This window comes from Legionella wadsworthii DSM 21896 = ATCC 33877, from assembly GCF_000701265.1.
Classification (GTDB): Bacteria; Pseudomonadota; Gammaproteobacteria; order Legionellales; family Legionellaceae; genus Legionella; species Legionella wadsworthii.
On record NZ_KL370759.1, the window covers coordinates 655,631 to 770,973 of the forward strand.

A 115,343-nucleotide genomic window follows, 5' to 3' on the forward strand; every position below is an offset into this window, starting at 1 on the left:
GGGAAGTCGAGTATAGGAAATAGCGCATAGGAAATCGAAGGGCAGAGTGGCTGGGTTTTCTTAAGATTCGTACGAACAGCACACAGATATTTCTCCCTACGCCCGCGACTTAACGCAGAATATCTCTCCCTACGCCCGCGACTTAACGCAGAATATCTCTCCCTACGCTCCGCGACCTGACGCAGAATATCTCTCCCTACGCTCCGCGACTTGACGCAGAATATTTCTCCCTACGCCCCGCGACTTGTTCGCGGGGTCCAGGGCTCGGAGAGCATAGGATCCCGCGGGCAAGCCGCGAGAAGTCGAGGATAGGAAATAGAGCATAGGATATCGAAGTGGCAGAGGTGGCTGTATTTTCTAAAGATTTGTACAAACAGTAGCACGAACTTAGGTTACTCTGTAATACCTTTTTGAATAGAAGCTGAACTATCTCTATCGCGCAAACACTGTAAGACATCATAAAAATTAAGTTCGCATGTCTTTAATAAAACAAACAAATGAAATATTAAATCGGCACATTCATTAACTAAGTCTTCACGATGATTTTTTACCGCTGCAATAACCACTTCAACAGCTTCTTCACCTACTTTCTGGGCACATCGGGAAATGCCGGATTCAAATAATTGCATGGTATAACTGTTTTCATTATTTGAATCAACACGCTCATTAATTAATTCGATTAATTCATGAACGAATCCCAGATTAGAGTGATGCTCGGGTTGAAAACAAGTGGTATGTCCTAAATGGCATGCTGGTCCTTTAGGTAAAACTTGGATTAAAAGACTATCATTGTCACAATCGACACTAATATGTTGAACCGACATGCTGTTGCCGGAGCTTTCTCCTTTGCGCCACAAACGCTTGCGGCTTCTGCTGTAGAGATTCAATTGGCCCGTAGTGAGGGTCGCAATTAATGCTTCTTGGTTCATATATCCAAACATCAACACAGCGCCATTTTCGGCATTTTGCACAATGGCTGGTAACAAGCCATTCATTTTTTTCCAATCTAGAGAATTAATTTCCATATGAATCATAGTCGTACCTCAATCTTTTGTTTTTTAAGAGCTGATTTAATTTCATTTATCGTTAAAATTTTGTCATGAAAAATACTGGCAGCTAAAGCGCCATCTACCCGAGATTCAAGAAAAACCTGGACGAAGTCATTTATTTTTCCTGCACCTCCTGATGCAATTAAGGGTACATGACACAAAGGACGCATTTTTTGTAACTGAAGTACATCATAGCCATTGCGCACACCATCCGATTGCATACAATTTAATACAATTTCCCCTGCACCTCGATCTTGCACTTCTTTAAGCCATTCGCTTGTTTTGCGTTGGGAATTTAATGTTTTCTTCTCATCCCCTGTATATTGATATACATAATAATTATCTTCAATCCATTGGCTATCAATCCCGACGACAACGCATTGGCTTCCAAAATCCTTGCTTAATTGATCTATTAATTTAGGATTTTCTAATGCCGGGCTGTTAATGGATATCTTATCGGCCCCGGAATTTAGTATCGATTTTGCCTGATTCAAGGAGCGAATACCACCTGCAACCGTAAACGGAATATTAATTGTTGCAGCCACTTGGTAAACCCATTGAGGACATACTAACCGTTGTTCTGAACTGGCAGTGATATCATAAAATACTAATTCGTCTGCACCAGATTTTGAATACTCCGCTGCGAGTTCGAGAATAGATCCTACTATACGATGATTGCGAAATTTAACGCCTTTTACCACTTGATTGTCTCGTACATCAAGACAAGGAATAATTCTTTTGGTCAACATAAGGTACTCGCATTGTGTTGTAGCCGGGGTGCAGTGCAGGAAAACCAGGATTATCCAAAATCTGGGCACCTGCGCTGTACCCGAGTTTATATCTATATTAACAAGGATCTAAGGTCAAAATTGTCTTGATACAATGTTAATCCCAAAATGGCTGCAGACAGACCTAAATCCTTCAATCGATTCATGTCTTCAGGATTTCGAATTCCACCCGAAGCTTGCCAATTTATTGCAGGGAAACGTTCTACTGCTTCTTGATACAAATCAAAATTGGGTCCTAACATCATCCCATCACAAGCAATATCGGTACAAAGTATGTGTTGTACTTCGAGTTGTTCATAATAAGCCACAATATCCCATAAATTTTGGGTGGTGCTTTTTTGCCAACCATGAATGGCAGGCATTGGTATGCTATTTTGCATGTGAATATCCAAAGCCAAAATTATATTCTGTGGCGTGATTTCTTTGATAATCTGAGCTGTTAATTCAACATTTGTAAGGGCGATACTGCCAATAACCAATTTGGATATACCTGACGAAAAGCAAAGTAAAGCTTGTTCCAGAGAACGTATTCCTCCGCCTGCCTGTACTGTAATTCCTGTGTTTTGCATGTCGCAAATTTGAGGAAGATGCTTCATGATTCCGGTGCGAGCACCATCTAAATCCACAACATGTAATCGCTTTGCACCTAACTGAGCAAAGTAAGCGGCACGTTCCACTGGTAATGAATCAAATTGAGTCATTTGATCAAATTGTCCTTGTCGTAAACGGACGCAACGACCTGCTTGGATATCAATTGCGGGGATAAGGATCATACAGCCTCCTGTATATTTTAATTCATTGTATTGATCTGATTTATCGCATCACTGCGACATCTCAGACTGTTTAGAAAATGTCAATTTGCCTTAAATGACAAAAAATTATTTAAGAGATTCAAACCTGTTTCTGCAGATTTTTCTGGGTGAAACTGCATCCCCCAAATATTATTTTTTTGAATAATTGCAGCAAAAGGCTCTCGATAATCACAATAGGCTAAAGCATAATCGCTTTCAAAAAGCGCATAGCTGTGAACGAAATAAACATAATCATTCTCTTTTAATCCTTGCTTTAAAAATGTTTCCTTGCTCCAGTGCAATTGGTTCCACCCCATGTGGGGCACGGGATAACCCTCCTGGTGAGGGAAACGTTGTACTCTCCCAGGAATCATTCCCAAACAACAAACATCACCTTCTTCACTGTATTCAAGTAATAATTGCATGCCAAGGCAAATTCCTAGCATTGGTTGTTCGAGCGATACAATGGTGTCAATCAGTTCGAATCGCCGTAAAGCTTCCATACCGTAAGTTGCAGTGCCTACTCCTGGCAAAATCACATGGCTTGCTTGCTTGATTTTTTTGGCATCGTGGGTTAATTGAAAATCAAAACCCAATCTTTTTATTGCATTTCCTAAAGAAGTTAGGTTTGTCCCACTGACATCGATAATGGCAATCATAAAACACCCTTGGTAGAAGGCAAAAATTTATTTGTTTTCATACAGGCTTGCGCTAAAGCCCTTCCTAATGATTTGAAGCATGCTTCAATCATGTGATGGTGGTTCTGTCCTTTAACTTCAATATGAATGGTTGCTCCAAGCGCAGTTGCTAAGGAGTTAAAAAAATGTGGAACCATTTCTGTTGCCATACCCCCGACAAATTCACGGGTAAATTGACCCTTGAATTCGCAAAATCCTCTGCCTGAAATGTCTATGGCAATAGAAGCTAAAGATTCATCCATGGGTAAGATGAAACCATAACGATTAATTCCCCATTTATCTCCCAAGGCTTTTTTTAACCCTTCTCCCAAAGCGATTGCTGTATCCTCGATTAAGTGGTGATCATCTACTTCAATATCGCCTTTGGCGTATAACTCCAGATTAAAGCCGCCATGCTTTGCTACTTGTTCCAACATGTGGTTAAAAAATGGTATAGGGGTATTAATCGAGCCAATCTGATCCATATCTAAAATCAAGTTTAATTCGATGTTTGTCTCTTTTGTTGTTCTTTGAATCGCTGCCGTTCTTTTTTGATTTAGTATTTTTTGTACAATTTGCTCCCATCCATGCTCTTTAGAAACGGGTAGAAATTTAACCCCTATATTATCAGCAAGTTCTCTATCGGTATCTCTGTCTCCAATCACCCAAGAAAATGACTTATTGATTGTCCTTTCTTTAAGGAATTGATCTAAAAGACCTGTTTTGGGTTTTCGGCACAAGCAACAGTCTTCTGGCATGTGCGGACAAATAAAAATTTCATCAAAAAAAATACCCTGTGAAGAAAAAAGATCCAGGGTAAAATCATGACAAATTATAAAATCATCTTCTGGAAATGCAGGTGTACCAATTCCATTTTGGTTGCTCACCATAACCAATCGATAGCCTTCTTTTTGTAATTCCAACAATGCTGGAATGACAAGGGGGGCCAGTTTAATTTTATCCAGGGAATCTACTTGAAAATCAAAAGGTTCTTCAATTAAGGTTCCATCACGGTCAATAAATAAGATTTTTTGCATTTTGTTTTCCTGAAACATTATTTTGAAAAGCAGCCACAGCACGAATTAATAATTCATTTTGCAACGCACTCCCTACAGTGATTCGTAGATGATCCTGTAAGGAAGAGTTTGAAGAAAAACTTTTAATCGCGATGCCTTGATCGGCCAACCAAGAAAATAATTCTTTCGCATACTGTGTTTTAACTAGAACAAAGTTGGTTTGCGATGGATATACTTTCTCAATCAGAGTACATTGTTGTAATTCCTTAATGAGGCATGTTCTCAATCCTTTAATGGTTTTTAGTGATTGTGAAAACCAATCTGATTGTTCTATTGCACGTAGCGCTAAATCAAGGACGACATTGGACAAAGGGTAGGGACCAATAATTTTGTTCAGTGTGTTGATAATATGGGCCTGAGATAAAATAATCCCCAAACGCAGATTGGCTAAACCGTATGCTTTAGAAAGCGTACGTAAGACAATTAAATTATCAAACTGTGGAATAAGGCATGTTGCACTTTGAGCCTCAGCAAACTCAATGTATGCTTCATCAACGACAATAACCGAACGATTTTTATATTCCTCACAAAGCATTGCAATGAAATCCAGGCCAAATAAATTTCCTGTTGGATTATTGGGATTACACAGGAAAATGACCTTACACTTATTTTGCCAATGTCTTCGGATATCACCTGAGCGAAGTTGAAAATTGTTTAAAGAATTTAATGGACATTCAATAAGTTGTGCTTGCTGTAAAGAAACATAAAAAGAATACATGGAAAACGTCGGAGAGAATTGCATGCATGCATCTTGTCCTGGATTTAAAAATAAGCGAGTGACCAGATCAATACCATCATCTGATCCTCGAGTGAGCATCAATTGGTCTCCATCCACTTGATAACATTGTGCTAATTGCTTTTGAAGCTGGTCCTGTAGGTCTTTCTCAGGATAAAAATTTAAATGAATCGAGTTTTCTAATGCAGACCATGGAAGTTCGTTTGCATGTAACCGAAGAGTCTTGGAGTAGTTACCAGAAGAATAAGGTTGAATTTTCAATAGTTCAGGACGAACCAATCTGAGTATGGACATTTAAATCTCCAGTGAGTCAAGCCTGATTTGAACGGCTTGTGCGTGCGCATCCAATCCTTCAATTTGAGCCAAAGCAATTGCCGATGGACCTAGGTTTTCAATTCCTTCTTTGCTAATCGTTTGCACGTTGAAGTGCGTTAGGAAATCGAGTGTACTAAGGCCACTATGATTTTTAGCAAATCCATTAGTCGGCAAAACATGGTTCGATCCGGTTACATAATCCCCGAGAGTTTCCGCAGCCCATGGTCCGAGGAATAGAGTACCCACTGATGATATTCCATCTACCCAGGATTCTGCATCGTCACGATTGATGATTAGATGTTCCGGAGCATAAGTGTTAATGATGTTTAATTGCTCTTTCTTATCCGGGCACACAATCATCAGGCTATTTGCCAATGCCTTTTGAATAATATGTACCCTTGATAGTGTTTTAAATTGAGTTTGCAATTCTTGATTAACCCGCTCGGCCATGTTCAAGCTGTCGCAAATTAATAGAACTTGAGAGTCAACTCCATGTTCTGCCTGTGCCAATAAATCAGCAGCCAGAAATGCCGGGTTTGCCTGACAATCGGCAAGAACCATCACTTCTGAAGGTCCTGCGGGCATATCTATAGCAGCTCCGCATGGATCTGAGGCAACTATCGTTTTAGCTTCTGTGACATAACTGTTTCCAGGCCCAAATATCTTATTGACTTTAGTAACGGTTTCAGTCCCATATGCCATAGCAGCAATGGCTTGCGCCCCACCAAGCGCATAGATGGTCTCTATGCCGCATAGTTTCGCAGCGACCAATAAATGCTCGTTGATTGAACCTGAAGCATCAGGAGGGGTACAAAATACTTTGATTGGACATCCAGCAACAAAGGCAGGAACTGCTTGCATTAATAAAGAGGATATTAATGGGGTGTTATTTCCTCCTGGAACATACAAACCCACCCGTTGAATTGGCCTGTACGTGCTTAATATATTTACTCCTTGTGCAGTCAATATATTTTTATTTTCAGGTAAAAGAGCTTGATGGTAGATGGTAATGGTTTTAATGGCATTTTTTATTGCAGCCAGGGATTGTCTACTTATACTTGCGTTTTCAATTGTATTTTTTGGAACCTGCAAATTATCTAAACGTGCGCCATCAAACTGCTCCGTAAATGAAAATAATGCCTGGTCTCCTAAGTGACGTACTTTATTAATAATTTCTTGTACGGTATTTTTAAAGGAGTTTTTTGGAACTGGCCGAGCCAAACAAGTTTTCTTTTTATCTTCGGAAAGAGATTGCCAATCTATAATCGGTAACATCATACTACTCCAACATTTTTTCAATAGGTAACACTAGAATGGAGCTGGCCCCTAGTGCTTGTATTGTTTCTAAGGTATTCCAAAATACACGCTCACTTGAAACAACATGAACGGCTACTTTATCTATATTTCCAGGCAAAGGCAGAATTGTGGGTGATTCGGCGCCAGGTAATTTTTCCGCAATGGATTGGAGGGCAGATTTAGGGGCATGAAAAACGATGTATTTTCTTTCCTGAGCTTGTTGTACTGCTTGGATTCTTCTTGCAAGCATGTCAAACAAGTCTTGGAACATAGATGAGGACTGATCACTCTGTATTAATACGGCTTGGCTTAATAGTACTGTATCGACTTCATTGAGTTTGTTGTCTTCTAAAGTTTGACCGCTTGAAACAAGGTCACAAATCGCATCAGCCATACCCATTCGCGGAGCGACTTCAATTGAACCCGATAACACAAGGGTTTCGGCACATATTTTTTTGTCGTTTAAATATTGATTGAGTAAATTAGGATAACTGGTAGCGATACGTTTGCCGTCCAGACTTCCTGGACCTTGATATTCAAAGGATTCAGGAACCGCAATGGATAAACGGCAGGTACAAGTCCCTAATATCGCAGATGTTTTGTATAATTTCTGCGGATTAGACAGCGAAGCTTCCAGTAAGACATTTTCCCCTACAATTCCTCCATCACATAAACCATCGAATACTAAAATGGGAATGTCATCATCACGTACAAAAAGTAAATCAATAGGAAAATTATCTACATGCGTCAGCAAACTATTTGGTTTCATTCTAAATTTTAAACCACATCGTTGTAAAAGGCTTAAAGACTCTTCAGACAAACGTCCTTTTTTTTGCAATGCTAAACGTAAACGGCTTTTCATGGTAACTCCAATTTCTTAGCAATGAGTTCATATCCACCAGTACCAAAACTTAAACAGCGTGCCACACGAGTGATTGTGGTGACACTGACGCCCGTTTGTTCATGAATGGTGCGATAGGGGATGCCTTGCCTCAATAATGGAACAACCTGCCAACGATCCGCCATCGCTTCGAGTTCAGCAGGAGTACATAGATCAGTAAAAAAGCGCAACGCTTCTTCTTTAGTTTCAAGCAAGCTGATGGCCTGCATCAGATCATTAAGTGCCGTGTGTTTGACAGTAGTATGTGTTTTCATGGTAATGTATTAGTGTGTTAAAACATTAAAGCAATAGTACAGTGTATTTTTTTAGCAGTCAATATTTTATTGGTCATCAATTGGTAGAGAAGTGGATCCCCGCCAGCGCGGGACTCCTATCAATATGGATTTTATGGAAATATTACAATAGATAGAATTTCTATAGAGTCAGAACTAGCAACCATAAATGGATTGGTATGCCTCAAGCTTTTTGACTTGCTCGTTTTGATCTATTTTTTTTAGGTAATCAATTAAATCAAATAAATTAATAATTGAGTAAACATCAATTCCTTGTGCCTTAATTTCCGATAAAGCGGATTCCTTTGTTGTTCCTTGTTCACAACGATCTAAAGCAATAATCACTCCAGATAATTGCCCCCCATTTTCCTTAATTAATTGTTGGGACTCTCTAAAGGCAGTACCCGCAGTAATGACATCATCAACGATAATGGTTTTTCCAGATAAAGGTGCGCCGATCAATTGGCCTCCTTCCCCATGATCTTTAACTTCTTTTCGATTAAATGTAACAGTAGTGTCTTTTCCTAATTCAGCTAATGCAATAGCAGTTGCGGTGGCTAGCGGTAACCCTTTATAGGCTGGTCCAAATAAGTGTTCAAATGGAGCTTTTTGTTCTAGTAATGTTTGGGCATAGAATTCACCTAATAACCGTAGAGCGTTTCCTTGATAGAACAAACCGGCATTAAAAAAATAGGGACTAATACGTCCTGATTTTAAAGTAAATTCTCCAAATTTTAATACGTTGCAATCAAGTGCTAATTTTATAAAAGCTGATTTCATCTGATTCATTGTGTATTTCCATTAGAAAAAAAAATTATAAAGATAAGGATTTTTTTAAAAAATCCTTAACAATCAATAAAAAGCTGCTATGCTAATCTATATGTATGGAATTTTTTCCTACATATGTGTTTGTTTATATATACTCAGCGCTTAATAGTAAATATTTTTGAGCTGAAAATAAACATTTGTACTAGATTGGATAGTAGAGCTTAAGACAAAGGGGATAGCTAATGTCGCAAAGAGAAACGGGCCATGTAAAATGGTTCAATGAGAAAAAGGGATTTGGATTCATCATTAATGAAAACGGTGACGATATTTTTGTTCATTATAAAGATATCCAAGGTGTTGGATTTAAAACTCTTCATGAGAATGATCCTGTATCCTTTGTGCTTGATAAAGGACCTAAAGGATTAAAAGCACAAGACGTTACAATTATTACTGAATAAGTAAGTAACGACCAAATACTCTCAGCTATCACGGCGTGTTAAGTATAACCTAGGCCAAGGATTCGCCAAAACCTGGGTTGCTTCTCATGCAATGGATTTCTGAAATTTGGCTTGTATCAAACTAGGATGGATTATTGCCTTATTTGTAAGGTTATTAACCATTAAAATCCTTTTTATTGTCAATTTCTATAGATAATAAGTCTACACCCTTGAATTTTTTTAAATTATCTTCATATAACTTATCCTTATTTATGCGAATTGGGGTGTGGTATGAAAAACTTATCTATGTATCAAGTGGATGCTTTTGCATCAAATCTTTTTGAAGGAAATCCTGCAGCAGTTTGTCCTTTAGATGAATGGTTGACTGATGAAGAAATGCAAAATATTGCTACTGAGAACAATTTATCAGAAACTGCATTCTTTGTACCTGAAGGCGACGGGTTTTACATCCGATGGTTTACCCCCAATGAAGAGGTTGATTTATGTGGCCATGCAACGCTTGCCAGTGCGTTCATTATCTTTGAAAAATTAGGCTTTAAAGAACAGGAAATAAAATTTAATTGTAAGAGTGGCCAACTGATTGTTCGAAGACATGGTCAGGGAATCATGATGGACTTTCCGGCTTTACCCTCTGATTCAATTGATCTGACACCGGAATTGCTGCAGCTTAATTTAAAAAAACCGCAGAAAGTTTTAAAAAGCAAATTTGACTTGATGTTTGTTTATGAGCACGAAAATGATGTTAAATTAGCCGCTCCTGACTTAGATGCCGTAGCTCGATTAGACTATAGAGGTCTCATTCTAACTGCTCCTGGAATAAATAGTGATGTATTTTCTCGCTGTTTTTACCCGGGGTGTAATGTTCCAGAGGATCCAGTAACCGGTTCAGCGCATTGCGTTATAGCACCATATTGGTGTGAACAACTTAATAAATGTCGTATCGAAGCAAGTCAAGGTGGTTCCCGTCTAGGGAAATTGGCCTGTGAGGTAAAGGAAGATCGTGTTTTCCTTTACGGAATGTGTCGCCTCTATTTAGAAGGAACAATTTTTTTACCCAATGGCGTTTAATATCCTTTCCATTATTGAAGAGCGATAAGATGCCCCTCATCTCTTAATAATATGATTTACACTCCATAGCCGGTGCAGCGAAGGATAAGGAAAATTTTTCGATTTAATTTCTTTATTCTTGATTTAATGGCATTATTTATAATTTCTCATTACTCTCTGAGTATTAAATTGGAAAGGAGTATCTATGACTACCTATATGTTTCCTGGACAGGGATCTCAGGCTAAAGGGATGGGAATTGAATTATTTTCTCATTTTCCGGATCAAATAAAGCGAGCTGATGAGATTTTAGGGTATTCTATAAAAGAGTTATGTTTAGAAGATCCGAGCCAATTACTTAATAATACAGAGTACACACAACCTGCATTGTATATTATTGAGGCGCTCTCTTTTTTAGCAAGGGCGGCCGAAGAGCCGTTGCCCCAATATCTTATAGGGCACAGCTTGGGAGAATATGCCGCTTTATTCAGTGCAGGAGTGTTTGATTTTGAAACGGGATTGAAACTTGTGCAAAAACGCGGCGAGTTAATGGCTCAGGCTAGTGGTGGGGGAATGCTTGCTGTAATTAATTTACCGGAAGAACGAATAAAATTTTTACTCAATCACAACAACTTGGACTCGGTAGATTTTGCTAATTTTAACTCACCAAAACAGATTGTTCTATCAGGTCTTGCTGAAGACATTGCCAAAGCAAATGAAATATTAGCCCAGGAAGCTTTGATGTGTGTGCCCTTAAAGGTCAGCGGAGCATTCCATTCGCGTTATATGCAGTCTGCTGCAGATGAATTTGCAAAGTTTATTACACCATTTGAATTTTCGCCCTTTAAGCTATGTGTCCTGGCCAATGTTACTGGGGAACCCTATGCAGCGAATAGTGTTAAAGAGAACCTGGTCAAACAAATCACCCATCCTGTGCGCTGGACTGAATCAATTCGTTATCTAAAAAATAAAGGGGAAAATGTCTTTATCGAAGTAGGGCCAGGGAATGTGTTGAGTCGGTTAATCAATCAAGTCTAGTTCCTGTTTTTGTCACCATTTTCCACCCGATGTACTGCACTTAGGGTATACGGGTGGTATCAGTAGATCCTAAAAATCTGCCAGGATTAAAAAAGTTTACAATCCTATGTAACGGTGAGAGGTGCTAAAAAATTTTTGTCCTGACCATCCAAAATAAAAATATCATCTAAACTTATTAATGATTCTAATTTACAAAGGATGTGATATGACAATTCGGCTGAAACATGAGCATGGAAAGCTCGAGGAAATAGAACTTCTTCAATTAAAAAACCATAAGGCGCTTCCCCATCTTCACAGTTACTTAAAAGCAAAGAGGAAACAATGCAAATCAATCAGAAAAATTAGTATTCATCATTCTCAGTTCAACGATACTGATTATTTGGCATTACATGATATCCTAAAATTATCCTCGAGATTGAGTGAAGTTTCTTTTAATGCAAACCATATTGATACAGATCATTTGGGTTATTTACTTGAGTCATTACCGAATAAAAATTTGTCCGCAGTCCAATTTGTAGATAACTGGATTGGGGAAAAAATTCCCAGAAATTTTTTTTCTTCTTTGAATAAAAAGAAATTAAAACTTTTGGATTTCTCATTAAACTGGTTGCGAGATGCAGGAGTGCAGTGTTTATTGGACGCAATCGATACGAATGACGAATTAACTGAATTATTATTAAGTTGTAATGATTTTGGGGTCGGTGGCGTGAAACGATTACGGCCTTTTATTTTAAAACATCCTGGTTTGAGATTTTTGGATCTATCCTACAATAATTTCAATGAAGCGTGTGCACAAGAAATTGCTGCAATGATTACGGAATCGCATTCTTTAACGCACCTCAATTTAAAAAGTAATAGGTTAGGGGATGCTGGAGCAGAAATGATAGCCCAAGCTTTAAAGTCTAATAAAAATTTAAAATATGTTGATTTGTCTGATAATAAAATTTCAAAGCTAGGTTTGTCTCAGCTTATTCGTGAAGCTGAATCACATGATAAACTTAAAAATTTAATTTTAAAGCATAACCATATTCTGCCATCGGCATCCAAGTTAAATCAGTCACGAGTACAAGTTTTCTATTAATATCAGATGCAGAAATATAACCGTTCAGTTAGTATCTATTTTTTCTTAAACAATAGATGAACGGTTATATTAACTAATGGAGTTTTACCGATGGGCTCGGGTGCTTTTTACCTTCTAAGAGAACGCAAATTTTTACCTTTTTTTCTAACCCAATTCTTTGGTGCTTTTAACGATAATGCGTTCAAACTCGCCATGCTCACTTTAATTAGTTATCATTTAACTCATAATCAGGCACAGTCTGAGTTCTATCAGGCAATAGCGGGCGCTTTATTTATTATCCCTTTTTTTATTCTTTCAGCGACGTCGGGACAATTAGCAGATAAATACGACAAAGCTTTAATGACCCGGATGATAAAAGCATTAGAATTGTTTTTAATGATTTTAGGCAGCTTTTCTTTATATTGGGGTAATATTTTTCTTATGATGTTTACCTTGACGGGCCTTGGAGTCCATTCGACTTTTTTTGGGCCCATAAAATATGCCATATTACCTGATCATTTATCAAAGAAAGAATTATTAGGTGCGACAGGCTTAATTGATGCAAGCACTTTTATTGCTATTTTATTGGGTACAACTATGGGATCTTTAGCCATAGGTATTACAAATTCCAAACCTTATTTAGCTGTTTTTATGACTATTTTTATTGCCCTGGCAGGTTTAACTTCCAGTATGTTTATCCCCAGAGCCCCATCGTCCTCTTTGAAAATAAAGGTTGATATACAGATATGGCGTGTCACATATCACATGTTAAAACAAGCCACAGAGCAATTTGGGATTTTCTTATCCATTTTAATTTTATCCTGGTTTTGGTTGTTAGGAACAGTAATTCTTACTAAATTACCTGATTATACAAATTACGTATTAGGGGCAAACAATAGTGTCTTTGCCTTATTTCTGGCTTTATTTTCTATCGGTATTGCGATGGGCTCCATCACGGTAAATTTTATTTTCAAAGGTAGAATAAATCTGAATATTGTTCCATGGGCTATGTTCGCTGTGACCTGTTTTTCTATGGACCTGTACTGGGCAACTCCAGTAAAAGATCATAATTCACTGTTATCATTGAATAATTTTTTTATGCGCTTTAGCCATTGGCGTATTGCTTTTGATTTATTGATGCTGGCCTTTAGTTCAGGTTTTTTTGTTGTTCCCCTATATACCTATTTACAGGTTGTGAGTCCGCCTCATATTCGAGCTCGAATTATTGCTACAAATAATATTTATAATTCGTTATTTATGGTTATAGGGACACTTATGGTTATGGGTTTATTGCATTTTAGTGCAGACATTCCCCAGATTTTTTTCATTTTAAGCCTGCTCAATGCTTTTGCAGCACTGTTAGCTAAAAAATATCTAAGGAGAATCTGCACAAAAAAAGGAGAATACGAGTAATCTGGATTGATTTATGATTATGCCAACCAATCACGAGGTGGCAAGAAATCAGTATAAAGTTTGGCTTCCGCACTATGTGCTTCAGGTTGCCAGTTATATTGCCAGGTAACTTCAGGGGGTAAAGACATTAAAATGGATTCTGTCCTCCCATTGGATTGTAGTCCAAATAAGGTCCCGCGATCATAAACCAAATTAAATTCTACATAGCGGCCTCTTCGATAGTTTTGAAATGCTTTCTCTCTTTCTCCAAAAGGATGCGATTTACGGCGAGCGACTATTGGCCCATAGGCGTCTAGAAAGTGATTACCTATGCTTCGCATCAGCGCGAAACTGTGATCAAAGCTTATTTCATTAAAATCATCGAAAAATAATCCTCCAATCCCACGAGCCTCGTTTCTATGTTTGATATGAAAATACTCATCACACCATTTTTTAAACTTGGGATATACTGCTGAACCAAAGGGTTTGCATGCGCGCCAGGCGATTTGATGCCAATGGCGGCAATCTTCTTCAAACCCATAATAAGGCGTCAAATCAAATCCGCCTCCAAACCACCAAACAGGTTCTGCTCCTTCCTTCTCGGCGAGAAAAAAACGAACATTAGCATGGGATGTAGGTACATAGGGATTGTCAGGATGGATGACCAATGAGACCCCGAGCGCATGAAAATTTCTGCCAGCTAATTCGGGACGATGTGCACTGGCTGAAGGGGGAAGTTGTTCTCCAGAAACATGCGAAAAATTGACTCCTGCTTTGGCAAAGATTGCGCCTTGGGTTAAAACGCGACTTATTCCACCACCCCCTGATGCACGTGTCCAGGCATCTTCAATAAATTGACCTTGATTATCTAAATCTTCAATTGCCGAACAAATACTATTTTGTAATTGCAACAGGTAGCGTTTTACTTGATCTATGGCATTTTCAGGAAGGGTATTGTTCTTTGACATCGCTTCAATCTATTTATATAAGTCATAAATTCGTATTTTCTCATTTATTTGATATAGGCACAACGTTTGCTCTTTACGTCCTTTGTGATAAAACATTAAATACATTTTTATAAAAACCAAGAGAAAGGTGTGTCTATTAATGCAATGAATGATTCTAATGCAGATTCTAATCTTAATAATTTCCTGGATCCCCAAGAAAAAAATAACTTAGGACAACAAGATTTTCTACGTTTAATGGTAGCCCAAATCCAAAGTCAGGATGCCTTACAACAACAAGTTAATGACGAATTTCGTTCACAATTCACACAATTTAATACCAAGGATGGCACAGATAAAATGCAAGAATCATTGCATAAAATGGCCACTTCCCTGCAATCAAATAAGGCATTACAGGCATCGGCACTGGTGGGCCGTAAAGTTCTGGTTCCTAGCAGTATTCTACAATTAGGTACGGAGGGCTCTTCTAAGATGGCCGTGGATGTTGGACCAAATCTTAGTGATTTAAACGCGTTCATCTACTCAGAATCGGGTGATATATTAAAAATAATTCCTTTGGGACAACCTGCTATGGGCTTGTGTCATTTCAGTTGGGATGGTACAGGAAATAACCATAGTCGAATGCCAGAAGGGAAATATCCAATTGAAGTTTATGGAAGGAGTGGTGGAAAAAGAATTTTTTTAAAAACGATGGTGTATGGAAATATAGACAGTGTAAGCCTTAGTCAAAATGGAGAAGGTTTAAAATTAAATGTATGCGGAATAGGCCAAGTTTCATTAGATCAGGTTCGACAAATATCTGTTTAAAAATGAAGTATTGAGACATTTACTTATTTTATGTCGGAGGGTTAATTCGGAACCAATATTGGGCAATATCAATTCGTCTTGTTATCCAAATGTCTTGAAATTTCAGAAGATATTCTAGAAATTTTCTTAATATAAGACAGCGATCGGGCTTCCCGCTAAGACGTGGATGTAAACCTATGGTCATCATTGCGAGACGCTTTTCTTGATAGAGATATTCAAATGTATTGATTAAACAATTATAAAAAGCATTGGAATCAGAAAAACCTGGAGTTATTGCAAATCGAAAATCATTACAATCCAATGAGTAGGGGATAATTAGATGGTTATCAATATAATAAGGCAATTCATCAGCATAGCTGTCTGAATCATAAATAAAATTCCCGATTTCAAGTAAAATCTCACGTGTATGTTCACTTTTTCGCCCTGTGTACCAACCTCTTGCTTTGTGCCCGGTTAATTTTTCTATGGTTTCTATACATAATAGGACATGTTTCTTTTCGATATTCCTGGGAATATTTGAATAGTTTATCCAACGCCATCCATGACCTGCTACTTCATGATGATGTTGTGCCAAATATTCAGAAAATAATGGGTTGAGTACGAGAGCATGTCCAGTAACAAAAAAGGTTATCGGAATTTTGTAATGATCAAATAAGCGTATCAGCCGCCAAATACCCACACGACTGCCATATTCATAAAATGATTCTATACTTAGATTTCTTTTCCCTTTGGTTTGAGAAATAAAGGGGAAATCGGCACCCAGGGATTCTGCTTGTGCATCACCAAGGATGGGGCTTAATTCAGAGCCTTCCTCATAATTTATTACAAAGTTAATGGCAAGTTTCGCATTATTTGGCCAAGTAAAATTACTATCATTGGGGCCATAGCCCACTAAATCCCGCATATTTATCCTAATTCAAATGTTGTCATTCCATAAATTCCTTCAATTGCTATGTCCGGCGGTCCCTTTAAATACATCCGTGCAGTGGCAAAGACTTTATCCATGTTGTATTTTTTAACCAATTCGACTGCAGAGGGATTATTTTCCGGGATATCAAGATAAACAATGTCATTCTTTGCGTATTGAATTAAATGCTGGAACAGACTTTCAGCAATAAACGCATTATCTGCAAATAGAGGACCTATTTTATAGCCTTCAAAACATTTCCGGATAACTCCATAGCCTTTCAATTGGTTTTCCTGAACATAACCTAAACCAAATGCAGTATCCTGGTTTATCCATCGGCAGAGAAATTGTTCTCTGGATGCAGGAAAATACCGCCTATCATATTGAATTAATTGTTCCTTAGGAGTCGCTTTGAGCTGCATCAAGTGGGAATTGTATTTGGGTGCATCGATCGGTGAGTGATCTAAAGCATACCTTGCATTATTGTGGGCAAATTGATAACCAATTTGAGCATAGGTATCAATCATATTTAAGACACCATCTATACCTGCATTCCGATCACCAACATAAGCCAACCGGGCATGGGTTAATTCGATTCCATAACCTTGGCCACGATATTTTCTGTCCACCATATATAAGCCACAAAATGCAAAAGAATCGTCATAAATTACAGCGGATCCGACTGCAATAATTCGATCATTTAACTTACCAGCAAAAAAACCGTTCGGATCGGTTTGATAAAAACATGATGCATCATTTAATCCGGGATTCCAGCCTTCTTTTCGCGCCCATTCCACAGCGATTGTCACCTCTTCTTGGGTCATTTGTTCAATATGGTATTTAGACATGATGCTTACTTTTTAAGTGCTGATACAATAAATTAAATATTAAAGTTGGGACTAAAGCAAATAGGCTAAAATTCTCATTGTTTAATCAAAAGGATGGGTACTAAATCATTTATTTTCATGTATATTATGATTCTTATTATTGATATATGTAAGGAAACATTATGAAGTTTAATCTTAGGAATACCTTAGGGCCCTTATTTCTTATTCTTTCCTGTCCCGTTTTTGTGATGTTGATGTGGTATACGAATACTCAACTTCAAGGATCTCTCTCTGCACTGTGGCAGCTGTTGACTCAGGACGGATTTCTGCAAACTGTAGTCACGGTATGGAAACCCTATTTTTGGGGTTCTTCTACTGCCTGGAATATGATTTTTATTTTTGTTGTATTTGAACTTGCTTTAATGCGTATTTTGCCTGGAAAAAAATTTAGCGGCCCCATAACCCCCCATGGGAATGTCCCTACTTATAAAGAGAATGGGATTTTGGCTTTTGCCGTGACCATCATGTCTTTTTGTATCGCGTCGTTTGGCTTCAATTTATTTCCTGCTTCTATACTTTATGACAATCTTGGGGCGCTTTTTGGTGCATTGAATCTTTTAAGCCTCATTTTCTGTATTTTTTTATATCTTAAAGGACGTTTCTTTCCTTCTACAACCGATTCAGGGATAACGAATAACTTTTTATTTGATTATTATTGGGGCACTGAGCTTTATCCTCAAGTATTAGGGTGGAGCATAAAAAAATTCATCACTTGCCGCTTCGGAATGATGAGCTGGGGTTTATTCCTTATTTCCTACTGTGCGAAACAATCAGAATTAGATGGTTTGTCCAACTCCATGGTTGTCTCGGTCTTATTGCAATTTATTTATCTGACCAAATTTTATATTTGGGAAAAAGGCTATTTACGTTCACTGGATATCATGCATGATCGTGCAGGTTTTTATATCTGTTGGGGCTGTATGGTATGGGTTCCCTGCGTGTATACTTCCCCAAGTATGTATCTCGTGCATCACCCAATCCATCTATCATTTATATGGGCAGCGCTTATTTTAATATTGGGTTCTGTAAGTATTATCATAAATTATCTAGCTGACAAACAAAGGTTAGTTGCGCGGGCAACCCACGGTGAGTGCAAAATATGGGGTAAGAAACCTCTTACGGTATTGGCTCATTATAAAACTACAGAAGGACATAAAAAACAAACCATATTACTTGCTTCGGGTTGGTGGGGAATCGCACGTCATTTTCACTATATTCCAGAACTAGCAGGTACCTTTTTTTGGTCCGTGCCGGCATTGTTTGAGAATTTTGCACCCTATTTTTATCTTTCCTTTTTAACAGTTCTGTTATTTGACAGGGCCTTCCGGGATGATAAACGTTGTTCTGGGAAATATGGTGAAGATTGGAAGAAATATTGTGAACTGGTACCTTACAAAATTGTCCCTCCCATCATTTAAAATCAATAAATATTAATAAGGCACGTATGGTTTACTTGCCATACGTATGCCGTTCGGCCTCGGACAACTTATCTAAAATTTGGGTATTGAAGCATAACATGCAAATAGAATACCCCAGAGATGTATGTAATCGCCCACTAAAATATTTCTGAGGTACCAATGGGGTAGTTTTTTATTCTGAATATCCCTTTGTAAATATTGAATAACGGGAACAAAAGCTACTACAAAAAAAACCATTAAGATATGATAAATAAAAACCAGTTCCTGAGTATTACTATAGAGGATGGTTTTATATTGTATTTTCCAAGGTGTGATATAAATAACAAGGAATGAAACGCAAAAAACTTTTCCTATACTGTATAAGTCAGTCATAAACGGTAGTTTTTTCCGGTAATATAAAATTTCTTTTTCTGATGAACTAAGCGCATTAAAGGACATGGACTCAATGAGTGCGCTTGCCAAAAAAAATACGCAAAAAATATAGATGCTGGTTGCGGTTACTTGGGGCATAAGGATATATATCCGCTTAAAGATACCCAGATGAGATTTGTATAATTTTATCACAATGTGAAATATATGTCCGATTTTTATGTGTGAATTGGTATATATAATGCGGAATCATTTTGTAAAATAAAAAAATATATGGAGTCAAGTCTGTTTTTTTAAATTTTATTTGTTAAGATAGCAATGCCTTATTTTCTTTTTAAATATCCTGTCTGTGGATATTTTTTCAATGTGAATCAATCCTAATAAAATAGCTAAATAGAAAACCGTCTTCTTGACCTTTATCTATTTATCTTTTTAATCAAATTTTTCTTTTAGTTATTCACATTTTCTGTGGATAAGTCTGTTCATAGTCTGTCAAACACCTTGTAAATATTCAAAATCGCAGTGATAAACGTTATTCTTTCAATGTATTAAGAATAATGTGTCAATTGTTTATTAACTCTCCAGGCTCGTTGGAAAGAGGCAGGAGAGAACGACATAATTTGAATCACTTCCTGTGCAAGTAAATAGAACACCTGTCGGCTCATTACCATTTTCCGAAACTAATATTTGATGCATTAATTTCATTCCCCCAGCATCATGACATGCACTGGATAAAGTATTAAAAACATTACCAATCGTTTTTATCTGTCCGGCACTCTCATAAGCTTTTTCACATTGAGGAGATTGGCCGCTAGGGGCTGATAGTGCTTCTTCAGCATATGTATTTTGATAAAAAAATAAAGCGAGGAGACACAGTCCTTGATATATTTTCATAGATATCATCCCTGTTCGATTATTTTATTTTATTATAGGTTTGAAATTGAAAAATTGAGAAATTTCTTTTCATAATACTTGTCAAAATTAAAACAACATGGCCGGTGCTGAATGGCTCGCTCATTAGTCACTCACCTTTAGATTAAATATACAATTTTTAAATTAGTTACAGCACCTGACTGCCTAGAAAATACTTGCAGCAGCTACACCTGTTGCTACTACCGCTTTCGTAAAGAAACCATCACCAGGTTCCAACCGTTTTTCATTGTTTCATAAAGATTTAATCTCTTCCTGTAAGTGAGAATTTTTTATGGTTTTCTCCTTTAACATACCTTTAGAAAAATGGACAGACGGCCATAAAAAAATTGGTCAGAATCAGGATGATAAAGCTAATTAGAACCCTTTCGATTCATTTTGAAATTGAGATGTCTCTATAGTAGGGGATGTTTCTGAAGCACTATGCTCGAGATTGACCATTTCTATTTCCTTCATTGAGGCTTGGGGATCTATGGATGTTATTTTAGGTGAATTCAAAATAGGGCGTAATGCTGCTGAATAACTGCATGAAGGATGCTCATCATAAAATTTAAGAGATTCCTCAAGTATGATTAATTTATTTTCCTTTTCACGCTCTTTCATGATTTTTTCATCTTGACGTTTAAAATAAAGTTCTAAACCCCATTTGATAACTCCAAATACTGCTAAACCTACACCAAATCCGATTAAAACGGGTCCCAGAATTGGTGGGGCAGCTAGTGTTCCGAGTAATATAACCAATCCCACAACAGACAAAGTCAGAGCGCCTGCACCTAGTGCTAAATTCACAGTAGATTTTGCTATGGCTTCTTTAGCTATAATATGGTTGCGTTCTAATTCATGTAAGGGCTCTGTAAGGGTTTCAACTTCTTTATCCAATTCAGCAATATCTTGTTGAATCGCACTGATAACTCCTATAAAGAAAAATTTACTTATTGTGTCATCTTCTTTTTGTTGAAAAATTTTTATCATTTGTGCTAAATAGATAATGAGTAATTGTCTGTCCTGATATAATTGAAGGAGCTTGGTTACTTTATCTTCTTCTGGAGGTATTAAGTGTAAGCCCATAGTATTACGAATGAAGTTGATAAACTTTTGTATCCCATTTACTTTCTCTGAGGGCACATATTTTTGGGGGTCACAAATGTGTAATATAAAATCTAATTCTTCCTCTGCATGAGCATGTGACAAAATGGATTGTTTCTCAATTAGATGTTGTAATTCTAAAGCCCGAATTACTAATCGTTCTCGATACTTCTCCTCCTTTAAAGTATCAAAATCACGATTTTTTATTAACTCCATAAAAAGTTTCTTTTCATTATAAGCTTTATTAGTCTGAGACCTGCTAATGAGAGAGCCTATAAAAGAGACTCCTTCTATGAGGGTAGCTAAAGCAGAAACGGCTACACCAATTCCCGCGGCGACGATTCCTCCTAAAACAAAAGCAGTGATGCCAAGGGCAGTAGTACCTAAAAGTATAAAAGAAGCTAAAATTTTATTCGCGATTGAGCTTTTCTTATCGGTTAATGTAGTAATGGCATTAGGAATAACAGCAAACATTTGAAATGCAAAACCTGTAATTCGTAACTCTTCAGCTGCTTGTAAAATAGGAGTAAGGAGGCCGAATCCTTTTTGTAGCGCCTCAACAAGATACTGAGCTAATTTGCTCCTCTTATGAACCGTATCTAAAAAAGGTTTCTGTTGTTCCTCTGCATCTTTTATTCTTATCTTTAAAGCTTCCATAGCTTGGGACAGAACCATATGTTTTTTATGTGGGTATGGCATTCTCGTTATAAACGTATCAAATGTTATATAATAATTATAGTTCTGCATTCCTAATGGACAAGCTAAATACAATGGAATGCAAAAGACAACAAATTGCAATATTGAAAAACAACAATGAAGGATAAAAAGATGTACCAAATGGCTTTTATAAGGCTAAGTGGATCTGTGTTTCAACTCAATTGGATTAAGGTAGATCCATACCTGCATTCCTGGTCTTTACAGATTTTTTCATAAAAATTAATAGAACTAATGCCGTTTGGCCTATCGAATTATGGTGCAGTGCAACGCTACATCACCCTATAAAATCTTCTATAAAACAAAAACTTATCAATATTTTAATAAAAAGATTAAATCTTTTTTATAGTGAATTAAAAAAACTCATTATCTTTTTGAGATGATTTTGTATAGGCCCTATTGACGCTGACTGAAAAATATGCAAAATTTATATTTAATTTGCACTTTAGTGTAAGGTTTGTGGGTATTTTTTTAAGGTAATTGATTATGGATTCAAGTTGTAAGCATGCCAAACTTTCCTTGTTTAGCGCAACAGCACTATCTGCAACGGCCATGGTGGGCTCTGGATGGCTTTTTAGTGCCCAGCTTAACGCTAAAATTGCAGGGAACTATTCTTTTCTTGCATGGATTTTGGCTGCATTATTGGTTATGGCTGTAGGGTTATGCCTTGCGCAAGTCGCATCAATCTATCCAGTCCGTGGAGCTACTGCTCGCTCCAGTGCCTTATCACACAATAGTATCTTTGGTATGCCTTTTGCATTTGCCAATTGGTTTGGATTAATGGTTACTATTGGTACAGAGGCTCAAGCGACAACTCAATATTTAGCTGCAGCGCTTAAAAGTAATATGTTGATTGCAGATAATGTTTTAACTTTATCCGGTAAATTGTTCGCTTTAAGCATTTTAGTGATTTATTTATTTATCAATTACTTTGGAATTAAATTATTAGCCAAAATTAATAATACTGTAACTGTAATTAAAATATTCAGTCCACTTTTTACTATATTTATTTTCTTGATTATGCGGTTTGATACCAGCAACTTTAGCTTACCTTCTAATTCACAATATGGAATCAGTTCCGCAATTACTGCAATAATTTCTGCAGGATTAATCTATTCTTATAATGGATTCCAATTGGCGGTAGCCTTTGCCAGCGAAATCAAAAATCCCAAACGAAATATTCCATTATCGATTGTTCTATCCATAGTCATTGTCATGTTTGTTTATATGTTATTGCAATTATCGTTCATGGGCGCAGTACCCCATTCGATGTTGTCTTCGGGTTGGTCGGCTCTTAATTTTCATTCACCCTTAATTAATTTAGCCATGTTGCTCGGTGTTAATTTCTTGGCAATGATTTTAATCGCTGATAGTGTCGTCAGCCCATCAGGTACAGGATATTCTTATTTGGGTGGTGCATCTCGAATGTTTTATGCTATGGCAAAGGAAGGGCAAATGCCTAAAAAAACAATAAGTAAATTACATCCGCAATATAATCTCTGTCGCCGTTCCTTATTGATTAATTTTACCCTGACTGCAATATTTCTCTGGAACTCTGACAGTTGGGCTTCACTAATGGTTATTGTTACTGGATATCATTTAATTGGATATATGGCTGCTCCAATTAGTATGGGCGCCATTAAACCCAGCACCCGATTTTTTGGTATCATCATCTTTTGTATTCTGGGTATTATGATGAGTACCTTACCTGCGAATGATTTTCTAAAAATGAATTTGTCGATTTCAGTTCTAATGGTAATTTATGGTGCAGTACAAATTGCGCGTCAAATGAAAGTTTCCACTTTATTGGTATTATCAACGCCTTTTATCACCTATTTATGGCTAATATATTTTTATCAAAATATTTATTATATTTTAGTCATTTCCGCTATATTCTATCTGTTAATTACACATAGGGAATATGTCAAATTGTGTAAAGACACGCAAGTCATAGCGGATGATATTGCCGACATCCATTTAAAACTCAATGAAGTGCAGCAGGCTTGACGAAGATTCCCGTATTCAACTAATGCGGGTATCTTTATATTTTTTCAGCAACGACTAAATATTGATGCCAATATTTGAAATAAGAACCTGATGCATCTACTCCAAAATGTTCTTTTTCATCAAGCCATAATATTTTAAATGGGATAAATAAATTATCCAATTCTTCCGGGGTCAAAAAAGTCATATCTGAATCTTTATTAGGATACCAATCATCCTTTATGCCAAAAAAGGCTCCAGAAAAAATTCCCTTTGGAGACAAAGTATTCAAGATTATTTCCCAAAACGGATAAAAGAATTCTCTCTTTACAAAGGGAAGACTAAAGCTTGCATTGATTAATTGACAAGGTGGTAGGTAACGTATCGTCTCAAATTTGGCTATCTTTGTCACAAGTTTGCTTTTCAAACTTTGAGGACATGAATTTTCTAAAGTAGACAGGGCATCAACTTGTGAATCAATCGCCAAAACTGACCATTTATTCCTTAAAAGCTCAATTGAGTCATTGCCCGCCCCACAACCTAAATCAATGGCAAATAGAGAATTGTTTAAAGTTTTTCTGTCGTGAAATAGTTCAATTGCTTTCACTACAGTTTTTCTAGGAATTGTTAATTGTTTTGTTTTTTTATAATAAATATTCCAGTTGCTGCAATCCATAAAATTCTCTTGGTAGTTACCAAATGGTAACTAATTGACTGTTTTAAATAGCTTTTATAATCTCATAAGAGTGTTTTGAGTCAATAATGGAGAAAAAAATGAAAGAGAAAATCATAAAAAAAATAGTTCGCAAAAAAATGCTCCAAAGAAGTAAAGGTTGGTGTGGCCCGGGAACCTGTATAGGTTAACTAAGAAGGCACATATAAATCCATATTTATTTCCCGCGAACAAGTCTCGGGGTATTGTGGCGTAGTGAAGCGTCTCACCGAATGCAAAGGGTACGGCCAATAACCTCAATAGCCATGCGGTGGGACACTCTGATGTTCAGCAAACATAATGGCTTCTATATTTTTTTCAGTCCATGCAGTTAATAATTTTAAAATAGTTCCTAATTCTTTTCCTAAAGTAGTCAAAGAGTATTCAACTTTCATGGGTAACACTGGAAATGGGCATCTAAAAATAAGACCTAAACGCTCTAATTTATTTAATGATTGAGTCAGCATTTTTGGAGATATTCCGCTTATTTCCCGTTTTAGTTCACCAAACCGTAAAGTCTTTTGAAGTAAAATGCTGATAATCAAAATGGACCATTTATCGCTTATTTTTTCTAATACATTATGCGAAGGACATCGATCATTGTAAACCGAGAAATTTTTAATCATGAGTGCAAAATCCTTTTAAGTTAGGAATAACATCATTTATTGCTCCCATAATAGAGACCGAATTAGAGATATATCAAGGTTTATTTTGGATTCAGTAAGAGCAGGGTGCCATTTCAATCTGCTTGCAGGTTAAACATAGATACTGTTTTTTTTGCTCCTCACTTATTTTATCAATACAAGCATTCTGCCTATGACAAACGATAGCTCACCTATGTTTTCAAGATAAATATTGCTTAAAAAACTGTTCTATAATTATACAGGCCGGGCGTTTTAAGGAGGAGGCTATGCCAAAAATACAACCTGGAGGACAAATTGGACCCAATAACGCAGGAAAAATGATTTTGCGTGGTTGTTTTATGAACGTGTCGCAAGCTTGGATGGAGGAGAAATCTGGCCCTATAGGAGCTATCTTGCTTGATTACCTGAATAATCGTTGTAATGAAGCAACCCCAATCAAACTAAACTATGGAGAAGCAATTCCTCCCCATAGGGAAAAGGGGCCTTTTTTAATAGATATTGAGTTCACAGAAAATGTCGTAGCCAAATTGAAAAATTTAGAACTAAAAGGTAATGAATTAGCTCAAGCTTCTCCAGATGAAATTTATGACCAAGTAACGGATCAGGTAATGAGAATTAATCAAGAGATATTAAAATATAAATTCCAATGCGACCGAGAAGGGATTAGCCCTATGTTTGTAGGTATTCCGGACGTAATTATAGAAAATGTCAAATCTCGAGATCCTGTCACTCATGCGGAAAGCTTAAATTGGGAAAATATCTATGAGAGCGAAGAGAAAGAAGAAAACTTGGATTTATTTGAAGGGATGACTCTTCGTGAATCGAGTTATGAACCTCCAGATTTATCTTCACTCAGTAAAAAATAATCAATTTCAATACAAGTATATATTGTGCTAAATAAGCGCTCATATGTTGATCCAAAAAAATAGATAACTCCATTAAAAGAATTTCTCTTAATAAAACCTTAATTTTAGGTGTTTAGAATATAAACTATAAGCACAATAAATGCGCTTTAATTAATTTATTATTAAGGATACCTACGTGAATAAAATTTTCTCTTTATTTCTTTTCATGATCATTGGATTATTCTCTGTTCAAGCTAACGCAAAAATTATTAAACTTAGCCCGAACGAAACGAAGGTGCTGGCAAATAACTCACTTTGGACGCTTAATGCCACATGTGTCGTACAAAGTTCACAACCTAAAAACAGCAAAATCAAAGTATATGTAACCAAAAATAGCGGTACTATAAATGGAAAAACTATATCCGCGGGACATGGAACTCTAATTCATGTGAAAAACAACAGCAGTTTATCTGTAAGTGCAGAGTCTGGGACTCAAATCAATCTTGTCAATTTAGGCTCTAGCCAGCTAGAAGCTGCTTGTTCTACCTAAAGATATCAGAAAGGAAAACCCTGTTTTGATACGAACAGGGTTTTTAATACATATTTCGCATTTTCTATATACTAAGCACTCTTAATCCATTGATGTATAAAAGATTCGACGCATCGAAGCTTCTTACAAAAGCATGAATGACACGTAGTGAGCATAATCTTTAGAAATCTGCTTCCATGAGGAAAATTTGTGATAATTGCCTTTTTTGCAGCATTGATGCTAATATGATTGAATGAGAAAAAATCTTGCACTTGTTTTATTCTTACTCATGAGTGCGCTCTTTCTTGCGCCACTCAAACTTCCAACGTGTCCTTTTCAAAGTGCACCTGCGGCCCTTTCTATTGCAATCACCCCTTGTTCGGCACAACAAATAATGAGCAATAGCTGTTTCTCGGCTTCTTATTGGTTTCAGGAAGAATTCAACACCAAATATTTAAATGTCATCGCAAATCTGATTGGTTTACTGGGTTTTTTAATCATCTTTTCAAAATATATTTCACCTCAGGATGAGATTTACCGTCCTCCTATTAAATCCTTAATTTAGTTTAAATAATTTAAAACTTAATTTAAGGAATCAAAATGAAAAAAATAATTTGGTCATTCTTTATGGCATGTATCTCTTTTTCTGCTTTCGCATCCGGCCTTAATAATGCTAATCCGGTCGATGCCATGTTGTTTATACAAAATCATAGTCCTGTTTTTTATTTGGCGGCTTTCTTCGGTCTTGGAATTTTATTGGCATTTACTCCTTGTGTATTACCGATGGTACCCATTCTTTCGAGTATCATCACAGGACAGGGATCCAGTAATGGGCGCAAAGCTTTTAAATTATCCTTAGGATATGTCTTGGGAATGGCAAGCACTTATGCTATTGCAGGAATGATGGCTGCATGGTTTGGTTCCACAATACAAACATTAATGCAGCAACCCATTATTATAGGAGGATTTAGTATTGTATTTTCGCTCATGGCTTTATGGTTATTGGGTGTTTTTGAATTGCGCACTCCCGCCTTTAAAGCATTAGGCTCGAAATCTGTCCGTCAGCACGGGGTTGTCTCAGCAATTTTAATGGGTGTTTTATCCACTCTGATTGTATCCCCATGTGTCACCGCACCACTGATTGGTATTTTAACCTTCATCGCGCAAAGCAAACAGGTCGTCCAAGGAGGCCTGTTGCTGTTTGTATTGGCTTTAGGAATGGGACTTCCTTTACTGCTCGTAGGGGCAGGATTGGACCGATTTTTACCTAAATCAGGTTCTTGGATGATTCGCATCAAGCAAATATTTGCCATAATGATGTTCGCAATGGCTGTTTGGTTATTAAGCCGAGTGGCACCTGCATTTTGGATCAGTGTACTGTGGATGCTGGTTTTAGTTTTGGCGGCATGGGTTTTTGGCGCTTTTCGTCAGGAGCATCATTTGAGCGGAAAATTGTTACAAGGAGTGGCGCTTTTATCGATGATGGGAGCGGGGGCTATGGCATATCAAGCCTTCATTCCTACTGATGTAAATCATACAGTATTAAAAGCACCCTTTATTAAAATTCATAGTCTTGAGGCGTTGAATTCTACTCTTGCTGAAGCCAAAGCAAAAAATCAACGAGTATTTATTGAATTTTTTGCTGGGTGGTGTAGTGATTGCCAAGCTATGGACAAACATGTTTTTAATCAACCAGAAGTCATTGAGGCGATGAAAGGTTCAATCAATCTTCGGGTGGATATTAGTAAAAAAACTGATGCTGTAGTTAAAATGCGTGAAGCATTTCATGTTTATGGTATCCCAACAATGTTTTTTTATGATCGTCAGGGGAAACAGCTGACCGGTTTAAGTTCCGCTGGTCAAATATCTAAAGAAAAAACATTGGCGCTGTTTGCAGAATTTAACAAATAAGTAATTCTTACGAAAACATTGAAACGGATAACCTGATAATGAAACCAACCCAGGATTTTTGCAATACAAGATCCTGGATTGGTTTCCTTCCTCAGCCCTGAGACTTTCAAATAAAGAGTAGGAATGGGCATTACGACATCGCCTAAGCCTTATTTAACGACACAATTTTAATATTTTATGGATTATGAGTATCTTTTTGAGAATGTCGCTACCTGTTGAAACCAATCAATCATTGGATCCTCTGTGCAGATGAATAACTTTTGCATGACAACTCATTAAAAACGTTTCATTTAAAAAATACTCTCGAAATAAATTGCAAATGAGAATTATTATCGTTTATATTGTTAATGATAATGATTCTCATTAACTTGCGAATTCATTTAAATCAATAAAAGCTTTCTATTTACGTTGCCATGTTGAAGACAACAAAAGGGGTAAATAATGATTTTCTCGAATTCAATTTCTAATAAACTAAGTGACCAATTAAGTTCTTTATTATTCGAAATGGATTTTTCCGTGACACCCAAACAAATGAAACGCTTTCTGCTGGATTCATATAAGCAGTGTTTTTATCGTTTACAGAGAGCGGCTATTGCGGAAGGATTAATTCATTCTCATATAAACAGTCAATCCATTGATTCCTATCTTGCTCTCCTACAATTACATTCTAAAACCACTAAAAATAATTTTAAAAATTGGCATTTATTACAGGAAGAATTAAATGAAAGTATTGCCAATCAAGCTATGGCACTTGCCTATCAACATCAATGGCATAAAAAAATTAAGCAAAAGGCGAAATCATATACAAGTTTATGGTCCTGGTTAATTGACCAATTTGAGCAGCAAAACATGCTTGGTTTTTTAGAGCAATGGGGTTGTATGGGACATCCTTCTCATCCTAACTTTCGTGCCAAGATAGGTTTTAACCGTAAAGAAGTGGCGATTTATTCTCCTGAGTTCAATACTGAGGTGAATGTAATTTGGGCGGCAATTCATCACTCATTGGCCTTTACATCCGCTTCCAAATCTGTATTTCATTGGCTTTTTAGCAATCATTTTACAAAAGAATACAATTTGTGGCGTGAATCTTTAACAATAAAAAAATTGAAATTTGATGAGTATTACCCGCTACCTATTCATCCTTGGCAATGGACTCATAAATTACAGGCACTTTCAAAAAGTTTTGCGAGGGACCAGTTTATACTAAATCCAGTGTATCAAAAAACGAAACCTTCGATGTCATTTCGAACCATGATGCCGCTGGCAAAGCATAGTCCTCATTTAAAATTGGCTGTTGGTGTTCATACGACTTCATCTATGCGTACTGTTTCTCCGGCATCAGTATGTAATTCGTCTCACTTATCACAATGGCTTAATGAGCTGCTTGCACAAAATCAATTTTACAAAGGACGATTATTTTTAGCGCGTGATTTGGCTGGCATTCATGCTTTGCATCCTTCAATTTCCAATGAGGAGAAGAAGCATTTTGGTCTCATTATTCGTGAAAACCCGTTACAATGGATAAGATTAAACCAAAAAATTGTTCCCCTGGCTGCTTTATTTAAACGCTCCCCTGTAAGTCAACGTTTTTTATTAAGCGAAATCATTGAGCATAGCCAGAGTAATCCAGTCAGTTTTTTTAGAGAATATTGTCAATGTGTTTTGAAAAGTCAGTTACATTTGTTGCTATGTTATGGGATAGCATTAGAGGCACACCAACAAAATACTCTGATTATCTTTCAAGCAAATCATCCATCAGGAGTTATCCTAAGGGATTTGGGAGGTATTAAGATTTGTAGCCACCCTTTCTACGACAAAGTAGATAAACCCACGCTACATCCAGACTCAACCATAATCTGTAAGGAACTAAGTGAATTATCCAATAAATTCATACATGGCAATTTATTAAGTAATTTGGCTTATGTTATTGATTGCTTGACGGTGGATTATAAACTTTCTAAGACCATGCTCTGGCAAAGTGCAAGACAAATTGTGAATGATTCTTTAGAAGTTTTTCGTGCAGAAACAGATCCCAGAATTCATCATTGGCACCGAAAACAATTGTTATTTGAGCCATGGCAACAAAAATGTTTGCTCTCCATGCGACTGCATGAAAATCAAAATGAAGATTTATTTTCTAAAATAAAAAATCCTTTGAGTAAGACCTATGCCTAGATCAATCCAATGGTTTCTTTTTTTAAGTCAATTCTTTATTATTTTGGCTTTAGAAATGACGAACCCATTTTTGTCTTTGCTGATTGCAAACCAAAACGAGGTTGTGCCTCAAAATGCAGTATTTTACAGTATGCTCGGTTTGGTACTTCCTATGCTTGCTCAAATCCTTATGGCGCCGATTTGGGGTAGGGCAGCAGATTATTATGGGTATAAACCTATGTTGATGCGTGCAGCCTGGGCTTTAGTATTCACTCAATTGGCCATGATGTTTGTCCATTCCTTAATATGGATTTTAATTATCCGGATTCTACAAGGGGCTTTTGCGGGCTTTATTGTTTCCATGCAAACTTATTCATTAAGCCTTTGTGAATGGCACAATAAAAGCAGGCAATTGGCTCGATTACAATCCGCTAAAGCAATTGCTACGACAATCGCTGGATTCATAGGCGGAGTTGTTCTGAGTTTAACCAATTATAGAGGGTTATACGGAATCTCAATGTTTATATGCTTCTTTATATCTCTCACAATGCAGTGTTTATTGCCCTCTGTACAAGGAAATATGAAAAGCAAATCAGAAAAAACATTACCTGTGAGTGCTAGCCCCGTTTACTTTCTTTGCTTTTTAATTACCTTCACTCAGATCATTAAATTTTTACCCGATCCAGGATTTACCCTATTTGTTCAGGATTCTTTGTCAGAAAATTTAGTCCTAATCGGTTTACTTTATTCATTTCCAGCTGTTGGCATGCTCTTAAGTTCGGAATTATGCGGACGGCAGTTTGATAAAATTCGCTCAAATTCTGGATTAGTCCAACGCTATCTGGTGCGATACAGTTTATTAGGTTTTATTCTTATGCTAGGCCAAGCAATGACAATGAACCTTTATCTCTTTGCTTGTTTACGTATTCTTTGGGGTATTGTTCTAGCTGCATTATTGCCTGCTTTGTATGCACTTTTAAGTGATCGTTATTCCTTACCTGGTTATGCACTCGGTTTGGCTCATTCTTTTGCTAAATTGGGGAATCTTCTCGGCCTGGTTTTAGGTGGTTTGCTGATTAATTTTCTGCCTTTCAATGGCCTTTTTCTCATTATTGCTTTTTTTTATGTTTTGTTTGCGGGGATTTCCTGGAAGTTTTATTGGCTTTTTGTACCACCAAAACAACAACAAATTTCCACACTACATTTCAGTAAAATATGAAGAATCAATCTTACATACTGATCTTAGCGACTTGGTTTTTGGGTAATTTGGATATTCATTTTTTTACCCCCGCTTTACCCAAGATTGCTGGATTTTTTGCTGTGAAACAGAATATAGCCCAATTAAGCATTAGTCTTTTTTTACTGGGAAAAGCGATTAGTATGATTCTTTGGGGAATCCTCTCTGAATATTTTGGTAGAAAACCAATTTATATTGGCGGATTATTTTTGTTCATCCTCTCTAATTTTTTTGCTGCTTTAAGTACCTCCATTCTGATCTTACTGATTTTTAGATTTCTTCAAGGATGCGCAGTGGGGGCAACAATACTTATGGGTAGGGCGATGATCAATGATACGCAAGATGAGCAAAGAGCAACCCGATCCTTCGCTTGTTTTTTTACATTGGGTGGTTTTTTTATTTGTTTTTTACCTTTTTTAGGGGGACTCCTAAATAGCTATTGGAGTTGGCAAACTGCCTGTATAATCGTTGCAGCTTATGCTTTGCTGCTATTGCCTTTAAGTGTTTGTATCAAAGAAACCAAATCTCCTCATATTTATCGATTAAATAAATACATGCTCATTAGTGTTTTTCGACATCCGATTTTTATAGGTTATCTCTTAATATCCGCACTGATGATGGCGGGAGAATCGGCTTTTAATACTTCTGCTTCATTTATTTTGATCCAAAACAGCCATTGGACTTTCATTCAATATGGTTTTGCCAAAACGGGTATGGCCGTGATGCATTTAGTGGGAACAGCATGCTGTGGATTATTGGTTCAATATTGCTCAAGCAGGAAGTTGGTCGCGTGTGGTGTTTATATTTTTGCATTTTCTGCGACTCTCATGTTCCTATTTAATATTTTCTTTAATGCACTTAATCTTAATTTTATAATTCCCATGATGATCTATTATTTTGGGACGGGGTTTATTGTTGCGAGTGCTACTTCAGCTGTTGTACGACCTTTCCCGAAACAAATGGCCTTTACCCTGGCGTTAACTCTATTTTTCCAATTCAACTGTTCTGCTTTATTTAGCTTTATTGCAGGCGCCCTCGGTATAGTAGATACGCAATCATTTATGTATCTACTTTGTTTTATCAGTTTAGTTAGCCTTATTGTTTTGAACAAACTAAAACATTTTGAAAGATTAGTATCAAGGTATAGCTCGAGCACCTGTTCAAAATTAAATTTATAAATAAGTTAATGAGCTTTGCAATCACTGTCTTGGATATAGGATTCATCCATTTTTTTTAAAGAAGGTTCTTCTCTGATTAAAATTTCTTGTAACTGCTCAATCTTTTGTAATTTCTCTCGTAATCTATCCTTTGATGAGGAAAACACAAAACCCATAGCTTTTTCATCTGTAGAGATTTTATTGAACTCAAGGTCTGTTTTTATTCGTGCTAATTTTAGTATATTGTAGAGATGGACCATCATATCTTCCTGGTCAATAAAGGCCCTATAATCAATATTGGGAGTAATCTCAAAAAAACCTAGATCTCTAACCCAGGTACAGCGTTCACAAACCTTTTTTAAAAGAGCTTTCTTTTCTTCTAAAGGTAGTTTAACCATCTTAGTGAGTTTTAACAAATGCTTGGCATCAGAGAGTAATGCGAGAATGACTGGTTGATTCTGTTCCCATGTTTCTCTTTTGATAGAGGATAAAGAAAGTTCATAATTTCTGCAAATTGCTCGCACAGACCCGAGAATACGTTCATCATCAAATGGTTTTTTGTTATTTAAACCTCCAATAACCCAATACAGAAGAAATTGATATACCTGAGCTCCTTGTAACGCATCAAATTCTATTGGTTTTTGATGTAAACGTGGTGTTTTTAACTGTTCCAGAGTAAGTTTGAATTCCTCAGCATGGGGTTCAAATTGACTTTCATTAAATAAATATAAATGCCGCATACAAGTTGAAAGCTCAATTGGATTAATTTTTCGTTTAAATAGCTCAAGGGGACATTGTTCACCTTTAACTTTTTGATAATTATAAAGATGTAAAAGTCTTAATAAACTAAAATCAATGCGCATATTTTAAATTCCTATATTTAATTCAAAAAAAATAATTAAAATGCAGAATTAGTAAATAATAGTTACCATGGTTTTTTATATTACAAACAGAGGGCGATGAAATGCAATCTTTTTTATGTTGAGAAAATAAGAAATTTTTCTGCTAATAAACAGCAATCCAATGCAGTAGTGATTTATCCATCCTGAGTCGTTGTTGAATCATTCACGATAAGTTTACCTTTCCAATTCGTTTTTTTCCTGATCATCAGACCTGAGGCATACAACACAATACCAGTGAGTATTAAAGATAATGTGCGGAGGATTGAAGGCGTTGAGGCTGCATCGTAAAGTAATGCTTTACCCGCAGCAAAAAATAAAACGATAAGAACTGACTTTGCAATGTGAACATCTTTTCTAAAGGTGGAGACCCATAATATAACCAGAACATAGGCAAGCCATGATGAAGATACAGCCAAAGTGCTGTATTGATTGGTTAACTGATAGAGACTCATGATTGCAAGCAGGTGAGCAGCTGCTAATAAAACATAATAATACTCTTCTCTTTGAACCAATTCCTTACGATTTTTTATGAGTGGATACCAGATACTGGCATAAGAGATACAAGCGACTACAGACCAAGAGAATTCCTGTACATTAAGTAGATGTCCCAAAATACTTAAATATTCAATACCCAGAATAGCAGCTAGGGCCACGCAGGGTATCAAAGAGGGAATATTCTTTTGTATCGGTTTGATTTTATCCTGGAATAAAGTACAGGTAAAAACAATAAGTGGAAAAAGCCAGGGTCTTAGGCTTAAAGGCAAGAGACCAAGATAAATCGAATGAAAACAAACAAGTGTAACAAAAGTGAGCACGACATTACGACTATTAAAATGTCGGTCTGGAAACCATCTTTTAGCTGAATGATAAAGGCCAATCAAAAGAGCTGCTGAGGCCAAAGATACCCACGAAGCCACCGTTTGATCGATACGGCTGATGTAGTAATATTCCATTGCATAAAAAATTAATAAGACTGGAAAAAGGCTCCAGGACTCTTTTTCAGTTAAATGTTTTTGTGTCAATTGAGTATGAAATAGTGTACCTACGGAATAAATAAGAAAATTGAGCGCAAGCACTGTTGCAATTAAAATATCTTGATTTAGCTTAAGTCCTATGGCTGCGGTTATGGAAATAGCCAGGTAAGCTGAAATCATCGTTAAAGTGCGAGACTCTACCCATATCGCAAGTGTGGCAAAATTCAATGAGCAAATGGTGAAGTAGTACAAAGAAAATATAGCATTGTTTTCTACACCTGCAACAATAGGCGCAATGTAAGCGCCTATTGTTGCTACAATAGCGTAAATATCATGTTTAAATCGCAGATAGAACCAGACAGAAACTCCTGAAACAATAGTAGAAATCGCAATCACAGTTTGAAATGAGATGAGTAAGTAGTATTGATATGCAGCAAAACAGGTTAAATATAGAATCGTAGCGCCCGCAGCGGGTAGAAAACAAGCATAGATTCTGTCTGAATTAGAAATAACTATTCCTGCTGTAAATAAGGCCATTCCTAACAATGTAGCAACCCCAAGTTGTTTTTCATGCGTTAACCATCCTGATTCTATGGATAACTTCACAATAAAACATGCTGCAAGTATAAAACATACTGAAGCAACAAATCCCAGCCAATTTCCTGACATGGGTTTGGGCGAGGATTTAGCCAGATATTTTTTATTTTCTATTAATTGCTTTGATGATGGGGGTACGGCAATGCCATTAATTCGTTCAATTATGGACACTCGTGCTTCAAGCGTTTGTAGATTTTTTTCAACATCAACTGATTTCAAAGCATAACCCTATTTAACTAAATATGAGCAATTTTACACCATTTTGCATATTTATTTCGAGTGTTCTAGACAAATTTATAAAAAAATCTTTCCTATGGGTAATTGCTTCTCAATTATCTAAGATGCCATAGAAGAAAAGACAATTAAAATAATTCCTCTTTCAGCACCATTCAGGCTCTTTCTTAGATGAGAACATCTATATGACTCGCCCAAAATCAGCACCGCGTGTCATTATGATTATTTTATAGAATAATAGATTGATCTTCAGATACTGAAAAAGTTAACATGGATTTAAACTAAGAAATACCAATAATTTTCCATCCATTTCCAGGATTAAAGCTGGGTACACTTGTAAAAACGTAGATGCATCCCTTAGGATCAATTGCAAATAAGGCAGTGCCCAATAGATTTTTTTCATTTTTTAGGTACTGTTGGTAGGAAAACTGTTCTGTCAGTACAGTTGTTTTTATCTTAGCGCCTTGGTTGAGTAGATTTTCTATATATTCATAGGTCACCTCCTGAGTAAAAGCCCTTCGACCACTGTGTTTAAAACTAAATCGCTCCTCCTTTTGACCCACCTGATGCAGTATTGTTTTAATCGCAAAAATCTCACGCTCATGAAAAAAATAACGATAATGTTTCGCAGCAAGAATATTGGATTCCAAATAGGGCGTAAGGATCAATAAGAACTTTAACTTTAAGAAATTTAGATTATTTTCTACATGCTGAGAGATTGGATTTCCCCACATAGTGTTTAATCCTTTCATTTTTGCATCGCTAAGGTCGGACCATTCCTCATCAACCAGACACACATAAAAACCATTTTCCTGTAATTGTTTTGCAATTGCTTGCGCGACTTTATTAGCTCCAATGATAAGAAAACCCTGGGGTTCTGGTTCTGCTACCTTTAGTTTTAATGCGATTGTTTTTGCGGTTAAGCTTTGTAAAATAATGGTGCCCATGATCATAAAAAACGTGAGGGGAACCAGTTTGTTGGCATCAGCATAACCTAAAGTGTCTAAACGCATGGCAAATAAAGCAGAAATAGCCGCTGCAACAATTCCTCTAGGGGCTATCCACGCAAGCATATGCCTTTCTGGCATTGTCAACGATGACCCTAAAGAGCATAGATATACATTCAAAGGCCGTATAATAAATTGTAGAACCAAAAATAATAAGAGGGCAGGGAAGCCTAAAATTAAAAAAGAAGATAAATTAATTCGAGCAGCTAAAAGAATAAATAAAATTGAGACAAGTACCAAACTCAAACTTTCTTTAAAATTTAAAATATCATCTAATTCAATACCCTTCATATTAGCAAACGTCAATCCCATAACAGTAACGGCAAGCAGACCTGATTCAGGAATAATATAATTTGAGCAGGAAAAAACGATACTTATCATGCTCAGTACAGCAAAGTTTTGTAAATATTGAGGAAAAAAATATCTTTTAAAGGCTATTCCCAGGAGCGTACTTCCTAAAATACCTAAAGAAACGCCCACTATAACTATTTTTCCAAATATAAAAGCTCCAGATATAAACCCATGAGATAAATTATTGGAAATAATAAACTCAAACACCAATACTGCTAAAATAGCACCAATAGGATCAATTAAAATGCCCTCCCATCGTAATACATTGGCAACATTGTCATTAGGTCGTAATATCCTTAACATAGGCGCTATCACCGTAGGACCGGTCACAGTCATAAGCGAAGCAAATAAGAACGAAATTTGCCATGAAAAATGAATTAAGTAATGGGTTGCTATAGCGACTGCTAAAAAAGTCACTAATGCCCCCACGCTAATTAAATTGCGTATTACACTACCAATGCCCTTAATTTTAGAAAACTTTAAAGTCATGCTGCCTTCAAAGAGAATTACTGCGACAGAAAATGAAATGAAGGGAGGTAGTAATGTTCCTAATTGTTCATCAGGTTGAAGCCAATGCATTACTGGACCAAAAAATATTCCACTAAATAGTAAAAAAATAATTGCTGGTAATTTGAGGTAAGAAGCCAACCATTGGCATATAAAACCAGTAAGTAAAATCAATGAGAACATAAGAACAATTTTTTCGGACATGATAAATCTCGAATCTCATTTATTTACATGATAAAGAGCTCATGAAAATGAATGGCCATATGTTATTAATTATAATACGAGATGAATAAATTGAGTTTTGAAGAAGGCTTGAGTTATAGAAACAAGTAGATCCATTAGCTACAGAGGGTTCAAAATTCAATTTTATTTAAGCAAAATGAATCATATCCATTCGGATAGATAAGGAAAATTAAAAAGGATTAGATGATTTTATATTTTAGGTCGAAACTATGACCTAAAATATTGGCCTCACATTAGCAATGTGTATTCATTTCTTCAACATGCTTTTTCCATTCTTTATCTTTTTTAAAGACAAAATTGGCAGCTTCCTCTATGAAGTAACTAATATCTTCAATCTGAGTCCAAGCACAATATTCGTTGATCATTTTATAAGTTTCTTCACTTAATTCAATTTTGATTTTTTCTTTTTTCATATCTGGTTTTTGTTTAATAATTGCCATCTTTGTACTCGCATTGAATTAGATTACACAAAATATATTAACATAGAAGATATTCTATTTAAAACTGAAGTATGTTCATGTATCAAAGCTTTATATACTTTTTTTAAAAATTTATATTTAATATATTTGAAACCCTCAGACTCAAAAACATGAGTATATTAACATCAACCCCTTTTTCTATGGATTACCTTTATATCATTCATTGAATTATTGAATTACTTTGTAAGTAATATAAAGTTTCATGAAGGGGAGGTCTTTTTGATGATAAACAACAAAAATTCATTGGATAAAATTACTCTAGAAACGAGCATTAATCCTGTGATATTAAAAGACATTTATGAATATTGTGCCTGGGCAAATATCAAAGATATAAACCTATTTATCGAAAAATCAGCCAAATGCTATTTGGAGGATAAAAATTTAAAACAAAGGAAAGAATAGAAAATACCAAAAGCGAAAATTTGACCGAAGATCCCTGAATTAGCAAAAACAGAAATTAAAATGGATCAATAAAGACAATTTATTTTATTTTACTTGCTTTCTGTTTTTTCTTCCATTCCTTGTCTTTTGAAAATACAAACATGCTTGCTTCTTCAATGAAGAAACCTAAATCTTGGATAGAAGCCCATTCACAATATTGTTGTATTTGGTCTAAGGTATTTTTTGAAATATCTACTTTTAATTTCTTTTTAGGTCTAAGTTGATCACCAGAAATTATTGCCATTAAAATTCCTTTTATTCAAATTTTCAAAATTTTATCGAATCTCTTGGAGTGTTGCAAGGCTTCTTCAATAGAAGGCGTCTGTTGAAGCAACTGCTTATCTATTGAATATTTACTCATTCAAGACCAGTCCAGTGTCAGTTACGACTTACTTTTCAATTCATTAGAATTACCGTGTAATTGTTTGGCATTTGTTAGCTGAGCATGGGCATCGGTGTTTGAACGACTTTTCTTTTTCTTTTTACTGGACTTTGAATCATTTTGATCACTATTACCTCTGGCGTTCTTTAATTTATCAACTGCCCCTTTATTCTGTTCTTTAAGAGCATAAGACATGGTGAGTGGAAATTTTTCCATTAGAGAGAATATATTTTGCATATATTCCAGAAAATAATTTGTGTTCTTAATGAATAGGTTGAGGCTGTTTTTGTAAAATTCTGTAGGATTCATGAGTCCACTGGATGAAAAATGAAGCAGGTCCTTTAAATATCTTTGATTTTGTTCTACGAGATTACTTACTGACTCATTAATGTCTCTAGAGATATTATCTCCATGTTCGTTTAACATCATCTCTCTCCATTAGTATTCTTAACTTAGATCCATGTTGAATTCAAAGCAAAAAACAAATATATAATACTATTTATGCAAATAAAACATCACATTATTATTTTTTATGAGGTACTTTTTCACCTTCCTTTCTTGCTTTGGATAAACCTATAGCTACGGCTTGCTTTCTGCTTTTTACTTTTTTATCGCTTTTGCCGATGTGCGCTTCACCTTTTTTATATTCATGCATCTCTTTTTCTACTTCTTTTTGCGCACCTTTGCTGTATTTATTCATGGATATCTCCCATTAAATTTCCATTTAATTCCTTAAAGTATCAGTACATTATTTAATAAAATTAAGAACTGTATTTCTTTTAATTATAGCTAAAAAAACTTTTAGATTTAAGTGAAGGAGCATGGGGATTTCTCAGGAAAATTTTATTTAATATAAAACAATTTTTTTTATGCAAAATTTTTAACTATAATTTAATTGTATTTTTTAAGGAGAAAAGATATGAAAAAATTAGGCATAGTTAGAACTGATGATGTGATAGGAAAAGAAGTAAAATCCCCAGCTCTAGAATCTTTAGGAGAGGTGGAAGAAATAGTATTAGATAAACACACAGGAGAAACAAAATATGTGGTTTTATCTTTTGGAGGCTTTCTAGGGCTAGGTGAAAAATATTTTGCCATTCCTTGGAAGAGCATCAGTTATAATGATAATGAAGATTCTTTCATACTTAATATCGATAAATCCCAATTAAAAGAAGAATATGGATTTGATAAAAATAACTGGCCAGATATGGCAACTTGGCCGTCAACTATTGATAATTATTATCATCGTAATTAAATATAAAAGTTATAAAAGGCATTGCTAATTCAATGCCTTTTATCATTTAATACCAGAAATTTAAACGATAATTTGAGGAGAACTGATATGAAAAAAGGAAAAGAAAAACAGGAGCATCCTGAAAAAAAAGATATCAAAAATGTATGTAAGGTATCTCCCAAGGCAAATAGCACCGAAGAGGTATGCGATAAAGTCAATAAAGCACAGCAGGAGAAACACAATAAATGAAGGTTCCAATGTTTAAGGAATGTTATACGTATTAGGCTGAAGAAAACTGATATTCATTATGGATAAATTAATTTAATAATCTCACTTCATGAGCTTGGTATCCTTTTTCATTTTTAATTTTTATAAAAGAAACTTTGTCCCCTATGGTTAAATTTTTAAAACCTGACACTTTGATAAATTTATAATGTACAAAATATTCAACTTCATTTGAAATAATAAATCCGTATCCTTTTTGTGTATTAAACCATTTCACAGTTCCCTCAACCAAGTCTTCCATAAATTTTAATTCCTTTATATAAATATTATTATTATTTTTTTATTATTTATATTAAAAAATAAATTAATTAATAAAACAAGACATTGGTAAATACCTTGTAAAATTTATAACGAATAATGTGCTACTTTAATATATATTGACATTTAAATTACTTTATTTGAGTAAAATTAAATAGATGAATTAAATCTAGATTTAAAATCAATATCAAAAAAATTTAGTATATATCAATAAACTTTGATTTAAAGGATTGACTATGCATAGTTTAATAATTCGGAAAGATTTCATTGCCCAGCATTTTTTAATAGGAAAAGATTTTGGTTTTGAAAGTAGTATTCACTCTCATAACTATGGTTTTGAATTGGAAATTGAAAATGCATTATTAAATCAATATAATTTTTTAGTGGATGTCGAAGATATCAACAAACAAATAAATACTCTAATCGACTATTTTCAAGATAGAATCTTAAATGATCTTCCTGAATTTAAAGATCAAAATCCAAGTTTGGAATTTTTTTCTAAGATTTTATGGAAAAAATTTAACGAAGATTTTTTCATACCCGCCAACAGTTTGGTTACAGTTCGTTTATCAGAAGATAGAATTGCTCAGGCAGCTTACAGAGAAATTAGATAGTACTTGTAACGTTTTTGGGAGTTGGTTGGCTTCATTTCCATGCATTCGGTTGTATTTGCTCATCTAAGAATAAAACAAGCCCACAAGCTCGAAAATATGTTAAGAATATGTTAAGGATGCGCTGATATAATACAATGTGTCTATCTTCGTATATTCACTGGAGTTCAAAATGCATATTCTTTTAAAAGAAAACTAGGGGGATTACATGAAGTTTTATACTAATCTCGAATCTTTTATTTTCGCCTATGAGACAGGATCCTTTGCAGAAGCTGCTAAAAAGTTAAATATTACACAAGCAGCAGTTTCCATCCAAATTAAAAACTTAGAAATTTACCTCGGGGAAATCCTTTTTAAACGCAATGCAAAAAGTATTTTGCCTACCCAGGCAGCCAAAAAACTATTTACTTTGATCTCAGAACCTTTTGATAAAATACGTGGAGTGGTAGAAAATTTTTCAAAATATACCAATTCAATGAGCGGCGAAATTTTTATAAGTTGTATCAATGAATTTGCCCAAAATATATTAATGAAATCAATTGGGGTATGTCTTGAACATGAAATTAAATTAAAAGTCAATTACATCCCTAAAGATTTTGATATCATTCATGCTTTGCAAAATAACACAATTGATTTTGGTATCATATCTATTAAGTTTGAAAATCCCAATTTTAAATTTATTAAGCTTTTTGATGATGAACTGATGTTTGTTGGTACTGAAAGATGGGAAAAATACATCGATAATACTTCTGCCTCAGCTTTTTACCAAAGCCTTAAAAGTTTGCGCTGGGTAGCATATGAAGATGCAATGCCATTTCTGAAAAGGTATTTTGAGCTTGCCCTGGATACATCTCCTAATTTTATCGAACCCTCTCTTACGTTTACCGATTTAAATGGAATGGTTCGCGCTGCGGTAAATGGTTATGGCGTCGCCTGTTTACCTAAATCTTATATTTTGCCTTATTTAGAAAATAAATCGCTGGTCCAGCTTCATTGCCCACAGACACCTCCTCGATATGTTGTATATTTGATTTATCGAACTAAGAGTATGTTGCATAAACGCATGAACTTTTTTAAGGATCTTATTGCTCAATCAGTCACAGCTTAATTCATCATAGAAAGCAGTAAGCGCCAAAAAAGCTAAGAACTTTGCTGATACTTTAGGTTATTCAGCAGAACAATTTACCGTATTAGCTCTTCAAGACTCTATTGAACATTATGGTATTCATATGCTTGTTGAAATAAAAGCGGGCATAGGTTTTCTCGGGAGTTAGATGTAGTTTATGATTAAAACCATCTTGTTCATGCGCCTTGAATAACCGTTATAAAACATTATTGGAAGAATTAAAAAGATAATATCTACTGTGAGGCGTAATGATGAAATCCTACATTAGGCTAGAATCTTGATAAAAGAGAAACGCTCACCATGTTTGTGATTTGTTGGGTTTCTCTTTATATATCAACTGACTTAGGAAATAACGAAAAGTTGTCGTCACACGACATAATGCCAACAACTGCCGATATCCCAGATTTTCAAATACAGCTAAAAATAGTTGTAAAATTATATCAATAGTACGCTGATATTTATCGAAACTGATAATGCTGATTAATGTAGTTCCAATTGTAATCATTCCCGAAAAACCGGCTGTTGCGATAAAAAACAAAAGAGCCATTTTCCAATTGATGATATTGAAGTACATGGAAAGTGCTACTGCTATGTAACCAAAGAATTCAATGATTGGTCCTAAAAATTCTGCAATAAAAAGAAAGGGATAAGAAAGTAAGCCCGTCGCACCAAATTTATAATTAAACAGGAGTTTTTTATGCCGAAACAAACTATCAATGAGCCCTCGATGCCAACGTGCCCGTTGTGACCATAATGCAATCATGTTAGAAGGACAATGAGTCCATGCGGCTGCAGAAAATGAATACCCAATTCGATAAGGGTAATTATGGATTCGCATATATTCATGAAGAGAGACAATGATTTCCATGTCTTCTCCCGGGGCTTGTACGTTATATCCTCCGACTGTCAGCACGGCTTGCCGCTCTAACATCGTTAACGCACCCGCCAAAACAAGCGGGCCGCGAAATGGCTTCCATCCAGTCCGGCCAAAAAGGAATGCCCTTAAATATTCGCAGCTCTGAATGGCCTCAATTGTTGAAGAGGACATTTTTGGGTCGATTAACTCACCATCTTTGTATTTACAACCATTCAAGATGTAAACGGCTCCTCCTTCTGCAATAGTATGAGGTTTACTAAGCATTGAAAATACAAGAATGGGAATGGCATCAGGTTCGAGTAATGTATCGGCATCAATCGACATCAACAAGGGAGTATTACATAAATTCACACCTACATTTAAACTGTCTGCTTTGCCACTGTGTTCTTTATCTATGACAATTAGATTTGCATATTTTTTTGATTGATAAAAACCTTTCACCTCAGCAATTGTTTTTATTTTCTTCGAAAAGGTTAGAAAAACATCGATTAAATCAAAATCTTTCTTTAAAAATGGCAAGGTGTTGTCCGTTGCCCCATCATTAATAACAATAATCTTCAAGTTCGGATAATTGGATCTTAATAATGATTGCACCGTATTTGTAATCACTTTTTCTTCATTATAGGCTGGTACAAGGGCAGTAACTGAGGGCAAAATCCGGGAATCACTTAAAAATTCAATATTTTTTCTCTTTGCTTCCTGGAATCGCAAAAGAACATCAGGAATAGATGTTATCAGCAAAAAAAGATAAAAAGCATTAATAACAAGATAAAACCAGATAATGGCTATGTTGATAAAGAATATAAATTCACTTATCGAAAAAATCATGTTTTACTTACTCCATTTAAGTACTGATTGATTATTTATTTAATAATATCAAAATCAGTAATTACTGGTTGATGCAACACTGAAATGGCTGCCTCGTAAGCATAGCGATCAATTTGTGGATTTTGAGCTTGCAATTTTGATACTCCTTCTTCGCCCATATTTTTCAGGGCGGTCGCAGCATTAATTCTGACGTTCCATATTTTGTCTTTTAAGCATCGATCAAGTACATCAACAGCTTTTTTTGCACCTATCTCTCCAAGTAGTCGGCAGGCTGTTGCCCTTACCTCCCATCGTGTATCTTCAGATTGTTTTAATAAGTAAGGAATTGACTGTTTTTTTTGATTATAAGCCATATAGCGCATTGATGAGAGCTGTAATTCAATATTATCTGAATGGAGATCAGTAAAAAGGCTAAATACTTCTCTTAAAGGACATTTAGGGAATGTCATCAACAGCTTATAACATATTGCTTTGACATAAGGGTTTGTTTCTTTGGCTAAACGTGCTTCAATGATCGAGGCAATTTGCGGTTCGGCTCCATTAAAAAGATTTAAAAAAATGGTTTGTCCCAATCTGCGTACGGGAGTCATTTTATCTATAACTTGATTAATTAATGTCTCATCACCGGAGTTCACTGCGGCTTTCGCTGCATGAAAATAGATGATCGGTATTTTTTCTTGCAGTAATCGGCTCACTATAGGAACATCTTGTTCCCCCAGGGCAAGACAAAAACATTGTGAGGATATGATTCGCATTCTTCCGAAGGAACTGGTGGCATTTTGCCTTGCTAAAGGAAGTAAAATATTATGAATGAGCGCCAAGCGGAGTTTTTTCCAAGAATCACCAAGTTCTAATTGGTCATATTTTTGAATTATTGACAAAATGATATCTATTTTCCTCCACCGACGAGGAAATCGAATGGGGTATCCCTCTGTAAAATTTGAAAGCGCTGCATTTAAATAAGCTTCAATTTTATTTTTAATTTGATCCTTTTTGCGTTGCTGTAATATAAATATCGAGCGAATCATATAAGCTACAACGATTATCAAAAAAATAAAAAAACCTTCAAAAATAATCACAATACTCGTAAGTTTTGTAATCATGATAAATGCCTCTTTGAACCATTTTTGGATAAGTGTGCGTTAGCATTTACAATATCTATAAATGTTTTTACCCTATCCTGGCCATAATAACCATGGACATAATATTTATCTTTTTTATTTATACTTTTGCTTAATTCTTCGATAGTTTTAATCGTCTCAAGGGTGTAGATACTTTCTGGAATTATAGGAATATTTATAAGCTTAATACCTATTATTTTTGCATTGTATTTTTCCTGAAAATACAACCATGGCTCCGCAGGTAATATAATTGGGTCAAGTAAGGAAATAATACCTGTATAGCCCTTGGCTTTTAGAAGAATTAATTGATTCTTATCTGGATAAGGACCACCGGTAAAATGACCGTCTATTGATGTAATTTCTCGCTCCATGGTTGCTCGAGGCATGATCCAATAACTCAAAGTGAGTATCCAAAAAATGGTAATAGCCGCCGCAAAAAAATTTTTATCCGAGCGATTGTTCGAATGAAAAAGCCAAATAGTCAACCATTTTGCAAACAATACAGAATATAAAAGGCTCCCAAGTATCACACAGAGAATTATTAAATGGACGTAGTATTCTGACCATTGGCTTTGTTGCATAAAAGTGACTAAACTTCGAATAATCAATACAATTGTAAATGTTCCTAAAGGGAAATAAACTGCAATGAACATCACTAAAAAAAGAGTGATTTTTTTAAATGTTTCTTTTATTTTTATATTCATAAATTGTCAACACACTTTTAAAATCTATATTTAATTCCAATATTCCCATCGTATAATTCCTTAAGTAGCCCTGTCTGATACTTCCATTGTTGATATCCTGCACCAAGATCAACAACCAAATGATGGTTTATAATTGGAAATTCATAAGTTAAATTCACATAACTATTTTTAATAATGATGAAATTCACGGTTAAAAGATCCGCCAAATCAGGGCTATGCCCCCATCCCAAACCTAAACTTAAAAAATGATCTATTGTAGAAAAATAACGCCGAATTATTCCTGTATATAACAAGGACTCTTTTGTTCTGTCTTTAGGAACAAAATAGTAAGGACGAAAGCTAATCCAATAATTTTTAGGATAATAACTTAATGATCCTGTGTACGTTGAAAAATAGGTAGGGCCAATATTTGAATAACGATCCCCGGCAGAGATTTCAATAGACTTTGTCACTAAAGCAAACCCCTCCGCACCAACTACATATTTTGGAAATAGTACTGGCTGATCCGAATAAGCGATGACCAGATCGGCATGAAAATTGCGATTAAGTTGTGCCGAAAAATCAACTTCGTATTGAGGTGCGTTAACGCCAAACCGGGATGCATAATTCACTTTTGCTAATAGAACACCGATATCCGTTTCACGAGCATAATAAGCAGTGGAGTAATCCCAAATTTTATTTTTCGGTAAGTGTGTCACATACGTATTATCACTGGAAAGACCAAGCTCATTAATCCCATAAGTGTACCGGGGAGATATTTCTTTGATTTCATCCAGGTGGGCTTGTGCATCCCTATTTTCAGGCTCAATTAATAATGCCTTTTTGTAGGCTTTGGCTGCTAAGCCATATCGGCGAAATATCTTTTGAATTTCGCCTTCCTTAATGATTAATTTGACATTGTTGGGCTGGTTTACTAATCCATTTCGAATTAAATGAAGTGCAGAATAATCACGATTTTTTGCAAGATAATAATCAGCCATACCTATTCTTGCATCCGTATTATTCTTATTTTTTATCAGAAGCATGCTATAAATTTGTTTTGCTTCCTCATAGTTTTTTTTAACCATCATCGTTCTGGCTCGAAGTAAATCCATTTCTTCCTGTGACAGCCGTTTTCCTTTATTGAATTTATTCAGTGCGATTTGATTTTTTAATTTTAAAAGTTGCGGGTTTTTAGGCGTAATTTTCAACCCTGTATAGAGCAACTTCAATGCACCTTTCTGATCATTTTTTATAAGATATATATGGATTAATACAAGGCGTGCATCTAAATAGGCCGGGGTTTTTTTTAATACGCTATTTAAGTAATTTTCAGCTGCTGTGAATTCCTTTTGGTGAAAATAAAGTAATCCAAGTTCGAGCATAATATCTACATCCTCTGGATGGACTTTTAAATAATTAATTGCCTTAAATTTGGCCAAATTGATTTTTCCATCTTGCCGTAATTTTTTTAGTTCGGCGTTGAGAGATGGGGCTTCCGTTTTCATTTTTTCTATAGCCTTAGGAGGTTGTTGCGCGTGCTCAACTGCTTCTACTAATAATTTTAATTGTGCATCATGTGGATTTTGATTAAGACCTTCATGAATTAAATTGAGTGCTTCCTGATATTTTTTTTCACCCATTTTTGTTTCAATTAATCCAATACGTGCATCAAGATATTTAGGTGCTTTGGTTAATACGAAGCTAAGGCAATCCTCTGCCAGATGATAATTTTTTTGTTGCAAGGCAATCAAACCAAGCTGCACACTCACATCCACATTCTCAGGATGCATTTCTAGATAATCCATTGCCTTGATTTTCGCTGTATCTATTTGACCTCTTTTCCTTAATTGTTGTATTTCTTCTAAAATAGTGGGCATTATCGAAGGAATCGATGATTGAGAGGCTTGTAAATCCTCGTGTTCCGCACTTAAAACGTTATTTTTTAATTCCAATAATTGCTTGTTCTCTTTATTTTGTTTTAATCCATTATCAATAACTGCTAATGCATTTTGATATTTTTTTTCAGCAACCATGGTTTTTATTAATGCAACACGGGCATCCAAATAGTTAGGCTTCTTTATCAATACCCTGTTTAAATAAATTTCGGCCTTCGAATAATATTTTTGTTGAAAATAGATGAGACCTAACTCAAGATTTACATCCACATCATCAGGATGTTGATGTAAATAACTTATAGCCAAATCCCGAGCTAACTCGAGTTGTCCTGTAATTCTCAACTCATGAATTTGAGCCTGTGGAGTATTGTCGGTGGATGGAGGAGTAGTTGGTGTTAATTCTTTTTTTGCAAGCTGTTTTTGGAAAGTTTGTATCAATAAAGGATTAAGATCATGTTGCCTCACAGGATCAAGTGCATGGGCATAGGAATCATACAATAATATGATTTGAACAAAATAAAACTTCTTTGGATCTTTTTTTTTTATAGGGCATTCTTTTGAATTTAATAGAAATTTTTGGCTATTACCTTATATCCTAATTCAGTTTTTGGAAAAATTAAAGAGGGATTGCTGGCAATTCATCTACTCTATTGAAAATGAATTGATTAGGGAGCAACTTGAATCTGATTTATTATGCGGTTTATGGATAATGTTCGTAATGAGCGTTCTTAACTGGGTCATTTAAATATTTTCTCTGTTAATAGTTCTGCATTAAAGTAAGGTAAGTTTGGCCCTAATCAAATATATGTGAAGTTAGGCTCCATTTCCTTAAAGTTTCAATAGTATGCTCGATATGGCTTTTTAGTACAAAGAGATAAGTTTGGGCCTAAATGAACCTAAATGATTTGAGAATGGAAGCTGCAGCATCGTTCATCCAATGTATGAAGCAGCTTATGACATGGAAGTGTAGTAGCAGTCTACGTAACCAGTGGATGACTCTGGATAACTCATATGGGTTACCTATTTCAAGTACATGAATAGAGGAGGCAAAGAGCTCATTGCTGCCCTCGATGAATCTTCTTTGCGTAGTTGCTTTTTTTGAGGCTTGACGCAAATCGATAAATCAAAATTATTATTTCCGTAATATCCTTCTATCGAAATACTAGGTTCGCTATTTGTTGGATTTTTATTTAAATGATTTCCACCTTCATCATAAATAAATAAAGAGACAGTATCGCCTTGTTCATTCAAAGCGGTTTTTAATCCCATTATGGAGCCAGGACTAAATTCACGCTGAGAATTTGGATGCATGTCTACTATATGGGCGGCACCACCAAGAAAAATTGCGACTACATTTTCTGTTTTAAAAAATACATCATGAAAGGCTTCTTCGAATACAGGGTTTGCTGTCCGTACACGGTTCATGCAAGACGAAGTAATCAACGAGTTATATCCTGTATTCTGGTTTTCTGTTGCTTTGATTAATATTCCCGTATGGATTGCCTTTTGTGCCAAGGTGACATACATATTCACTTCTAGATTTTGTGGTTCTACAAAAGGGCATTTTTTAAATACAGTCTCGATAGAGGTATTAAATTGCTTCTTTTCAACGCCATCATTAATTTGATTTTGATCCATTGTCGATATGTGTTCGAGGATAAGAATAATTTTTCTTTGACAAATAAATGAACCTTGGGCAATTTCATCAAATAAATCAATTAAAGCTTCTTTAGGTGCATAATCAAAATGATCTTCAGCTATCAGGATTTTTTTTATACGAGGATTTTTTAGAAAAGATTTTATTTGTTCAACAGCTTCAGACATTAATCGACTCTTTTATTTAGTTTTTGTTTAATTAAATAGGGATCTGAAATTATAACATAATAAATAGTTCTTTATTGTAAAAGTCCCTTTTAATTCTGCTACTTAGAGAACTGCTGTAATTTATCGTTTATTAATCGTTCTAATGAAAGAAGGGTTTCATGGAGAAGGGGAAGTATTCAGGAAGGATTCAGTGGATTTAGTGAGAAATAAACAAAACATGATAAGATACATGATTTAAGAAAACTTAATTTTGACATGACAAAAAAACTTTCGATTGTTATTCCTATTTATTACAATGAAAAAAATATTCCTGTTACTTACCAACTTTTAGCCACTGAAGTTTTCCCTCACATTCCAGATTATGAGCTGATTTTAATTGATGATGGCTCTAACGATAATTCCTATCAGGAGGCTTTAAAATTGCGGGAATTTGATGAAAAAGTAAAGGTTATCAAATTGTCACGTAATTTTGGGCAACATATCGCAATATTTGCGGGTCTTTCTTTCATTCAAGGTGATTGTGTGGTGGTTATTTCCGCGGATTTACAAGATCCTCCCAGTCTTATTTTGCAACTGTTTGAGAAATATCTTGAGGGAAATAAAGTTGTAGTCGCGGTGAGAAACAAGCGCAGTGAATCTTTTTGGCAAAAATTATTTTCCTTTTTGTATTATAAGTTAATGCGCAAATATGCGCTACAAGACATGCCATTGGGAGGCTTTGATTGTTTCCTAGCCGACAAGCAAGTCATTGAAGTATTGACCAAAGTTGAAGAAAAAAATACCTCTTTATTTGGGCAAATCCTGTGGTTGGGATTTAAGCGAGCTGAAGTGGTTTACGACCGACAAACCCGGGAAATTGGGAGATCGCGCTGGACTTTATCAAAAAAATTTAAATTAGCTCTGGACTCTTTATTGGCTTTTTCCTATGTCCCCATTCGAGCCATTTCCATCATTGGCTTAGTGGATTGTTTGTTTAGCTTGTCTTATGCCGTTTATATTGTTTTGCAGAAATTACTTTTGGGCGCTAGTGCTGGATGGTCTTCACTCATGGTTGCGATTATGTTTACTTCTGGGGTCCAAATGTTGACTCTAGGTATCATTGGTGAATATTTATGGCGGAATTTTGATGAAAGCCGCAAAAGACCGCTTTACGTGCTCGACGAGAAACATGGATTATGAATCTCTTGCAGAAATATCGACAATTCATTAAATTTTCTGTCGTTTCACTAGGATACAATTTTATTGCGTATTGTATTTATGCTGTCCTTATTTTTAATGGCAGTTCTTACTTTTTGGCAAGCTCGACCTCTTTTGTCTTCGGGGTGATTCTTGGTTATTTCTTGAATAAAAGCCTTGTTTTTAATACCAAACAAAAAGGGATGGAATATATTCTTTATTATTTTGCCTATTATGTTCTGTTATTAGTCATTAATTTAGCTTTATTACATGGGTTTATTAACTGGTTAGAAATAAATCCATATGCTGCGCAGATATTGGTTACTATCATCGCGGCTTTTATGTCGTATCGTGTCATGGGCATATTATTTATGAGAGAGAATAAATGGGGTATTTAACTCAATCACAGTTGCAAAGTTTAGGCTTTAGTTACTTAGGTAAAAATGTAAAAATTAGTGATAGTGCAAAAATTTATGATGCTGATCAAATTAAGATTGGTGATAATTCACGGATCGATGATTTTTGTGTATTGTCTGGAAAAATAGATATTGGACGTAATGTATTTGTAGGGGTTCATGGTAATCTTGCAGGTGGAGTCCATGGCATTCAATTAAGTGACTTTGTCACATTGGCTTATTATGTGAATTTGTTTACACAATCTGATAATTATTTTGGTGAATCGCTCACTAATCCAACCATCCCCCGTCAATATAAAAAGGAAAGGTTTGGCACCATCAAAGTAGGAAAGCATGTCATTATTGGCAGTAACTCGGTCATCATGCCTGATGCTCATATAGCTGAAGGTTGTGCCATAGGGGCAATGAGTCTTGTAACAAAATCAACACAGCCTTGGGGTATCTATTTCGGAATACCCGTGAAACGAATGAAAGAGCGACAAAGGGGGTTATTAGAACTAGAAACCTTGTATTTGAAGGAGAATGAATCATGCCCCTCATAAAAAATAAATACTTGTATCTTGGTTTTTTAATTGCGGGATTGGTTAGTTATTTTGTTTTTTATTATACCTTCCAATTCCAAGTATGGAGTGATTCCAAACAGCACCTGGTAAGCGATATACCAGGCCATACCCAGTTCATCATCGACTTTTCTAAATATGGTAACTTCCCCGTTTACAGCTTGTGGTATCGATTGGTTTATTTTATTTCGGGTTATTCCTCAGAATATCGCCACCTTTCTTTTGTCACAATGTACTTGTTATCTATATTAGTTTGTTTGAAGTACCTGATAAATTATTGGTTATTAAAAAAAGAGTCAGCGAATGTCCAATTAGTATCTTTACTTTCTATGGCACTAATTTTTGTGATGCCGATTTTAAGTTATTACACAAAAGCCAACCATCCAGAACAAATATTAGTGGACAATTTCCATGTATATTTGGGTAATATATCAGCCAATCAATGGCATAATTCAACCCTCATTTTCGCGATGCCCGCCAATATATTGTTTTTTTATTATTCCATCAAAAATCTTGATTCAAATAGATGGTTTCCTTTTTTTATGATGGGTGGACTTGCTGTTTTGAGCATATTCTGTAAGCCAAATTATGCAATGGCGTTTCTGCCTGTACTTACAATAGGTTTATTTCTCTTGAACTTAAAATCGCGAAGTTATTTGAATGCATTCATCAAACCCGCACTCATTATCATTCCTGCGTTGATGACCTTATCTTACCAGTGGTATTTTACTTTTGTAAAAAATGAATTATTTAATCATCCTACTGCAACGGTCTTTGCTCCTTTTTTAGTTTGGAGTACATATTCTCCGCATCTATTTATTTCTCTACTCCTGTCAATCGCTTTTCCATTAATTATCCTGGTATTTTATTTCAAAAAAATGGATCGATTTTTAATAATAGCCTGGCTTACTTTTCTTGTTTCCTTGGGCATTTTTTCATTTTTTGCAGAATACCCTGTACATTTAAATGGTAACTTTTGGTGGGGAAGCATCGCGTCGAATTACATTTTATTTTTATTTTCGGTCAAACTCCTGCTCACTCAGTCTATTAACTGGAAGTCGATTACGGCCTACAGTATATTAGGTTTGCATTTTGTATCCGGGTGTTTTTTATTGGTGAGCTTTTTTTATAGGGAAACGTCTCTTATTTTATAAACTGTTTACTCGTAAAAAGACTATCTGGGTTACAAGCAAAAGTGCCGCCTGAACATAAACCAACCATATTTTATTTTACTATACTAAATATACACATCATATATTGATAGATATAAGTTATGTACTCTACGAAATTTATGCTTTTCGACTTACTTGTAAGACGGTACTACCATTACTATTTTACTGAAATGCCTGTTATGAAAAGTTTACAAAATCCAAATGCAGTCATGGATTTATCCAATCTTAAAAAGCACTTTAAGATATGGCAAATGGCAGTTAGTTCATTAGACAATAATCCAACAGTAGAATACTTAACCTGTCAAAAGTTACCTGAAGAAGAAGTAACGCAGAAATTTATAATTATTTTGATGGATGCTTTATCTAAAAATACGCAGATAAAAGCTTTAACCTTAAGAAATAATCCTTTAACAAGTAGCGCTCCCTATATTGCACAAATGCTGGAATTAAATACAACATTAAAATCAATAAATTTAAGCGGTACTCAAATTGATGCGGGTGGCATTAGAGCGCTTGCTATTGCTTTTGAAAAAAATAACAATCTAAAGAGTATCAAACTGAACCATCTGAAGATTGAAAGTAATACTGACCACCTATTTGAGGTTCTCAGTAAAAAAAAGTCATTGCAAGAACTGGAAATAATGGATTGTAATTTACAAGTAGAATCCGGATTATTAAAGCTCTTGAGTGAGAATCAATCTTTAAAGAAGTTGCATCTTGGATTGAATTATTTAGACAAAGGCATTGATTATTTAGTCGACGGTTTACGCCAAAATACAAGCTTAACTTCATTAAATGTGATGTCCTGTGGATTGGATTTGTGTGATCCCTATTTGTTAGCAGAGGCCATTAGTCAGCATCCATCATTAACTCACTTGGACTTATCTTATAATGGACTAAATCCGATTGAAAATCCTCTTCCTACTCTTATTCTTGATAATTCTTCAATCAGAAGCCTTAATTTATCTCGGAATGGAATAGAGGATGAGGGCATTCGTTATATCAGCAGTAGTATTAAAAATAATCAATCACTGAACACTTTAATTTTAAATGGAAATCATATTACCGATAAGGGAGTGGGGCATCTAAGCGAAGCATTACAACAAAACAATACTTTGGTTCATCTTGATATCACAGAAAATGACATAACTTCGGTACGTATTTTAACTGAACAATTACAAAATAATATCACCATAACTTCAATAGATTGCGACCAGGAAAAAATTTCAGATGGCAGCTGGCCAGCCCTTGATGAACTTTTAAAAAGGAATCAACAGATCAAGGGCTCTTATCTTGTCTTGTTAAATGAAGCAGAGGCAATCAATGACATGCTAGGAATGCTCAATGTCCTTAAAGACATGAAGAATGAGTTTTATCACAATGAGGAACATAAATGGAAGCCTGAATCTCTGAAAAATATATATGTCACTTCTTTTGAATTAGTTAAATCAAAATTAATGGAGCAATTGCATGGAAATGAAAACCAAGAGCAAAGCTTATTAAATGTTATCGATATCTATTTTAAGTCCATCCCTGCTATGAGTGAATTGAGCCATGAGCTGATATTAGGCCTGCGCACTTATATCAAAACTGCGTCTCTTGAAAAAAGTGAAGAGGACCTATTGATTCACTTAATCCATTCTATAGAGCAACTGAAGGACGATGAATCTCTCCATGAAGAAAATTTTGAATCTTTCAAAAATGTTTTAGATTTATTGACTCAGAAAATTATTTCGAAGCATGAGAAGATAGAAAATAATATCCTTTCACAACCGGGAGTTAAAAAGAAAAAATATTATAATCAAGATGATTTTTTAAGTAAGCTTTTTGGAGATACCCATTACCAGTCGCTTTCAATTAAAAGAGATCAATTTTCAGGGCTATGTGAACTCATTTGTAATTATATCATTAAAGAAGATTTAATGGGGTATTCCGCACAGGATACTTCATTGGAGCGCAATATATCGGGCATGCCAAAGAATTTGAATGAAATTCAGTTCATGGCAGGACTATATCAGTTAAATTCCGATTGGGTTTTGAATAGCCACATTCTAGATACGAGCAGTACAACTGATAAACTAAAAGCCTATTTATTTAATCAATATCCCTATACTCTCTTTTCCTCCTCGGATGTAAGTAAAGACGGAAAACAGTTAGATTATACCTTACTCAAAGATCAGCTCGATGCGTTGGAGAAGGGTTGCTATGTCAAATTCATAGCTTTTGCAAAATCTTTAGGGAAAATGGAAGGGCACTCTATGCTCATTAAAAAAAATCCAGATAATACCTACTCTTTTTTCGATCCAAATAAAGGGGAATATCTTCTTCTCAATCCTCAGGAGCTCTGTTCCAAATTAAATAAAGCATTGAGATTAAATAATGCGACCCATATGGCTTTTCTTGATGGAGTTCAATACATAAAAAAATTAAACAAATCAGCTGCACGTGAAAGCCCTGCTTTTAAATCAAAAGCCCAACTGAATGTGATGAGAATTGACCCACTTGATCGACAGGCCAACATGCATAAGATTTATCATTTGCTCTCAAATGCTGTGTTTCATAATATAAAAAACGAATCGCCGCATTTCATTAAAGAAATAAAAAATATTCTGAAACAAATCGATTATAATAATGAATTAAATATTGTACAAAGCATCATCAAAATTAAAGAGATATCCAATATGGAACCCGCTCCAGATGAAAACCATCATGTTCTGGCACTACGAGAGGTATTCCATAGTTCTATGTCTACAACATTTGCAAGTTTTGTCGCAAATTTAAATAAAGAGCCACAATTTCAAAGAATTATGGATGAACTCCCCTCACAGAGGGACGTTTTATCTCAAGGTTAAGTACAAAATAAACTGTAAATAACGAGAAAAGTAACTTGTACGGCAGTAACAACAAGTCCATTTTGTATCATGGCTTTAATATTATCACTTCCCGCAAAACCCATTGCAGCAAACATATTTGCACCCGGATATGCATAGTTTGTAACGCGGGTAGCAAAAATCATGCATAAAGCAAAAGTGATCATAGAAAGTTGCATCTGAACAGCGGCTGGGCTAAATAATTGATGCAGCATTTTAATCGTTGCTTCCGCAGCCCCAGGCATACCAAACGCTCCAGTCATGCCGATTAATATGGATAATGCCGGTTTGCCGCCTAGTGTAAATAATGGGGTTAACAATTGTGTCAAGGCAGTGAATCCTCCTGCTTGATGAATCAGAGCCATAAAGGGATCAAATAAAATGAACAAAAAGAAAAGGTGCAAACTTTTTTGCATCCCTTCAAGGAGCAAATCGAAAATTTTTTTCAAACTCAATTTACTCACTAATCCTGCCACCAACGCTAAAAACAACATGACAAAAATGACATAGGAGGTTTTTGCTTGAATAACTAAACCATAAAGCACACAGGCTATAAATGCTGCTAAAAAGAAGAGGGTACTCCGTTTTTGAAGTCTATTGGGAATAAATGGTTCTGCGCTGTCTTCATTATCACAAAGTTCATGCCCGTACTGCCGTTGTAGTCGTGAAGACATACACCATGTAGTCATTAATGTGATTAAGGCTACGGGTAGGGCGGCATAAAAAAGCATCGTCCCATAGCTTATGCCTGTAACGCCTATCAAAGTCACTACAGGAGGAGCAAAGGGCCCAATAATTAATGCTTCTTCAGCAGAAGCCTGCATAAGCACCGCCAAACTGGGACGAGATAATTTTACTGAACCCGCAATAGGGCGTAGGCTGGGAGCCAGGATGGCTAGCCCTCCAGCAAGAGTCCCAAGCACTCCTACAATCATGAACGATGAGAGAATGATACCTATTTTAGCGCGTCGTTGATTATTAACGCCAATCCCATACACTACCTGATGTACTAAAGTATGGCTAATTTGGGTATGGGTCAAAACTTCACCTAACCCACGTCCCAGCATAATGATAAAACCCACCAAAGCCATGAAGGAACCCAGGGCATCAGCCATAGTATTCGCTATGGAAATAGGGCTGCTATGGTTCCACAAAAAGCCTAATCCGACACAAAGGGCAGTTGCTATGAGTGGATTAACATTGCGAAAGAGCATTGCCGCATAAAGGATAATAATAGATAAACTGGCTAACTGAATATAAAAAGACATTAATGGAGTGCTCCAATCCATTTCAAACCTTGAGTTATTCCTTCAATTCCCATGCCGGGTTTGTCCGCCAGGACAATTTTACTGCCGGACCGTTGCGCTCCACCAAGAACATAATTGTCGCGAATGAGGAAAAGAGGATCGAGATCCGCATAGAGAATGTCGGGTTTACTGATAGCAAAACTAGCAACAGCTGTAATACCAATTGGAGATTCCAGCATACATCCCACCATAATATTCATTCCAGCTGTTTTCGCGATGTGGTATATCGCTTGAGCATTAGCGATACCTCCTGATTTCATCAACTTTATATTGACCCCATCACAGGCATTCATTTTTGCGATATCCAATGCATTTTGTGGAGAAAAACACGCTTCATCTGCAATAATGGAGCAATCCACTTGATCCCTTATTGTCTTTAAATTGAATAAATCTTGACCATTAATGGGTTGTTCCACCATGGGAATATCCAATTGGTATCGTTTGAAGGAAGAAATAATTTTTAATGCATCATCACAAGACCACCCTTGATTCGCATCTACAAGTAAAGTGATGTCCTTGCCTACAGCCTGACGAATGGCGCGAACACGCTCAAGGTCTTCCATTGGATCCAAACCTAGTTTTATTTTTATGGTTTTATGGCCTTGTTTGACCAAATCAATGGCATCAACCATCATTTCCTGGTTTGTTTTTACGCTTATAGTAATGCATGAATTGATACTGTTCTTATGACCTCCTAATACTTGATATAAAGGTAAACCACAGTATTGTGCAAATAAATCATGCAAAGCGATGTCAATCGCTGCTTTTGCAGAAGTATTTTTTTCTATATTTTGATGGTTCATCTGCAACAACAAATTCAATTCAGAAATATTTCGTCCAATTAATTGAGGTCCCAAAATACTTTGAATTGCCTGGATGATTGATTCTGTGCTATCGCCAGTAATGGCAGGAGTTGATGCTGCGGAGCCGTAACCCACCATCCCACGATCGGTTTTAATCATGATCACTACATCATCAACGCATTCTGTACGCCTTACTGATGTAATAAAGGGACGTATTAAGGGAATAGATAATTGCCCGATGTGAATTTCAGTAATTTTCATGCCAATATCTTTTAAAATGTAGTGCGTCTCAATATATCTTCTCTTTTTAAGAATCTCAGGGTCAAGTCCTTTCTTTTAATGAGCCAAGATTATCTGCAAGCAATCAGGCATCATAATACCTGGCTTACGCCAGTAACTTTTCTAGCCACTATCAAAACAGCCATTATCGACACACTGAGTGTGCCTGATATGAGGATTTCGAAGGGCCATAAGTTGTGGGAAGTGGGATCGGCTGCAATATCGATGAAAAGACGCAGGATTTCGAATGTCATTAATGCTGCAGGCACGCCCGCGGCGATTCGCCAACCTCTTTGCCATCTCAATAAGCCCCATAAAGGGGAAATGATTCCCAAGACACCGATTGCCAGCATCATCAGCATAAAACCACCAAACATGATTCTGTCGCTAAAGGATATTGTCATGTTTCTCTGTCTTTCATAATTAGCCTTCTGCGCCTCAGCATCAAGCGATTTCAGTCGCGACACCCAATCGGGTTTATTCTGCTGAGTAGCTGGTTGGTTGCTTCCGGTGATTTGTACCGGAAAAGCGGCAACAAAAGATGTTCCTGTTAAAGAGCCATCTCCTGCAGAGATCCGAACCTCATCGACTTGGGTATCAGGTTGAAAAAGGAAAAACCAGCCAAGCGCCTCTCCCCTGCCGGCAGGGTAGAGGCGTGATGGATTACTGCCAGCATTCGCTGGCTTGCCTTGAAAATACGGATGGGCCCAGATCTTGATTGGTTGTTCACTAGAGTATTGTAGGTGCAGGTAGTAATTTTGATTGTGACCTAAATGGACAATATTTCCGGGTGGATATGTTGAGACCACCCTCACCGTAGTGGCCGCGTATAGACCAGTAGCTGCACATAGCCAAATGATTATCGCAAAAAATAAAATCATTCTATTCAAACCAGCTTTCCTTGCAAATCGACGCGTAATCAGCATCCTTATTCTCCTATGGCCTAATCCCAGTGTCATGCGCATCTGTTGAAACATTCTGCAACGCCGTTCCCCCAATCAAATGAAATTTGTATGACGACGCTCATCATGCTATATTTTACCTTTTCCGCATACGAAAGCGTATGATTTATTTCAACTTTTTATAATATTTGAAAGGAATAATTATGAAAACATTTGTCTCACGGATGGGCAAAAAGTTGCTAATGACAGCAACTTTATTTCCAATTCTCACATTTGCTGCGTCGCAACCATCCAGCCATACATCTCTTGCACCGCAACCCACAGCCTGTATCGAATCAACTTTTAGTGCAACTGGTGATAATTATTGGAAAACAATCACTTTAACTGTGACGAATCAATGCGGCACAACCATTGATTTTCAAAATGCAACAATTACCTTCCAGAATACCATTCCCCTGAATACCAATTTTTGGGGAAATTTTGATCCCTTATCTTATCCAGATAACAATTTACAAATCACATCTCAAGGTTCTGATAAGAATTATTTAGCCACATTAAGTTTGCACTTTCCATCGGAGCCCTGGGCAAATAGCAAATTACCTGCTAATCGATCTTTTCAAATAAAATATGGTGCCGCATCGGATGGCCATGTTGGCTCCGCGAATGTATATTTGAATGGGGGTCCTGTTCAAACCGGAAGCATTCAACTGAAGAATGACAGTGCGAAACCATCTGACGTAGTCCAGCCCTACGCACTCGTGCATGTTATTGCAAATGGGATTAACATAAGCAATGTGCAATTACCCTGGAGTGGTACACAAACTGTTTCAGGTCTTGCGCCAGGTAATTACAGCATCACAGCTGACAATGTCAGTGGCAGTAATAACACGTATAAGGGAAGCGCTGCTCCGGCCACTGTCTCAGTTATTGAGAATCAAACCGCAACATCGACCATCACTTATGCAGTGATACAGCAAAATGGTCAATTGGCTATCCAATTGCAAACTTTACCTAGTGAGTTAGCGGGTTATACTGGAAAACCAGTTGTCGAGGTGATTCAATCAGACACAGGAAGTTCGGTACAAAGCAATTTAAATTGGGGTACTACAACAACGGTGTCTCAGTTGAAAAATGGAAGTACTTATAACTTTTCTACGCCGGTTATTACTTACAATAATTATCATTGTGAACCACAGTTTGCTCCTGGTAGCGTGATGGCAAGTTCGACCAGTGTACCAACAACCAGCTTAACGTATCGCTGTAGCCAAGTGGCACAAAGTTCTGTAACTTTAAATGTGAAAGGCGCGCCGACTACCTTGAGCTCACTACAAGTGACTTTAACGCCAAATAATACCACAACGCCGATTACCCAAACCATACCATTAACTAATGGATCGGGTTCTAAAGCTGTTTCACTGACTACAGGAACCATTTATACCGTTTCTGCTAACGCTGTACAGGGCTATACCATCAAATTTGATCCACAGCCTTTGACTGTAGAGAATGGTGCGATTGAAAATATTACACTCACTGCAGACAGTTCAGATACCCCTGTATCGCGAAATGGACAATTACATGTTTGTGGCACGCAAATATGTAATGAACAAAATCAACCGATACAACTCAAAGGGATGAGTTCACATGGTATTCAATGGTATGGTTGGCAAGGAAGTAATACAGGCAAAGCCTGCTTAACTACGGCTTCTCTCGACACCTTGGTGAATACATGGAAAGCAAGCGTTATGCGTATTTCAATGTATGTGCAAGAAGGGGGGTATGAAACAAATCCTACCGCCTTTACTAATCAAGTGAATGCCCTTATCGACGAAGCAACGAAACGTGGTATTTATGCGATTGTGGATTGGCATATCTTGTCTCCCGGAGATCCAAATGTGAATCTCTCCAAAGCAAAAACTTTCTTTACTGCGATTGCGTCTGCTCACAAGAATAATAATAATTTATTTTATGAGATTGCGAATGAACCTAACGGAGTTCCCTGGAGCAGCATTAAAAGTTATGCTGATGCCTTAATCCCCGTGATTCGTGCTATTGATAATAAAACGATTATTTTGGTTGGCACACCTGGATGGAGTTCATTGGGCGTTTCGGATGGAAGATCATCACAAGATATCATCAGTAATCCGCTTAACTATCCCAATATTATGTATACATTCCATTTTTATGCGGCCTCACATCGTGATAACTATCTCAATGAAGTCGATAAAGCTTCGAATACTTTACCAATTTTCGTCACTGAATTTGGCACACAAACTTATTCAGGCGGCGGTGCCAATGACTTCGCTATGTCAGATAGATATTTACAGTTATTTGCCCAAAAGAAAATTAGCTGGACTAATTGGAATTATTCTGATGATTCCCTTTCAGGTGCAGTATGGAATCCAGGAACATGTTCCAATGGACCATGGGTTGATAGCAATTTAAAACCTGCGGGAACCTATATTAAATCAAAAATTCAAAATTAAATTGTGAATCTGGCCTGGTTGTAATACACCAGGCCAGGATTATTTATTTCCGATTTTTCTATATTGAAACAAAAAAAACCTATCCAAGAACAGTCCACAATGAAATCATTTTGGACCATATTGCTCCTGTGTTTTCTCAAAGCCTTCTGGGGTTTTTTCTTCTTTGAAAAAAGTAAATTTTGTTCCTGAATGTTTCTCTATATTTTGACTAATAAAGATTAATTCTTGAAGAATTGATTCATCTTTTATTTTAAATGAAGTGATTTGTTTCTGTTGCTGAATTTGACTAATAATCGTATTAATGCTTTTTTCTGATAAACCTACTTTTCTCAGTGCTTCCGTTAAAGTAGCTGTTTTTTCTGCCAAAGGTGGACCAATCTCAGTGAACTCGTCTGAAAGTTCCTCAGAACTAATCATGATGTATCTTCCCCTTCTATCAAAAGACAGATTATTACGATATTCGCTATTTACTTTATCGAATATAGCTGCCATCTGTAGGATGCTGTACATCTCTCTAATGGGGTTATCATCACTTAATATTTTATCATTCAGTATTTTATCTATTTCGGATTTATGTTCGTAATAAACATCTGCGAATACTCTCAATAATTTTTTATATAAGTTTTTCTCCATAGGAATTTTAAAAAAGACATTTAAAAAAGAAATCAGTGAGTCTTCCTGATTTTCGATTCCCTTTTCCAGAATTCCTTTAAATAGCTTGGGATAAGAAGTCATGATGAGATTAGGAAAATATACTTCTCGATACCATTTTAAAAATGCGGCATTACTTTCATTTCGTACTTGCATGAACTCAGGATCAATCCTTCCAATGATTTGAAAATAGTTGTGGTATAAAGGGGCTCGGTATTCAAGCTTCGTATTTGGAACTTCTATGGGATAAAGGTCCCTTGGAATGAGATTCAAGCACCATGCGGCAGGTCCTAAAATCTCATGCATGCTATGGAAGCCAACTCCTGAGACATAACTCATAATATTAACGAGATAAATTTGTTGTTCCTCCAGGGTTTTTAAAGCATTACTTGAAATCATGATGTTAAGAAGCAAGCTCGTTGTACCGGAGAAACTTGAAATAAAAGGTGTTTCTGTTGCTGTCATTGAGTTTACAATCTTTGAATCTTCCCTAAATTCACATTTTGTCCAGTCCACCCATGGAAGCTGTGCCTCTAAGCGAGGTAATTGGTTTTGATACGATGAATCGGAGTTTCTCATGACACCCAATTTATTTGTGAGGACAAATTGATCTGGATTGCCACGGCCGCGATGGCTTTCTACTGTATAGAGCATTGATTGATACATCATTTCATCGCATATAAATCTGCGGGCTTTTTTAGCGTTTTCATCCCACCCATTTAATAAACTAAGAAAATCTTCAAAAGTAGTAACACCCACTGTAGGGTACTTTCGAGTGTACTCTTCAACAATTTTCTTATAAACAGGATTGTCATTTTGAGTCACTAGAGTGTCCTGTTTAAAAATCGGTATGAATTTGATCAATGAATATCCGAACTGAGCATGGATTGCCATAATTTGATAATGCAATGCAATAGGGTCTTTTAAAAGGTCAATACTCATTTGGATTACATGCTTTAACTGGGTTTCATTCAGGGAGTCTATAGGTAAGATGATTTGATTTATTATACTTAAACCTTTATTGACTTTATCCAACGGAAAGGTACCAGGATAAGTGTTAGAGGACTCAAAAATCATATTAATTGCAAATTTCTGGAAATGCTGCTCTAAATTTTGTCCACTTGCGGTAAAATCATTGGCAAGGAAATATTCGAGTGTTTTAACAATGCTGTCAGTCACTTTACCCCGCGTTTCTACCATTTTTGATGTTGGATTTAAAAGCAGATTGGGTGGTAAGAATGATTCTGAAGCACCGACTAATGGGTGCGTATTCATATATTTTGTAGGCAAAACATTTAAAGGGGAACGCGCTAAGTTTTCGATGACAGGTAAAATTGATTTGATACGAGCAAGTTGATTTAATTCAATAAACGACATCAGTTCGCTTTTATCACCATGATTTTCTATTAAGATTTGAATCTCTTCAATAAGTTTTATTTTAATAGATTCTTCAAGAGCAGCTTGGCTTATTGCATCTATGAGGACTAATTTAGCCTCTAGGCAACAGTCATAATATATCTCACCATTTATTTGATACATTTAAATGTAGTGTATAATTAGTTATATTCAAAATTATAGACTACTGGGTGAATCATGCGTTCTCCTCATATGTTACTCACATCTCTTGAAAAAAATGACCCTCGCTTTACAGATGCTGATTTTTCAAATATGAGTATGGAAGATGATGATTTTGAAAGATTGTTTCAAATTATAAAAAAAAATAAAATTATTACTTCTCTGTGCTTGCTAGAAACTGGTATTCAAGAAAAGCATATTCCCTCTTTACATGAGGCACTTTTAAAAAATATTCATATTACCGATTTTTCAATTCAGAAATATAAAGATTATTCAGCGAAAACGCTAAAATTGATTCAAGAGATGGTTGTTCATGTGGAAAACAATGCTCCTGATCTCGTCATGAGAATCTAGTACTGTTGGATGAGCTTACGTTTGAAGTAAATTTGTATAATCTTTACAATTAATATCCTGATACTTAAAATTTTATTGTAGCTTTTTGTTATAATTGAACATATCGTTGGATGAGGAAATGTTTTTTATGACTACAAAAGATAAATTGACTAAGCTAATTCATAGTATCCGCAAGGATCGGGAAATAACTGGCAATTTAGATGCATCCAATGAATTAAAAATTCCCGCAGATTTTGCAGATGTAAGAAACCATGTATCAAGAACGATTCTAGATTATTTAACCCGTATAGAGCAAAATTTAGATCAGGATGATGAAGAAACACTTTCTCAGAAATTGGGATCACTTAAGGTTTTAAGTCTGACTATATGCGGCTATGGACTCCTTAATGGCGGATTGGAGCTTATGCATAAAGTAAATGAATTCTTTACTGGCAATGACAGGGCAGACTATAAATTACTGGCAGAACTAGGTGAGAATGTAATAAAAACTGCAATTAGTTTTAATGCCCTTTTAGATGATTCATCAAAAAACTTAGGAGAAAAAGTTTACCTGACGATGAAAGCTTATGCAAAAGCTGTAATAAGTGGCATTGCAGGATTATTCGAAGGCATGCACCAGGGATTCAAGGAAGGAAAAGGACTAATTGACACAGTGAGCACTATGGGACAAACTTCAGTGGCCAAAGGATGGGCCGGTTTTTATGAACGCTTTTCCACTGAGTTATCTAAATCAAGTATGACTTCAATGAAAGAATCTATGAATAAAGAGAGAAAATCCTCCGCAACCACTGAAACTCTGGATGCTTCCCTCAATGATGGTCGAACTTTTGGTAGTTCTGTTTAATCATAGCCCTTATGAAATTACGGTACCTTCCATAGCATTAAAGATAGTGAAATGAAAAGTTTGTCAAAACCGTTATTATGATACGGCTTTATAGGAATCATCCAAATATTCTTTCTAAAGGTATGTCCAATTCAGTTCACTTCGAATGGATTGTAATTGTTAGATTTTTGGAACTCAAGAATAAAGACAAGCCTTTGATTGTCTAGTTACCAAAATTATTTGACTAATTCCAAAAGAAATCTTTTAATTTAATGTAATGAATTTTTCAGGTCGAGCCATTTGAGCCAAAAGAATGGAGAAATCGAATAAAAGCTACTCATTCATGTTCCTTTTTAAAAAGCCAAGGGAGAATAGATGGATGCCATTGCTGTTATTATAAATAAAAAAGCTAAAAATTCCTCACAGGCTGAGTCCTATTTGAAAGGCTTTGACAATGCGGGTATTCCTTACAAGATTTATGATGTTTCTCCACAAAAATTACCGGAAACCCTAAAAAAATGTATCAGGAAGCATCAAACCATTCTAGTAGGTGGTGGGGATGGAACGATAAGGACAGCTGCTCACTACTGCGTCAATACCCCAGTCATTTTAGGTATACTTCCCTTAGGGACGCTCAATCATTTTGCTAAAGAACTCGATTTACCTGGAAGCGTCGAAGAAATAATTCAAAGTTTAAAAAAACTTAAAACCATCAAAGTGGACGTAGCAGAGGTGAATGATTTTATTTTTATAAACAACTCCTCTATTGGTTTTTATCCAAAATTTGCAAAAAAAAGGGATAAATATACAAAAAAATATAATAAATGGTTAAGCTATTTACCTGGATTTATTGAAAGCTTTAAAAATCATCCTGTTTTTTCCCTTACATTAAAAGGCAAAAATTTAGATGTTTCTTTACGCACATCTTTTTTGATGATCAGCAATAATTTATATACATATAAGTTCCCCACAACAATTGAAAGAGAGAGTTTGCGAAAATCACTCTTAGGTATTTATTATTTCAAACAAGGTAAGATACAGTTATTTAAAATAATACAAAGCCTATTTTCAAGTAAAAAATATTTCGAGAAAATTAAGTCAAAAGATCCAATTGAAATCCATTTTGATCACGTAAAAAAAGTGAGCATTTCTCTTGATGGTGATGCGATTAGTATCAACACGCCCCTGCGATATCGGATAATACCCAGCTCTTTAACACTTTTGAAGAAAACATCATGAGAATAATACATATATCCGATCTTCATTTTGGAATGCATAATCCTTTGATTATTGAATCTTTCCTAAAGGATATGAAAGAACTGAAACCGGACATCATTATCATCTCAGGGGATTTAACTCAAAGAGCCCACTCCCATCAATACAAACAATTTTCAGATTTTCTTCAGCACATCAATGCTCAAACCCTTATTATTCCAGGCAACCATGACATACCTTTTTATAATGCTTATTACCGGTTTCTTTACCCCTTTAAAAAATATAAAAAATATATTTCGGAAAAGCTGGAGACAAATTTTAGTAATGAGGAAGTTTCAATCTTGGGAGTAAACAGCGCCACACCTTACTTGGCCAAAAATGGTATTTTAAGTCAAAAGACCTTAAGGCATATACAAAACCATTTTTCTGAAAAATCAAAAAAACTGAATATCCTATTTTTTCATCATAATCTGCATTATTTTTCGGGTATGCACCATCCTTTAAAAAATGCAGAAGAATTTTTAACTTATTTAAAAGACAGCCCCATTCATATTGTTTGTACTGGACACCTACATTATGCCAATGTCACATCGATTACAAAAAATCAAGGTGATCAATGTTTGCTGCTTCATGGAGGATCAGCCTTTTGTTTTAGAACTAAAGATGGAAAAAATAGCTATTATTCAATTAATACATCACACTCAAGATGTTCCATTGATTGGCGCGTTTTCGTTGATAATTCATTCCTATCACACAAAATTTATGAATTCGATTTAATACTCTAAGCCCAAGAAGAACAGCTGAAATTTATGGATAAGAATCACTGTTATCCCTCACAAAATTTATAAATCCTCAATAAATCATGTCTTCACGGTCATACTCCAACCTAATTCTGGAGCCAGCTTATGAAAGTCTAATTGGAATATTTATGTCTTCATTGTATAATATTTGGCTATTCAATGGTTTTCTATGGAGTTGTTATGGATCTCAGCGATGAATTATTAGTATATCGCTTTGGTAATGGTATTAAGTTATTGAGACCAGACCATGTTAAAAAAATGAAATTGGACTCAGGTCGATATACGGAACATACAATTGAAAGCCTTTTAAAATTACCTATGTGTAGTTACTTCGATAACCTTGATATTGTTATTCAGAAAACAAATGAATTGAATGCGGAAGCATGTGGCTTTAATTCTGTTTCTGCTGGGAAAGGAAAGTCAGTTTTCGATTTTTTTTCCAGCGAACTTGCGCAGTATGTTTTTAATAAAGATATTAAAATGCTTCGTGAAAAGAATAAGCAGATAATTGAAGAAGAAGGAAACCTTATTGATGAAATTCAATATCAAGCATTGTCATTTAAATTTCCTTTATATGGCGATAATAATGATATCCTTGGCATGTTTGGTTTTTCAGTGATGCTTGGAAAACAACCGCTTTCCCAATCTCTAATGCATATAGCAAACTTAGGTTTGCTTAATAATACAACAAAAATTCTTCCAGGTGCACAATTGGATAATATTTATTTATCCAAAAGGGAGTTGGAATGCTTAAAGCTCGCGCTTCGGGGGAAATCATCAAAACAAACTGCAGCAGAGTTGAAAATTTCCTCTAGAACAGTTGAAGAGTATTTGAACAATATCAAACTTAAACTAGGTGTGTTCTCAAAAGCAGAGCTTATTGATAAAACGTTAGAGTATCTAGGTTTTGAGTTCTAATGGGCCCCTCTACTATACAGAACGACTCCCCTAAATGTTTGTATAAATATGAATGCAATTAATTTGAGATTTTAAAAATCCTTTATAACATCAGAAAGGTTTTATATAGCAGCCTTTCTCTCCTGAAAGAAAAATGATGACCCTTTTGCCTTCTTAAATAACCTGAATAAATGATTTCATAAAGAAAATTATAAAGATTAATCTGAAATGATACCCCGTAAAATTTACGGGATTGCCCATTAGGCATACTGCACATAATATAGGCATAAACCTAATAAATAACTCAGCGGGACTGCTTGAAGAGAGAGACTAGTTGAGACAAGAGAGATTCAATATGTCATTGGGAAAAATAGAAAAATCAATTATCGACTTAGACTCAATTCGCCAACATGCCAGATATCTTCCCACAATAATATTTGTTGAAGATCATTGGGATCCTGCAAATATATCTGCCTTAAACGTTCTTTTCCCGAGTTTGGCTAAATTAGGTTATAAACGATTTTATGAAGAATTACCCCAAGGAGAAACACTAGAGAGTGTTTATAAAGAAACGACTAAGTACATCGCTGACTACACTCAACTTTCAGAGAAGATGAAAAAAATGGGTTTAGATATTCAAAATGAAAAAGATATTATAACCTTCGCCCTAAAGAGCAATTTACCGATCAATAAAGTTTTTTCAGCTGTGAATAACTTAGCCCAACGATATCGAGGATATCTGGAATCAGTGCAGCTATATTCATTTTTTAAAGTAGAAAATATAGAGTATAAAGCAATTGACATGCCAAACGTGGGAGAATTTGCAAATATAATATCGACACTAACTCCTCTAAGAGATTCCTTATTTACGCAAGAATACATTAAAAGTAATAAGCCAACCATAGGAAGACATGGACTAGGGCATACGGAAGGCATCCAGAAATTTTTACTAAAAGAATTTGGGCAAGAATATTATGATTATTTAAAAAATAAATTTTGCTTTATATACATCTATTCACGTCCAGTTAGCGATGGATCTCAAATTCAAGAAGATATTCGAAATAAGAAAATCAGTTTTCCACTAGGCTTAATTCAAGTTAATTCCAATGAAGTGACCCATGAAAGTCTTCTCACTTTAGTAAGTAATGAAATACAGAGAAGAACTTGTGAACTATCAAAATTAAAATCGTCTTTTGAAAAGGAAACGCCCAACATAAATGTGCCTTCTACTTCTTATTTGAAATTACGCACACCTTTAGGTTTCTTTACGAGTAAAAATTCAGATAAAAAATACGATTCACAACAGGATACGAATAGATCTATTGAATTGACCGATAGCTCTCTTTCTTTAAATGTCTGGAAAAAAGAAGCGTTAAAAAAATATCTAGAGATAGGTCTCACTGAAAAGGATTTAAGCGGGTATTGCAATACCCCTCCATTTATTCAAATTCATCTTGATTTAATGCGCTATTTCATTGAAGAAAAAGCTTTTACCCCTTTGAATGCATTAAAGGAAATGAATGAACTGCCTAAAAGTATTCTAAAGCATATGAGAAAATTACAGGAATTAGGAGTAAGGGGAGATTACTTAAGAGAGTTTCATCGCCTAGGAATCTGTTTTGGTAAAGCTCATGTTTTAATGTTAGAACATCTGATCCAGGTAAGAAATCATTCTCCAAAAGATGCAGTAAAACAAATATGCGGATTAAGTATAAGTGATGCCAAAAAATATTGTACTCAAATCGAAACAGAGAATACAAATGATACCAATAACAACAACAATAATATTAGTCTTGATGCTGTAATACAAAATAAAAACATGATGGTTAAGCTGCTTGAGCAGGCAAGGTTAAATCCCGAAAAAATTAGCTCACTATTTAAAAATATAGAATTTGCTATTCAATTCAGTGCTGAAGAATTATCTGAAATTGCTTTATCCAATGAAAAAATAGCGAAAGTTATTCTCCAGGAAACATTACTCGTCAATAGAATGAACTTTGAAGGCTTGAAAAATATTATTAAAATTTATCCTCATACAGCTGATTTGATTATTCCCCGTGCAAATATAGGCGGTTTACGTCTCTTTATTTTGGCCAGCATTAATCCAGAAGCAGCTAATGCTATTTTAAAAACACCTGAATTATGGATTAAATTCCATGATCGTAATACTGCTTTAGTACAATTGGCCAAGATGCATGATGAAACTGCTCAATTTCTTATAAACAATTTTGAACTAAGTAATTTGCTTACTGATAATGACATTATTGAGATTGCAACCAGTCGCCCAGTTATTCTAGTTGATATACTAAGCAATGAAAAAATTATGGGTAAGATGAGTGAGGCGGGTGAGTTAGTGCTTGGACAAATGTTTTCTTTGCAATCCAAAGAGCAACCTCCTGCTGGAAAATCTTCGAGACTACTGATGTAAATAGTTATGAGTAGATTATGTCCCATAATAAATTTGAATTGTAAAAAGATAGAGAAGAAACAGAAGTCGTATCCCATCCTAAGAATATTTATAAAAAAATAATTAATAAGTGAAATTTTAGAATATACAATAGAAATGGTTCTGTTATTAAAGTTATCCTTTGTTACTTCATGTCTATTCTCATCTGCTGTGTTTTGTGCTTATGACTATATTTGATAAAACATAGAAGTTATCACCATGCTTTAATTTTCTGAAATGAAAATGCCGTAGTGCAAATTATACGTATCAGACTTCATAGTTTATTCATATTATTTCTTCATAATATGAATTACAATATTCATCCGGGAATTATTTATGTTCACTCCAATTGAAAAAAATCTAAAGCAAAAATACGTTCATTTAATTCAGAACGCAATAGAATTACATTCACGTGTTAATGAGTGCAGAGACTTAGTGCTTGCCTCGCTTAAGAATGATAAGTTCGAACCTATCGAGATCAAAAAAATGCAAGAAATTAACTGGAATTTATTTTTACTAGAAATGGAAGTAGGCTCTCAAAGAGATCAATTGAAATACAGTTCTTACCTAAATATTAAATCACTGAATGCGCATTTTGATCGATACGAAGAATACAGTGCAACCTTCAGGTCTGTTGTGCAAGAGATGCAGGCAACGAATTCTTTAAGTAAATTCCAAAATGATAAAGACAATTGGTTTGATTGGGATTATTCAGAAGATATAACCAGTAGTGAATCATTTAGTTTAAAATAATTATTAAGACAAGGAATGGGTCGCAGTTTGTACTCAAGTCTGAAAAACCTTAGTATTCACCTTGTTATCTTCTATTAATGTTGTATTTTTTAATAGTGGTTGTGCTTTCGCTCTTTCTTGCCATGCGTCAATGGCTGAGTCAGTTAAAAACATAATTCCACCATCGACTTCCTTCTGCCCTTCATAATATAGGGCATCAAAAATAGACTCTTTAAGAGCAGTAAGTCCAAGATTAAAGTAAAATCCACCAGTTTTATTTGCTGAAAAAAGACTAATTCGTCCTTCACATCCTGCATTTAAGCTTTGCTCAAAGACGGCTTGAAAAAGTAACGTTCCTAACGGATAGTCTTTTCTATACGACTCAATGGAATCAATAGTGACAAAGCCAAGATTAGAATAGGCTTCAACTAAATGTGGAGAACTTTCTAGATAACTAAAATGAGTATAACCAGCTACTTCATTGTTCTTATCAATTAAGAAAAAATAATTTATCTCTTTATGAATATCCCCACTATAAGAAATAAAATATAAATCCAGATCAATTAATCCCGCTTGAGAACTCTTTTTAGAGTTTACAGTTAATTCAGCAATTTTTGCATATTGTAGGCCTGTAATTTGTAAAGAAGCCGTTTCAGTATTAACTTGTAGAGCAGGGAGTATGATTGAATAAATTTTCTTCCCTATTGAATCATTCGCATCAACAGATTTAAGGGGTGCGATTGTAAGGCAACTATTTGCAATAATGTTAGGTAAATTTTGTATTTGCCGAACAGAATCATCCCGTGTTTCACTCCAAAATCCCAATCTATAAACTCTTTTCATATCATTATTCTAAAAAAACCAAATATTAATAATATTAGAGATATATATATAAATTATCAAATCGCGAAAGATTAGTTTTAAATTAGCTTGCATTTGTTTATAAAGGAGACATTTTTAGCTCAGTTTAGCTGCCAAAAATACAGAGAGAATTATTCCAATTAATTGATTTCATTGGCGTCCCGGAGAGGATTTGAACCTCCGACCTGCCCCTTAGGAGGGGGCTGCGCTATCCAGCTGTGCCACCGGGACTAAAATAAAGATGTAAGTCTACCGTTATCATTGAAAAATGACAACTGGGATTATTTTTATAAATGCTCGTTTTTTATGGAGTGGAATAATGGTTTAATTATGAGCATTGTATTGTTTTTTCTATGATATACTGTTTCACTTTTTATTTTGAGTATCATGATGAATACCACTGACATAAAATATCCATTTCCGTCCGCCTGGAATTTTTTATGGCAGGTAATCAAACCATATCGTTGGTGGTATGTTTTAATGCTGCAGGCTCCCGTGCTCACTGCTTTTTATATATTTGCCAATAATTATTCGTTTAAACTTTTAGTTGATGCATTTTCCAGTGAGTCGATTACTTCTTACCATCAATTAATGTTTCCTATGGTGCTCTTTATTACAGCACAAATAACCTTAGATGTTGTTTGGCGAATTAGTGATTATGCTGAGTGGAAGGCCGAACCGTTTGCGCGTCAAAGATTACTGTCTTCTGCATACGATTATGTGCAATACCACTCCTATCAATATTTTCAAAATACTCCAAGTGGTACGGTAATTAGTAAGTTAAAAGGTCTTTTAGATGGATATGACAGCGTTTTTGCCAATATACATCATATTGTTGGAAAGCACTTTTGCGTGGTGGTTGTTTCCGTTTTCGTCCTTTTAATTGTAAATTTCACTGTGTTTTGTTTCATGTTTGCCTGGTGCATCTTAGTCATGTCCATAATGCTTCCCATGGCGCTCAAATTAAACAAACTTTCCAATCACATGGCTGAAAGTAAACACCAGGTGATAGGCTCTTTTTCAGATAATATTACCAATATTTTCTCATTGTTTTATTTTGCAAAACGAAAGTCCGAGCATTGCCGAATCCAAGAGCTTATGGCAGGTGATTATGTTCCCCGCCAAATTGCCCTCTATAAATATGACTTCAAATTTAATATTGTCGGGTCAGTCTTATACTGGTTCATGCTCATTTCCGTATTTATATTCATGATCTATCTTCGTACTCATGCGCTCATTTCTACCGGTGATTTCTTATTCGTTATGTTGACCGCAATCACTATTTCTTTTGATCTATGGACACTGCTTGGCAGTCTTTGTGATTTTTTAAAAGAAATGGGAGATTTTAAATCATCTTTTGGCATTTTATCCATGCCTCATGAGGAGGTGGATGCTCCTGGGGCTCAAGCCTATTCTATTAAAGAGGGTAAAATTGAATTTCGCCAGCTCACTTTTTCTTACAGTGAAGGCTCCACTGTATTTAAGAATTTAAATTTAATGATTAAGCCTGGAGAAAAAATTGGTCTGGTGGGGCATTCGGGTGCAGGTAAATCCACTTTAATTTCTTTGTTGTTGAAAAACTTCAAACCAGTGGAAGGCCAAATTTTGGTTGATGATAAACCCATTACCAAATTTACTTCAGATTCTTTACGTGAGCAAATAGCCCTTATTCCTCAAGATATCATGCTTTTCCACCGTACTATAGGAGAAAATATTGGTTATGCAAAAGAAAATGCAACCTTTGACGAAATTAAGAAAGCAGCTGCAATGGCGAATATCGACGAATTTATTGAGTCCCTTCCTGAACAATATGACACACTAGTAGGGGAGCGAGGAGTGAAGCTTTCTGGTGGTCAGCGTCAACGAATTGCGATTGCTCGTGCCTTTTTAAAAAATGCATCTATTGTGGTCCTTGATGAGGCGACATCAAGTCTAGACTCACTCTCTGAGCAAGAAATTCAACAATCAATTAATGCCATGCTGGAACAAAATAATGCAACCGTGATCGCTATTGCACATAGATTATCTACGATAAGACATATGGATCGAATCGTTGTCATGGAAGGAGGAATTATCATTGAAGAGGGAACATTCAATGATCTCATTAACAATCAACAAAGTTATTTTAAAAAGCTTTGGGACAGCCAAGTGAATGGAATGGTAATATAAAAATTTTATTGAACAATGAATGAAGCAGAAATGCAGGAGCATCACCAGCTGCTTCATTGAATTCTGGATGCAATCCTCATACCTATCCCGCTTTTATTCAGGATAACAATAAATACTATTTCCGGAGGCATTATGATATACCACTTCACCAGCAAGGGTTTTTTGTACGGTGATGCAACGATAGCCCGGATAGCTATAATAATAATCACCTGTAGGCACTGGTCCCTCAACGGTTGTATAAGTGTGAGCAGTTTGGTCTATCGTTACAGGAACACTTTTCCAGGTTTTAGTTTCTTGTATTATCACACTGTCAGCCACAGCAGCTGTAGTGACTGTGAACAATAAGGCGGTGAGAAATTTTCTGTTCATTTTATAACTCTCCTTGTTAGAAATCCAATGCGGTCTATATATTGATCAATATGGTTTAAATATAGCACAATACATGGATCCGCAGGATTTTGTTTTTCAAGGATTTTATCTGTTCCACCTAAACAGGGAAGAAAAATTTAATAGTGACCATGTTTATGGCTATTATGTTCATGGATGTTGGTATCATGTCCATGCATCGTTCCCGAAGACCCAGGATGTTCGTGTGCGTGATTGACACTGGTATATATCACACTTCCTGAATCATAATGACCAGGATAGTAAAACGATGGGGGAGTATAAAAACTGTATCTATCATAATTTCTGTAGCTTGGTGTGGCCGTTACTGTCGTACTCGTATTATTGTTACAAGCAAATAAAAAAGGTAGAACGAAAACTAGCCCTATCGCAATTAAAGCAATGGGGAACGCCGGTGTAAAAATAAAAGCCGAGGCAATTAGGGTATGCCCTGTGAAAGCAGCTGTAGCTAGGGCGGCAGACTTCAATGTCGCTGCAATGATAATTCCTGCCGTGATGATTGAAGCGGCAGTTAATGCTGCCATACATTTGAGTAAAAAACTATAATTGGTATCTTCTTCCTTTTTCTTGGTCATACATCACCTCCTGTTATACCGATTTATTTTATGGAACTCTTTGAAGTCATTCTAAATCTCATCGAATTAATCATTCGACTGTTTTCGATTTTACTATAGGGAAAAAAATTTTCATCTTTCTTTCATGAAAATCAAGATGTTTTTATAAGAGTTGTTGTTTAAATGAAAGGAAAAATAAATGTAAATTGACATAGGTAAGGGGGAAACCCTTACCTAATATAAGTTTTTATAGCAAAATTAATTTTCATCATCCCAGCTTAGTGTGCCTCCAGCCTGATATTCAATGACCCGGGTTTCAAAGAAATTTTTCTCTTTTTTCAAGTCCATCATTTCACTCATCCAGGGGAATGGGTTTTCGGCACCAGGATACTGTTCGGGTAAACCAATTTGGTTTAAACGACGGTTTGCAATGAAGTGTAAGTATTCTTCAAACATCTCAGCATTCATTCCTAAAATACCTTGGGGCATAGTATCCTTAGCATATTGGTATTCTAGTTCCACACCTTTGCGAATTAATTGAATCATTTCTTCTTTAAATTCTGGTGTCCATAAATGTGGATTTTCGATTTTAATTTGATTAATGACATCAATACCGAAATTCATATGCATGGATTCATCGCGTAAAATATATTGGAATTGTTCAGATGTTCCTACCATTTTATTTCGGCGTCCCATTGAAAGAATTTGCGTAAAGCCAACGTAGAAGAAAATTCCTTCAAAGATAACGTAAAAGGCAATTAAATCTCTTAACAATCGTTGATCATTTTCAATAGTCCCAGTATGGAACATCTCATCACCCAAGCTTTGGGTATAGGGTAATGCCCAGGAAGCTTTAGTCGCTACGGATGGTATCTCACGATACATATTAAATACTTCTGCCTCATCAAGCCCTAAACTTTCAATAATGTATTGATAAGCATGAGTATGCAGTGCCTCCTCAAATGCTTGACGTAACAAGTATTGTCTGCATTCTGGATTTGTAATATGCCTATAAACAGCGAGTACCAGGTTATTAGCGACCAGTGAATCGGCTGTGGAAAAAAATCCTAGATTACGTTTAATAATTAAACGTTCGGCTTCAGTAAGTCCATTAGGATCTTTCCAGAGTGCTACGTCAGCACTCATATTGATTTCATTCGGCATCCAATGGTTTGCACAAGCAGTTAAATATTTATCCCAAGCCCATTTGTATTTAAAAGGAACTAATTGATTTAAATCGGCGCGGCAGTTGATGATGCGTTTGTCATCAACGTGAATACGGGCAGCTCCCATTTCAAGTGGCTCATATCCTGTTGCACCGGCATGAATTATATTTTGTTCTTGTGTAATTTCAGACATTTAAATTTCCCCTCTTATTGGCATGCTTCACAGTCTGGATCCAGTATGGAACATACCTTAGGCTCTTCATTTATTTTAACGGCATTAAGCGCTCCATCCGTCACAGTAGATTTTTCCGCATTGGACGCACCCAAACTACGTAAATAGTAAGTTGTTTTGAGTCCACGTATCCAAGCATGCATATAGAGCTGATCTAACTTCTTACCAGAAGGTTGAGCCATATAAATATTCAGCGATTGTGCCTGGTCAATCCATTTTTGACGACGAGACGCAGCATCTACTAACCAGATTGGATCAATTTCAAAAGAAGTTGCATAACGCATTTTCAATTCAGCAGGGATACGGCTGATGGGTTGAACACTACCATTAAAGTATTTCAAATCATTAACCATCACTTCATCCCACAGATTCAATGCTTTTAAATCAGCGACCAGGTAGGGATTAATCACGGTAAATTCACCAGATAAATTGGATTTGACATACAAGTTTTGGTATGTTGGTTCAATGGACTGCGCCACGCCGCAAATATTAGAAATTGTCGCTGTTGGGGCAATAGCCATTACATTAGAGTTTCGCATTCCTTGTGTACGAACTTTAATGCGTAAACTTTCCCAATCTAAGCGTTGCGAACGATCTTGTTCTAAATATTTATCACGTGATTGCTGTAACAAATTAATAGAATCAATCGGCAGTATGCCTTTACTCCATAAAGAGCCTTCATAGCTTGAATAACTGCCTCTTTCTTTAGCCAGGTCACATGATGCTTCGATTGCATGATAGCTAATTAATTCCATTGAGGAGTCTGCAAACTCTACCGCCTCTGGAGACGCATAATTAATTTTTAATTCATAAAGAGCATCCTGGAAGCCCATTAGCCCTAAACCTATAGGCCGATGCTTTAAGTTAGAATTACGCGCTTGAGGTACGGAATAATAGTTAATATCAATCACGTTATCCAACATACGAATGGCAGTTTTAATGGTACGTTTTAATTTTTCCGTATCCAATTTGCCTTTCTTAATGTGGGCTGGAAGATTAATACTACCCAGATTACAAACTGCAATTTCTTCTTCTGAAGTATTGAGTGTAATTTCAGTACACAAATTAGAACTATGGACTACACCGGCATGTTGTTGCGGAGAACGTAAATTGCACGGATCTTTAAAGGTCATCCAAGGGTGTCCTGTTTCGAAAAGCATAGACAACATTCGACGCCACAGTTTGACTGCAGATACTGTCTTGGAGTTTTTAATTAAACCTTGTCGCGCTTTTTCTTCGTAATGACAATAAAGCGATGCAAAAGCATTACCATATTGATCATGTAAATCGGGAACTTCATCAGGGGAGAATAAAGTCCAGTCGCCATTTTCGCGTACACGCACCATAAATAAATCAGGTATCCAAAGAGCGGTATTCATGTCATGTGTACGACGACGATCGTCCCCAGTATTTTTTCTCAATTCAAGGAATTCTTCTACATCTTTATGCCAGCACTCTAGATAAGCGCAAACTGCTCCCTTACGTTTTCCGCCCTGGTTCACTGCAACAGCAGTAGCATCCGCAACATTTAAGAATGGAACAACCCCTTGTGACTTTCCATTGGTTCCTTTGATATGGGAACCCATAGCACGAACAGGAGTCCAGTCATTTCCCAAACCTCCAGCATATTTAGAGAGTAGGGCATTATCTTTGATGGCGCTATAAATTCCATCCAAATGATCAGGAACAGTCGTTAGATAGCAACTGGATAATTGAGGTCTAACAGTCCCTGAGTTAAACAAAGTGGGTGTAGAGGACATATAGTCAAAAGATGACAGCAATAGATAAAATTCGATGGCTTTTTCATCTTTATCTTTTTCACGCATAGCTAAACCCATAGCGACACGCATGAAAAATGCTTGGGGTAATTCATATCGTATTCCATGATCGTGAATAAAATAACGATCATATAAGGTTTGCAAACTTAAATAGCTAAACTGCATATCACGTTCTGGTAGCAATGCTTTACCAAGTTTTTCGAGATTAAAATCGGCTATTTTTACATCCAGTATTCCCTGTTTGATTCCATGGGCGATATATGTTTTAAAGTAAGAAGGGTAGAGCTTGCTCATCTCGTCAAAGGTTGCATCCGCTTGGATTTCTAATTTACTCAAAGCCTCCATCCGTAAATTATCCAATAACAAACGAGCGCTGACGTAAGTATAGTTGGGTTCTTTTTCAATTAGAGTGCGGGCAGCCATAATTAAGGCTTTATGGACATCCTCAAATTTTGCTTGATTATAAAGATTGCGCATCGCTTCTTTAATGACAGGTTCTGCATCAACATTTTCTAAATGACGACAGGCTTCGTTTACAATCGTATTCATTCGTTCCGTGTCTAATGGTTTTAATTCACCATCAGGCATTGTGATTAACAGTGTTTTATTATCGCGCGCTTGTTGTTTTAATTCATTTTCACGCGCTTTACGATGTTCTTCACGATATAAAACATAGGCGCGAGCAACTTTATAGTGGCCGCTGCGCATGAGGGCCAGTTCTACTTGATCCTGGATGTCTTCAATATGAACCGCTCCACCACTAGGTAACCGGCGTTTGAAAACCTGGGTTATTTGGCGAGTTAACTCTTCAATTTGTTGATGAATACGATCAGAAGTAGAGGCTGTACCACCTTCGTCAGCAATGAACGCTTTAGTAATTGCAACTTTAATTTTTGTATCATCATAATTTACAACTTTACCATTGCGTTTAATGGTTTTTAATAAACCAGGGGCATTAGCGGTCAATTCCAGTTGACTGGTTTGCGGTACATCATTTACCGGATCAAGAATTGCGGACATGTTTCCTCCACGCAGTTTTTTTTATTGTTATCAACAGTCGAGTTAAATTTATCCACTGTTACTTAGATTATAGCAAAAACCCAACATATTGGGTTATGTTGGGTTGTTAATAACAAGATAATGTGTTTTTAATGGATGGTCAAGAGAATAATATGGGAGTATTTTGTGGATAAGTTGTGGGTTTATTTACAAAGTGTTGTTTATAGTATCTGGCGGGGTCCACAGAACAAGAACTCAGGGGGTTCTTGAAGACAACTTCATCTCGCATTTTTTCTCTTTTTAACAATAATTGCATCGCTTACGTTTGAAAATCCATGAACATTTAAAAGAAAGGAACCGATGTGAGCATACAGTTGACTTGAGCTGCCGCCATCGAGATTAATTGCATCGATACAGGATAAGGGCTCAGAGCGGAGTATATGGGCAAGTTTATTGGTAGTCATGGCTGCACTGGTAGTCACCAGAATAATTAATTTTCCATCTTCAGTAATCCCAAGGGCAGTGCGGTCAGCTATCCCTGGTTTTAAGGAGGGAATTTTTCGTTTAATTAACAAGCGGGGACCGCTTTGTATGGCAAAATCGATATCTTGATCATGAGCAAAATGATTGACACTGGAAATAAAAGCTTTGTTATTCTTTATATAAAAGATACCCCACCAGCTAATCCTTTTTAACGGGTTTACCAATTTTTTATTATTTATTCTAAGTCCCAGAGGATTAAACTCATGATCGAAAAATCCCCCATTAATGCTTAAAAGTGCTTTACTGTGCTCTGCAAACTGATCTGCAGAAGCATTTTTCAATAATAATTTTTTAGCATTGATTAAACTCAGTTTATTTTTATTGAGATCGATACGAAAAGCATAAATATGGGACCAGGGAGCGAGAATTCCTCCTGCCAAATCTTGGTATTCAATTCCTGGGCTTAATATTCGCCAGTATCCCTCCGCAAAAGAAGAAAAGGGAAAAAATAGTATAGGTAAGACAAATAGAAAACGGAACAAATTGAATTTGTTTGCATGATAAACATTGGTTTGTGAAGACATGTTATTGTATCCTTATGTACATCATTCAACACCACGGAATCTCTTATGCAAATTAGAACGCAACATAACAATACTGAAGTACATAAGTCAACAACTGATTTAACTCGGTTAATGAATGACGTACTTGAACTTGCAAAAAATGAAGGTGCAACCAATGCCATGGTGGCAGTGAACAACGACAAGGGTTTTTCTGTAGATGTGCGAATGGGGGAAGTTGAAACAGTTGCATTTAGTGAGGATAAAGGTGTTGGATTGACTGTTTATATAGGCCAGCGTAAGGGTGGCGCCAGCAGTACGGATACCTCGCCTGCTGCCTTAGAAACAATGGTTAAAGCAGCTTGTGACATTGCGCGAGTCAGTGCTGAAGATCCCTGTTTTGGGTTAGCAGATAAAGATTTAATGTCAAAGAATCATCCAGATCTTGATTTATTCCATCCCTGGGATATAAACCCCCAGGAAGCGATAACTCTTGCTTTAAAATGTGAAAATTATGCATTATCACTGGATAAGCGGATATCTAATTCGGATGGGGTCAATGTATCATCTTACGAATCACATCATGGATTTGCAAATACTCATGGGGGATTTGGATTTGTCCACAGCACCCGTCATGGTTTAAGTTGCTCTCTTATCGCGAAAGAAGGTGAGGAAATGCAACGGGATTACGATTATACAACAGTCCGTAACCCTGGAGATTTAGTTGATCCTCATTTAATCGCAAGAAATGCCGTAGATCGTGCTATAAGTCGTCTTGGTGCGCAACAAATTGCAACTCAAGAAACTCCGGTAATTTTTTCGTCAAGAATTTCCAGTGGGTTATTTTCGAGCTTTATTAATGCAATAAGTGGCTCAAATCTATATCGAAAAAATACTTTTCTACTGGACTCTATAGGACAAGCGGTATTTCCAGAGTTTATCCGGGTTTATGAGCAACCGCATTTATTAGGGGCTTTGGGAAGTTCACCCTTTGACAGTGAAGGAGTGGCAACTCGTCCTAATATTCTTGTAGAAAAAGGACGTGTGAAACAATATGTCTTGGGCAGTTACTCTGCGCGTAGAATGGGATTAAAAACAACTGCAAATGCTGATGGAGTTCATAATTTAACGATAGATCCTACTGCCGGAGATTTAACCGAATTGTTGAAGAAAATGGGTAAAGGTTTGTTGGTGACTGAATTGATGGGACAAGGAATTAATATTGTGACCGGAGATTATTCTCGCGGTGCCAGTGGTTACTGGATTGAAAATGGTGAAATTCAATACCCCGTAGATGAAATTACAATTGCTGGTAATTTAAAAGACATATATAAAAATATCCAGGCTGTTGGAAGTGATATAAATCCAAATATTGCAACTCGATGCGGCTCTATATTAATTGGAAAAATGATGGTGGCAGGAAAATAATCGCAGCGTGCAAAAGACAAGATCATGTTTTTATTAAAATAGTGAACTTGCTTTGTTGATTCTTTATTCTAATCTTTAGGTAAGAGAACTGAATTGGAGACGGCATGCGCAGAGTGATTTTGGCAGCATTGCTGGTAGCGAATACAGCTTTTGCAGGAGATGAGATTGTAGGATTTGCAGCTTTTGAAAATGGGGATTATACCACTGCTTATCCTTATTTAATGAAAGCAGCAAGAGAGGGTAATGCAGATGCGATGTATTTGCTCGGTCGTATGTATCAATATGGTGAAGGTGTCACTAAAAACTATGCTGAAGCCCTCAGTTGGTATCAAAAATCAGCAGATAAAAATAATGCTTTAGCCCAGCTTAGCTTGGGTTTTATGTATGACTTAGGCCAGGGTACCTCACAAAATTTTACAGAGGCGTTCAAATGGTACATGAAATCAGCAAAACAAGGTAACGCCATTGCGCAAAGAAATATTGCTTTAATGTATGTGTCTGGAGATGGCGTTAAAGAAGATAAAAAAGCTGCTTTTGAATGGTTTGAAAAATCTGCAAAACAAGGATATAGCAAAGCCCAAGTGAATCTCGCTTATGATTATATTATGGGAGAAGGGACCCCAAAAGATGTGAACAAAGCCTTTTATTGGTATCAAAAAGCAGCAGATCAAGGTGAGGTAAGGGCAGAATATAGCTTGGGTTTATTGTATACAGGACAACAAGAGGGAATAGCTCAAGATGATAAATTGGCATTTTATTGGTTTTCCCAGGCAGCAAATCAAGGACATGTCAAAGCGCAAACCTATTTGGCGTACTACTATCTTAAAGGTTATGGGGTAGAGGCCAATCCCGAAAAAGCAGCATATTGGTATCAGGCTGCAGCGCAAAGTGGTCAGCCTGATGCACAAGCTGAAATAGGGCAACTTCTTCTTACCGGGACAGGTATTCCTAAAGATTATGAGCAAGCGGTATATTGGTTTACCAAATCGGCAGCACAAGGAAATCCGATAGGTCAGGCCAAATTAGGGTACATGTATCTCGCAGGATTAGGTGTGGATAAAGATTGGATTAAGGCTTATGCCTTATTTAAAATTGCTGCACAAAATAAAAACGCAGAAGCTATAAAAGAACTTAAATTATTAAAAAATAAATTATCCAATGCAGACATCCAGGCAGCTAACGAAATGACCAAAGAGATACTTCAGAGTACCATTCAACCACAATCAAAAACTGATGAATAGTCGGACCTCACCTTTTTAAACTTTAAAAAACATTAAAGCTTTCCCTGAGTACATAGACTGAGGTCTTGCCATTCTTATCCTGGCTTCTTTGAAATAAAGTATATACAGTTAAACCGAGGTTATCACTCGTAGCCGAAGCAACACTGAGAAAATAAGAACTCTCTAAAGTTATTTGATCATTGGCAATATTCAACTTTTTAAGTATTTCAGAGATTTTAGCCAGATCACGAATTCCTTTTTCTTGTCTCGCTTTTATTAGTTCATTGATCTGTGTTTCTTTCTTTGTACTGCTTAGAGATTTTAGTACTTTTAATGGTGCGGTATTAATATTAATTGGGGTCGGCTCAGGCAGTGCTGTTATGAAAGGCTCGAGTGCCAGATAAAGAGGTGCGTTCACATCCTTAACCAAGCGCAACTCTGACTTGCTGCTCATCAATTGATGGCTTGGGTAATAGGGTGGCTTTTGGCCCATGTAATATGAGAGATAATTATCCTTGCCGCGGGCTAAATCATAGGAAGAAAGCCAGTCATTGATTCCAAGAGCAAGTTTAACCTTTTCTGCTTCGGGAGCTTGTGGCATCGCGATACCAATAAGGTTGAGGAATCCAATCATTGCTTTTTTATTTTCCAAATTATTGATATTGTATTGGGCTTGCAAATCGTAAAGTGCACCTTTTAAGGTAACAGTAGGATCGATATGCTCCAGAGCAGGAGGGAATAAGGCAATAACACCTTGCGGTGTCGCTTTCCTGAATTTATTCTTGCCATTGCTTAATTCACCTAGAGCCCAAAAAGAAACTGCTTGGGAGGCGAGATAAATCTTGTCGTGAGTGAGAATCAATCTGGTTCGGTAAATATCCAATTGTACTTTAGTACTCATGGCGGTAGCGACTATTGCCACTAAAGTCATGATAAAAAGAGCTGTAAGCAAAGCACTACCTTTTATTCTGCTAATTCGAAGCATAAAGAGCACCTGGTAAAATAAAAAGTAAACTAATATTTCCCTGGTTTTGTAAAGTTAAATTGAATTGTATGGCTTTAGGGAAGGGCTCTTTACGTTGATTCAGAGTGACTGCTTGCTCTCGCCATTCTGGAAGTACTTGTAAATTTTGATTTAAATATCCAAAATTACAGTTGGTCAGGTTTTTTAACAAAATTTTATTTTCATATTTTTTTTGATTTATCATATCAAGGCTGTCCCACGTTCTCCGAACGAGAGTTCCCTGTTGGCAAGTATAAGCGACTCGTTTTAACGTACTTCTTTTTTCAATACTTCCCGGATTAACGTCCCCATCTCGAGTAAACTCCACATAAGTTTTTTGACCGATAAAAGAAGCCAATAATTGCATTTCATTACTACGAATGGGGCGATCGACTGTTTGACTTGTATCTTGTTGGATTAGGCTTATTGCAAACTGTAATTCATTTAAGCGTTCACTTTGTTCGTTGACACGGGAGCGTGTAGTAAACGCATTATATAATACCGAAGAAGTGATTGTAGCCAGAATAGCAAAAACTGCAAGCGCGATTAATATTTCAATAAGAGTGAACCCATTTTCCTTAAGAAAAAAGATATTTTTTGTCATGGTACATACCTAAAGGCTTGAAGTTCCTCCCGAAATGGTCCTATTTTGTCCGTGCTGACTGAAATAACTATTTTTTGTATGTGTTTTTGAGATGTCGCGCTTACCTTCGCCCTCCAGTACCAATGCTGATTGAGCATGATGGTATCTTGAGTCGTTTCTTGACTTTGATTAATTTGGAGTAAATTGAGTTGTACCATGGCAACGCCTTGCATGGCAATCCAATGAGCTACAGTTTTTTCTTTAACTCGACGCGTTGTATCCACATTTTGAGATATGGCTTTGAGTAAAGCAGTTAAAGCAATCGCTATAATTGAAAGAGCAATTAATACTTCGATTAAAGTGAAGCCTGATTGTGCGCCATTTTTAAGTAATGAAGCATCGATTTTGCCGTTTTCGTTGTCTTGAAAGATTTTATTCACATGAACTTGAAAAAGTGATAAAAAATTTGATGAACTCATTTCGTGCCCACCACATTGAGTTGCAGTTCTCCATTTGATTTTCCAATCAGCATTGCCAAACTGTTTTCTTTTCTGCTTCCAAAGTTTAATGTAAAAGGGGTCATACTTCCGGACGCTGAAATAATGATGGCGGGAGTTCCAGTTGGTACTGCTTTGTTGGTCTTTAAGGTAATCCGTGTGTCTGTAGGAAAATAGGTCATTTTAAACACTCCTTTATCAGAGAGTGGTTTCCATTGAGCATGACTACTCAATTGAAAGACTTGATAGCCATTATTGTCAATTCGCAACCCCAGCGTGCTGGTCCCTAATACAGCCTGTTGTTGTGCCAAACGAAGTGTACTCACCAATTGTTCCGCGGAAAATAAAATCCGCCTACTGTCTCCAAAATCACCGAAGGCGATTAAAGCAAATCCAAATGTTATGCCAATTATGACTAATACAATTAAAATCTCTATCAGGGTAAAACCCTGACAGGATTGTTGGGGCTTCGCTTGAGAGTAAGGGGGTGGCTTCATCTTACCTGCAGCGATGCTCATCATAAAATTATTATTTTTTCTCATCCCAGTTACCAATCTCGGCGTTGATACCTGTGCCTCCTGGCTGACCTTCAGCACCATAAGTAAACACGTCGACATCCCCGTGTTGTCCTGGATTTAAATAGAGGTAATCTCTTCCCCAAGGATCTTTAGGCAGTGATTTGAGGTATTGCTTCCAGTTATTAGGAATTGGATTCGATGAAGGTTTCTCAACAAGTGCCATCAAGCCTTGATCAGTAGTCGGATAATTACCATTGTCTAGTTTATATAAATCAAGAGCGTTTTGGATTGCAAGGACATCTTGTTTGGCTTTAACTCTTCGGGCTTCATCAGGACGGCCCATAATTTTAGGAACAACTATAGAGGCGAGAATACCTAAGATTACCACTACAACCATGATTTCAATTAAAGAGAATCCTTTTTGTCTATTCATTTTTACTCCAACTAAAACTTAGATCGAATTAAGTAAAGCAAAACAGAAAGTCTCACTCACTTCATATTTTTAAGTAATTAACTGCTCCATTGAGAAGATAGGTAATAAGGTGGCTAAAACAATAAATAAAACAATTGCGCCCATCAACAGAATGACCATAGGTTCTAATAAAGTTAATGAGGTATCAATTAGCCTTTTGACTTCATTATCCAGGTGAACTGCTGCACGTTCCATCATATTGGATAATTGACCACTTTTTTCACCGCTGGCTATCAAGTGGATTGCCATGGGACTAATATAACCGGTTTCTTTTAATGCCTCACTAATACCACATCCTTCCCTTACTTTCACTGTAGCAGTATCAAAAGACTGTCGCATCACGACATTGGTTACAAGACTTGCTGCAACACGCATCGTTTCTAAAACACTTACTCCAGCCGCGAAAAGTATACCAAAAGTATGGATATAACGCGAAACATTAACTGTCTTTACTAAATAAGAAACGATGGGTAGCCTCAATATCAGTCGATGCCAGGCTGTTTTAATTTTTTCGTTGGCAAGGCTTTTCTTAAAAACGAAAAACAGCAGGATCATTGAACCCAACGCATAAAGCCCATAATCTTTAACGAAGTGGCTAATATTGATTAATAACAAAGTCATTTCAGGAAGGGTTTGCCCGCCACTGGTAAATACTTCAATAATTTTGGGCACTACAAAACTTAGTAAAAAACAAATGATTGCAATGGAAACAATTATCATAATGAGCGGATAAATGAGCGCTTGCTGAACTTTTTGTCTTGTTTGTTGTTGATTCTCGGTATAATCTGCTAATTTTTCTAATACCACATCGAGATGTCCTGTTTGCTCCCCGGAACCCACAGTGGCACGATATAATTCTGGGAATGCAGAGGGGAATTGCGCCATGGCTTGTGCTAATCCATATCCTTCCAATACTTTAGCACGAACGCCTATAATGAGTTCTCTCACCTTATCTTTTTCTGTTTGTTCACTTACTCCCCGTAAAGATTCCTCCACAGGAATACCTGCTGCCAGCAATGTTGCCAGTTGGCGTGTGAATAAAGCAAGATCCGCTGCAGAAATCTTACTCTTACCCTGATTGCCAGTACGTTGTTGTGTTAGTACTCGAATATTGGTCGGAACCAAGCCTTGATCACGCAAAAGCTGACGGGCATGACGTTCAGAATCTGCTTCCAGAACGCCTTTCGTGGTATTGCCATTTTTTTGAAGCGCCTGATATTGGTACGCACCCATAATATTTTATGATTTATATACAATCTTAGAGTTTAATCTATTGGGTTTAATAAGTCACTTAAGGTACACTATACAACCAGAATATCCTGGAGAGCAATAATGAGCAAAAATACAGTACTTGAGGCGATTAAGGAACATGAAGCCAAACTAATCGATCTGCGTTTTACAGACATAAAAGGGAAAGAACAGCATATTACCATCCCTGTTTCATGTGTAGACAATGATTTTATAGAAAATGGAAAAATGATTGACGGATCATCTTTTAAAGGTTGGCAAAAAATCCATCAATCTGATTTGGCTCTAATGCCCGACTTGGAAACATTGAAGTTGGATCCCTTTTTTCAGGACAATACATTATTTATACGATGCAATGTAGTAGATCCCAAAACAATGATGGGATACGAGCGTTGCCCCAGATCTTTAGCCTTACGTGCTGAAGCCTATTTGCAATCTACAGGCATTGCCGACACCGCTCTTTTCGGACCCGAGCCAGAATTTTTTGTCTTTGACAGTGTTCAATGGGAAACAACCATTGGCGGTTCATTTTATAAAATTGATTCTGAAGAAGCACAATGGTATTCAGGAAAAGAATTGGAAGGTGGTAATATCGGACATAGGCCAGCAATTAAAGGAGGCTATTTTCCTGTGCCTCCAGTAGATTCTTCTCATGATATGCGCTCTGCCATGTGTTTAATTCTTGAGTCATTGGGAATGGTTGTTGAAGCCCACCATCATGAAGTAGCAACAGCAAACCAATGTGAAATAGCAACCCGTTTCAATACCTTAACGAAAAAAGCAGATGAATTGCAAATTTTAAAATATGTCGTTCATAATGTAGCTCATAATTACGGGAAAACCGCTACCTTTATGCCAAAGCCATTAGTCGGTGACAATGGAAGTGGTATGCACTGCCACCAGTCCCTGGTTAAAGATGGTGTCAATTTATTTTCAGGCGATCAATATGGTGGCTTATCCGAAACAGCACTTTATTATATAGGTGGTATTATCAAGCATGCGCGTGCTTTAAATGCGTTTACAAATCCATCCACGAACAGTTACAAGCGACTAGTCCCTGGTTTCGAAGCACCAGTCCTGTTGGCTTATTCAGCAAGAAACCGCTCCGCAGCAATACGCATTCCCCACGTGAATAATCCCAAAGCACGGCGTATTGAAGTACGATTCCCGGATCCTACAGCAAATCCATATCTCGCATTTGCTGCGATGATGATGGCTGGTTTGGATGGCATTCAAAGAAAAATACATCCAGGTCAAGCAATGGATAAAGACCTTTATGATTTGCCTCCTGAAGAGCTTGTGGATGTACCTACAGTTTGCGCTTCTTTGGAACAATCTATGGATAATTTGAAAGCAGATCATGATTTCTTGTTGCAAGGTGATGTCTTTACCCAGGATTTCATTAATAATTATATTCACATTAAGGAAGAAGAGATCAGCAAAATTCGTAGTATGACTCATCCTTATGAATTTGAGTTATATTACAGTCTATAGGAATCATCGAGATGATAAAATTTTTTGTTTCGCTGTCATTGATGGTTGTAATTTGCGCATCATATGCGCAAATTTACAAATGGACAGACAGTCAGGGAAATGTTCATTTTAGCGATACGCCTCATGAAGGCGCTGAAATCGTCACAGTTCCCGACACACAAAGTTTTTCATCACCAACTTCTACAGATTCACAAACGCCTCCTAAATCGGGATCCAATGGATCGGAACAGTCAGAGCAAGATGATACTGTTAAGCTAAAGCATACTTATACGACCATTGCCATAGCTCAGCCGTCAGCTGGTGCAACTATTCGAAACAACGAAGGATTTGTTGTGGTCACCGCACAAGTAGAACCCGATTTATTACCTGGGGATAAATTGCAGTTACTTTACGATGGAACAGCGCTTGGGGAACCCCAGGCGAATCCCGTGTTTGAAATTAAAGGGATGTATCGAGGGAAACATTCATTAAGCGTTCAAGTGATTGATGCAGAGGGGAATGTAATGAATACAAGTGAACCGATAACCATTTACGTATTTAGACCTCGGGTAGGCATGGCTCCAGGTACTGCAGTACATAAATAATGGGAGTTGTATGTTAATTTTATTATCGCCAGCTAAAAAATTATTAACTGATTTAAAATCCTATACAGGCACGACAACGACTCCATCGTTTTTAGATAAAACTTTGGTTCTTGCTCGCTTGATGAAAGAGAAAACCATTGATGAGATTGCGTCCTTGATGGATTTATCCCAAAGTTTGGCCGAATTAAATTATCATCGCTATCAAAATTTTAATTTCAAAGAGGAAAAATCCTCTAATTCCTACCCAGCATTATTTTTATTTCAGGGTGATGTATACCAGGGATTAAATGCAGCAGGTTGGGATAAAAAAACTGTTGATTTTTCCCAAAATCATCTACGTATTTTATCTGGCCTTTACGGATTATTAAAACCTCTGGATACAATACAACCCTACCGACTTGAGATGGGGGTTGGATTAAAAAATCCTGAGGGCAGAAACTTGTATGATTTTTGGAAGGATACAGTAACGGATGCCTTGAATAGAGAGTTAGCGGGACAGGAAAATCCAATTTTAATTAATCTGGCCTCCAGCGAGTATTTCAATGCAGTAGATGAAACTCGAATAAAATTTCCAATTTGTACCATAAATTTTTACGAAAGAAAAAACGATAAAATGAAAATCATTGGAATTCATGCGAAGAAAGCGAGAGGAACAATGGCCAAATTTCTGATGCAAAACCAACTTGATGAGTTAGAACAAATTAAGAAATTTAACGAATTAGGTTATCAATATCATGAGTCAACTTCAGATGATAGACATCTTGATTTTGTGCGCGATTCACAAAAATAAACCCGAAAATAATAACATCCTGAATCAAACAACGACTTTGAATAGATCTATTTATAGATCCCGCTGCAATTCATCTAATAATCACTTAACATCACCTAATTTCGTATGTGGAATTTAACGAGCAGGGTCCATCGTTTGAACCATTTTCCTAACGATAAGGTCCAATGTTATGTGAAGCGTGATGATGAGTTAGGATGTGGCATCAGTGGTTCCAAATTAAGAAAGTATGCCAGCCTTTTTCCTTTTTTATTAGAACAAGGGATAAAGCATTTAATCATCATTGCTGGACCACAATCCAATAATTTACTTTCAGCGTTGCAACTAGCACGTGAATTTAAATTTAAAGTAACCGCTTTCCTATTAAAACCTTGGCAATTAACAATGCAGGGAAATTATAAACTCAGCCGTTTATTTTTAGATGAGGAAGAAATAGTCTGGGTTTCTCGGAATGAGTGGGCAACAGTGAAAGAGCTTGCTCATGATTATCTAGTGGAACTGTATGAACCCGGTTTTGTTTTAGAAGAGGGAGCAAGCGTTTTACAATCAATGGATGGGGCATTGACTCTTGCCAAGGATATCATTTTAAATGAGCGTTCTTTAGATTTGAATTTCCAACATATATTTATTGACTCAGGTACAGGTTTTTCTGCTGCAGCCCTTATCAAGGGTATGAGTCTATTCAATCATTCCGCGTGTATTCATGTATTATTATTAGCTGATAATGAAAATAAATTTCGAAATAAATTAAGTCAATGGATTCAAGACATCCCCCATAACTTTCTTTGCCATTATCCTACAACTGCAAAAGCGTTTGGCTCAGTAAATCAAACGATTAAAACTGAAATAAAACGTTTGGCACGAGAGGAGGGAATTTTAGCTGATCCAATTTATGCAGCAAAACTTTTTTATGAGTCAAGACAATATATACAAAGCCATCATTTAACAGGCAGTGTATTAATTATTCATTCCGGAGGCACTTTAACCATGCCCGGTTTTCAATACGAGTAAATATAATAAAATTTTGTAATAACCTTCCTGATCAACATCTCTTTTAAAACGTGTGCGTACCTCAGACCTGAGGCTTAAGGTTAAATTAATGTTCAAAGTGTATAATAATGACACAAGCAAATATCATTGATTTATTTTTTTATGGAATTAAAGTTTGAAACGAGTCAGATTCCCACCGAGTCTAATACTGAAAAGAATGCACCCGAAGCGACTGGAATGTTGATTGATCTCATCAATTCAATCGTGTTTAAAAAGACTGAGTTTTTGCATTGTGAAAACGAAGGTCAAACATTCATCTATTCATCCAATAACCAAGTAGAAGGCACTTATAACCCTTTGTTGGCTGCGGAATTGGCAGTATTTTCAGGGAATATTTTAAAGTTTATTTTGGGGGAACCTCAACCAGAATATTATTTGGCTGAAAATAAAAAAAAGGGTAAGTATTATCGTATTTCCAATAAATTAGAAGATTATGAAGATTGGAATCGTGTTGTAAGAATTAATGCTCAAGGTGAGATCTTTTTTCAATGGCCTGGTAGTCAGGAGCTTCCTATATTATCAGTGAAAATTCGTCAACTCACCGCCATATTAGTTGCCTGCCATTTTTTAGGAGAAGTGGATTGGGCAGATGATAATTTTGGTTTTGTTAAGGTTGGAGATGAATTTATTGCGGTTCGTCTTGATCCAGGTTGTAGCTTTCATTCTTCAGTTTTTGCGAATTCCTACTCAGATTTACCAGTAAAATTGAAAAATTTATTGGTTTCTTTTATTGGTGAAGAAATTGAAGAAGGGCAAGAAGAACCATATAACTATTTATCAGGTCTTATCGATTACGAAAACAGAAAAATAAAAAATCAAGCTTCAAATATTTTATTTGGTAACAGGAATGAGCTCCTTGCAACCCTTGACCGGATATCGGAACTCACGAGAGAAGATTTAGAAAGCATAGCTAAAAAATCATTTACCAAAGAACATTGGTCCTATGCAGAAAATTATATTAATAAATTATTAAATCGACAGGAAATTTATGATGAAGCCGGATATTTACTTTCTAAATCAAAAAAGCAAAAGCGTGATTTTGTAGCCTCTGCTCCAATTACCCCTTTAAGAGATTTTATTCCCCCTGAGGAGAGCCACATTCCGGAGATGCAGGCAACGCAGGGTTCTAACCTTGAAAGAAAAAGAAAATTCTCCCCTTCTGAATCTACCACGGAAGCATATAGCACAAGCTCCATACAAAGTGTTATGAAACTCAATCCATATGAACATGTAGATATTCTAAAACCTACATACAAAGACGAGGAAGAGGAAGAAACAACAGGGCAAAATACCTCAGAGAAACAATACCATCAAGAGAGATCAAACAGATTGAGCTTTTTTAGTAATGGCGAAAAAATTGAACCAGAAGAGGGTAATTTACCTAAGAAAACAATCTCATCATCCAGAATGGACATGTAAGAATAGAGCGATGTTTTAATTCAATAGAAATTTAATATGCGAATTTATATTTTTACCCTTGAAATTTACCCAATCAAACCCTATATGACATTACAACTTAAGAGAAATGTGTCATAGGAGATTAGGTAAATGGCAAGTAAGCAACAAACAATGGGCTTTCAAACAGAAGTAAAGCAAATGTTGCATTTGGTAGTGCATTCACTATACAGCAATAAAGAAATTTTTTTACGTGAGTTAATTTCTAATGCCTCTGATGCCTTAGATAAATTAAGATTTTTGGCTTTATCCGACAGTTCGTTATATGAAAATGATTCTGATTTAAAAATCACGATTGATGTGAATGAAAAATTAAAAACCATTACCATAAAAGATAATGGAATCGGATTAAGTTGGGATGAAGCTGTTGAAAATTTAGGAACGATTGCAAAATCTGGCACTAAAGAATTCATGAGTCATTTAACTGGCGAAAATGTCAAAGATTCTCAACTTATTGGTCAATTTGGCGTCGGTTTTTATTCCGCATTTATTGTCGCTGATAAGGTTACGGTTAAAAGTCGACGTGCGGGGCTAAAGCCTGAAGAAGGAATTATATGGGAATCCAATGGTGAAGGTGAATTTACCATTGGGTCTGAAAAGAAATCAACTCGTGGTACTGAAGTTATCTTACATATTAAAGAAGATAATGACGAATTCCTTAGCGATTGGCGTTTGCGAAGTATTATCAGTAAATATTCTGATCATATCTGCTGGCCTATTGTCATGAAAAAAATATCTGATGAGGATAAAGAATCTAAAGAATCTAAAGAATATGAAACTGTAAATAAAGCAACCGCTTTATGGACAATGCAGAAATCCGATATTACTGATGAAGAATACAAGCAGTTATACAAACATATTTCACATGACTATCAAGATCCGCTCACATGGTCCCACAACCATGTCGAAGGCAAAAACGATTACATTTCTCTGTTGTACATACCAGCACATGCGCCATATGATTTATGGCAGCATGAAACGAAGCACGGTTTAAAGCTTTATGTAAAGCGTGTTTTTATTATGGATGATGCGGCTCAGTTTTTACCCCGTTATTTACGATTTGTAAAGGGTATTGTGGATGCAAGTGATTTACCACTCAACGTATCGCGTGAAATTTTACAAGATAACAAACAAGTCGAAAGCATACGCTCAGCCTGTACCAAGCGAGTTTTGTCCATGCTTGAAAAAATGAGCACTCAAGATAAAGAAACTTATCAAAAATTCTGGAATGAATTCGGATTGGTTCTAAAAGAGGGGCCAATAGAAGATCTCACAAATAAAGAGTCCATTGCCAAATTATTACGGTTTGCAACAACAGCTACCTCTACAGAAAAGCAGGAAGCTACTTTAGATGAGTACATTAGCCGTATGAAAGAAGGGCAAGACAAGATCTATTACATCACTGCGTCCAGCTATAATGCTGCAAAAAATAGTCCACATTTAGAAATCTTCAGAAAAAAAGGAATTGAAGTATTGCTACTTAGTGACAAAATTGATGAGTGGTTGGTGGGTTATTTGAGTGAATATGCCGGAAAGAAACTTCAATCCATTTCTAAAGGTAATGTTGAACTTGGTGATGAATCACCCGAACAGATTAAAGAACAGGAAAAAACTCTTGAACCGATTATAAACCATATCAAGAAAGTTCTGGATACAAGGGTTAAAGATGTTAAAGTAACGAATCGATTAACTGATTCTCCAGCTTGTGTCGTTGCCGATGAGCAAGATATGGGGCTTGAAATGCAGCGTATTTTACAAGCTGCTGGGCAGCAGGTTCCATTAAGTAAGCCTGTTTTTGAAATAAATCCTGAGCATCAAATTATCAAGCATTTGCACGACATACAAGATGATGATTTATTTGAATTATGGGTCACTATGCTATTTGAACAAGCTGTATTAGCCGAAGGTGGCCAATTAGATAATCCTGCAGATTTTATAAACCGAGTCAACAAATTACTGGTTTCAACTGCAGTTTAAAATATAGCTTTTGAAGTAGGCCTGGGTGAAGCAGTAAGTAACTCAGGCTGCTTAGAAAAAAATTTTTAGTAGTCCTTTGCTCCACCAGTTATTTCCTTCAGGAACTTATTTCTGCTGAGAATAATTCATCATAACTTTTTCATGGTAAACTTTAGATTCCTCTCTGATTGCAAAAGAATCCTAATCCATGTAATATAAATTAGATAGCTTATCTCAGCCCTCTGCATCAATTGCTTTTCTTTTTGGTGCAGTTTTTACTCCAGCAGTATTATTTGTACGGAAGAACCAATACAGTTGTCCCAACATCAATAAAATGTTCATTTAGCCATTTCGCTGCTCCTGGTAAAACGCGAATGCAGCCATGACTGCTGTTCGATTTAGGTACTTCATAAGCAGCATGGATGGCGTAGCCATCATGAAAGTGCATGCAATAAGGCATTTTGGCCCCTCCAACTACATGTCCATCACGTGCAATAGGGTATTCGTTAGATTTACATTCTGCCCCTTTTTTATTGAATACATGATAAGTTCCTGTAACTGTACGACAAGATTCATGAATGTCTTCACAATAATCCATACCACCGGAAGCACTTCCTGTCATCACTCTGTTTCCATTTGCATCGTAAGCTGCCCAAGCATATTCTTTGGGATCAAAAATAAATAATTTTTTACCATGTACTTCACGCTTCATTGGAAATATATTTCTTCCGCGAGAATCCTCCATATAGGGAGTGGTGTAATGCAAATTGCCTGCATCATCTGCAATCACATCAGGTTTATGAACAACACAAGCAGAGAGTAAAAGAGGGATTAATGAAATGAAAGATATAATTTTTTTCATTGTATGATATTATCCTAATCCAAGAAAAAAGGCTCGAATATCGAGCCTTTGAATGAAATTTCCATTTTCAATAGTTTTATTCATCCGTTAAACGGAAGTATTTAGTTCCAAAATATCTTTGGAGTTTTTTTCGAATTGTACCGCGACTAATGCCTAACATCTTCGCAGCTTGCAGCTGATTGCCTCGACGCTTTTCCATCACTGCTTGCAATAAAGGAGGTTCAACCTCAGATAATATCATATCATAAAGATCATCAATGCTTTTGTTCTTGTTTTCAGCAAGAAAACGAGTTACTAAACTATAGACTAAATCTTGTAAACCTTGATCTTGTTTAGTAATACTTAGAGTAGTTTCAGGTGTTTCTATGACAGTCATCTTAAACTTCCTTATTATTAATTAAATCACACATTCCAATTGCTTACATTCAAAATGAAAGCAAAATTAATTGTACATGAAGGACAAATGAGATTCTATATTTTTAAGAGAAAACTATGCATTTTTTTCGAGCAATTCATCCACCACAAGATTAAATAAAGAGCGGTCAGATTTTTCTGAGGACAAGGAATTTTTAACTTCATTTAAATGAGAAATCATTTTTGATGGTTGGCTGGGATCGTTAAAAAAATAATCTACATAGCGTGTTAATTCATGGGCATTGCAATCGTATTGAAGGAATTCTGGGACGATCATTCGATTAGCCAGAAGATTACATAAACCGAAATATTTCACTCGAATAAATCTCATTGCCAAAACATAGGAAAGAAAAGAAGATTTATAAATGATACACATGGGTTTCTTGAGGAGGGCACACTCAAGAGATGCCGTACCTGAAGCAACGATAACAAAATTAGCAGCGGCCATACAGCTTAGGGCTTGTCCTTGTACAAAGCTAATTGGCAAATTAACCCTCGAGAAATATTGTTTAATTTTTTCCGGTTTAATGTTATCTGCAATAGGAATTACAAAGTGTAAATTTGGATAACGTTGCTGAAGATTCAGGGCGGTATCCCGCAATACTGGCATATGGTATTTTATTTCGTTATTCCGACTACCCGGAAGCAAGGCAAAAATATTAGCCTCTTGAGGGAGTCCTAAAGTGGTACGAAATGCCTGGCATTCTCCCACAGAGGCTACTTTATTTATCAACGGATGCCCGACAAAATTAACAGGAACCTTGGCTTTTTCATATAAAATTTTTTCAAAAGGCAGAATGACAGCCATTCGGTCAATGCATTTTTTTATCGTCACTATGCGATTTGCCTTCCAGGCCCAAATTTGTGGGCTGATGTAGTATAGGATTGAAATGCCTAGCTTTTGCTTTGCGAACTTCGCAAGTCTTAAATTAAAACCTGGATAATCTACAAGGATGAGCAAATCCGGTTTTTGTTTGATTAAATGTTCCTTAATTGACTGGAATGCTTTACGAATAACATTAATATTCCGAATCACTGCTGTAAGTCCTGTTACCCCAAGATGAGCTAAATCGGAGATGACCTCAGCACCGGCTTCTTTCATATTACGGCCACCAATTCCACTGATTTCAATATTTGGGTAAGCTGACTTTAACTGATGAATCAATGTAGATGCATGGATATCGCCCGATTCCTCACCAGCAATGATGACAACACGCTTAGATTTTTTCATGGTGCTCAATTAAGTTATTTTGAATAAGGGAAGTGATGGTTTCTGCAACATCCAATGCATGAAGTCCATCTTCACCAGTAACCAGGGGGGTAGAATCATTTTGGATGCATTGAAGGAAAGATTTGATTTCTTCATATAATGCATCTCCTTGTTCATACTCTTTTTCTGCGCGTATGATGTCAGGAACCCCAGGAAACATTTCACCAGTGCCTTTTTTAAATACAGCAAGTTTTTTGCTTTGGTAGTCAATTGAAAGATAGGAGTTTTTTTGAAATATTCTGGTTTTACGTTCGGATTTGAAACTCACCCTACTTGCTGTAAGATTCGCCACGCAATGATTGGCAAATGTAATGCGCGCGTTGGCTATGTCAATTGCCTTAGTGAGTATGGGTGTCCCTTGGGCCAGAATAGAAACAATAGGACTCTTAACCATATTTTGAATTAAGTCTATGTCATGAATCATCACATCAAGTATGACATTCACATCAGCGCCGCGTGGCTTGAAGGGAGCCAATCGTTCTGATTCTATAAATAAAGGGGAATCTAAATACTCATCTAATGCCAATCGTGCTGAGTTAAAGCGCTCAAGGTGCCCCACTTGTAATTTAAGGTTATGTTTTCTTGCAAGAGTAATCAATTCCTTGGCTTGAGCAACCGTTTCAGTAATCGGTTTTTCAACTAAAACATGGACGCCATGCTCTAAAAAGGCTTTAGCAATTTCAAAATGTTTGCAGGTTGTTGCGGCTATGCTTACCGCATCGACTTGATTCAACAAGTCTTCATAATGGTAATAGACGGGAACATCTAATTCCTGAGCTACTGCAAGGACTGCATCTTTATTTAAGTCACAAACGCCAACTAATTCTGCATCAGGAATAAGTTGATACTTTTGTGCATGAAATCTACCTAAATAACCTACACCAATAACTGCACAACGAATTTTACTCATTTATAATCATATATAAGGATATTATTTGTGCGAATGATCGCATTTCCTGGATGATAAATCAATTTCAAAAGAGTATTATAAGCGCCTATATGCCATGAACACACTTGTTTTAAACCAATGGAATAAAAATATTATGCTTATAGCTGGAGTAGATGAAGTAGGGCGAGGGCCTTTGGCTGGAGCAGTGGTCACTGCTGCAGTGATTTTAAGAGATCCTATAGAAGGCCTTGCGGATTCAAAAAAATTAACTGCAAAAAAAAGAGAATTATTATCCATACAAATAAAGGAAAAGGCTATTGCTTACGCCTATGGAAGAGCTGAAGTAGATGAAATTGAGTCCTTAAATATCCATCATGCCACTTTACTCGCTATGAGGCGTGCTGTTGAAGCTTTACCGATTTCACCCAATCAAGTTTTGGTAGATGGCAAACACACTCCTTTATTGAACATACCTTGTAAGGCGATAGTCCAAGGTGATGATTTAATTCCTGCGATTAGCGCTGCTTCAATTCTTGCGAAAGTACTGCGTGATGCTGAGATGGTCGCGCTTGATGCTGTATATCCAGGGTATGGATTCGCTGATCATAAAGGATATGCGACTGTTGCTCATCGAGAGGCATTAACTCGACTTGGCCCATGCAAAATCCACCGTCGCAATTTTGAGCACGTAGCCTCATTACTACAAGTTGGATAATTGTTTCCCTAGTCTAAATAAATAACTTTTTGAATTTAGTTCAGGCTATTGAATAAAATTTTATGGGAGCTGATGGACATCAGAAGACCAAAGCTGGCTAAAAAAGTAACCATTGCAGTACCCCCATAACTCACTAAAGGCAAAGGAATGCCTACAACCGGTATAATTCCCATAACCATACCAATATTCACAAATCCTGACATAAAGAAGGACATAGCAAGGCTTGCGGCTAATAGGCGCGTATAGGTTGTTTGTGCATTTGATGCGATATTGAGACTTCTAAGAGAAATCATCACAATAAGCGCAATAATGGCAAACCCTCCGGCAAAGCCAAATTCCTCACTGGTAACGGCAAAAATAAAATCTGTAGCATGTTCAGGTAAGAAGTTAAGGTGGGACTGGCTGCCTTGTAACCAACCTTTGCCAGCAAGACCACCAGACCCGATGGCAATTTTAGACTGGATGATATGATATCCAGCGCCTAATGGGTCTTGCTCTGGATCAAGTAGCATATATACGCGTTGTTTTTGATAATCGTGCATGACATGCCAAACTACCGGAATAGCTGAGCCAATTAAAAGGATAAGCAACAAAATAATTTTGAAACGAATTCCAGCTAAAAAAACGACGCAAAGTCCTGCGGCTGCCACCATTATTGCCGTTCCTAAATCCGGCTGTTTTGCAATGAGTAGTGCAGGTATACAGATTATGAGTCCCGCAACGATGAGTGATTTAAAGCTACTAGGACGTGCCTGACGGTCAAAATACCAAGCAGCCATCATTGGGACGGCTAGTTTCATTATTTCAGAGGGTTGAAATCGAAACAATCCTAGCTCAAGCCACCGTTGAGCGCCTTTTCCTATTTTTCCCATAAGCATCACAGCTACCAGTAAGGTTAAACCAATGCCGTATATCCATGGAGTCCAAATTTTATATTTGTGAGGAGGAATAAATCCAAGCACAATCATAATAAGAGATGCAAAAATGAGCCTCATCGATTGACGCAAAATCATACTTGAATTTGCATTAGACGCACTGTACAAAATTAAAAGGCCAAAACTAATCAATAAAAGCAGCAATCCCAACAAAGGAAAATCCAAATGGAGCGATTTTGCTGTAAAACGATATACGGGTTTACTGTTTCTTCTGTTCATGAGATTTCATTGGATAAAGTTGATAATAAGCATCAAGCACCTTACGTGCTACGGTAGAGGCAGCTACATCATTTTCTACAACGACTGCGAGTGCTATTTCTGGTTCTTCGACTGGCGTGAAAGCGATAAACAAAGAGTTATCCCTTAAAGCCTCAGGAATGTCCTCATATTTAGTTTTTTCGTATTGTCTGCCACTGAATACTTGGGCTGTACCTGTTTTGCCAGCAACAGGATAAGGCGGGTTGCGGCCAAATCGATATCCTGTACCTTCGTTGCTCGTTAAAACATTGTGCATTGCATCCGCAACGATATCCCAATTTGCTTCATCTTTAAGGTAAATGGGATATTCCTCCATCGGCTTATAATGCTTTATTTCGCCACTGTCGCTATTTACAGTTTTAGTTAATAAATGAGGCCTAAACCGTCGTCCATGTTGGCTTAATGAAGCGGTTGCGTTAGCCATTTGCAAAGGTGTCGCCAACATAAAGCCTTGGCCTATAGATGTAATTAGGGTATCTCCAGGATACCAGGAAACCCCTTTGGTTTGTTTTTTCCATCGCAAACTGGGTACGATACCCGAAGCTTCCTCAAAGAGATCAATATTGCTTAAATGTCCCAAACCAAACTTTACGAGCATGTCTTCAATATTCGAAATACCCATTTTATTTCCCAATTGATAAAAATAAGTATCACAGGAAACGGTTATCGCACGTTTAAAATTAATCATTCCATGGCCTGTTTTTTTCCAGTCCCTATAAATGTGGCTTGCCGTTGGAAGTTTGTATTTACCAGGATCATAAATAGTGGTTGCCGTAGTAATAAAGCCTTTGTCTAGTCCTGCTAACCCTACAAACGGTTTAATTGTTGATGCCGGAGGATACACCCCTCGTACAGCTCGATTAAAAAGCGGTCTTTGTAAGGTATTGGACAATTTCTTGTATTCTTTAGAACTGACTCCCCCAACAAAGATATTAGGATCAAAGCTCGGAGAACTCACCATGGCTAATACTTCGCCATTTTTGGAATTAATGAGAACGACAGCACCTCGTTTTTCTTTAAGAGCCTCATAAGCTGCTTGTTGAAGTCTGATATCAATGCTCAAATAGAGCTTCGCCCCGGAATGAGGATAAATTTTATCAACTACTCTTAGCGTTCGTCCGCTGACATCTGTTTCCACCATTTGATAGCCTACTTTACCATGGAGGACGTCTTCATAGTATTTTTCGATTCCAGCCTTACCAATAAAATTAGTAGCGCGATAATTAGTAGGATCTACTGCTCTTAATTCTTCAACATTTATCCTACCAACATATCCTAATACATGAGCAGTTATCTCGCCCAAGGGGTAATGTCGCATCAGCCGGGCCTTTATACTGACACCAGGGAAATGATATTGATTAATTGCGAAAAGAGCGACTTCCTCTTGAGTTAGTTTCAATTTAATAGGAATTGGTACAAAAGATCGATTTTGTTTGCGGATTCGTTTAAAATTTTTAATATCCTCATCGCTGATGGATGGTATTAATTTTTTTAATTCCGATAAGGTTTTATCCATATTTTTTACGTGCTCTGGAATAATCTCCAGGACATAAACAGGAATATTTTCAGCCAGCAACACCCCATTTCGATCCAGAATCACCCCTCTAGGCGGAGCAATGGGGATAATGCTCATCTGATTTTTTAAAGATAAAGTTTGATATTTTTTAAATTCAGAAATTTGTAAAAATGCGAGCCTTAAAACAAGGATTAAAGATAAAATAATAAGGAAAGCAACCAACAAGTTAATTCTAAAAAGTTGGTGTTGGGTTTCTAATCGATAGTTTTTAAAAGATTGATTTCGGCTCATTGACGCACAGTCAGTTCAGCTGGACAAAAAAATGAATAGTAACTTAAAATTATTGTGTTTACTATAGGCTAACCGCACTCTAGCCCCAGAGCTATCAGGTCTTTTTCACCGGAAACGGCTATCTATTTGTCCGTAGACATGTCCTCAAAATGTTCTTATTTTAACAATCAAAACATAGACAAGGTTCAAAATCATTTGTGGTATGGGTGATGATTGATGATAGACCAGGCTCTATATAAAGCTTCCGCTAGAACAATGCGCACAACAGGATGGGGAAGGGTCAGTTTGGATAAAGACCACCGCTCATGACAGAGTTTAAGTATTTTTTGTGACAATCCTTCAGGACCACCTATTACAAAACACAAATGACTGCTTGTTTGTTGTAACTGGGATATCTTACGGGCCAAATCTTCGCTGCCAAACATTTTCCCTTCAATATCCAAAGCAATGATGAATGCATTATTGGGTAAGGCATCCCTAATGAGATCAGATTCTTTTTCTAATATACGCAACAGGTCAGAGGATTTACTTCGACGAATTAATGGGATTTCTATTATTTTAAGCTGAACACCATCATTTAACCGTTTCGCATATTCATTAGTCCCTTGACTAACCCAATCTGGCATTTTGCTCCCTAAGGCAATGATGGTGATTTTTAACATAATAAATTCTTGAATCGCTTTAATCTTTAGGGTGATCTTCCCACAACCCCTCTAGATTATAATACTCCCTGTATTCGGGTTGCATGACATGCACAATGTAATCACTAAAATCAATAAGAACCCAATCTCCCGTTTCCAATCCCGTGCAATTTATAGCAGGAGTACCGGTAATTTTCATTTCTTCCATTAATTTTTGGGCAATTGCTTTGACATGCCGGGAGGCGCGTCCAGAAGCAATAATCATGTAGTCAGTGATGGTTGTCTGCTTACGAACATCAATTACCTTGACGTCAATGGCCTGGTTATCATCAAGCAATTGTAAGAGTTTATTCAATATTGGATTTTGATCGGACATAAATAAGCTTAACATTTATAAAAAAGCGCTGAATATAACAGTATTTTCATCATATAAAAAGGGCTCAAGTATTTATTCGTATCGCATTGACATTTAAAGTCTGCCCGTAGAATAAAATTATCTTTGTAATCAAGAAATTATCGCCTTATCACCTACGAAATAATCAATGAGCCACATAGGTTAAAATCAAAAAAAAATTTTATTGATTCTTTTGAGGCCATTATTCTGATAAATGCACGTGCGTTAATAGAAATTTAATTACAGCAAATAAAATAAGACAACCGAGTGCAGCTATAAACAGTATTCCTAACTGTTGAGTAAATGCTGCTGCATAAAGAGATTTCAAGACCGCAATATTGGACTCTCCTGAAGGAATCGCTGTTAATGAAGCCAGTTTTCCTGATAAAAATCCACCGATGCCTAATGATACAAAAAAGATACCCATTAGAGTACTTACTTTATTTTTATCTGCTAAAAGTGTTATTGCTGATAGCCCAACTGGAGATAAAAGAAGCTCAGCCAAAGAAAACATGACATAGGGTGGAATAATAAGCAGCGGTGAGAGTAAAGTGGTTTTATCAGTAAAATTACTGACTAAGGCAATTAATGCATAAGCTGCGGTGGTTATAAAAATAGCAAATATGAATTTCTTACCAATACTTAGCCCACGTTCCGCTAAATTAAGTTTAGGATTTTTCTTGGCCAAAAAGAAACCAATGATGAGCATGCCTATACTTTGAATCGTTACATAATAGGGTGGTGGAAATTGAATCCCGCAAAATGTGGGTTCTACGACACGGGAAATAAATAAAGTTAAGGACATAAACATTTGAAAATAGAAAGACCAGAATACAACTGAAATGACGCATAACAAGCCAATGACTAATGTTTGCCGTGATTGGTTTGAACTTTCTTTATTGACAGAATATAAAATATAAGCCGCTGAGAAAAGAACTACAAGTCCAAATATGAGATTGGCGAATTGGGGCGAGTTTAATATATAGAAAGACAATGACCATAAAAAAATTAGGAGCACAGCAGCTGCGATAATTTTTTTATATTGAAATACAAAAGGATTATAATCTCTGATATTGTATTTTTTAATACCATATAAAAAAACAAAAAAAGCGACAACCATACCTACCGCTGCACTTGTAAAGGAAGCAACCCAGCCAAAATACTCATTTAATATACTGGGCAAAGTAGTGCCAAGGATAATACCTGTAGTAATCCCCATGTAAAAAATTGTAAATCCACTCTCTCGTCGTGCTGAGCTCATAAGATACTCATTACCTAAAAGTGAAGAAATGTTGGGTTTTAATAAACCCGTTCCTACTGCTATAGCAGCAAGAGAAGCTGTTAAAATGATGGCACTATCGACTAATGATAAAACGCAGTAGCTTAAAAAAAGGACAATGGCGCCTAACAGAACAGCGCGTTTTTGTCCGATTAATTTATCTGCAATCCATCCTCCTACTACAGGAGAAAGGTAAGTTAAAGCTGTAAAAGAGCCGACTAATGAATAAACCTGTTTGTCTGGCCATTTAAAATGTAATGCCAGATAAAGTGCTAGGAGTGATTGAACTACATAGAAGCCATATCGTTCCCACATTTCAGTTGCAAAGAAAATACGAAGTGATTTAGGGTGTTTTTCAGAGTTGGCGTGCACTTTGATTAATTGGATTGTCGACATAAAAAAAGTATATCATAGCCTTTTGATGAATCATAGGCAGAGTGTTCTCTTTCAAAACACCCCCAGACATCCCCTCATATTTTATGCATGTCGACAACACTAGTTTGTTTTTTAGAATTTTTTTTAAACCTTTTTCAACAGAGAGAAACTGGATTGAATCTAGGGCTCAATTGAGCCATAGAAGAAATATTATAGGCAAAAATTCACTAACCTAATCCGATCTCTATGCTCCTAAATAGCTCTAGTGTATGATGCGATATTTTAGTTTCGCAACGGAGCATTCTTAATGGAAGAATTCAAAACCCACCGGGTCATTAAAGCCAACAGAGGTAATGAAAAACAGGCGAAAAGCTGGTTGACTGAAGCAGCACTTCGCATGTTGTGTAATAATCTTGATCCCGACGTTGCAGAAGATCCAGACTCTCTTATTGTATATGGTGGTATGGGTAAAGCTGCTCGTAACTGGGCGTGTTTTGATGCGATTGTCGATGTCCTAAAAAAATTAAATGAGCAACAAACTTTACTCATTCAATCTGGAAAACCTGTGGGTATTTTCACTACTCATGAAGATGCACCCCGAGTACTTATTGCCAATTCTAATTTAGTCCCTCACTGGGCTAATTGGGAACACTTCAATGAATTGGATAAAAAAGGTTTGATGATGTATGGACAGATGACTGCCGGTAGTTGGATATATATCGGTTCGCAAGGAATTATCCAGGGCACTTATGAAACATTTGTTGCGGCTGCACAAAAACATTACTCCGGAACTCTGGAAGGTCGTTGGATATTAACTGGTGGTTTAGGAGGGATGGGTGGTGCGCAGCCATTAGCAGGTACAATGGCTGGAGCCAGTGTTTTGGCTATTGAATGTGATATGTCCCGGATAGAAAAACGGCTTAAAACCAAATATTTGGATCGTTATACTAGCAATTTGGATGAAGCATTAACTTGGATAAATGAATCCTGTAAGAAAAAAGCACCGTTATCTGTCGCTGTTTTAGGTAATGCTGCGGAAATTTTTCCGGAATTAGTTAAAAGAGGAGCAACTCCGGCATTAGTAACGGATCAAACCAGTGCTCATGATCCACTGAATGGTTATCTCCCCGCAGGATGGAGTCTCGAAAAAGCTGCAAGCTTACGCGAAACCGCTCCAGAAGAAGTGGTAATCGCTGCGAAGAAATCCATGGCTGCACAAGTCCATGCGATGCTTGAGTTTCATAAAAAAGGCATTCCAGTTTTTGATTACGGTAACAATATAAGACAAATGGCTTTTGAAGCAGGGGAAAAGAATGCCTTTGATTTCGAAGGCTTTGTACCTGCTTATATCCGTCCTTTATTTTGCGAGGGCATTGGACCTTTCAGATGGGTTGCTTTATCAGGAGATCCTGAAGATATTTATGCCACAGATGAAATGGTGAAAAAGTTAATTCCAGACAACAAACATCTACATCATTGGTTAGATATGGCAAAGGAAAAGATAGCTTTTCAGGGGCTCCCTGCTCGAATATGTTGGGTGGGATTAAAAGATCGTGCGCGTTTGGCTTTAGCTTTTAACGAGATGGTGCGCAATGGCTCTGTGAAAGCTCCTATTGTCATAGGAAGGGATCATTTAGACTCAGGTTCCGTAGCAAGCCCTAATCGAGAAACTGAAGGAATGATGGATGGGAGCGATGCCGTATCTGACTGGCCATTACTCAATGCTTTATTGAATTGTGCCAGTGGCGCAACCTGGGTTAGCATTCATCATGGAGGAGGGGTAGGTATGGGGTTCTCGCAACATGCTGGTGTCGTTATTGTTGCAGACGGTACAGAAAAAGCAGCATTGCGATTGTCCAGAGTTCTTCATAATGATCCTGCAACCGGCGTAATGCGGCATGCAGATGCTGGTTATCAAGTTGCTAGAAAATGTGCCAAAGAAAACGCGCTTTGGTTACCCATGGAGTCCTGAATTAGAGATTAATTTTAATTGTTACCATAAGAGATTTGATTGTGAGCGCATGTTGGGTTTATAACCCAACATACTTTAAGGAGAGTAGTTAATGCGAGAACCCTTTATTCTTCATCCAGGCGAGTTGGACTTGCAGAAAATAAAAAATATTTTAAACATGCAACTAACGTGTGTTCTTGCTGAAGAAGCACTTGAGTCAATTCATGCATCCCATCAGATGGTGACGAAAGTCATTCAAGAGAAAAAAACTGTTTATGGCATTAATACAGGATTTGGATCATTAGCCAATCAGACAATTCCAGAAGAAAATTTGAAACAGTTACAAAAAAATATAGTTCTTTCTCATGCTTGCGGGACAGGCGAATTGTTGTCTGATGACATTGTTGCTTTAATTTTGCTGCTCAAAATTAACAACTTGGCTCAAGGATATTCTGGGGTTCGGATGCAACTCATTGAAGCATTAATTTCTTTATTTAACTATAAGATATATCCTTGCATCCCTGCTAAGGGTTCTGTAGGTGCTTCAGGTGATTTAGCGCCTTTAGCGCACATGTCCTTACCGCTATTGGGTGTTGGAAATGTTCGTTATCAGGGAAAAATAATTCCAGCTGTTGAGGGTTTGAAAATAGCAGGTTTAAAGCCCATCGATTTGGAAGCAAAAGAAGGTCTTGCCCTCCTGAATGGATTACAAGTCTCTACCGCAATTGCTTTAAACTCCTTATTTACTACAGAAACCCTGTTTGAAACGGCTCTTGTCGCAGGCGCTTTATCCATTGATGCGGCAATGGGAAGCGATGTTCCATTTGATGATCGAATCCAAAGGGTACGTGGTCATCAGGCACAACGAGATGTAGCTTATGTTTATAGGGAATTATTAAAAGGGAGCGAAATTCGTGAAGCACATCGGGATTGCTCTCGTGTTCAGGATCCTTATTCTTTGAGATGTCAACCGCAAATTATGGGTGCCATATTACATCAAATTCGTTTCGTGAGAGACACTTTACAAGTCGAGGTTAATGGCATTTCGGATAATCCACTTGTTTTTAGTGAACAGGAGCAAATCCTTTCGGGAGGCAATTTCCATGGGGAAATTGTAGCTATGCTGGCGGATAACCTTGCATTGGCAATAGCGGAAATAGGAGCAAACGCAGAGCGTAGGATTGCATTACTTATTGATAAAAATTTTAGCGGGTTACCTGCTTTTCTAATTAAAGAAAGCGGTTTAAATTCTGGATTTATGATTGCTCATGTGACCGCGGCTGCTTGTGCTAGTGCAAATAAAGCCCTTGCTCACCCACATTCCGTCGATAGTTTACCCACCTCAGCAAATCAGGAAGATCATGTGTCTATGGCCACTAGTGCTGCCAGACGTCTACAGGAGATGAATGATAATACCGCAACCATTTTAGCTATTGAGCTCTTGGCAGCAAGTCAGGGAATTGAATTCCATAGACCGCTAAAATCATCTTCATTATTAGAAGAAGCACTACAGCGAGTTCGCTCGTATGTTGCAGCTTATGATACTGATCGATTTTTTGCACCGGATATTGAAACAATCAAACAAAAAATTTTAAAAAGTGAGTTTGCAGATTTCAACTTTCCCTTATGAGATAAAAATAGAGATGAAAAGTGACAGTTAAAATTTATACCGATGGTGCATGTAAGGGGAACCCCGGACCTGGAGGATGGGGGGTATTGCTTCGCTATAAAGGCCAGGAAAAAACGCTTTATGGCGCTGAAACACATACCACCAATAATCGTATGGAATTGATGGCTGCGATAAAAGGGTTGGAAGCCTTAAAACGTCCTTGTGCCGTAGATTTATATACCGATTCTCAATATGTAAGGCAGGGCATGACGGAATGGTTATCTAACTGGAAAAAAAATGGTTGGAAAAACTCAAAAAAAGATCCTGTAAAAAATGCAGATCTTTGGAAAATTTTAGATGAATTAGCTTCTCTTCATCAAATTAACTGGCATTGGGTTAAAGGGCATTCAGGCCATGTAGAAAACGACTTGGTTGATGCTTTAGCGAATCAGGCAATTGAAGAATTAGGTGAGTAGATGATGCGGCAGATTATATTAGATACAGAAACTACAGGTATAGGACATGAGCACGGTCATCGGATTATTGAAATAGGGTGTGTCGAGTTAATCGATAGAAAATTAACAGGGAATCATTTCCACGTTTATCTCAATCCCCAACGGCAAGTAGACGAGGGTGCTTTTCGTGTCCATGGGATAAGTGATGATTTTTTAAAGGATAAGCCATTATTCGAAGAAATGGCTGAAGAATTTTGGAAGTTTATTATCGGTGCAGAATTAATTATACATAATGCGCCTTTCGATGTGGGATTTTTAAATTCCGAATTAAAATTGATTCAATGGAATAAAAAATTAGAAGATTACTGCAATATTGTTGACACTCTAGTTTTAGCGCGCGAGAAATATCCGGGTCAACGCAATAGCCTGGATGCTTTATGCAAACGATTTGGAATAGACCACTTTAATCGAGAGCTTCATGGCGCTTTGCTCGATGCGGAAATTCTTGCCTACGTCTATTTGGCAATGACGGGAGGGCAAACCAGTTTATTTGCAGAAGTGGAAGAGACATCAAGTCAAATTCGGGTTAAAACCTCGGAGATTGCAGCACTTAGCTTATCAAATCCTGTCGTCTTGTCTGCAAATACACAGGAGCTTGAGTCACATCAAGATTTTATCGATTTTCTCAGTAAAAAATCAGGTATCAATTACTGGGATGAGACCTAAAAGCAAAGATGCCGCGAACATTCGCGGCAGCAGTTCATAGAATGAATTATCGAAACTGATTAGCTTTTTGGAATCAAGTATTTAATTGCAAAATCTTTACCAATACACTCTCCAAGAGATTTTCCCCATACAGAGGCACTGTCTGAATTAATTTGATCTGGAATTTTACTATAAAGCTCTTGTTGACATTTATTCACACTCTCCGGAATTGCAGCCTTGCATTTCTCGTTAGTCATTTTAATGTCATCAAGATGTTTTTTTAATTGAGGATCGTTCTCAAATCCTTTGCAAATAAGATCAGGAAGCAAAGGTGTGACTGATTTTAACCAGCTATCCTTTGAGATAGTCATTGAGTTAGCAGAAGATGCCCCAGTATTATTGGGTGTATCTTCAGCATATGTCGTGAAGGAGATAAATGTACAACCCAAAATAATAGAAGAAGCAACAAGCAAATGTTTAGTCATGATTGAATATCCTTTTATAATCCTAACATTAATAGTAGGACAAATATTAAAAAATTGCTTTTTAAATAATTTGAATTGATCAATAATTGAACTAAAATTAAGGAGAAGATGGATAAATAATTAGGAATCATTATGGAAAAACAAAGTTCTTTATCACCATTGATTTATTTTTTATTCTTTTTATTCTTCTTTTCTCTTTTGTTTTCTTCCAAGACTTTAGCGAATACATTTGTTTTTAATCCCAACACCCATACATGGAAAGCTATTGACTCTAATGGCAAGGTTGTCCGAACGGGACATGGGTCAGGAGGAAAAAAATATTGCCCCGACATCCATCGCGGATGTAAAACACCCAGTGGTGTGTTTACAGTTTGGAGCAAAGGGGGGCCAGGATGTAAATCTTCTCGTTATCCTGTAGGAAAAGGTGGATCTCCGATGCCATATTGTATGTTTTTTACAAAATATTATGCAATTCATGGCTCTTATGAAGTGCCCAGTTATAACGCAAGCCACGGGTGTATCAGACTGTATCCTTCTGATGCAAAATGGTTAAGCCATAATTTTATTAAAATCGGGACAAAGGTTATTGTGAAACCTTATTGAGATGTTCACAGAAAGATGCAATGAAGAGGTACCATCTTTATTTCATTGCATCTTCTACTTAATTATCATCTTCATCATCAATACTAAAGGATGAGCCGCATCCACAAGTAGTTTTTGCATTTGGATTACGAATAACGAATTGTTCCCCTTGTATTCCCTGGACATAATCAATTTCCGCATCATGAAGGTATTGATAGCTCATGGAATCCACGAGAAGTCTTACGGAAGAAACACCATCGGAGCAGTATTGGACAACTACGGTGTCATCTTCATTAATATCTTCATCAAAACTAAAGCCATATTGAAATCCTGAGCAGCCTCCGCCTGTAATGGAGACACGAAGATTTAAATTTGGATTTTCTTCTTCTTTGATTAGTTCAGCTACCTTGTCTGCTGCACTAACAGAAAAGCGAATGTCATTGGTAGTAGGGGATATATCGATAGCAGCCATTTTAACTCCCGGTATTTAATATAATTATAATGTAATTATCGAATAATTTGTTCAATAGTAGCACCTCCCAGGCACTGATTTTTATCATAAAAAACGACATACTGCCCTGGGGTTATAGCTCTTTGCGGATTTGAAAACATCACGTAATGCTGATTTTCATTTTCTGGTGAAACAATACAGCCTTGCTCTGGTTGTCTGTATCTTGTTTTAGCATAACAGGTCAAGGGAAGATTATTCTTGTGATCAGCCAACCAATGAATGGGGCCGCAAATCAATCCTTGTGCATAAAGCATAGGATGTTGACTTCCCTGGGCGACATATAAGGTGTTGGTTTCTATATCTTTATCGACGACATACCAAGGATCATCAGTGGTGTTTTGCAAGCCTCCAATACCCAGTCCCTGGCGTTGCCCTAAAGTATAAAACATTAATCCATCATGTTTGCCAAGAATTGTGCCACTGGTGCTTTTTATCTCTCCTGGGCGTGCTAAAATAAACTCTTGTAAAAAAGATTTAAAACGTTTCTCTCCAATAAAACAAATACCAGTCGAATCCTTCTTCGCTTGGGTCACTAAGCCAATTTTTTTAGCCAACGCTCTAATTTCTTGTTTTGTATAATCCCCGACTGGAAATAGGGTCTTAGACAAAGCTTTAGGATCTACAGCATGCAGAAAATAGGTTTGATCTTTATCCCTATCCTTCGCTTTATACAAAAGTCCTATGTCGCCTTCTATTTTATTTTTGGCATAATGTCCCGTAGCGATATAATCAGCGCCTAGGGTTAACGCATGATTTAGAAAGGCATTAAATTTGATTTCCTTATTGCATAATACATCAGGATTAGGTGTTCTTCCTTTCTCATATTCACTTAAAAAGTGGGTGAAAACTCTTTGCCAATAATCTTCTGAGAAATTAACCGTGTGCAGCGGGATTTGTAATTGATTGCATACAGCCTGAGCATCCGCTAAATCAAGAGCTGCAGGACAAAATTCTTCCGTGTCGTCTTGTTCCCAGTTTTTCATAAACAAGCCTTCGACTTCATAGCCAGCTTCTTTTAACAACCAAGCTGCAACTGAGGAATCAACGCCACCCGACATTCCAACAATAACTTTAGCTTTCATAAAATTTAGATACCGCTTAATATTTTATCTCAATGCAATAGCATGGGATGGACCGACAAAACCTGCAATTAAGCCAAAAATATATTTTGGGGATTAATCTATCTCTTTCGGCTTATCCTCAAGAGCGTAGAGGTACAAAAAAGTACAAACTTAATTGGCAGTATGGGAAAATCTGTTCCAAACTACTGTTCAAAGATGTTTTAAAAATTAACACTATAGGATACGACAATAATGCTGCACTTACAAGAAATGGTAAAACAAGGTCAACAAAAAAGAACAATGACCCTGAGTGAAAGATTACCAAATTTTATTATCTCTACTTGTCAGTTGGATGTTACTTATCATGTTGAAGCAAAAGAAGATTTTTACCTAATACATCTTCACGTGAAAGGTGCAATACCCATTCAATGCCAACGTTGTATGGACGAATTTCATTTTCCGTACGATAATATGACAGTAGTTGCTGTATGTCGTACCGATGAAAGGGCAGAACAGATATTGGAGCATTATGAATGTATCGTTTCTGCAAGCTTGCAAATAAGTCTAGAAGATATGCTAATTGATGAGTTACATCTCTATGCCCCACAATTTCATCCAAATACTAATGAGTGCAGCAGTGAAATAAATCAATTTTTAGCTGGAAAAAATGAATTTTATTGAAATTTTATCTAATAAACACTAATATTCCCGCTTTATGAATGCAATTTGTTTAGGAGTAATACAATGGCCGTACAACAAAATAAAAAATCACGCTCACGCCGTGATATGAGACGTTCGCATGATGCTTTGACCAAACCAACCCTTTCTGTTGATGCAACTACTGGTGAAACACATCGTCGTCATCATATGACAGAAGATGGTTATTATCGTGGTAGAAAAGTAATTGACACAGGTAACGTTTACGAAGACGAACAAGAGTAACTTTCTTGAACAATATCACCATTGCAATTGATGCGATGGGTGGGGATCATGGTTTGAATGTTGTGATTCCTGCCTGTATTCGCGCGGCCAAAAGTAATCCTGATTTGAAACTTATTCTTGTCGGAGTTCACGACAAGATTGAAGCTTTTCTAAAAAAGCAGGGCATGGCATCCTCAAATCAATTTTCCATAGTTCATGCTTCTGAAGTGGTGACTATGGATGAATTGCCTTCGCATGCTTTAAGAAATAAAAAAGATTCTTCAATGCGTGTTGCAATTAATTTGGTGAAAGAAGGAATGGCGCAGGCTTGCGTTAGTGCTGGTAATACTGGAGCCCTTATGGCCACAGCACGTTATGTTTTAAAGACTTTACCTGGGATAGACAGACCAGCAATTATATCTGAATTGCCAACAATGCGCGGTAGGACGTGGGTTATCGATTTGGGTGCCAACGTGGACTCCTGCGCAGAACATTTATTCCAATTCGCGGTAATGGGATCTGCATTGGTGCAGGCAGTCGCGAATAAAGCCAAACCTAAAATCGCCTTATTAAATATAGGCGTTGAAGAGATGAAGGGTAATGATCAAGTAAAACGTACCGCCCATATGCTCGCGGAATCCAAGGTGATGAATTATGTCGGCTATGTAGAAGGCGATCATTTTTATACTGGAGACGTAGATTTAGTAGTCTGTGATGGCTTTGTTGGTAATGTTGCTTTAAAAGCGAGTGAAGGTCTTGCTAAATTTTTCGTAAGTCTGCTTATGGAATCATTTAATAGAACCTGGTATACCAAACTTTCTGCATTAATTGCACGTCCGGCATTAAAACATCTAAAAAAACGCTTTGACCCCTCCCGTTATAATGGTGCAAGTATGCTTGGTTTAAATGGTATTGTGGTAAAAAGCCATGGCGGTGCTAATGAGCTTGGCTTTCAACATGCGATTGAGCAAGCGGTACTTGAAGTAAAAAATAATGTAATAGATTTGGTTCGTGTACAAATAAATGATTTTATAAATCAGGGATTGCTGTTATGAAAAATGCTGTAATACGTGGTACCGGAAGTTATATTCCTGAAAAACAACTTACCAATATCGAACTTGAGTCGATGCTAGACACCAGTGATGAATGGATTGTTTCAAGAACTGGCATCAGCAGTCGTAGCATTGCGCAACCTCATGAAACTACTTCTTACATGGCGGCCAAAGCTGCTGAGCAGGCTTTGGAAGCTTCCAGTCTGAATGCTGATGAAATTGATTTAATATTGGTGGCAACATGCACCCCTGATCATTTTTTTCCAGGTGTAGCCTGCTATGTACAGCACGCTTTAAAGATGAAACGGCCCATACCTGCTTTTGATGTAGGCGCTGCCTGTAGTGGTTTTGTCTATGTTATGGATATCGCAAAACAGTATATTGCGACAGGTGCAGCACAAAATATACTGGTTATAGGTAGTGAGAGCATGTCCAGGGCTGTAGACTGGACTGATCGGGCAACTTGCGTATTGTTTGGTGACGGAGCAGGCGCTTTGGTTTTAAGTGCCAGTGACAGAGAAGGTGTCATGGGAAGCGTCATTCATGCCTCTTATGATGCAGAAAAGCTATTAAATCTTAGTAATGCAACATTTCATGACCAACGAGCTACGATTACGATGCGTGGTAATGAAGTTTTTAAAATTGCCGTAAAAATTATGGGTGATGTTGTTGATGAAGTATTAGAAGCGAGCCAATTAAAAAAATCAGACATACAATGGCTAATTCCTCATCAAGCCAATATGCGTATTATTCAAGCCATTGCTAAAAAACTTGACCTGCCCATGTCACAAGTCATTGTTACCATTGGTAGCCAGGGTAATACCTCGGCTGCATCTATTCCTTTGGCTTTAGATCATTCTATTCGAACCAATCAGATTAAAAGAGACGAGTTGTTATTAATTGAGTCTTTTGGTGGTGGAATGACTTGGGGCGCTATGGTGATTCGTTATTAATCATTTATTTAAAATAAATATTGAATTAAATTTGTTAGTTCGGAGTTTTTTCTAATGGTAAAAACAGCATTCGTATTTCCTGGGCAAGGTTCGCAATCAATAGGTATGTTAGCAGATTTTGAATTGCAATATCCTATTGTTGTCAAAACATTTGCAGAAGCATCAGAAGCAGTAGGTTATGATCTATGGAAGCTTGTTCAACATGGACCTGAAGAAAAGTTAAACCAAACAGAGCATACCCAAGTTGCAATGCTCACTGCTGACGTTGCTGTATTTAGGGTGTTAATGCAGCAAGAAATGGCTCAGCCAATGATTATGGCGGGACATAGTCTGGGTGAATATGCTGCATTGGTGTGTGCTGATTCATTGTCTTTATTTGATGCTGCATGCTTAGTAGCCTACAGAGGGCAAGTCATGCAAAATGCAGTACCTTTGGGCTTAGGGGCTATGGCTGCAATTGTTGGATTAACTGATGAG

General features: G+C 36.6%; 112 protein-coding genes and 1 tRNA gene (1 of these 113 cut by a window edge). 53 read left to right on the forward strand and 60 right to left on the reverse strand.

Annotation, left to right across the window (positions count from 1 at the left end; all coding sequences use genetic code 11):
- Positions 1 to 392: 392 nt before the first annotated feature.
- From hisIE to pyrE, 10 genes are all read right to left on the reverse strand, one after another.
- Entirely contained in the window at positions 393 to 1,034 is a 642-nt protein-coding gene (hisIE, locus tag BU07_RS0108985) for a bifunctional phosphoribosyl-AMP cyclohydrolase/phosphoribosyl-ATP diphosphatase HisIE (RefSeq protein ID WP_031565323.1), read from the reverse strand.
- A complete protein-coding gene (hisF, locus tag BU07_RS0108990) occupies positions 1,031 to 1,798 on the reverse strand; it encodes an imidazole glycerol phosphate synthase subunit HisF (RefSeq protein ID WP_031565325.1) in 768 nt (255 codons plus the stop codon). The genes hisIE and hisF overlap by 4 nt, the downstream gene beginning before the upstream one ends.
- 92 nt (positions 1,799 to 1,890) lie before the next feature.
- Entirely contained in the window at positions 1,891 to 2,610 is a 720-nt protein-coding gene (locus BU07_RS0108995) for a 1-(5-phosphoribosyl)-5-[(5-phosphoribosylamino)methylideneamino] imidazole-4-carboxamide isomerase (RefSeq protein ID WP_031565327.1), read from the reverse strand.
- An 80-nt stretch (positions 2,611 to 2,690) separates the two neighbouring features.
- Positions 2,691 to 3,287 (reverse strand): imidazole glycerol phosphate synthase subunit HisH, encoded by a 597-nt coding sequence (gene hisH, locus BU07_RS0109000; RefSeq protein WP_031565328.1) that lies wholly within the window; start codon positions 3,285 to 3,287, stop codon positions 2,691 to 2,693.
- Positions 3,284 to 4,342 carry a bifunctional histidinol-phosphatase/imidazoleglycerol-phosphate dehydratase HisB gene (gene hisB, locus BU07_RS0109005; RefSeq protein ID WP_031565330.1) on the reverse strand — a complete coding sequence of 353 codons (1,059 nt, stop codon included), beginning with the start codon at positions 4,340 to 4,342 and terminating at the stop codon, positions 3,284 to 3,286. Before hisB ends, hisH begins: the two co-directional genes overlap by 4 nt.
- The gene (gene hisC / locus BU07_RS0109010) at positions 4,320 to 5,411 is read right to left on the reverse strand and encodes a histidinol-phosphate transaminase (protein ID WP_031565333.1); all 1,092 of its coding nucleotides are present in this window, start codon (positions 5,409 to 5,411) and stop codon (positions 4,320 to 4,322) included. The genes hisB and hisC overlap by 23 nt, the downstream gene beginning before the upstream one ends.
- Positions 5,412 to 6,707 (reverse strand): histidinol dehydrogenase, encoded by a 1,296-nt coding sequence (hisD, locus tag BU07_RS0109015; RefSeq protein WP_031565335.1) that lies wholly within the window; start codon positions 6,705 to 6,707, stop codon positions 5,412 to 5,414.
- Positions 6,708 to 6,711: 4 nt separating this feature from the next.
- Complete coding sequence (gene hisG, locus BU07_RS0109020) at positions 6,712 to 7,590, reverse strand: ATP phosphoribosyltransferase (RefSeq protein WP_031565337.1); 879 nt, start codon at positions 7,588 to 7,590, stop codon at positions 6,712 to 6,714.
- Positions 7,587 to 7,883: a YerC/YecD family TrpR-related protein gene (locus BU07_RS0109025; RefSeq protein WP_031565339.1), complete on the reverse strand. Its 297-nt coding sequence runs from the start codon at positions 7,881 to 7,883 to the stop codon at positions 7,587 to 7,589. The genes hisG and BU07_RS0109025 overlap by 4 nt, the downstream gene beginning before the upstream one ends.
- 174 nt (positions 7,884 to 8,057) lie before the next feature.
- On the reverse strand, positions 8,058 to 8,690 hold the full coding sequence (gene pyrE, locus BU07_RS0109030) for an orotate phosphoribosyltransferase (RefSeq protein WP_031565340.1): 633 nt from the start codon (positions 8,688 to 8,690) through the stop codon (positions 8,058 to 8,060).
- Between the two features lie 221 nt (positions 8,691 to 8,911).
- On the opposite strand from pyrE, the gene BU07_RS0109035 reads away from it, so the two are divergent.
- From BU07_RS0109035 to BU07_RS0109055, 5 genes are all read left to right on the forward strand, one after another.
- A complete protein-coding gene (locus tag BU07_RS0109035) occupies positions 8,912 to 9,127 on the forward strand; it encodes a cold-shock protein (RefSeq protein WP_003631957.1) in 216 nt (71 codons plus the stop codon).
- 270 nt (positions 9,128 to 9,397) lie between these two features.
- Complete coding sequence (locus BU07_RS0109040) at positions 9,398 to 10,195, forward strand: PhzF family phenazine biosynthesis protein (protein ID WP_031565342.1); 798 nt, start codon at positions 9,398 to 9,400, stop codon at positions 10,193 to 10,195.
- 184 nt (positions 10,196 to 10,379) lie between these two features.
- Positions 10,380 to 11,210 (forward strand): ACP S-malonyltransferase, encoded by an 831-nt coding sequence (gene fabD, locus BU07_RS0109045; protein WP_031565344.1) that lies wholly within the window; start codon positions 10,380 to 10,382, stop codon positions 11,208 to 11,210.
- A 205-nt stretch (positions 11,211 to 11,415) separates the two neighbouring features.
- Positions 11,416 to 12,291 (forward strand): leucine-rich repeat domain-containing protein, encoded by an 876-nt coding sequence (locus tag BU07_RS0109050; RefSeq protein WP_031565346.1) that lies wholly within the window; start codon positions 11,416 to 11,418, stop codon positions 12,289 to 12,291.
- A 90-nt stretch (positions 12,292 to 12,381) separates the two neighbouring features.
- Positions 12,382 to 13,683 carry an MFS transporter gene (locus BU07_RS0109055; RefSeq protein WP_031565348.1) on the forward strand — a complete coding sequence of 434 codons (1,302 nt, stop codon included), beginning with the start codon at positions 12,382 to 12,384 and terminating at the stop codon, positions 13,681 to 13,683.
- Positions 13,684 to 13,700: 17 nt separating this feature from the next.
- Here the strand turns inward: BU07_RS0109055 and hemF are convergent, their stop codons facing one another.
- Positions 13,701 to 14,630: an oxygen-dependent coproporphyrinogen oxidase gene (gene hemF, locus BU07_RS0109060; protein ID WP_031565349.1), complete on the reverse strand. Its 930-nt coding sequence runs from the start codon at positions 14,628 to 14,630 to the stop codon at positions 13,701 to 13,703.
- A gap of 129 nt (positions 14,631 to 14,759) precedes the next feature.
- On the opposite strand from hemF, the gene BU07_RS0109065 reads away from it, so the two are divergent.
- On the forward strand, positions 14,760 to 15,434 hold the full coding sequence (locus BU07_RS0109065) for a flagellar hook assembly protein FlgD (RefSeq protein ID WP_031565351.1): 675 nt from the start codon (positions 14,760 to 14,762) through the stop codon (positions 15,432 to 15,434).
- Positions 15,435 to 15,462: 28 nt separating this feature from the next.
- Here the strand turns inward: BU07_RS0109065 and BU07_RS0109070 are convergent, their stop codons facing one another.
- Positions 15,463 to 16,338, reverse strand: coding sequence for a polysaccharide deacetylase family protein (locus tag BU07_RS0109070; RefSeq protein ID WP_031565353.1), 876 nt, complete (start codon positions 16,336 to 16,338; stop codon positions 15,463 to 15,465).
- A 2-nt stretch (positions 16,339 to 16,340) separates the two neighbouring features.
- A complete protein-coding gene (locus BU07_RS0109075) occupies positions 16,341 to 17,189 on the reverse strand; it encodes a GNAT family N-acetyltransferase (protein WP_031565354.1) in 849 nt (282 codons plus the stop codon).
- 161 nt (positions 17,190 to 17,350) lie between these two features.
- Between BU07_RS0109075 and BU07_RS0109080 the strand changes: the two genes are divergently transcribed.
- Positions 17,351 to 18,646: a phosphatidylethanolamine N-methyltransferase family domain-containing protein gene (locus BU07_RS0109080; RefSeq protein ID WP_031565357.1), complete on the forward strand. Its 1,296-nt coding sequence runs from the start codon at positions 17,351 to 17,353 to the stop codon at positions 18,644 to 18,646.
- 72 nt (positions 18,647 to 18,718) lie between these two features.
- Here BU07_RS0109080 and BU07_RS0109085 read toward each other — a convergent pair whose 3' ends face one another.
- The 3 genes from BU07_RS0109085 to BU07_RS0109100 all read right to left on the reverse strand — a co-directional run bounded on the left by BU07_RS0109085 (position 18,719) and on the right by BU07_RS0109100 (position 21,730).
- Positions 18,719 to 19,156, reverse strand: a complete 438-nt coding sequence (locus BU07_RS0109085; protein ID WP_031565359.1) for a hypothetical protein — start codon at positions 19,154 to 19,156, stop codon at positions 18,719 to 18,721.
- A gap of 432 nt (positions 19,157 to 19,588) precedes the next feature.
- A complete protein-coding gene (locus BU07_RS0109090) occupies positions 19,589 to 19,909 on the reverse strand; it encodes a hypothetical protein (protein WP_031565361.1) in 321 nt (106 codons plus the stop codon).
- A gap of 393 nt (positions 19,910 to 20,302) precedes the next feature.
- A complete protein-coding gene (locus tag BU07_RS0109100) occupies positions 20,303 to 21,730 on the reverse strand; it encodes a T4SS effector SidA family protein (protein ID WP_031565363.1) in 1,428 nt (475 codons plus the stop codon).
- 501 nt (positions 21,731 to 22,231) lie between these two features.
- Here BU07_RS0109100 and BU07_RS0109105 point away from each other — a divergent pair.
- Positions 22,232 to 23,752, forward strand: coding sequence for an APC family permease (locus BU07_RS0109105; protein ID WP_031565365.1), 1,521 nt, complete (start codon positions 22,232 to 22,234; stop codon positions 23,750 to 23,752).
- A gap of 34 nt (positions 23,753 to 23,786) precedes the next feature.
- Here BU07_RS0109105 and BU07_RS0109110 read toward each other — a convergent pair whose 3' ends face one another.
- The gene (locus BU07_RS0109110) at positions 23,787 to 24,404 is read right to left on the reverse strand and encodes a class I SAM-dependent methyltransferase (protein WP_031565367.1); all 618 of its coding nucleotides are present in this window, start codon (positions 24,402 to 24,404) and stop codon (positions 23,787 to 23,789) included.
- Between the two features lie 293 nt (positions 24,405 to 24,697).
- Complete coding sequence (locus tag BU07_RS0109120; protein WP_031565368.1) at positions 24,698 to 25,066, reverse strand: winged helix-turn-helix transcriptional regulator; 369 nt, start codon at positions 25,064 to 25,066, stop codon at positions 24,698 to 24,700.
- Between the two features lie 284 nt (positions 25,067 to 25,350).
- Between BU07_RS0109120 and BU07_RS0109125 the strand changes: the two genes are divergently transcribed.
- The 7 genes from BU07_RS0109125 to BU07_RS0109155 all read left to right on the forward strand — a co-directional run bounded on the left by BU07_RS0109125 (position 25,351) and on the right by BU07_RS0109155 (position 32,938).
- On the forward strand, positions 25,351 to 25,950 hold the full coding sequence (locus BU07_RS0109125; protein ID WP_031565370.1) for a hypothetical protein: 600 nt from the start codon (positions 25,351 to 25,353) through the stop codon (positions 25,948 to 25,950).
- Positions 25,951 to 26,125: 175 nt separating this feature from the next.
- Positions 26,126 to 26,479 (forward strand): hypothetical protein, encoded by a 354-nt coding sequence (locus tag BU07_RS0109130; protein WP_031565372.1) that lies wholly within the window; start codon positions 26,126 to 26,128, stop codon positions 26,477 to 26,479.
- 232 nt (positions 26,480 to 26,711) lie between these two features.
- Positions 26,712 to 27,023, forward strand: a complete 312-nt coding sequence (locus BU07_RS0109135) for a hypothetical protein (protein WP_031565374.1) — start codon at positions 26,712 to 26,714, stop codon at positions 27,021 to 27,023.
- Positions 27,024 to 27,058: 35 nt separating this feature from the next.
- Entirely contained in the window at positions 27,059 to 28,369 is a 1,311-nt protein-coding gene (locus tag BU07_RS0109140) for a protein-disulfide reductase DsbD family protein (RefSeq protein WP_031565376.1), read from the forward strand.
- 441 nt (positions 28,370 to 28,810) lie between these two features.
- Entirely contained in the window at positions 28,811 to 30,544 is a 1,734-nt protein-coding gene (locus BU07_RS0109145; RefSeq protein WP_031565379.1) for an IucA/IucC family protein, read from the forward strand.
- Positions 30,537 to 31,742 (forward strand): MFS transporter, encoded by a 1,206-nt coding sequence (locus BU07_RS0109150; RefSeq protein ID WP_031565380.1) that lies wholly within the window; start codon positions 30,537 to 30,539, stop codon positions 31,740 to 31,742. The genes BU07_RS0109145 and BU07_RS0109150 overlap by 8 nt, the downstream gene beginning before the upstream one ends.
- Complete coding sequence (locus BU07_RS0109155) at positions 31,739 to 32,938, forward strand: MFS transporter (protein WP_031565383.1); 1,200 nt, start codon at positions 31,739 to 31,741, stop codon at positions 32,936 to 32,938. The genes BU07_RS0109150 and BU07_RS0109155 overlap by 4 nt, the downstream gene beginning before the upstream one ends.
- Positions 32,939 to 32,943: 5 nt before the next feature.
- On the opposite strand, the gene BU07_RS0109160 is transcribed toward BU07_RS0109155, so the two are convergent.
- From BU07_RS0109160 to BU07_RS0109175, 4 genes are all read right to left on the reverse strand, one after another.
- A complete protein-coding gene (locus tag BU07_RS0109160; RefSeq protein ID WP_031565384.1) occupies positions 32,944 to 33,780 on the reverse strand; it encodes a hypothetical protein in 837 nt (278 codons plus the stop codon).
- A gap of 173 nt (positions 33,781 to 33,953) precedes the next feature.
- Entirely contained in the window at positions 33,954 to 35,609 is a 1,656-nt protein-coding gene (locus tag BU07_RS0109165; RefSeq protein WP_031565387.1) for a DUF2339 domain-containing protein, read from the reverse strand.
- Positions 35,610 to 35,905: 296 nt separating this feature from the next.
- Positions 35,906 to 37,693: a cation:proton antiporter gene (locus BU07_RS0109170; protein ID WP_031565389.1), complete on the reverse strand. Its 1,788-nt coding sequence runs from the start codon at positions 37,691 to 37,693 to the stop codon at positions 35,906 to 35,908.
- A gap of 272 nt (positions 37,694 to 37,965) precedes the next feature.
- Entirely contained in the window at positions 37,966 to 38,172 is a 207-nt protein-coding gene (locus tag BU07_RS0109175) for a hypothetical protein (RefSeq protein ID WP_031565391.1), read from the reverse strand.
- A gap of 261 nt (positions 38,173 to 38,433) precedes the next feature.
- Between BU07_RS0109175 and BU07_RS0109180 the strand changes: the two genes are divergently transcribed.
- The gene (locus BU07_RS0109180) at positions 38,434 to 38,613 is read left to right on the forward strand and encodes a hypothetical protein (RefSeq protein WP_031565392.1); all 180 of its coding nucleotides are present in this window, start codon (positions 38,434 to 38,436) and stop codon (positions 38,611 to 38,613) included.
- Between the two features lie 79 nt (positions 38,614 to 38,692).
- Here the strand turns inward: BU07_RS0109180 and BU07_RS0109185 are convergent, their stop codons facing one another.
- The 3 genes from BU07_RS0109185 to BU07_RS17420 all read right to left on the reverse strand — a co-directional run bounded on the left by BU07_RS0109185 (position 38,693) and on the right by BU07_RS17420 (position 39,740).
- Positions 38,693 to 38,896, reverse strand: coding sequence for a hypothetical protein (locus tag BU07_RS0109185; protein ID WP_031565394.1), 204 nt, complete (start codon positions 38,894 to 38,896; stop codon positions 38,693 to 38,695).
- 138 nt (positions 38,897 to 39,034) lie between these two features.
- Positions 39,035 to 39,463, reverse strand: coding sequence for a hypothetical protein (locus tag BU07_RS0109190; protein ID WP_133134461.1), 429 nt, complete (start codon positions 39,461 to 39,463; stop codon positions 39,035 to 39,037).
- Between the two features lie 94 nt (positions 39,464 to 39,557).
- The gene (locus BU07_RS17420; protein ID WP_115262293.1) at positions 39,558 to 39,740 is read right to left on the reverse strand and encodes a DUF6496 domain-containing protein; all 183 of its coding nucleotides are present in this window, start codon (positions 39,738 to 39,740) and stop codon (positions 39,558 to 39,560) included.
- A 213-nt stretch (positions 39,741 to 39,953) separates the two neighbouring features.
- Here BU07_RS17420 and BU07_RS0109200 point away from each other — a divergent pair, with 213 nt between their 5' ends.
- A complete protein-coding gene (locus tag BU07_RS0109200; RefSeq protein WP_031565398.1) occupies positions 39,954 to 40,289 on the forward strand; it encodes a PRC-barrel domain-containing protein in 336 nt (111 codons plus the stop codon).
- Between the two features lie 87 nt (positions 40,290 to 40,376).
- Positions 40,377 to 40,517, forward strand: a complete 141-nt coding sequence (locus tag BU07_RS17425) for a hypothetical protein (RefSeq protein WP_154659370.1) — start codon at positions 40,377 to 40,379, stop codon at positions 40,515 to 40,517.
- Between the two features lie 67 nt (positions 40,518 to 40,584).
- On the opposite strand, the gene BU07_RS0109210 is transcribed toward BU07_RS17425, so the two are convergent.
- On the reverse strand, positions 40,585 to 40,794 hold the full coding sequence (locus tag BU07_RS0109210) for a cold-shock protein (protein WP_031565400.1): 210 nt from the start codon (positions 40,792 to 40,794) through the stop codon (positions 40,585 to 40,587).
- A 253-nt stretch (positions 40,795 to 41,047) separates the two neighbouring features.
- On the opposite strand from BU07_RS0109210, the gene BU07_RS0109215 reads away from it, so the two are divergent.
- Positions 41,048 to 41,425: a 6-pyruvoyl trahydropterin synthase family protein gene (locus BU07_RS0109215; protein WP_031565402.1), complete on the forward strand. Its 378-nt coding sequence runs from the start codon at positions 41,048 to 41,050 to the stop codon at positions 41,423 to 41,425.
- A 205-nt stretch (positions 41,426 to 41,630) separates the two neighbouring features.
- Entirely contained in the window at positions 41,631 to 42,530 is a 900-nt protein-coding gene (locus BU07_RS0109220; RefSeq protein ID WP_031565403.1) for a LysR family transcriptional regulator, read from the forward strand.
- A 313-nt stretch (positions 42,531 to 42,843) separates the two neighbouring features.
- Here the strand turns inward: BU07_RS0109220 and BU07_RS0109225 are convergent, their stop codons facing one another.
- The 5 genes from BU07_RS0109225 to BU07_RS0109245 form a co-directional block, all read right to left on the reverse strand.
- Positions 42,844 to 44,253, reverse strand: a complete 1,410-nt coding sequence (locus tag BU07_RS0109225; protein WP_051635526.1) for a glycosyltransferase family 2 protein — start codon at positions 44,251 to 44,253, stop codon at positions 42,844 to 42,846.
- Between the two features lie 35 nt (positions 44,254 to 44,288).
- The gene (locus tag BU07_RS0109230) at positions 44,289 to 45,356 is read right to left on the reverse strand and encodes a HEAT repeat domain-containing protein (protein ID WP_031565407.1); all 1,068 of its coding nucleotides are present in this window, start codon (positions 45,354 to 45,356) and stop codon (positions 44,289 to 44,291) included.
- Positions 45,353 to 46,078, reverse strand: coding sequence for a hypothetical protein (locus tag BU07_RS0109235; RefSeq protein ID WP_031565410.1), 726 nt, complete (start codon positions 46,076 to 46,078; stop codon positions 45,353 to 45,355). The genes BU07_RS0109230 and BU07_RS0109235 overlap by 4 nt, the downstream gene beginning before the upstream one ends.
- A gap of 17 nt (positions 46,079 to 46,095) precedes the next feature.
- Complete coding sequence (locus BU07_RS0109240) at positions 46,096 to 48,420, reverse strand: tetratricopeptide repeat protein (protein WP_133134460.1); 2,325 nt, start codon at positions 48,418 to 48,420, stop codon at positions 46,096 to 46,098.
- 555 nt (positions 48,421 to 48,975) lie between these two features.
- Positions 48,976 to 49,779, reverse strand: coding sequence for a hypothetical protein (locus BU07_RS0109245; protein WP_031565414.1), 804 nt, complete (start codon positions 49,777 to 49,779; stop codon positions 48,976 to 48,978).
- Between the two features lie 255 nt (positions 49,780 to 50,034).
- Here BU07_RS0109245 and BU07_RS0109250 point away from each other — a divergent pair, with 255 nt between their 5' ends.
- From BU07_RS0109250 to BU07_RS0109270, 5 genes are all read left to right on the forward strand, one after another.
- Entirely contained in the window at positions 50,035 to 50,958 is a 924-nt protein-coding gene (locus BU07_RS0109250; RefSeq protein WP_031565416.1) for a glycosyltransferase family 2 protein, read from the forward strand.
- Positions 50,955 to 51,353, forward strand: a complete 399-nt coding sequence (locus tag BU07_RS0109255) for a GtrA family protein (RefSeq protein WP_031565418.1) — start codon at positions 50,955 to 50,957, stop codon at positions 51,351 to 51,353. The genes BU07_RS0109250 and BU07_RS0109255 overlap by 4 nt, the downstream gene beginning before the upstream one ends.
- A complete protein-coding gene (locus BU07_RS0109260) occupies positions 51,341 to 51,913 on the forward strand; it encodes an acyltransferase (protein WP_031565419.1) in 573 nt (190 codons plus the stop codon). Before BU07_RS0109255 ends, BU07_RS0109260 begins: the two co-directional genes overlap by 13 nt.
- Positions 51,901 to 53,085, forward strand: a complete 1,185-nt coding sequence (locus BU07_RS0109265) for a hypothetical protein (RefSeq protein WP_031565420.1) — start codon at positions 51,901 to 51,903, stop codon at positions 53,083 to 53,085. Before BU07_RS0109260 ends, BU07_RS0109265 begins: the two co-directional genes overlap by 13 nt.
- A gap of 197 nt (positions 53,086 to 53,282) precedes the next feature.
- The gene (locus tag BU07_RS0109270) at positions 53,283 to 55,955 is read left to right on the forward strand and encodes a leucine-rich repeat domain-containing protein (protein ID WP_242601870.1); all 2,673 of its coding nucleotides are present in this window, start codon (positions 53,283 to 53,285) and stop codon (positions 55,953 to 55,955) included.
- On the opposite strand, the gene BU07_RS0109275 is transcribed toward BU07_RS0109270, so the two are convergent.
- The 3 genes from BU07_RS0109275 to BU07_RS0109285 form a co-directional block, all read right to left on the reverse strand.
- Entirely contained in the window at positions 55,952 to 57,241 is a 1,290-nt protein-coding gene (locus BU07_RS0109275) for a TRAP transporter large permease subunit (RefSeq protein ID WP_031565424.1), read from the reverse strand. The two genes, BU07_RS0109270 and BU07_RS0109275, sit on opposite strands and share 4 nt — an antisense overlap.
- A complete protein-coding gene (locus tag BU07_RS0109280; protein WP_031565426.1) occupies positions 57,241 to 58,344 on the reverse strand; it encodes a dipeptide epimerase in 1,104 nt (367 codons plus the stop codon). The genes BU07_RS0109275 and BU07_RS0109280 overlap by 1 nt, the downstream gene beginning before the upstream one ends.
- Positions 58,345 to 58,454: 110 nt before the next feature.
- Positions 58,455 to 59,327: a hypothetical protein gene (locus tag BU07_RS0109285; RefSeq protein WP_242601869.1), complete on the reverse strand. Its 873-nt coding sequence runs from the start codon at positions 59,325 to 59,327 to the stop codon at positions 58,455 to 58,457.
- Between the two features lie 140 nt (positions 59,328 to 59,467).
- On the opposite strand from BU07_RS0109285, the gene BU07_RS17610 reads away from it, so the two are divergent.
- On the forward strand, positions 59,468 to 61,747 hold the full coding sequence (locus BU07_RS17610) for a glycoside hydrolase family 5 protein (protein WP_207384422.1): 2,280 nt from the start codon (positions 59,468 to 59,470) through the stop codon (positions 61,745 to 61,747).
- A gap of 105 nt (positions 61,748 to 61,852) precedes the next feature.
- Here the strand turns inward: BU07_RS17610 and BU07_RS0109305 are convergent, their stop codons facing one another.
- Complete coding sequence (locus tag BU07_RS0109305; RefSeq protein ID WP_031565430.1) at positions 61,853 to 63,937, reverse strand: hypothetical protein; 2,085 nt, start codon at positions 63,935 to 63,937, stop codon at positions 61,853 to 61,855.
- Between the two features lie 54 nt (positions 63,938 to 63,991).
- Here BU07_RS0109305 and BU07_RS0109310 point away from each other — a divergent pair, with 54 nt between their 5' ends.
- From BU07_RS0109310 to BU07_RS0109340, 7 genes are all read left to right on the forward strand, one after another.
- Entirely contained in the window at positions 63,992 to 64,327 is a 336-nt protein-coding gene (locus BU07_RS0109310; RefSeq protein ID WP_031565431.1) for a hypothetical protein, read from the forward strand.
- A gap of 127 nt (positions 64,328 to 64,454) precedes the next feature.
- Positions 64,455 to 65,171, forward strand: coding sequence for a hypothetical protein (locus BU07_RS0109315; protein WP_133134459.1), 717 nt, complete (start codon positions 64,455 to 64,457; stop codon positions 65,169 to 65,171).
- Between the two features lie 354 nt (positions 65,172 to 65,525).
- Positions 65,526 to 66,389, forward strand: a complete 864-nt coding sequence (locus BU07_RS0109320; protein WP_031565436.1) for a diacylglycerol/lipid kinase family protein — start codon at positions 65,526 to 65,528, stop codon at positions 66,387 to 66,389.
- Positions 66,386 to 67,150 carry a metallophosphoesterase family protein gene (locus BU07_RS0109325; protein ID WP_031565438.1) on the forward strand — a complete coding sequence of 255 codons (765 nt, stop codon included), beginning with the start codon at positions 66,386 to 66,388 and terminating at the stop codon, positions 67,148 to 67,150. Before BU07_RS0109320 ends, BU07_RS0109325 begins: the two co-directional genes overlap by 4 nt.
- Positions 67,151 to 67,282: 132 nt before the next feature.
- The gene (locus BU07_RS0109330) at positions 67,283 to 68,083 is read left to right on the forward strand and encodes a helix-turn-helix transcriptional regulator (protein WP_133134458.1); all 801 of its coding nucleotides are present in this window, start codon (positions 67,283 to 67,285) and stop codon (positions 68,081 to 68,083) included.
- 334 nt (positions 68,084 to 68,417) lie between these two features.
- Positions 68,418 to 70,490 (forward strand): hypothetical protein, encoded by a 2,073-nt coding sequence (locus tag BU07_RS0109335; protein WP_031565441.1) that lies wholly within the window; start codon positions 68,418 to 68,420, stop codon positions 70,488 to 70,490.
- A gap of 354 nt (positions 70,491 to 70,844) precedes the next feature.
- Positions 70,845 to 71,261 (forward strand): hypothetical protein, encoded by a 417-nt coding sequence (locus BU07_RS0109340; RefSeq protein WP_031565443.1) that lies wholly within the window; start codon positions 70,845 to 70,847, stop codon positions 71,259 to 71,261.
- A 33-nt stretch (positions 71,262 to 71,294) separates the two neighbouring features.
- On the opposite strand, the gene BU07_RS0109345 is transcribed toward BU07_RS0109340, so the two are convergent.
- On the reverse strand, positions 71,295 to 72,083 hold the full coding sequence (locus BU07_RS0109345; protein ID WP_031565445.1) for a hypothetical protein: 789 nt from the start codon (positions 72,081 to 72,083) through the stop codon (positions 71,295 to 71,297).
- Positions 72,084 to 72,255: 172 nt separating this feature from the next.
- A tRNA-Arg gene (locus tag BU07_RS0109350) sits at positions 72,256 to 72,332 on the reverse strand.
- A 156-nt stretch (positions 72,333 to 72,488) separates the two neighbouring features.
- Between BU07_RS0109350 and BU07_RS0109355 the strand changes: the two genes are divergently transcribed.
- Positions 72,489 to 74,270 carry an ABC transporter ATP-binding protein gene (locus BU07_RS0109355; protein WP_242601868.1) on the forward strand — a complete coding sequence of 594 codons (1,782 nt, stop codon included), beginning with the start codon at positions 72,489 to 72,491 and terminating at the stop codon, positions 74,268 to 74,270.
- A gap of 93 nt (positions 74,271 to 74,363) precedes the next feature.
- On the opposite strand, the gene BU07_RS0109360 is transcribed toward BU07_RS0109355, so the two are convergent.
- The 5 genes from BU07_RS0109360 to BU07_RS0109380 all read right to left on the reverse strand — a co-directional run bounded on the left by BU07_RS0109360 (position 74,364) and on the right by BU07_RS0109380 (position 80,471).
- Positions 74,364 to 74,639 carry a hypothetical protein gene (locus BU07_RS0109360; RefSeq protein WP_031565448.1) on the reverse strand — a complete coding sequence of 92 codons (276 nt, stop codon included), beginning with the start codon at positions 74,637 to 74,639 and terminating at the stop codon, positions 74,364 to 74,366.
- A 137-nt stretch (positions 74,640 to 74,776) separates the two neighbouring features.
- Complete coding sequence (locus BU07_RS0109365) at positions 74,777 to 75,250, reverse strand: hypothetical protein (protein ID WP_031565450.1); 474 nt, start codon at positions 75,248 to 75,250, stop codon at positions 74,777 to 74,779.
- Between the two features lie 237 nt (positions 75,251 to 75,487).
- Positions 75,488 to 76,588: a ribonucleotide-diphosphate reductase subunit beta gene (locus BU07_RS0109370; RefSeq protein WP_031565452.1), complete on the reverse strand. Its 1,101-nt coding sequence runs from the start codon at positions 76,586 to 76,588 to the stop codon at positions 75,488 to 75,490.
- Positions 76,589 to 76,602: 14 nt separating this feature from the next.
- The gene (locus BU07_RS0109375; protein WP_031565454.1) at positions 76,603 to 79,425 is read right to left on the reverse strand and encodes a ribonucleoside-diphosphate reductase subunit alpha; all 2,823 of its coding nucleotides are present in this window, start codon (positions 79,423 to 79,425) and stop codon (positions 76,603 to 76,605) included.
- Between the two features lie 257 nt (positions 79,426 to 79,682).
- The gene (locus BU07_RS0109380) at positions 79,683 to 80,471 is read right to left on the reverse strand and encodes a phosphodiester glycosidase family protein (protein ID WP_031565456.1); all 789 of its coding nucleotides are present in this window, start codon (positions 80,469 to 80,471) and stop codon (positions 79,683 to 79,685) included.
- Positions 80,472 to 80,516: 45 nt separating this feature from the next.
- Here BU07_RS0109380 and pmbA point away from each other — a divergent pair, with 45 nt between their 5' ends.
- Positions 80,517 to 81,875 (forward strand): metalloprotease PmbA, encoded by a 1,359-nt coding sequence (gene pmbA, locus BU07_RS0109385; RefSeq protein ID WP_031565458.1) that lies wholly within the window; start codon positions 80,517 to 80,519, stop codon positions 81,873 to 81,875.
- 104 nt (positions 81,876 to 81,979) lie between these two features.
- Entirely contained in the window at positions 81,980 to 83,116 is a 1,137-nt protein-coding gene (locus tag BU07_RS0109390) for a tetratricopeptide repeat protein (RefSeq protein ID WP_031565460.1), read from the forward strand.
- 22 nt (positions 83,117 to 83,138) lie between these two features.
- On the opposite strand, the gene gspK is transcribed toward BU07_RS0109390, so the two are convergent.
- From gspK to lspF, 6 genes are all read right to left on the reverse strand, one after another.
- Positions 83,139 to 84,080 (reverse strand): type II secretion system minor pseudopilin GspK, encoded by a 942-nt coding sequence (gene gspK, locus BU07_RS0109395; protein WP_031565461.1) that lies wholly within the window; start codon positions 84,078 to 84,080, stop codon positions 83,139 to 83,141.
- Positions 84,067 to 84,702 carry a GspJ family T2SS minor pseudopilin variant LspJ gene (lspJ, locus tag BU07_RS0109400; RefSeq protein WP_031565463.1) on the reverse strand — a complete coding sequence of 212 codons (636 nt, stop codon included), beginning with the start codon at positions 84,700 to 84,702 and terminating at the stop codon, positions 84,067 to 84,069. Before lspJ ends, gspK begins: the two co-directional genes overlap by 14 nt.
- Positions 84,699 to 85,160 carry a type II secretion system minor pseudopilin GspI gene (gspI, locus tag BU07_RS0109405; RefSeq protein ID WP_084157829.1) on the reverse strand — a complete coding sequence of 154 codons (462 nt, stop codon included), beginning with the start codon at positions 85,158 to 85,160 and terminating at the stop codon, positions 84,699 to 84,701. Before gspI ends, lspJ begins: the two co-directional genes overlap by 4 nt.
- Complete coding sequence (gene gspH, locus BU07_RS0109410; protein WP_084157831.1) at positions 85,157 to 85,720, reverse strand: type II secretion system minor pseudopilin GspH; 564 nt, start codon at positions 85,718 to 85,720, stop codon at positions 85,157 to 85,159. The genes gspI and gspH overlap by 4 nt, the downstream gene beginning before the upstream one ends.
- The gene (lspG, locus tag BU07_RS0109415) at positions 85,707 to 86,129 is read right to left on the reverse strand and encodes a GspG family T2SS major pseudopilin variant LspG (RefSeq protein ID WP_031565469.1); all 423 of its coding nucleotides are present in this window, start codon (positions 86,127 to 86,129) and stop codon (positions 85,707 to 85,709) included. Before lspG ends, gspH begins: the two co-directional genes overlap by 14 nt.
- A gap of 69 nt (positions 86,130 to 86,198) precedes the next feature.
- Complete coding sequence (gene lspF / locus BU07_RS0109420; RefSeq protein WP_031565471.1) at positions 86,199 to 87,401, reverse strand: GspF family T2SS innner membrane protein variant LspF; 1,203 nt, start codon at positions 87,399 to 87,401, stop codon at positions 86,199 to 86,201.
- A gap of 99 nt (positions 87,402 to 87,500) precedes the next feature.
- Between lspF and glnA the strand changes: the two genes are divergently transcribed.
- The 6 genes from glnA to htpG all read left to right on the forward strand — a co-directional run bounded on the left by glnA (position 87,501) and on the right by htpG (position 94,763).
- Entirely contained in the window at positions 87,501 to 88,910 is a 1,410-nt protein-coding gene (glnA, locus tag BU07_RS0109425; RefSeq protein ID WP_031565473.1) for a glutamate--ammonia ligase, read from the forward strand.
- Positions 88,911 to 88,921: 11 nt separating this feature from the next.
- On the forward strand, positions 88,922 to 89,494 hold the full coding sequence (locus BU07_RS0109430) for a DUF4124 domain-containing protein (RefSeq protein WP_031565474.1): 573 nt from the start codon (positions 88,922 to 88,924) through the stop codon (positions 89,492 to 89,494).
- Positions 89,495 to 89,504: 10 nt separating this feature from the next.
- Positions 89,505 to 90,284 (forward strand): peroxide stress protein YaaA, encoded by a 780-nt coding sequence (yaaA, locus tag BU07_RS0109435; RefSeq protein WP_031565476.1) that lies wholly within the window; start codon positions 89,505 to 89,507, stop codon positions 90,282 to 90,284.
- A gap of 105 nt (positions 90,285 to 90,389) precedes the next feature.
- On the forward strand, positions 90,390 to 91,292 hold the full coding sequence (locus BU07_RS0109440; RefSeq protein ID WP_031565478.1) for a pyridoxal-phosphate dependent enzyme: 903 nt from the start codon (positions 90,390 to 90,392) through the stop codon (positions 91,290 to 91,292).
- Positions 91,293 to 91,433: 141 nt separating this feature from the next.
- Positions 91,434 to 92,750: a hypothetical protein gene (locus tag BU07_RS0109445; RefSeq protein WP_031565479.1), complete on the forward strand. Its 1,317-nt coding sequence runs from the start codon at positions 91,434 to 91,436 to the stop codon at positions 92,748 to 92,750.
- Positions 92,751 to 92,879: 129 nt separating this feature from the next.
- Positions 92,880 to 94,763, forward strand: coding sequence for a molecular chaperone HtpG (gene htpG, locus BU07_RS0109450; RefSeq protein WP_031565481.1), 1,884 nt, complete (start codon positions 92,880 to 92,882; stop codon positions 94,761 to 94,763).
- A 268-nt stretch (positions 94,764 to 95,031) separates the two neighbouring features.
- On the opposite strand, the gene BU07_RS0109455 is transcribed toward htpG, so the two are convergent.
- From BU07_RS0109455 to BU07_RS0109470, 4 genes are all read right to left on the reverse strand, one after another.
- Positions 95,032 to 95,604, reverse strand: coding sequence for a L,D-transpeptidase (locus tag BU07_RS0109455; RefSeq protein ID WP_031565482.1), 573 nt, complete (start codon positions 95,602 to 95,604; stop codon positions 95,032 to 95,034).
- Positions 95,605 to 95,680: 76 nt separating this feature from the next.
- Complete coding sequence (locus BU07_RS0109460) at positions 95,681 to 95,980, reverse strand: helix-turn-helix domain-containing protein (RefSeq protein ID WP_031565484.1); 300 nt, start codon at positions 95,978 to 95,980, stop codon at positions 95,681 to 95,683.
- A gap of 114 nt (positions 95,981 to 96,094) precedes the next feature.
- Entirely contained in the window at positions 96,095 to 97,249 is a 1,155-nt protein-coding gene (gene lpxB / locus BU07_RS0109465; RefSeq protein ID WP_031565486.1) for a lipid-A-disaccharide synthase, read from the reverse strand.
- Positions 97,236 to 98,198: a Gfo/Idh/MocA family protein gene (locus BU07_RS0109470; RefSeq protein ID WP_031565488.1), complete on the reverse strand. Its 963-nt coding sequence runs from the start codon at positions 98,196 to 98,198 to the stop codon at positions 97,236 to 97,238. The genes lpxB and BU07_RS0109470 overlap by 14 nt, the downstream gene beginning before the upstream one ends.
- 133 nt (positions 98,199 to 98,331) lie before the next feature.
- Here BU07_RS0109470 and rnhB point away from each other — a divergent pair, with 133 nt between their 5' ends.
- Positions 98,332 to 98,892, forward strand: a complete 561-nt coding sequence (rnhB, locus tag BU07_RS0109475; RefSeq protein WP_035899090.1) for a ribonuclease HII — start codon at positions 98,332 to 98,334, stop codon at positions 98,890 to 98,892.
- A 35-nt stretch (positions 98,893 to 98,927) separates the two neighbouring features.
- Here rnhB and rodA read toward each other — a convergent pair whose 3' ends face one another.
- The 5 genes from rodA to BU07_RS0109500 all read right to left on the reverse strand — a co-directional run bounded on the left by rodA (position 98,928) and on the right by BU07_RS0109500 (position 104,602).
- A complete protein-coding gene (gene rodA / locus BU07_RS0109480) occupies positions 98,928 to 100,046 on the reverse strand; it encodes a rod shape-determining protein RodA (protein ID WP_031565491.1) in 1,119 nt (372 codons plus the stop codon).
- Positions 100,027 to 101,892, reverse strand: a complete 1,866-nt coding sequence (mrdA, locus tag BU07_RS0109485; protein ID WP_031565492.1) for a penicillin-binding protein 2 — start codon at positions 101,890 to 101,892, stop codon at positions 100,027 to 100,029. The genes rodA and mrdA overlap by 20 nt, the downstream gene beginning before the upstream one ends.
- A gap of 191 nt (positions 101,893 to 102,083) precedes the next feature.
- Positions 102,084 to 102,554 carry a 23S rRNA (pseudouridine(1915)-N(3))-methyltransferase RlmH gene (gene rlmH / locus BU07_RS0109490; RefSeq protein WP_031565494.1) on the reverse strand — a complete coding sequence of 157 codons (471 nt, stop codon included), beginning with the start codon at positions 102,552 to 102,554 and terminating at the stop codon, positions 102,084 to 102,086.
- Between the two features lie 19 nt (positions 102,555 to 102,573).
- Positions 102,574 to 102,909 carry a ribosome silencing factor gene (rsfS, locus tag BU07_RS0109495; RefSeq protein ID WP_031565496.1) on the reverse strand — a complete coding sequence of 112 codons (336 nt, stop codon included), beginning with the start codon at positions 102,907 to 102,909 and terminating at the stop codon, positions 102,574 to 102,576.
- Positions 102,910 to 103,129: 220 nt separating this feature from the next.
- Positions 103,130 to 104,602 (reverse strand): peptide MFS transporter, encoded by a 1,473-nt coding sequence (locus BU07_RS0109500; RefSeq protein WP_051635527.1) that lies wholly within the window; start codon positions 104,600 to 104,602, stop codon positions 103,130 to 103,132.
- 286 nt (positions 104,603 to 104,888) lie between these two features.
- Between BU07_RS0109500 and hutU the strand changes: the two genes are divergently transcribed.
- The 4 genes from hutU (at position 104,889) to dnaQ (ending at position 109,322) form a co-directional block, all read left to right on the forward strand.
- Complete coding sequence (hutU, locus tag BU07_RS0109505) at positions 104,889 to 106,553, forward strand: urocanate hydratase (RefSeq protein WP_031565499.1); 1,665 nt, start codon at positions 104,889 to 104,891, stop codon at positions 106,551 to 106,553.
- Between the two features lie 91 nt (positions 106,554 to 106,644).
- On the forward strand, positions 106,645 to 108,162 hold the full coding sequence (gene hutH / locus BU07_RS0109510) for a histidine ammonia-lyase (RefSeq protein WP_031565501.1): 1,518 nt from the start codon (positions 106,645 to 106,647) through the stop codon (positions 108,160 to 108,162).
- A 20-nt stretch (positions 108,163 to 108,182) separates the two neighbouring features.
- Positions 108,183 to 108,617 (forward strand): ribonuclease HI, encoded by a 435-nt coding sequence (rnhA, locus tag BU07_RS0109515; RefSeq protein WP_031565502.1) that lies wholly within the window; start codon positions 108,183 to 108,185, stop codon positions 108,615 to 108,617.
- 3 nt (positions 108,618 to 108,620) lie between these two features.
- Entirely contained in the window at positions 108,621 to 109,322 is a 702-nt protein-coding gene (gene dnaQ / locus BU07_RS0109520; RefSeq protein ID WP_031565503.1) for a DNA polymerase III subunit epsilon, read from the forward strand.
- Positions 109,323 to 109,381: 59 nt separating this feature from the next.
- Here dnaQ and BU07_RS0109525 read toward each other — a convergent pair whose 3' ends face one another.
- Positions 109,382 to 109,786, reverse strand: a complete 405-nt coding sequence (locus tag BU07_RS0109525; RefSeq protein WP_031565505.1) for a hypothetical protein — start codon at positions 109,784 to 109,786, stop codon at positions 109,382 to 109,384.
- 132 nt (positions 109,787 to 109,918) lie between these two features.
- Between BU07_RS0109525 and BU07_RS0109530 the strand changes: the two genes are divergently transcribed.
- The gene (locus BU07_RS0109530; RefSeq protein ID WP_031565506.1) at positions 109,919 to 110,389 is read left to right on the forward strand and encodes a L,D-transpeptidase; all 471 of its coding nucleotides are present in this window, start codon (positions 109,919 to 109,921) and stop codon (positions 110,387 to 110,389) included.
- Between the two features lie 58 nt (positions 110,390 to 110,447).
- Here the strand turns inward: BU07_RS0109530 and erpA are convergent, their stop codons facing one another.
- Positions 110,448 to 110,840 carry an iron-sulfur cluster insertion protein ErpA gene (gene erpA, locus BU07_RS0109535; RefSeq protein ID WP_031565508.1) on the reverse strand — a complete coding sequence of 131 codons (393 nt, stop codon included), beginning with the start codon at positions 110,838 to 110,840 and terminating at the stop codon, positions 110,448 to 110,450.
- Between the two features lie 35 nt (positions 110,841 to 110,875).
- Positions 110,876 to 111,961: a tRNA 2-thiouridine(34) synthase MnmA gene (gene mnmA, locus BU07_RS0109540; protein WP_031565510.1), complete on the reverse strand. Its 1,086-nt coding sequence runs from the start codon at positions 111,959 to 111,961 to the stop codon at positions 110,876 to 110,878.
- Between the two features lie 231 nt (positions 111,962 to 112,192).
- Between mnmA and BU07_RS0109545 the strand changes: the two genes are divergently transcribed.
- The 5 genes from BU07_RS0109545 to fabD (BU07_RS0109565) all read left to right on the forward strand — a co-directional run.
- The gene (locus tag BU07_RS0109545; RefSeq protein ID WP_031565513.1) at positions 112,193 to 112,621 is read left to right on the forward strand and encodes a YceD family protein; all 429 of its coding nucleotides are present in this window, start codon (positions 112,193 to 112,195) and stop codon (positions 112,619 to 112,621) included.
- 63 nt (positions 112,622 to 112,684) lie between these two features.
- Entirely contained in the window at positions 112,685 to 112,882 is a 198-nt protein-coding gene (rpmF, locus tag BU07_RS0109550) for a 50S ribosomal protein L32 (RefSeq protein WP_031565514.1), read from the forward strand.
- Positions 112,883 to 112,887: 5 nt separating this feature from the next.
- On the forward strand, positions 112,888 to 113,916 hold the full coding sequence (plsX, locus tag BU07_RS0109555) for a phosphate acyltransferase PlsX (protein ID WP_031565516.1): 1,029 nt from the start codon (positions 112,888 to 112,890) through the stop codon (positions 113,914 to 113,916).
- On the forward strand, positions 113,913 to 114,866 hold the full coding sequence (locus BU07_RS0109560) for a beta-ketoacyl-ACP synthase III (RefSeq protein ID WP_031565518.1): 954 nt from the start codon (positions 113,913 to 113,915) through the stop codon (positions 114,864 to 114,866). The genes plsX and BU07_RS0109560 overlap by 4 nt, the downstream gene beginning before the upstream one ends.
- 54 nt (positions 114,867 to 114,920) lie before the next feature.
- Positions 114,921 to 115,343 carry the 5' end (the start) of an ACP S-malonyltransferase gene (fabD, locus tag BU07_RS0109565; RefSeq protein ID WP_031565519.1) on the forward strand. It continues 516 nt past the right edge of the window, so only the first 423 of its 939 coding nucleotides appear in the window; its start codon is at positions 114,921 to 114,923; its stop codon lies off the right edge, out of view.

Bases quoted from the DNA above. Each gene is read 5' to 3' on its own strand.
- hisIE (WP_031565323.1), bottom strand. From the start codon at position 1,034: ATGATTCATATGGAAATTAATTCTCTAGATTGGAAAAAAATGAATGGC.
- hisF (WP_031565325.1), bottom strand. From the start codon at position 1,798: ATGTTGACCAAAAGAATTATTCCTTGTCTTGATGTACGAGACAATCAA.
- BU07_RS0108995 (WP_031565327.1), bottom strand. From the start codon at position 2,610: ATGATCCTTATCCCCGCAATTGATATCCAAGCAGGTCGTTGCGTCCGT.
- hisH (WP_031565328.1), bottom strand. From the start codon at position 3,287: ATGATTGCCATTATCGATGTCAGTGGGACAAACCTAACTTCTTTAGGA.
- hisB (WP_031565330.1), bottom strand. From the start codon at position 4,342: ATGCAAAAAATCTTATTTATTGACCGTGATGGAACCTTAATTGAAGAA.
- hisC (WP_031565333.1), bottom strand. From the start codon at position 5,411: ATGTCCATACTCAGATTGGTTCGTCCTGAACTATTGAAAATTCAACCT.
- hisD (WP_031565335.1), bottom strand. From the start codon at position 6,707: ATGTTACCGATTATAGATTGGCAATCTCTTTCCGAAGATAAAAAGAAA.
- hisG (WP_031565337.1), bottom strand. From the start codon at position 7,590: ATGAAAAGCCGTTTACGTTTAGCATTGCAAAAAAAAGGACGTTTGTCT.
- BU07_RS0109025 (WP_031565339.1), bottom strand. From the start codon at position 7,883: ATGAAAACACATACTACTGTCAAACACACGGCACTTAATGATCTGATG.
- pyrE (WP_031565340.1), bottom strand. From the start codon at position 8,690: ATGAATCAGATGAAATCAGCTTTTATAAAATTAGCACTTGATTGCAAC.
- BU07_RS0109035 (WP_003631957.1), top strand. From the start codon at position 8,912: ATGTCGCAAAGAGAAACGGGCCATGTAAAATGGTTCAATGAGAAAAAG.
- BU07_RS0109040 (WP_031565342.1), top strand. From the start codon at position 9,398: ATGAAAAACTTATCTATGTATCAAGTGGATGCTTTTGCATCAAATCTT.
- fabD (WP_031565344.1), top strand. From the start codon at position 10,380: ATGACTACCTATATGTTTCCTGGACAGGGATCTCAGGCTAAAGGGATG.
- BU07_RS0109050 (WP_031565346.1), top strand. From the start codon at position 11,416: ATGACAATTCGGCTGAAACATGAGCATGGAAAGCTCGAGGAAATAGAA.
- BU07_RS0109055 (WP_031565348.1), top strand. From the start codon at position 12,382: ATGGGCTCGGGTGCTTTTTACCTTCTAAGAGAACGCAAATTTTTACCT.
- hemF (WP_031565349.1), bottom strand. From the start codon at position 14,630: ATGTCAAAGAACAATACCCTTCCTGAAAATGCCATAGATCAAGTAAAA.
- BU07_RS0109070 (WP_031565353.1), bottom strand. From the start codon at position 16,338: ATGCGGGATTTAGTGGGCTATGGCCCCAATGATAGTAATTTTACTTGG.
- BU07_RS0109075 (WP_031565354.1), bottom strand. From the start codon at position 17,189: ATGTCTAAATACCATATTGAACAAATGACCCAAGAAGAGGTGACAATC.
- BU07_RS0109080 (WP_031565357.1), top strand. From the start codon at position 17,351: ATGAAGTTTAATCTTAGGAATACCTTAGGGCCCTTATTTCTTATTCTT.
- BU07_RS0109085 (WP_031565359.1), bottom strand. From the start codon at position 19,156: ATGCCCCAAGTAACCGCAACCAGCATCTATATTTTTTGCGTATTTTTT.
- BU07_RS0109090 (WP_031565361.1), bottom strand. From the start codon at position 19,909: ATGAAAATATATCAAGGACTGTGTCTCCTCGCTTTATTTTTTTATCAA.
- BU07_RS0109100 (WP_031565363.1), bottom strand. From the start codon at position 21,730: ATGCCATACCCACATAAAAAACATATGGTTCTGTCCCAAGCTATGGAA.
- BU07_RS0109105 (WP_031565365.1), top strand. From the start codon at position 22,232: ATGGATTCAAGTTGTAAGCATGCCAAACTTTCCTTGTTTAGCGCAACA.
- BU07_RS0109110 (WP_031565367.1), bottom strand. From the start codon at position 24,404: ATGGATTGCAGCAACTGGAATATTTATTATAAAAAAACAAAACAATTA.
- BU07_RS0109120 (WP_031565368.1), bottom strand. From the start codon at position 25,066: ATGATTAAAAATTTCTCGGTTTACAATGATCGATGTCCTTCGCATAAT.
- BU07_RS0109125 (WP_031565370.1), top strand. From the start codon at position 25,351: ATGCCAAAAATACAACCTGGAGGACAAATTGGACCCAATAACGCAGGA.
- BU07_RS0109135 (WP_031565374.1), top strand. From the start codon at position 26,712: ATGAGAAAAAATCTTGCACTTGTTTTATTCTTACTCATGAGTGCGCTC.
- BU07_RS0109140 (WP_031565376.1), top strand. From the start codon at position 27,059: ATGAAAAAAATAATTTGGTCATTCTTTATGGCATGTATCTCTTTTTCT.
- BU07_RS0109145 (WP_031565379.1), top strand. From the start codon at position 28,811: ATGATTTTCTCGAATTCAATTTCTAATAAACTAAGTGACCAATTAAGT.
- BU07_RS0109150 (WP_031565380.1), top strand. From the start codon at position 30,537: ATGCCTAGATCAATCCAATGGTTTCTTTTTTTAAGTCAATTCTTTATT.
- BU07_RS0109155 (WP_031565383.1), top strand. From the start codon at position 31,739: ATGAAGAATCAATCTTACATACTGATCTTAGCGACTTGGTTTTTGGGT.
- BU07_RS0109160 (WP_031565384.1), bottom strand. From the start codon at position 33,780: ATGCGCATTGATTTTAGTTTATTAAGACTTTTACATCTTTATAATTAT.
- BU07_RS0109170 (WP_031565389.1), bottom strand. From the start codon at position 37,693: ATGTCCGAAAAAATTGTTCTTATGTTCTCATTGATTTTACTTACTGGT.
- BU07_RS0109175 (WP_031565391.1), bottom strand. From the start codon at position 38,172: ATGGCAATTATTAAACAAAAACCAGATATGAAAAAAGAAAAAATCAAA.
- BU07_RS0109180 (WP_031565392.1), top strand. From the start codon at position 38,434: ATGATAAACAACAAAAATTCATTGGATAAAATTACTCTAGAAACGAGC.
- BU07_RS0109185 (WP_031565394.1), bottom strand. From the start codon at position 38,896: ATGGCAATAATTTCTGGTGATCAACTTAGACCTAAAAAGAAATTAAAA.
- BU07_RS0109190 (WP_133134461.1), bottom strand. From the start codon at position 39,463: ATGATGTTAAACGAACATGGAGATAATATCTCTAGAGACATTAATGAG.
- BU07_RS0109200 (WP_031565398.1), top strand. From the start codon at position 39,954: ATGAAAAAATTAGGCATAGTTAGAACTGATGATGTGATAGGAAAAGAA.
- BU07_RS17425 (WP_154659370.1), top strand. From the start codon at position 40,377: ATGAAAAAAGGAAAAGAAAAACAGGAGCATCCTGAAAAAAAAGATATC.
- BU07_RS0109210 (WP_031565400.1), bottom strand. From the start codon at position 40,794: ATGGAAGACTTGGTTGAGGGAACTGTGAAATGGTTTAATACACAAAAA.
- BU07_RS0109215 (WP_031565402.1), top strand. From the start codon at position 41,048: ATGCATAGTTTAATAATTCGGAAAGATTTCATTGCCCAGCATTTTTTA.
- BU07_RS0109220 (WP_031565403.1), top strand. From the start codon at position 41,631: ATGAAGTTTTATACTAATCTCGAATCTTTTATTTTCGCCTATGAGACA.
- BU07_RS0109225 (WP_051635526.1), bottom strand. From the start codon at position 44,253: ATGATTTTTTCGATAAGTGAATTTATATTCTTTATCAACATAGCCATT.
- BU07_RS0109230 (WP_031565407.1), bottom strand. From the start codon at position 45,356: ATGATTACAAAACTTACGAGTATTGTGATTATTTTTGAAGGTTTTTTT.
- BU07_RS0109235 (WP_031565410.1), bottom strand. From the start codon at position 46,078: ATGAATATAAAAATAAAAGAAACATTTAAAAAAATCACTCTTTTTTTA.
- BU07_RS0109245 (WP_031565414.1), bottom strand. From the start codon at position 49,779: ATGTCTGAAGCTGTTGAACAAATAAAATCTTTTCTAAAAAATCCTCGT.
- BU07_RS0109250 (WP_031565416.1), top strand. From the start codon at position 50,035: ATGACAAAAAAACTTTCGATTGTTATTCCTATTTATTACAATGAAAAA.
- BU07_RS0109255 (WP_031565418.1), top strand. From the start codon at position 50,955: ATGAATCTCTTGCAGAAATATCGACAATTCATTAAATTTTCTGTCGTT.
- BU07_RS0109260 (WP_031565419.1), top strand. From the start codon at position 51,341: ATGGGGTATTTAACTCAATCACAGTTGCAAAGTTTAGGCTTTAGTTAC.
- BU07_RS0109265 (WP_031565420.1), top strand. From the start codon at position 51,901: ATGCCCCTCATAAAAAATAAATACTTGTATCTTGGTTTTTTAATTGCG.
- BU07_RS0109270 (WP_242601870.1), top strand. From the start codon at position 53,283: ATGAAAAGTTTACAAAATCCAAATGCAGTCATGGATTTATCCAATCTT.
- BU07_RS0109275 (WP_031565424.1), bottom strand. From the start codon at position 57,241: ATGTCTTTTTATATTCAGTTAGCCAGTTTATCTATTATTATCCTTTAT.
- BU07_RS0109280 (WP_031565426.1), bottom strand. From the start codon at position 58,344: ATGAAAATTACTGAAATTCACATCGGGCAATTATCTATTCCCTTAATA.
- BU07_RS0109285 (WP_242601869.1), bottom strand. From the start codon at position 59,327: ATGCGCATGACACTGGGATTAGGCCATAGGAGAATAAGGATGCTGATT.
- BU07_RS17610 (WP_207384422.1), top strand. From the start codon at position 59,468: ATGAAAACATTTGTCTCACGGATGGGCAAAAAGTTGCTAATGACAGCA.
- BU07_RS0109305 (WP_031565430.1), bottom strand. From the start codon at position 63,937: ATGTATCAAATAAATGGTGAGATATATTATGACTGTTGCCTAGAGGCT.
- BU07_RS0109310 (WP_031565431.1), top strand. From the start codon at position 63,992: ATGCGTTCTCCTCATATGTTACTCACATCTCTTGAAAAAAATGACCCT.
- BU07_RS0109315 (WP_133134459.1), top strand. From the start codon at position 64,455: ATGACTACAAAAGATAAATTGACTAAGCTAATTCATAGTATCCGCAAG.
- BU07_RS0109320 (WP_031565436.1), top strand. From the start codon at position 65,526: ATGGATGCCATTGCTGTTATTATAAATAAAAAAGCTAAAAATTCCTCA.
- BU07_RS0109325 (WP_031565438.1), top strand. From the start codon at position 66,386: ATGAGAATAATACATATATCCGATCTTCATTTTGGAATGCATAATCCT.
- BU07_RS0109335 (WP_031565441.1), top strand. From the start codon at position 68,418: ATGTCATTGGGAAAAATAGAAAAATCAATTATCGACTTAGACTCAATT.
- BU07_RS0109340 (WP_031565443.1), top strand. From the start codon at position 70,845: ATGTTCACTCCAATTGAAAAAAATCTAAAGCAAAAATACGTTCATTTA.
- BU07_RS0109345 (WP_031565445.1), bottom strand. From the start codon at position 72,083: ATGAAAAGAGTTTATAGATTGGGATTTTGGAGTGAAACACGGGATGAT.
- BU07_RS0109355 (WP_242601868.1), top strand. From the start codon at position 72,489: ATGATGAATACCACTGACATAAAATATCCATTTCCGTCCGCCTGGAAT.
- BU07_RS0109360 (WP_031565448.1), bottom strand. From the start codon at position 74,639: ATGAACAGAAAATTTCTCACCGCCTTATTGTTCACAGTCACTACAGCT.
- BU07_RS0109365 (WP_031565450.1), bottom strand. From the start codon at position 75,250: ATGACCAAGAAAAAGGAAGAAGATACCAATTATAGTTTTTTACTCAAA.
- BU07_RS0109370 (WP_031565452.1), bottom strand. From the start codon at position 76,588: ATGTCTGAAATTACACAAGAACAAAATATAATTCATGCCGGTGCAACA.
- BU07_RS0109375 (WP_031565454.1), bottom strand. From the start codon at position 79,425: ATGTCCGCAATTCTTGATCCGGTAAATGATGTACCGCAAACCAGTCAA.
- BU07_RS0109380 (WP_031565456.1), bottom strand. From the start codon at position 80,471: ATGTCTTCACAAACCAATGTTTATCATGCAAACAAATTCAATTTGTTC.
- pmbA (WP_031565458.1), top strand. From the start codon at position 80,517: ATGCAAATTAGAACGCAACATAACAATACTGAAGTACATAAGTCAACA.
- BU07_RS0109390 (WP_031565460.1), top strand. From the start codon at position 81,980: ATGCGCAGAGTGATTTTGGCAGCATTGCTGGTAGCGAATACAGCTTTT.
- gspK (WP_031565461.1), bottom strand. From the start codon at position 84,080: ATGCTTCGAATTAGCAGAATAAAAGGTAGTGCTTTGCTTACAGCTCTT.
- lspJ (WP_031565463.1), bottom strand. From the start codon at position 84,702: ATGACAAAAAATATCTTTTTTCTTAAGGAAAATGGGTTCACTCTTATT.
- gspI (WP_084157829.1), bottom strand. From the start codon at position 85,160: ATGAGTTCATCAAATTTTTTATCACTTTTTCAAGTTCATGTGAATAAA.
- gspH (WP_084157831.1), bottom strand. From the start codon at position 85,720: ATGAGAAAAAATAATAATTTTATGATGAGCATCGCTGCAGGTAAGATG.
- lspG (WP_031565469.1), bottom strand. From the start codon at position 86,129: ATGAATAGACAAAAAGGATTCTCTTTAATTGAAATCATGGTTGTAGTG.
- lspF (WP_031565471.1), bottom strand. From the start codon at position 87,401: ATGGGTGCGTACCAATATCAGGCGCTTCAAAAAAATGGCAATACCACG.
- glnA (WP_031565473.1), top strand. From the start codon at position 87,501: ATGAGCAAAAATACAGTACTTGAGGCGATTAAGGAACATGAAGCCAAA.
- BU07_RS0109430 (WP_031565474.1), top strand. From the start codon at position 88,922: ATGATAAAATTTTTTGTTTCGCTGTCATTGATGGTTGTAATTTGCGCA.
- yaaA (WP_031565476.1), top strand. From the start codon at position 89,505: ATGTTAATTTTATTATCGCCAGCTAAAAAATTATTAACTGATTTAAAA.
- BU07_RS0109440 (WP_031565478.1), top strand. From the start codon at position 90,390: ATGTGGAATTTAACGAGCAGGGTCCATCGTTTGAACCATTTTCCTAAC.
- BU07_RS0109445 (WP_031565479.1), top strand. From the start codon at position 91,434: ATGGAATTAAAGTTTGAAACGAGTCAGATTCCCACCGAGTCTAATACT.
- htpG (WP_031565481.1), top strand. From the start codon at position 92,880: ATGGCAAGTAAGCAACAAACAATGGGCTTTCAAACAGAAGTAAAGCAA.
- BU07_RS0109455 (WP_031565482.1), bottom strand. From the start codon at position 95,604: ATGAAAAAAATTATATCTTTCATTTCATTAATCCCTCTTTTACTCTCT.
- BU07_RS0109460 (WP_031565484.1), bottom strand. From the start codon at position 95,980: ATGACTGTCATAGAAACACCTGAAACTACTCTAAGTATTACTAAACAA.
- lpxB (WP_031565486.1), bottom strand. From the start codon at position 97,249: ATGAAAAAATCTAAGCGTGTTGTCATCATTGCTGGTGAGGAATCGGGC.
- BU07_RS0109470 (WP_031565488.1), bottom strand. From the start codon at position 98,198: ATGAGTAAAATTCGTTGTGCAGTTATTGGTGTAGGTTATTTAGGTAGA.
- rnhB (WP_035899090.1), top strand. From the start codon at position 98,332: ATGCTTATAGCTGGAGTAGATGAAGTAGGGCGAGGGCCTTTGGCTGGA.
- rodA (WP_031565491.1), bottom strand. From the start codon at position 100,046: ATGAACAGAAGAAACAGTAAACCCGTATATCGTTTTACAGCAAAATCG.
- mrdA (WP_031565492.1), bottom strand. From the start codon at position 101,892: ATGAGCCGAAATCAATCTTTTAAAAACTATCGATTAGAAACCCAACAC.
- rlmH (WP_031565494.1), bottom strand. From the start codon at position 102,554: ATGTTAAAAATCACCATCATTGCCTTAGGGAGCAAAATGCCAGATTGG.
- rsfS (WP_031565496.1), bottom strand. From the start codon at position 102,909: ATGTCCGATCAAAATCCAATATTGAATAAACTCTTACAATTGCTTGAT.
- BU07_RS0109500 (WP_051635527.1), bottom strand. From the start codon at position 104,602: ATGTCGACAATCCAATTAATCAAAGTGCACGCCAACTCTGAAAAACAC.
- hutU (WP_031565499.1), top strand. From the start codon at position 104,889: ATGGAAGAATTCAAAACCCACCGGGTCATTAAAGCCAACAGAGGTAAT.
- hutH (WP_031565501.1), top strand. From the start codon at position 106,645: ATGCGAGAACCCTTTATTCTTCATCCAGGCGAGTTGGACTTGCAGAAA.
- dnaQ (WP_031565503.1), top strand. From the start codon at position 108,621: ATGCGGCAGATTATATTAGATACAGAAACTACAGGTATAGGACATGAG.
- BU07_RS0109525 (WP_031565505.1), bottom strand. From the start codon at position 109,786: ATGACTAAACATTTGCTTGTTGCTTCTTCTATTATTTTGGGTTGTACA.
- BU07_RS0109530 (WP_031565506.1), top strand. From the start codon at position 109,919: ATGGAAAAACAAAGTTCTTTATCACCATTGATTTATTTTTTATTCTTT.
- erpA (WP_031565508.1), bottom strand. From the start codon at position 110,840: ATGGCTGCTATCGATATATCCCCTACTACCAATGACATTCGCTTTTCT.
- mnmA (WP_031565510.1), bottom strand. From the start codon at position 111,961: ATGAAAGCTAAAGTTATTGTTGGAATGTCGGGTGGCGTTGATTCCTCA.
- BU07_RS0109545 (WP_031565513.1), top strand. From the start codon at position 112,193: ATGCTGCACTTACAAGAAATGGTAAAACAAGGTCAACAAAAAAGAACA.
- rpmF (WP_031565514.1), top strand. From the start codon at position 112,685: ATGGCCGTACAACAAAATAAAAAATCACGCTCACGCCGTGATATGAGA.
- BU07_RS0109560 (WP_031565518.1), top strand. From the start codon at position 113,913: ATGAAAAATGCTGTAATACGTGGTACCGGAAGTTATATTCCTGAAAAA.